The organism is Stenotrophomonas sp. NPDC077421 (assembly GCF_049545505.1).
GTDB lineage: Bacteria > Pseudomonadota > Gammaproteobacteria > Xanthomonadales > Xanthomonadaceae > Stenotrophomonas > Stenotrophomonas nematodicola.
In genome coordinates this window covers 57,672-145,683 of record NZ_JBMWDP010000007.1, presented here as the reverse complement: position 1 = coordinate 145,683, position 88,012 = coordinate 57,672, and the positions used below count along the sequence as shown (strand labels likewise).

Genomic DNA, 88,012 nt, shown 5'->3' with positions numbered 1-88,012 from the left:
GGTGGGGGGTGTTGGGGGCCCCGGCACCCCCCGGGGGGGGGGGGGGGGGGGCGGGGGGGGGGGCCCCCCCCCCCCCCCGGGGGGGGGGGGGGGCGGCCCCGCGCCCCCCACGACCCCTTTGGGGTGAACCCTACTTCGGCAGCAGGGTCAGTTCGTCCAGTACCCACATCGTCGGCCGGGTGTCGCCGGTGAAGCGCACGCACAGGTTCTGCGTGCCCTTGAGCGAACGCGGCAGCGCGGCCTCCAGAGTGATGAAGCCGTCCTTGCCCGGTACGGCGGGCAGCGGCACGGTCGCCAGCGGGGCGCCATCGCACTGGCCGTTGAGGATGTCCATCTCGCCGTGCGCGCTGCGCGCAGGGCTGAATCGGCGCTGCGGCTCGTCGTGGGCAAGCTGGAAGTAGTACGGAATCTGGCCGGCACGCACGCGCAGGCGCGCGATGCCGTCCAGGTCCGCGTCCTGCCAGAACCAGCACGGATTGAAGATGTTGACGTTGAAGATCGCCCGCGCGCCGTCGGCCGGGCCGTCGTCTTCCAGCCGCAGCAGCAGCTTGCCTTCGCCCGGGCACAGCGCCAGGTGCTCATCGGTGCGGCTGAGCAGCGAGGCGGCGGTGATATCGAAGCGGCTGGCCGCACGGGCCAGTGCTTTGCCGTCGAAGAAGGCGGCCGCCTGCAGCGCGACCGGCAGCGGCTGCTGCAGGGGCGTGCTGTAGCGCGGCGACTGTGGCGTGACCGCGCTGCCATCGGTGCTGTAGCGGATCTCGTAGCCCAGCGGATTGCGCAGCGTGAGTGTGGCGGTGCCGGCCTTGCGGTCGTCGCGGGTGTCCAGTTCCACCTCGAACGGGGTCTGCGCGTAGGCGATCCCCATCGCCTGCCAGCGTTGCAGCTGGGTCGGCAGACGTGCGAGGAAGTCGCCGTAGTCGCGGCGTTCACGCGGCGACCAGCCGGTTTCGGCCACGGCGGCCAACCGCGGGAACAGGTTGTGCTGCAGGCGCGCGTAGCTGCGCGTGTGCTCGGTGAACATGTTGGCCTGCAGGCCGAGGATGTGCTGCTGCTTGTCGCGCGCCAGCGCGTCGGGGACCGGCTCGAAGCCGTACACGCGCGCCAGCGGCGTGGTCAGCGGGCGGCCCGGCGGTTCGTTGTCCGAGGTGGTCTGCAGGTAGTCCATGTACATGTCGGTGACCGGCGACATGATCACGTCATGCCCTTCGCTGGCGGCCTTCAGGCCCCCCTCGGTGCCGCGCCACGACATCACCGTGGCCTCCGGCGGCAGGCCGCCTTCGAGGATCTCGTCCCAGCCGATCAGGCGGCGGTCGTGCTGCTCCAGGTACTTCTCCAGGCGCTTGATCAGATGGCTCTGCATCTCCATCTCGTCGCCCACGCCAAGCGCGCGCATGCGGGCCTGCACCCGGGCCGAGGCTTTCCACTGGTCCTTGACCGCTTCATCGCCGCCCACATGCACGTACTTGGCGGGGAAAAGCGCGATCACTTCCTCCAGCACGTTCTCCAGGAACCGGAACGTGCTTTCCTCGGTGTTGAACAGGTTCGGGAACACGCCCCATTCGCTCAGTGGCGTGAGCGGGGTATCCAGCGTGCCCAGTTCGGGGTACGCGGCAATCGCGGCGGTGGCATGGCCGGGCACGTCGATTTCCGGAATCACCTGGATGTGGCGCGCGGCCGCATAGGCGATGACCTCGCGGATCTGGCCCTGGGTGTAGAACCCGCAGTACGGGCGCGGCGCGCCGGTGGCCGGATCGCGGCCGCCGTCGCCGGCAGGAATGCGGCAACTGCCGACCCCGGTCAGCTTCGGGTAGCGCTTGATTTCCATGCGCCAGCCCTGGTCGTCGGTGAGATGCCAGTGGAAGGTATTGAGCTTCTGTTCGGCCATCGCGTCGAGCACGCGCTTGATCTCGTCCAGGCTCTGGAAGTGGCGTGCCGAATCGAGCATCAGCCCGCGCCAGCTGAAGCGCGGGGCATCGTCGATGCGCAGCGCCGGCACAGTGCCACCCGCGCCCGTGGTAGCCAGCTGTGACAGGGTCGCCGCACCGTAGAACAGGCCTGCTTCGGTGGCGGCCTGCACGGTCACGCCGGTGCTGCCGGTGCGCAGCTGATAGCCTTCCGCGCCGGTCTTGAGCGCCTTGTCGAGCACGAAGCGCACGCCCTCCTTGCCGCGGCCCGCCTGCACCTGCAGCGCCGGGCCACCGCTGTCGCGCAGCAGGGTGGTGAACTGCCCCGCGACGCGCCGCGCGGCATCGCCCTCGGCATGGACCGGCGTCGTGGCGGTGACGGTGTAACCGGTACCGTCGATGCGTTCGACCCTGGCTGGCACGGGCATCAGCGGCAGCGAACCGGGCAGGGCGCGCGGGCCATCGGGTGCCAGGGCATCGGCGGCCTGGGCCAGCGGTGCGAGGGAAGCAGCCAGCGCGAACGTCAGCAGCGACAGCGAGGTACGACGGGTGCGGGTGAGCATCGGGTCATTCCTTTGTAGCGAATCGGGGTCCACCTGTAAAAACGGGCCCGGAGGTCCGGGCCCGTCGTTCAGGCGTTCAGCGTACTGCGTCGGGAATCAGAACTTGAAGTGCAGGGTGGCCATGTAGCGGCGGCCGCTCTTGTACTTGCCGGCCAGATGCTCCTTGTCGCCCAGGTACTGGAAGTAGGTTTCATCCAGCAGGTTCTGTGCGTCGATGTTGAGCGACCAGTTCTCGTTGAAGGTGTAGCCGACGCTCGCACCCAGTTCGGCGTAGTCGTCCACGCTGGCGGGGGCGGCACCGGCCACGTAACCGCCGGCCAGGTAATGCGAGCGCCAGTTGTAGGTCAGGCGCGCGTTGATCGGGCCCTTCTCGTAGTACGGGCTGAAGGCCACCGCATTGCGCGACTGGTACGGCAGCGGATCACCGGTGTTGTTCTCACCGTTGGCGTAGGTGTAATTGGCGGTCAGGCCGAAGCCGCTTTCACCGAAGGGCTGCTGGAAGCTGATATTGAAGCCCTTGACGTGGCCGCTGCCGGCGTTGCGCGGACGCTGGATGCTGTAGTCGCAGTAGCCATCGGCCGCGCAGCCGTTGGTGCCCACGATGTTGGCCCAGTTGGCCGGCGAGGTATCGCGGATCGAGTTGTACTGACGCTCGATGGTGGCCGAGGTGTCGATGTAGTTGTCGATCTTCTTGTAGAACACCGACCATGCGACCACCGACTGCGGGGCGAAGTAATACTCGGCCGACAGGTTGTAGTTCCACGACTCATACGGGGACAGATTGGCGTTGCCGCCGCTGCCGGTGAGCTGGGTGTCGTTGAGGAAGGTGTTGTTGACCATCTGGTTGTACGGCGCCCAGGCGATCACCTTGGCGGCAGCGAAGCGGAACACCCAGTCGCTGTCGGTATCCCAGGCCAGGCTCAGCGACGGCAGGATGAAGTCTTCGGACTTGGTCCGGGTCTGCCACTTGCTGTCCAGGTCGTCCAGGGTCGGCGTGCCGCCGTAGACGAAGCCGCTGCCCTTGGTCTTGGAATCGACGTAGCGCACGCCGACGTTGCCGCGCAGCGGGCCGTTGGAGAAGTTCAACTGTGCATAGGCGGCGTTGTTGGTCTGCTGCAGGGCCCAGCTGTTGTTGAGGTAGCTGGACGGATCCGGGTTGGCAAAGTCCAGCGGGCTGCCCTTGACCCAGTTCAGCACGTTGTTGCGGCCGGCCTGGATGTGGCGCGACTGGTCGTCGCCGAAGCCCTGGATGTCGGTCAGCCCGATGGTGCCGACGTCGGCCAGGCTGCCCGGACGGACGCCGCCGTAGACGTTGAGCTTGAAGTCTTCGTCATGCTTGCCGTGACGCACGCCGAACTGCAGCTGGTTGAAGATGCTGTCGAACTGGACGTTGAAATCCAGCTGGGCGTAGCTGTCCTTGCTCTCGGTGGAGAAGACGCCGTTGTTGCCGAACCAGCCACCGGCGGAGTTCCACTTGGCCGGATCGCGCGCGTCGGTCGGGTTGTCGAACTTCAGGCCATCGTTGATGTTCCAGCTGTACGCACCGTTGTAGAACGGCTCGATGAAGTACTGGGCCAGATCCTTGTTTTCCGACTTGCTCTGGCCGGCCTGGCCGCTCACGCCCCAGCGCTCGCCCTTCCAGGCGCCACGCAGGTCAAGGCCCTTGGTGGTGACTTCCGATTCGCGCACGTTGTTGTCGTAGATCACCGTGCCGCTGTTGGCGGTGGCGCTGGCGTTGGAGTGGCCGCTGGTGGCCACGCCGTTGCGCACGCCGCCAAGCTGGTCCACCGCACCGACGGTGCCCGGATTCCAGGTCAGGAACGAGTACATCGACTGGTTGTAGTTGTCGAAGCTCTCCTTGATGTACAGGCCGCTCAGATTGAACTCGAGCGCATCGGTCGGCTTGAACTGCAGGTTGACCACGGCGCTGTCGCGCTTGCGTTCCTGCTGGAACCACGCGGCGTTGATCGAGTTGGGCACGTCCACGTCACCGGCCACGCCGGTGGCATTGGTGAAAGTGGAGGCCTTGGCATAACCGAACACTTCGATGCCCTGGCGGTCCACGGCTTCTTCGTAGTGCTGGGCCGACACGGCGATGCCGAAGGTTTCCTCATCGTTCTTCCAGCTGTACAGCGCCGACGCATTCGGCTTGCCTTCGCTGGCCTGCTGGCTGTAGCTGTAGCCGATCGAGGCAGCCACTTCGTTCTGCTTGAGGTCCAGCGGCTTGCGGCTGTGCATCAGCACCGTGCCGCCCAGGCTGCCTTCGGTCAGGCGCGCTTCGGACGACTTGATGATTTCCGCACGGCCCAGGATCTGCGGCGAGAGCAGGGTGTAGTCGAAGCCACGGTTGGGCTGCTCGCCGTACAGCCAGATCGCCTGGGCGACCGGGTGGTTGTCCAGGAAGGTCAGATTGAGGCTGGGGTCGGTGCCGTCGATGCTGACGCGCTCACCCTGGCCGAAACGACGGTCGAGGGTGACGCCGGGGATCTGCGACAGCGCCTCGGCGACGTTGGTGCTCGGGAACTTGCCGATGTCCTCGGCGGTGATCGCTTCGGAGACACCGACGTTGTTGCGCTTGGTGTCCAGCGACTTCTCCAGGCTGGCGCGGATGCCCACGACCTGCACGGTGTCCAGGTCCTGGGGCGTCTGCTGCGCGTGGGCGCTGAAGGCAAGACAGCTGAAAATGGCTGCCGAAAGCAGACTCTTGCGGTGGTTCATGATGTCTCTCCTCATCAATCCGATGGTTCGCCAGCGACGGCGTGCGGTTGGTTCGACCTTGCCGGGCGCCCGTTGCCGGTGCGCGTCTTTCTCTGCCACGTACTGCGTGTTGCGTTGTCCGGTGCGCCCGCTCAGGCGTCCTGACGGCCCAGGTACCAGCTGGCGGCGCCGATGACGCCCAGCTGCCCGTGCTCGACCACCTTCACGGGAATGCGTTCCAGCGCTTCGCGCATCGGCCCCTTGTTGAGGTAGCGCTCGACGAAACTGCTGTTCAACAGGAATTCGCGGATCTGCGGCAGGATGCCGCCGGCCAGGTACACCCCACCGGTGACGCCGTATTGCAGGGCCATGTCGCCGATCGTGCTGCCGAGCAGCCCGCAGAACACCTCCAGCGCCTGGCGCGCCTGCGCGTCCTGGCCGGCCATCGCCGCAGCGGTGATCGCATCCGGACTGGCCAGCGTGGGGGCCTGGCCGTTGATCGCGCACAGCGCGCGGTACAGATTCATCAGACCCGGGCCGGACAGTGCCTGCTCGACCGACACGTGCGACCGGTCGCGCAGCATCTGCCGCACGATCGCCATTTCCAGTTCGGTGGTGGTGGCCAGGGTCGGTTGGCCGGCTTCGGTCGCCAGCACCACTGCCCCGTGCGGGGTGGGAATCCACACGGCCGCGCCGAGTCCCGTGCCGGGGCCGACCACCAGGGTCGGGCCGCGCGGCGCCGTGGCCGGTCCGGTCAGCTGCAGCACACCGCTGGCATCGACCTGTGCGGCGGCATAGGCCACGGCTTCGAAGTCGTTGACGATGTAGACCTGGTCCAGGCCGACCTCACGTTCGATCTGCCGGGCCGACAGCGGCCACGGCACGTTGGCGGTGATGACCGTGCCGTCGTCGCGCGCATAGCCGGCCGTGGCGACCACGCAGTCGGCCGGGCGCGGGCTGTCGGCCAGGAACTCGGCCAGGATCGCGCTCAGCCCGGGGTAATCGGCGTTGCGGAACTTGCGGTACTCCAGCAGCTGCACCGGATGGTCCGGATCCTGGCTGGCCTGGACCCGGGCCACCCGCACATGCGTCCCGCCCACGTCGGCGGCCAGGAACGGCGGCACCGCCGAGGAGGCGGCATGGGCCTGGACAGAGTGGGCAGCTGCGGTCACACGGACTCCCTTGGGTGCGCACGGCCAGGCTGCTGCCCGGCGATTGAGGCGGAGTCTGTAATCGTTCTGACAACGATGTCAATGATAACCTCCGACTTTCGATGGTGCGCTGCAACGGGCGGTTGCGCGCGAAAACGTTTTCACCGCACTGCCGTCATGTTTTCGCAAACGCGCTGAAAACTGGCGCTGCACGCCGGTGCTGCAGGCGCAGCGCAGCGGTTTGCGCAGGTGCAGCATGACCGGATGGCAGCGCGGGGCCGCAGCAAGTTGTTGACAAAGACAGCGGGCACGTCGAATAAATGTGACAACGTTGTTCCCAGCCATTCGTCCGACGCCGCTCTGCGCGCCGTCGATGCAGGAGCCTTCCAGATGTCTGCAGTGCCTGCTGCTTCCGCGCGTTCCAGCGTGGTCACCTCGATCCTGATCATCGGCGTGCTGTTCTTCCTGATCGGCTTCTTCACCTGGCTCAACGGCCCGCTGATCACCTTCGTCAAACTGGCCTTCGAGCTGGACGAAGTCGGCGCGTTCCTGGTGCTGATGGTGTTCTACCTGTCCTATTTCTTCCTTGCGCTGCCGGCATCGTGGATCCTCAAGCGCACCGGTATGAAGAAGGGCCTCAGCCTGAGCCTGCTGGTGATGGCGGCCGGCGCGGTGGTGTTTGCCCACTACGCGCAGCAGCGCTGGTATCCCGGCGCGCTCAGTGGCCTGTTCGTCATCGGCAGCGGCCTGGCCCTGCTGCAGACGGCCGTCAACCCGTACATCAGCATCCTCGGCCCGATCGAGACGGCCGCGCGGCGCATCGCCCTGATGGGCATCTGCAACAAGATCGCCGGCATGCTGGCCCCGGTACTGATCGGCACCCTGGTGCTGCACGGTATCGGCGACCTGGATGCGCAGGTGAAAGTGGCCGATGCGGCAGCCAAAACGGTGCTGCTCAATGACTTCGCGGCCAAGATCCAGCTGCCGTACATGGCGATGGCCGGGCTGCTGGTGGTGCTGGCGGTGGGTGTGCTGTTCTCGCCGCTGCCGGAGCTGAAGACCGCCGAGGCCAACGCCACCCCGGCACGCGCGGCCGGCGTGGCCGAGCGCACCAGCATCTTCCAGTTCCCGCACCTGTGGCTGGGTGTGTTGTGCCTGTTCGTGTATGTCGGCGTGGAAGTGATGGCCGGCGACGCGATCGGAACCTACGGCCACGGCTTCGACCTGCCGCTGGACCAGACCAAGATGTTCACCTCGATCACCCTGGGCGCGATGCTGGTGGGCTATCTGGTCGGCTTGGCGCTGATTCCGCACCTGGTTTCGCAGTCGCGCTACCTGAGCATCTCGGCCGTGCTGGGCGTGGTGTTCTGCGCCGGTGCGCTGCTCACCCACGGCTATGTGTCGGTGGGCTTCGTGGCCGCGCTCGGCTTTGCCAACGCGATGATGTGGCCGGCGATCTTCCCGCTGGCCATCCGGGGCCTGGGCCGCTTCACCGAAACCGGCTCGGCGCTGCTGGTGATGGCCATCGCCGGTGGCGCGATCATCCCGCAGGCGTTCGCCGTGCTGAAGCAGCATATCGACTTCCAGTGGGTGTTCGCCGGCCTGATGATCCCGTGCTACCTGTACATCCTGTTCTACTCGGTCCGGGGTCACCGGGTCGGCCTGTCCCGCGACGGCCAGTGATCGGCGATCATGGACGCTCCACGGAACCTGCAGGACAAGAGCATGCGCAGAGCGACCATCAAGGATGTCGCCGAACGGGCCAAGGTGTCGTTGAAGACCGTTTCGCGCGTCATCAACAATGAGCCCTCGGTGATGCAGGCCACGCGGGCACGCGTGCTGCGCGCGATCGCCGAACTGGACTACGAGCCCGATCCCGCCGCGCGCAACCTGCGCACCGGCACCACGCTGGTGGTCGGGCTGGTCTACGACAACCCCAACCCGTACCACATCATCGGCGTGCAGAACGGCGTGCTGGCCGCTTGCCGCGAGACCGGCTTCGGGCTGCAGATCCATCCGTGCGACTCCAGCTCGCCGATGCTGGCCGAGGAACTGGCCGACTGGGTGCAGCGTTCGCGTCTGGCCGGGCTGGTGCTGACCGCGCCGATGTCCGAACGCCGCGACCTGGTCGCGGCGCTGACCGCGCGCGGCATCAAGCTGGTGCGCATCATTGCCGCCACCGCCGACCCGGAAGACGGTGCCTGCGTATTCGTCGACGATCGCGAGGCCGCCTACGAGATCACCGAGCATCTGATCCAGCTTGGCCACCAGCGCATCGGCTTCCTGTGGGGCGGCAGCTCGCACCGCTCCAGCGGCGAGCGCCATGCCGGTTACGAGGCGGCGCTGCGCGATTACGGCATGACCATCGACAAGCACCTGGTGGTGCAGGGCGACTACACCTTCGATGACGGCTTCCGCGGCGCCCGCCGTCTGCTGGCGCTGCGCGAGCCGCCCACCGCGATCTTCGGCTCCAACGACGAAATTGCTGCCGGCGTGCTGGCGGCGGCCAAGTCGGCCGGCATGAACGTGCCCTACGACCTGTCCATTGCCGGCTTCGAGGACAGCCCGTTCTCGCGCCAGTCGTGGCCGCCGCTTACCACCGCCAAGCAGGCCACCGAAGACATCGCACGGCACGCCGCGCGCCTGTTGATCGCGCAGCTGCGCAGCGATGCCTACGACGATGCGCCGCTGCAGCTGCAGAACCAGGGCTTCGTGCCGCAACTGGTGGTGCGCGGTTCCACCGCCCCGATGCGCCCGCAGGGTGCACGCCCTCCCTCTCCTGAAACGACCTGAGTCCCCATGTCCCTGCCTGCTCCCCACGAGACCCTGATGTACCGCGAAGCTGCGGAAGCCGCCGACGTGATCGCCGCGCAGTTCGCGCGCAACCAGGTCGCGGTGGAAACGCTGGCGGCGAGCCTGCGCGCCGCGCCGCCGCCGTTCGTGGTGACCTGCGCGCGGGGCAGCTCGGACCATGCCGCCACCTATGCCAAGTACCTGCTGGAAACCCGGCTCGGGCTGGTGACCGCGTCGGCGTCGCCGTCGGTGGGCTCGGTCTATGAGGCACCACTGCAGTTGCGCGGGGCGCTGTACATCGTGATTTCGCAGTCCGGCAGGAGTCCTGACCTGCTGCGCAACGCGGAGGCCGCGCGGGCGGCCGGCGCGCGCGTGGTGGCACTGGTCAACGTGGAGGATTCGCCACTGGCGCAGCTGGCCGAGACCGTGATTGCGCTTGGCGCTGGTGCCGAGCGCAGCGTGGCGGCGACCAAAAGCTATCTCGCCTCGCTGTCGGCGATCCTGCAGCTGGTGGCGTACTGGAGCCAGGACGCGGCACTGATCGCCGCGCTGCGGGTGCTGCCCGACGCGCTCCGCCAGGCCTGGAACAGCGACTGGTCGTCGCTCACCGAGGGTCTGGTGCCGGCGCACAACCTGTTCGTGCTCGGCCGCGGTCTTGGCCTCGGCGCGGCGCAGGAAGCAGCACTGAAGTTCAAGGAAACCTGCGGCCTGCATGCCGAAGCCTACAGCTCGGCCGAGGTCAAGCACGGCCCGATGGCGCTGGTCGGCCCGGGCTTCCCGGTGCTGGCCTTTGCCCAGCCTGACGAAACCGGCGCCGGCACCCGTGCCGTGGTGGAGGAGTTTGCCGCGCGTGATGCGCAGGTGTGGCTGGCCGATGTGGGCGGCGACCTGGCGCTGCCGGCTGCGCCGCATCCGGCATGCGCCCCGCTGCTGGCCGTGCAGGCCTTTTACCGCGCGATCAACGCGCTGGCACTGCGTCGTGGGCACAACCCTGACCTGCCGCCGCATCTGAACAAGGTGACGGAAACCGTCTGATGAAAACCGTGCTGCGCAATGCCCGCATCCTGGCTGGCGATGACTTCCGCGACGACCTCGCCGTCGTGATCGAAAGTGGCCGCATCACCGCGCTGGTGTCCGATGCCGCGCCCACGCTCGGCCAGGCCGACGAACAGGTGGATCTTGGCGGCGGCTGGCTGCTGCCGGGCTTCATCGATGCGCAGGTCAATGGCGGCGGCGGCGTGCTGTTCAACAACACGCCGGATGTGGCCACGCTGCGCACGCTGGCCCAGGCGCACCGGCGTTTTGGCACCACCGGCCTGCTGCCCACGCTGATCAGCGATGACCTGCAGGTGATGCGCAGCGCCATCGCGGCCACCCGCCAGGCCATCATCGATGGCGTGCCGGGCGTGCTCGGCATCCATCTGGAAGGGCCGTACATCGCGCCGGCGCGCAAGGGCACGCACGATGCCAGCAAGTTCCGCGTGCCCGATGCGGCCGAGATCGCGCTGGCGGCGTCGCTGGACAACGGCGTCACGCTGCTGACGCTGGCCCCGGAACGGGTGCCGCTGGACAGCATCCGCGCGCTGGTCGAGCGGGGCGTGGTGGTGGCCGCCGGCCATACCGCCGCCAGCTACGAAGAGGCCCGTGCCGGCCTGGAGGCGGGCATCCGCGGTTTCACCCACCTGTACAACGCGATGTCGCCCCTGACCGGTCGCGAGCCGGGCGCGGTCGGCGCGGCACTGGAAGACCGCGACAGCTGGGTGGGCATCATCGCCGATGGCGTGCACGTGCATCCGGCCAGCCTGCGCGTGGCGCTGGCGGCCAAGCCGCGCGGCAAGGTCATGCTGGTCACCGATGCGATGCCGCCGGTGGGTGCGGAGGACCCCAGCTACGTGCTCTATGGCGAGGTCATCACTGCGGTGGATGGTGTGGTGCGCAACGCGGCCGGCTCGCTGGCCGGCTCGGCGCTGGACATGGCCACGGCCGTCCGCAACGCGGTGCAGCTGCTGGGGCTGCCGCTGGCCGAGGCGGCGCGCATGGCGTCGACCTATCCGGCGGAGTTCCTCAACCTGGATGATCGCTACGGCCACATTGCCGAAGGCCATCGCGCCGACCTGGTGCTGCTGGACGATGCGTTGCAGGTGCGCAGCACGTGGATCGGCGGCCAGCGCGAAGACGCATGAGCGTCGCTTCATCCCCGCGCATGGGCTCGATCGATGCACTGCGCGGGCTGACCGTTGCGGCGATGCTGCTGGTCAACAATCCGGGCGACTGGGGCCATGTATATGCCCCGTTGCTGCACGCGGACTGGCATGGCTTCACTCCGACCGACCTGATCTTCCCGCTGTTCCTGTTCATCGCCGGCGTGTCGATGGCCTTCAGCCTGGTGCCGCGTGCGCACGATCCGGCGGCGCGGCCGGCGCTGCGTCGCGGGCTGCTGCAGCGCGCGTTGCGCATTCTGGTCGCTGGCGCATTGCTGCACCTGCTGGCGTGGTGGTTGTTCGAGCTGCCGGCGTATCGCCTGTGGGGCGTGCTGCAGCGGATCGCCGTGTGCGTGGCGGTGGTGGGCCTGTTGGCGATCAACACCCGTGCGCGCACGCAATGGGGGGTGATGGGCGTGCTGCTGTCCGGTTACGGCCTCGTGCTGCTGAGCGGCGCATCGCTCGACCCGTGGGTGAATGTGGCCAGCCGCCTGGATACCGCACTGTTCGCCCCGATGCTGTACACGTACACCAGCGAAACCGGCCTGGGCCACGATCCGGAAGGACTGCTGAGCACTGCCGGCGCCATTGCGACCACGCTGCTGGGCCTGCGCGCCGGTGCGTGGCTGCGTACCGGACAGCTTGCCCGGCTGGGCGGCCTGGCCCTGGCGTGCGTGGCCCTTGGCGCGCTGGCGACCCTGTGGCTGCCGCTCAACAAGCACCTGTGGACGCCCAGCTTCGTGCTGTGGGCCGGTGGCCTGTCGGTGCTCGCGCTGCTGGCCGCGCATCTGCTGGTGGATCGCTGGGGCGCGCCGGCGCTGGGGCGGCGCTTCGGCGTCAACGCGATTGCGGCCTACCTCGGGTCGTCGGCGATGTCGCTGGTGCTGGTGGCCAGCGGCGTGTGGGCCACGGCATACGCCTGGCTGGCGGCCCGGCTGCCGTCGTCATCGCTGGCATCGCTATGCTGCGCGCTGGCCTTCGTGGCGCTGTGGTGGGGCGTGATGTGGGCGCTGGACCGGCGGCGGATCTACCTCAAGATCTGAATCCGTGGCGGCCTGCACGCCGTGCCGGCTATGCTCGGCACGGATCGACACAAGGAACACGTGGATGCAGAACCGGAACGCCCGATCATGACGCCGCTGCAGCACACCGCCGAGGCGCTGCGCCGGCGGGGCAGCCGCACCGACGCCATCGATGCGCACGTGGCCGACCTGTGTGGCGTTGCCTCCGTCGCAGAGGCACAGCGCCTGCTGGCGGTGTTGGAGACTGACGCCGATGCACTGGATTGGCCGCGTGACCGCGACTATGCGGCGCTGGCGTTGCAGGCGGCCGCCCCCACTGCGGTTCCCGAGGTGGCGCGGCTGATGCTGCGCAGCGCGCTCGCGCGGGCGCAATGGTGCGCAGCTTGTGCAACGTCGGGGGCTGAAGGGCTGGCGCGCTCGCAGCATGTGCTCGAACTGCAGGCCGCACTCGACGCGCAGGCCTGAGTGCACGGCTCAGTCCAGCGTGACGTCACCGCGCAGCACGGGATAGGGATTGAGCGACTCGCCCTTCCACCATTGCCGTTCCGCGCCCAGACGGTGGATCTCGAAATGCAGGTGCGGCGCGTCAGGTGACGCATTGCCGGTGCTGCCGACATAGCCGATCACCTCGCCGCGCCGGATCGCTTTTTTCTCCGCAATGCCATCGGCATAACGCTGCAGGTGCGCGTAGTAGTAGCAGTAGCGTCCGCTCGGCTCGAACTGGTACAGCGTGAGTCCGCCGCGTTCGCTGTCGAACAGCTTTTCCACCGTGCCATCGGCCACCGCCAGCACCGGCGTACCGGCGGGGGCAAGGATGTCGATGGCATCGTGCACGCGGCCTTCGCTGCGCGCATCGGTGAAGGTGTCCTGCAGTTGGGTGGCGGCGATGCCCTGCACCGGCAGCAGCAGGCTGCCGGCGGGTGCGGATGCTGCCGGCGCGGAGACGGCAGGCGCGGCAGGCGCGATCGGTGGCGCGGCAGCGGATGCCGTTGCCGCCGCCACGGCCGGTGCGGAAGCGGAATGCGCCACCTCTGCGGGTGAAGTCGATGCCCGTGGGGCGGCCGGCGGCGCCAGCACCCATACGCCGAGCACGCCGGTCACCAGTCCCACCGCCAGCAGCAGTCCGGTCTTCATCGTCTACTCCTGCATCACCACCGGCACCGACGCATCCACCGCGTCGGCAACCTGCAGCGCATCCCAGTTGGTCATGCGCACGCAGCCGTGTGATTCGGTTTTGCCCACGTGGCCCGGCTCGGGCGTGCCGTGCAGGCCGTAGTGCGGTTTGGAGAGGTCGATCCAGACGCGGCCGACCGGATTGTTCGGACCTGGCGGCAGGGTGGCCTTGCCTTCGCCCTTGCGCGCATCCCAGAACAGTTTGGGGTTGTAGTGGAAGGTCGGATCGCGCGAGATGCCGAGGATCTTCCAGGTGCCGATCGGCAGTGGATCGTGCCGGCTGCCTGACGACACCGGGAACTGCGCGTACACCTTGCCCTGCGCGTCGAACAGGCGCAGCGTCGACTCGGATTTGTCGATCACCAGCCTGGCGGCCTTGGGCAGGGTGGACGGCGCGATGTTCGGCACCTGGATCGCCGTGCCGGCCTTGCTGAAATCGACACCGGGATTGAGCGTGCGCAACAGCACCGGATCGGCATGGAAGCGCTCGCCAAGGGCCTCTTCCACGGAGGCGAAGCCCAGGGCTTTCAGCTTGGCCTGCGCGGCCGGGGTGTCCGGTACCGGCTGGAAGGGGCCGGTGACATCCTCGGCGGTCAAGGTGTAGCGCGCCAGCACGTCCACGCGGTCGGCCTGCAGTGCCTGCCACGTGGCGTCATCCAGCTCGCCGGTCACCTTCAGGTCGTGGGCGGCCTGAAAGCCGGACACTGCGCGCTTCTGGTTGGAGCCGGGCAGGCCATCGATCTGGCCGGGGGAAAAGTGCGCGCGGTCGAGCAGCACCTGCGCATGCAGGTCCGACCGCGGCCCGGTCGGCACCGACGCGGTTTCAGCAATCGGCGTGGGCAGGGCGGGGGTCTGCGCGATGGCCGGTGCGGCGCTCGCCAGCGCCGCGCACAGCGCCATCGGAAGCAGGGCAGGCAGGCATCGGATCATCGGCAACTCCAGCGGGAACAGGGTCTCACCATGCTCCACTGCGCTGCGCACCCGGCGTGAAACGGCTGACTGCCGGATGAGCGGTCAGCGTGCCGCGCTGATCGCCTTGATGCGGGCCCGTGCCAGCGCCTCGCCAATGGCGGGGCCGGCGAGCCCCTGTGTATCCAGGTCGCGCGCCTGCACAGCCAGGGCAGCCTGGTGCAGCCGCGTGAGCGTGGCGCCCTGCGGGTAGTCGCTCTCCTCGAAGCCCAGCCGCCCGCGCTTGTCGGCCTCGCAGCACACCGCGATCCGCGCGATGCGCTCGGGGCGGCGGAAGGCGTCGCAGCGCGCCAGCAGCTCGAGCACGGTGGCGTCGCGCAGCTCGTCGATGCGGTGCACGTTGAGATGGTCGCGGCATACCGCTTCGGCGAGCTGGCGGTGCTCCAGCGGGATCTTCAGCCGGTCGCACAGCGCCCGCAGCGGGGCCAGCCCGCGCTGCTCGTGCATGATATGGCGCGGCCATTCCTCCGGTGGCGTCAGGCCTTTGCCGAGGTCGTGGGTCAGCGCGGCAAAGCCGACCAGATCATCTCCCGGCGCCAGCCGTGCGGCCATGTCGCTCACCATCTCCTGGTGCACGCCGGTATCCACCTCGGGATGGAACTCGGCGCGTTGCGGCACCCCGTACAGCGCCTCCAGTTCGGGCAGGATCGGGCCGAGTGCGTGCGCATCGTGCAGGGTGCGCAGGAACGCCGAGGGGCGGTTCGAGGCCAGCACCCGGCGCAGCTCCTGCCAGACCCGCTCGGGCACCAGCATGTCGAGCTCGCCGCTCTCGGCGATCTGCCGCATCAGCGCCATCGTCTCGTCGGCCACGGTGAATCCCAGGGGGGCGAAACGCGCCATGAAGCGTGCCGCGCGCAGCACACGCACAGGGTCTTCGACGAATGCGGGCCCGACGTGGCGCAGCACGCGCTGCTCGATGTCGCGCAGGCCGCCATAGGGATCGACCAGCTCCCCGGTCGCCTCGTTGCAGGCGATCGCGTTGATGGTGAAATCGCGCCGCAGCAGGTCGTCTTCCAGTGTCACCGACGGATCGGCATCCACCACGAAGCCACGATAACCACGACCGGACTTGCGTTCGGTACGCGCCAGCGCATATTCCTCACCTGTGTCCGGGTGCAGGAATACCGGAAAGTCCTTGCCCACGGCCTTGTAACCGAGCGCTTCCATGTCCGGCTGGGTAGCACCGACCACCACCCAGTCGCGGTCGCCGGGTGGACGCTGCAGCAGGCGGTCGCGTACCGCGCCGCCGACAAGATAGATCTTCATGCGGGCAATGATGCCACGGCCTTCCCGGACGCGGTCGCCGCGGCTCAACCCGCGCTCGGCAGGCTCGCCCGCGCGGTCGGCGTCACCTGCGCGGCGAGGATCAGTCGCCGCCCTTGTCGGCGTTGGCCGCGCACGTGAAGCTCTTGCGCCTGGCCTGCAGACGCCCGTTCATGCGGTCGCTGACCGGCAGCGCGTCGCCGTTGAGGCGCCAGTCGTAGATCACGCTGAAGGCCAGGATGCGCGCCACGTACTCGCGGGTTTCCTTGTAGCTGATGGTCTCGATCCAGATGTCCGGATCAAAGCCCGGCCGCTGCGTCTGCCAGCGCGCGGTCGGCGTGGGACCGGCGTTGTAGGCGGCGATGGTGACGTAGGGCAGACCCTGATACTTGTCCATCAGCTGGCGCAGGTAGGCGGTGCCGATGGCGATGTTGGTGTCCGGGTCGTACAGGCTGGCCGCACCGCCGTAGTTGGCCAGGCCGATCGACTTGGCCACGCTGGCGCCGGTCGCGGGCAGGACCTGCATCAGGCCCATCGCGTTGGCCGGCGAGCGCGCCTTCGGGTTGAAGATGCTCTCCGCGCGGATTTCCGCCGCCACCCAGGCCGGGTCGATGGCGTTGCGCAGCGACTCGCGGCGGATGGTGTCGTCGTGGTGGAGCGGGAAGCGCAGCGCGTACAGGCGCTGCTCGTCCGGGGTCTTGCCGAGCGAGAACACCGCGCGGTCGAACCAGCCGTTGTCGCGCGCCACCTCCACCGCGATGCGGCGCTGCGTGGTGTCGTAGCGGCTCAGCGCATCGTTCCACTCGGCCACGGCCCAGCCGCTGCGTTCGATCTTGAACAGCTCCATCGCGCGCACGATGGCCGGGTCGCGTGCGACCGCCGCCTGCGCCTGCCTGCTGTCGTTGGGCTCCCACGGGCACAGCGTGTAGGGCTGGCCGAGCTGGTCGGCGGCGAGGAAGCCGTGGAAGGTGGCGGCGCGTGCGGCCTCACGGTACACCGCCTGGGCCTCGCTGCGTCTGCCGGTCTTCTCCAGCATGCGCGCTTCGAAATAGCGCCAGCGCGAGTCGTTGCGCTGGGTGCTGCCCATCTTGCGGATCGCGGTGAGCGCCTGCGGCCAGTCACCGCGCGACAGCGCTTCGCGCACGCGCCATTCGTGCAGCCGTTCGTCATACGCCGATTCGGGCACGGCATTCAGGCGTCGGGCGGACTCGGGCCCGTACGACGCCACGGTCCACAGCGCGATCTGGTACAGCACCTGCGCCTGCTGGGCAGCGCTGAGCTGCAGCGCGCTGGCGTACTGCGGCAATTGCTGCTCGGTGGCGCCCGGATCGGCCTTGGCCAGCTTGGCCAGGCCATCGGTGGCGATGCGCTGGCTGCGCGCCGTGCGCGGCCAGTTCAACGCGCTGGCATTGGGCTTGTCGACGAACGCGGCGTAGGTGTTGGCCAGCGCCAGATCGGCGGCCGGCAACCCGCGTGCGGCACTGCGCATCACCGCCGGCTGGCCCTCGTCGGCGGCCGCGTCGATGCGCGCCCAGCGCAGTTCGGCGCTCAGCCCGCCCTTGGCATCGAGCACGGCAAACACCGCATCGCAGGCGTCGGGCAGGGACTTGCCGGTGCTGCGCCAGATCGCCTGGGCCTCACTGGTCCACTGGGCGTCGGCCTTGCCGGTGGCCTGGCGCGCGTTGAGCTGGGCACAGCGCAGGCCGACGTTGTCGGTGGGCACCCAGTTGGCCAGCAGGGTCGGCCAGTCCTGGCGCCGCGCCACGGCGGGCAGCCATACGCTGCGGAAACTCGATGCCACGGCCTGGCCGTTGTACCGCTTGAGGAAGTCCTGCGCCTGGGCATTGCCCACCGTATCGATGGTGCGGCGCAGATTGGCGTATTCGAGCCAGCCGTACAGCGGGTGGCGGCTCAGTGCGGCGGCCTCGGCCGGGTCGTACTGACCGCGCTCGGCGTTGTCGATGGCGGCCTTGAGCTGCGCGCGCTGGGCATCAAGCGACTGCGCGCCGGCGTCTGCGGCTGCGGCGATGGCAAGCGTGCCGAGGAAAAAGAGGGGGAGTGCATTCATCGTCAAAGCATAACGGCGCGGCGTGAAGGGCGGTGCGCGCCAGCCGACTCGAACATGAACGAACGCCGCCCTTCGGCGCCGCGTCCGATCCACCTGCGCGGGGATGCCGGCCACCTGCACAGACTGCGCATCGGGACCGGTCCGGTGGGCCCGCAGGGAACGGTGCGGCGCGACGGCGCCTGTTCGGATTTGTCGAAACGACGTGAAAGCGGGGTCGTCGTCACGTCGCGACATTTACAGGTTGTTTACAAAGGAGACACTGCCGTCAGCAGGGGGGGACGGCAGTCCAGCCCAACATTCCTTTGGAGAGAGAGCGAATGAACGACCTGCATCGCCGCCCGTTGGCGGTCGCTGTATCGCTGTGCCTGTTGTTGGCTGCTCCGGCGCTCGTCGCCGCGCAGGATGCACCCCGCGCCACCACGGATCTGGATCGGATCGAAGTCACCGGGACGCGCATCAAACGCGCCGAGGTGGAAGGCCAGGTGCCGGTGCAGACGCTGACCCGCGACGACATCGAACGCACCGGCTTCAACTCGATCGGCGAAGTGCTGCAGCAGCTCACCGGCTCGGGCTCGGCGCTCAACGCCAAGTTCAACTCCTCGGGCAACTTCGGCTTCCCGCCGGACGGCAGCGGTGTCGGTGCCGGCTCGGCGCAGGTCGATCTGCGCCACCTGGGCGCCAAGCGCGTGCTGGTGCTGGTCGACGGCATCCGTTGGGTCAATGAATCCTCCGCCTCGGGCGTGGGCGCGGCCACCGACCTCAACACCATTCCACTGGCGATCGTGGAGCGCATCGAAGTGCTCGAGGATGGCGCATCGTCGCTGTACGGGTCCGACGCCATCGCCGGCGTGGTCAACATCATCACGCGCCGCCAGTTCGATGGCGCGCAGGTGACGATGAACTACGGCGAGTACAGCAAGGGCGACGGCACCCAGAAGGGCGTGGACCTGGCCTGGGGCACCAGCGGTGACCGCTACACATTGTTCCTCGGCGCCAGCTGGACCAAGCAGGACCCCGTGTATGCGATCGACCGCGAGCAGTCTCGCTTCCCGATTCCTGGCACCGGCCTGTCGTTCGGCAGCTCGGCCACGCCGACCGGGCGTTTCCGTTTCATCGATCCAAACACGGGCATTGAACACAATCTCACGCCCAACAACGGCGTTACGTCTCCGGTCTTCAATGGCGCCGGAGGCTGTGATCGTACGGACGACTATCACTGCTTCGGCACGCCGGACCGGTTCAACTTCGCCGAGTACAACATGGTGCTGACGCCGTCCGAGCGCAAAGGCCTCTTCGGCCAGTTCCGCTTCGACATCACCGACAACGTGCAGTGGTACATCAAGGCGCTGGGCAACCGCCGCGAATCGACCAACCAGGCCGCACCCGAGCCGCTGTTCTTCGGCCCCGACGGCGCTACCGGCAATCCGCTGGCCGACAACATCGTGATCTCGGCGCAGAACCCGTACAACCCGTTCGGGTTCGACCTGGACTCGTCCGACAATCTGCTGGTGATCGGCCGCCGCCCGGTGGAGGGCGGCGCGCGCGTGTTCGAGCAGAAGGTGACGACCCAGTACTTCGCCACCGGCCTGGTCGGCCAGTTCGAGGCGGCCGACCGCAGCTGGTTCTGGGACGTCAACGGCATGTACAGCAAGAACAAGGCCGAGCAGACCAACTACGGCAGCTACAACATCTACAACATCAACCTGGCGCTGGGCGATCCGGCCCTCTGCGCAGCCACCGCCGGCTGCGTGCCGCTGAACATCTTCGGCGGTCCCGGCACCATCACGCCGGACATGCTGCGCTGGATCCAGCCGGTGGTACGCGACCGCAGCCAGAACGAACTGAGCCTGTTCACCGCCAACCTGAGCAGCGACCTGTTCACCCTGCCGGCCGGCCCGGTGTCATTCGCGGCCGGCGTGGAGTACCGCAAGTACGAAGGCTGGTACCAGCCCGATCCGCTGACCGTGGCCGGGTACTACAACGGCGTCCCGTCGCTGCCCACGTCCGGCTCCTATGACGTCAACGAGGCCTACCTGGAGCTGAGCATCCCGATCTTCGCCAAGAGCGCCATCGGCGAGAAGCTCGACCTCAGCCTGGCCGGACGCTACTCGGACTACTCCACCTTCGGTGGCGAGTTCACGCCCAAGTACGGCCTGCGCTGGCAGGTGACCAACGACTTCGTGCTGCGTACCACCTATGCCGAAGGCTTCCGTGCGCCCTCGATCGGTGAGCTGTACGGCTCCGCAGCGCGAGCAGACCTGCAGCTGTTCGACCCGTGCTCGGTTGGCCTGGGCGGTACGCCGCCGCGCGGCAGCGCCGCCAACTGCGCCGCGCTGGGGGTGCCGGCCGGCTTCCAGCAGGCCAACTCGCAGATCTCGGTGACCACCGGCGGCAATCCCGCGCTCGATCCGGAAACCTCGCGCAGCTTCAGTGCCGGTTTCGTGTGGAGCCCGTGGTTCGGCAGCAATGCATCGTGGTCCGAACGCTTCGATGTGGAGGTGACGTTCTACCGCCACACCATCGAAGGGGCGATCCAGGCGATCAACGCCCAGACCCAGCTCGACCTGTGCGTGGACACCCTGGACCCGCTGTACTGCGATGGCATCACCCGCGCTTCCACCGGCGCGGTGAGCGGCTTCAACAACCGCCTCACCAACCTGGGCTCGATCAAGACCGACGGCTGGGACGTGGACCTGTTCTGGACGCTGCCGCAGAGCGACATCGGCCAGTTCAAGCTGGCCTGGAAGAACACCTTCGTCGGCCGCTACGAGGCACTGGGCGCCGCCGGCCAGCGGCAGCCGCAGGAACCGGGCGTGGAAGTGGTGGACAGCTCCATTCCCGAGTGGACCAGCAACGCCAGCCTGCTCTGGTCGCTGGGCCGCTGGAATGCGTCGTGGACGGTGCGCCACATCTCCAAGCTGACCGAGGAATGCGGCGATGCGTCGGCGTTCCCGGTGTGCAGCAACCAGGTGGCCGGCACCAACGAGCTGGCGGCGATCACTTACCACGACCTGCAGCTGGGCTACAAAGTGGACTGGCTGAAGGGCCTGCAGCTGAGCGCCGGGTTGAACAATGCGTTCGACAAGGACCCGCCGATCTGCCTGTCGTGCTCGCTCAACGGCTACGACGCGTCCACCTACGACATCCCGCGTGGCCGCTACTGGTACCTGCGCGCGGACCTGCGGTTCTGATCCAGAGCCGTACCCGGCAATGACCCATCGGGGCGCCGTCAGGGCGCCCCGGTGCGTTTCCGCCACGGGCCAAGCGCATGGCGTATTCCGGCCACGCCGCGCAGGCGGACGACCATCGCCCTATCATGGCGGTGCCGTGCACGCGCGCACTGCACCCCTTTGTCACCGACGGTCGTCATGAGCCTGCATACCTGGTGGATCTTCGCCGTTACCGTGTTCGTGCTGTGCGGCACGCCGGGGCCGAACATGCTGCACGTGATGACCCGCAGCGTGCGCGTCGGCTTCCGCCGCAGCATCGCCGCGATGGCCGGCTGCCTGAGCGCGCTGGTGCTGGCGCTGTCGATTTCCGCAGCGGGCCTGGGCGCGGTCCTCAAGGCCTCGCCGCTGGTCTTTGATGTGCTGCGCTATGCCGGCGTGGCCTATCTGGTCTACCTGGGCATCAACGCCTGGCGCGGCGGCGACGCGCCGCTGGACGTGGGCAACCCGGCCGCGATCGCGCCCACGTCGCGCCGCATCCTGTTCCGCGACGGCTTCATCATCGGCATCAGCAACCCCAAGCTGCTGCTGTTCGCCTCGGCATTCCTGCCGCAGTTCGTCGACCTCGGCCTGCCGCAGCTGCCGCAGTTCGTGGTGCTGGTGAGTACCTTCGCGGTGATGGAGGTGTTCTGGTACGCCGTCTACGCCGCCGGTGGCCACAGCCTGGCCGGCTACCTGGCCCGTCCGGGTCTGCGCAAGGTGTTCGACCGCGTGGTCGGCACGATCTTCATCGGGTTCGGGCTGGCGCTGCTGCGCGCGCGGCCCTGAGTAGGTGCCGGCCAGCGGCCGGTATTACGGCGATGTCGTGGGTCGATCAACGACCGGATCGATCCGGTGCGGTCCACGCCCGCAGCAACGGCAGCGGATCGTAGGCTCCCGTGCTGCCGTAGATGCCCCAGTGCAGGTGCGGCGGGGTGCCTTTGGCGTTGCCGCTGTCGCCGACGTAGCCGAGCACGGTGCCGGCCTCCACCACCTCGCCCCGGGACAGCCCCTCGCGCCAGCCGTCCAGGTGCGCGTAGTAGTAGCGCTCGCGCGCCGGTCCCAGTATCCAGACCTGGCGACCGCCGAGTCCCCCGTCACGGATGTCCGCCACGATGCCCGGCGTGGCGCTGGTCACGGCGGTACCGCGGGGAGCGAAGATGTCGAGCCCGGCATGGGTGCGGTCGCGTCCGCGCGGTGCGCCGAAGGTGTCGGCGATGCGCCGGGCCGCGACACCGTCCACCGGCACCGGCAGCGCCTCCGGTGGCGCCATCCGCGACAGCGCCCACAGCGCGCGTGGGGCTTGTGCCCACGGACTGTTCCACAGCACACCCGCCAGCACGGCAAGGACGGCCAGCACCAGCAGCCGCACCAGCCAGCGGCGCACGCGCCAGGCGGCCGAGCGGTGGGGGCCTGGCGGCGGGGAGGACGAAGTGTGCGGGTCCACGGGCATCGACGTCGGTGTCCGGCGGGAACGGGGAACAGACTAGCAGGCCGCGTGTGCACACAACGCACGCGTGATGCCCCTGTGCAAAGAGCCGGGCATTGCCCGGCTCTCTGTGTGCTGCGTGGAGCATTGCGTGCCCGGTCAGAACGACCAGGTGAACGTGATCGAGCCGTTGCGGCCGTCGCCGTACGCGCCGTAGCCGTTGATCTGCGACAGGTATTTCCTGTCCAGCAGGTTGTCGAGGTTGGCCTGCACACTGAACGCCGGCGAGATGCGGTAGCGCACGAACGCACTGACCAGCGCGTAGGCATCCTGCTCGATGCGACCGTAGGCCGGCACCGGGTAGTAGATGCGGTTCTGCCAGTTCGCGCCGCCGCCGACGGTGAGATCGGTCATCGACTGCGGGGTGTAGCTGGTGAACAGCTTGATCGTGGTCTGCGGCAGGTTGGTGTTGATGTCCGCATCGTTGATGTCCTTGGCCACGTAGCGCGACGCGCCAACGGTGGCATTCCAGCCCGGGGCCAGCTCGCCGTTGAGCTCCAGTTCGACACCCCGGCTCACCGTGCCGCGCGCGGCGATGTAGGCAAACTCGTTGAGGCTGCCGTCCACCGGAAGGGTGGTGGCCTGACCCACGTTGTCCTGTTCGATGCGGAACACCGCCAGCGACGCATTGAGGCGGTTGTCGAACCAGGCACCCTTGACGCCGACTTCGTAGCTCTTGCCGTCGACCGGGTCGAGGTAGCTGCCGTTCTGCTTCTTGAGCGTCTGTGGCTGGAAGATCTCGGTGTAGGCGGCGTAGGTGCTCCAGGTGTCGCTGAGGTCAAAGACCAGACCGGCGTACGGGGTCGTGACCGTGTGCGAACGGTCGGCGTCTTCGCCTTCGCTCTTCCAGTCGGTGTAGCGCGCGCCGAGAATCAGCTTCAGCGGATCGGCCAGCGACAGACGGGTGGCGGCGTAGCCGGCCTTCTGGGTGATGGTGCCTTTGCTGGCCAGCGCCAGCGCGTTCCAGTTGGGTTCGGCGATGTTGCCGGTCCAGTCCAGGTAGCTGCGGAACGGGTCCCAGGGGCGGCCCTCGCCCCCGACCTGGTAGTCGCCATAGTTGGCGTACCTGCGCTTGTTGTAGCTCAGCCCGGCCATGAACTGGTGCTCGCGGCCGAACAGCTGGAACGGGCCCTCCACGAAGCCGTCGATCGCGTCGACCTTGCGCTCGGTGTTGTAGAACCCGGCCGACGGCGAAACCCCCGCACCGGTCACCGGATCCAGCAGCGACGCGCCCGTGGTCCAGTCGTTGTAGGCCGGGTAGAACAGCTTGTCGTCGGCCCGGGTCTCATCGTGGGTGGCGCCGACGCGGACCTTCCAGTCGTTGGCGAAGCCATGCTCCAGCGTGGCGAACGCGCGTTTGCTGGTGGTGTCCCAGTAGGTCCACTTCGCGGCGGCATTGAACGCCTCGTCGTAGCCGGTGGGGCTGCCGTCGGCGAACAGCATCGGGAACCCGCCCCACGTCGCCCCGTTGGCGCGCTTCTGCTGGTAATCGTAGCCCACGCTCAACTGGGTATCCGGGGTCAGGTCGGCATCGATCACCGCATAGCCCAGCGTCTTGTGCTGGTTGTAGCGGTCCATCTGCGATTCGGTGTCCAGGTAACTGCCGATGACGCGCGCGCGCACCGAGCCGCTGGCGTTGAGCGGAGTGGTCACGTCCACGGTGGAGCGGGTGCGCCCCCAGCTGCCTACGTTCACCGACACGCTGCCGGTCAGCTCGGCGCTGTCGGCGTGCTTGCGGATCAGGTTGACCGAGGCCGACGGGTTGCCTGCGCCGCTCAACAGGCCGGTCGCGCCGCGCACCACTTCCACGCGGTCATACAGCGCCAGGTCCAGGCCGGAATCACCGTAGCTCCAGTTCTGCACCATCTGCGTGGGCAGGTTGTCGAACTGGTAGCTGTCGATATAGAAGCCGCGCGCGTAGAACTCGGTCCGCTCGGTATCGGACTGGGTGCTGCTCACGCCGGTGGTGTTGGCCAGCACGTCGATGATGTCATCGAGGTTCTGGTCCTCGATGCGCTGGTGGCTGATGATGCTGATCGACTGCGGAATCTCGCGGGGAGCCAGGTCGAAGCGGGTGCCGGCGGAGGTCCTGCGGACCGAATAGCCTTCGGCACGCTCGCCCTTGACCACCACCTTGTCCAGCGTGGTGGCATCGGCGGCGACCTGGGCCAGGGCAGGTGCGGTGGACAGTGCGCACAGCGCGGCGAACAGGGCCTGCGACAGGCGGCGCTGGGGCAGGGGGCGGGGCATCACAACGGACGTACGGGGCATCGGCGGTTCCAGGGCGCGGGCACGCGCGGCCGATGTCCTCGAGGGCCAGGCGCTGCCTAGTGGGTGGGGGACGGTGCGACGCTGGCGAGGCCCTGCGGAGCAGGACCGTGGCTGCGCGACCGATGATCGCCGTGCCTCCCTGGCACCGACGGGGTGAGGATATGGTAATGGGAAGCATTACTATTGCCAATTAAGGTACGCCGGGGGCGGTCAGCCACGGCATCGGCTTAACATCGTCCGCCGTAGCGTGGGCGCGGTTCTTCCCGGATGACCGCCATGATTGCGCGCAACACGATCTGCCTGTGGTTCGACGGCACCGCCCTGGACGCTGCCACCTTCTACGCCCGGACCTTTCCGGACAGCGCGGTCACCGCTGTCCACCACGCCCCTGCGGACTTTCCGTCCGGCAGGCAGGGCGACGTGCTGACGGTGGACTTCACGGTGGCCGGCATTCCCTGCATCGGCCTCAACGGCGGGCCGGCATTCCGGCACAGCGAGGCCTTCTCGTTCCAGATCGCCACCGACGACCAGGCCGAGACCGACCGCCTGTGGGAGGCCATCGTCGGCAACGGCGGCGAGGAAAGCGCCTGCGGCTGGTGCCGCGACAAGTGGGGGCTGTCCTGGCAGATCACGCCACGCGTGCTCAGCGAGGCCGTCACCAGCAAGGACCCGGCAGTGGCCAGGCGCGCCTTCGAGGCGATGATGACCATGCGCAGAATCGATGTGGCCCGCATCGAGGCCGCCGTGCGCGGCTAGGCGCAGCGGCCGCACCGCGGCAACGGATCCACTCTGCCCACCCGAGAAGGAGAATCCATGAAGAGGATGTTCATAGCGTGCCTGGCCGCCATCGCGTTGCAGGCCAGTCCCGCGCCGGTCACGGCGGCCACGCCGGCCGTATCGCCGCTGGCCGGCCGCTGGGCGATCGACGTGGCCACGCTGCCGATGCCGGTGGCGCAGCGGCCCCGGCGCGTGGTGCTGGAATTCAAGGACGCCGGCAACGGCCGGTGGACCACCCGCGCCGAGATCGTCGACCCCAGGGGCACCACGATGACGGCCGACAGCACGCTGCCGCTGGATGGCACGCCCGGCCCGATCACCGGCAACTACGGCGCGGACGTGGCCTCGCTGAGCATGCCGGCGCCAAACGTGCTGGTGATGCAGCTGGTCGACCACGGTACCCCGGCCTCGACACGCATCTACACTGTGGCCGCGGATCGCGACCGGATGACCGAATCCAAGGCGTTCTTCAGCCAGGATGGCAAGCCGATCCTGATGACCATCCACTTCACGCGGGTACCCTGACGACGCCGCCGGAGCGGCACGTCCTGCCCTCGCCTGGCACGGAGGATGCCGGTCTCCTGCACGCGCTTGATGCGGCGCTGCGCGGCCGGGGCGGACAGGTGCACGACGTCGGTGGTCCTGTGCGGCGGCGTGGCGTTGTCGCGCTGCAGGATGGCCGGGATGGCGCGGTCGAAGCCGTCGGGGCGGTGGGCGGCGGTCATGGATGCGCGAAACATGCAGGGAGGCGTCTGCCATCGAGTCCTTGCTTCGGGCCGCGCGCACTATGATGGCGCGATGTCGACCTCACGCCATGCTTCGCTGATTCCCGTCCTGGCCGTCCTCGGCTCGGTCACCGCCCTGTCGGTGGGCACCTCCTTTGCCAAACAGCTGTTTCCGCTGATCGGCGCGCAGGGCACCAGCGCGCTGCGCGTGGGCTTCTCGGCGCTGGTGCTGCTGGCGGTGTTCCGGCCGTGGCGGTGGACCACCACGCGCGCCGATGCCGGCGCGATCGTCCGCTACGGGATCACCCTGGGCGCGATGAACCTGATGTTCTACATGGCGCTGCGCACGATCCCGTTCGGGATCGCAGTGGCCATCGAGTTCTGCGGACCGCTGGCGGTGGCGATGTGGTCGTCGCGCCGGCCGGTGGATTTCGTCTGGGTGGGATGCGCGCTGATCGGGCTGCTGCTGCTTCTGCCGCTGGGGCATGGCGCGCCGCTGGACCCGGTCGGCGTGCTGTTCGCGCTCGGGGCGGCGGCATGCTGGGCGATGTACATCATCTTCGGCAAGCGCGCGGGCCATCTGCATGCCGGGCACACCGTGTCGCTGGGGCTGTGCGTGGCCGCGCTTGTGGTGGTGCCGGTGGGCGTGGCGCATGCCGGCATGGCGCTGCTGGACCCGGCGATCCTGCTGTTCGGGCTGGGCGTGGCGATCGTGTCGAGCGCCATCCCGATGTCGCTGGAGATGATGGCGCTCAAGCGGCTGCCGAAGGAGACCTTCGGCATCCTGATCAGCATGGAGCCGGCGGTGGCCGCGCTGCTGGCGATGGGACTGCTGGCCGAACACCTGACCCCGCTGCAGTGGACCGCGATCGGCTGCACAGTGGTGGCGTCGGTGGGCAGCACGGTGACCGCCCGGCGGCCCTCCCCGCAGGTGCCGGGCGCCCCGGCGTAGCAGCGGCGCGTCAGCGCTGTCGTGCGGGGGTGTCACCTGCGACGTGATAGGGGGCGGTGCTGCGCGGCAGCGGGGCGCGGCCACGGATGCGGTCGGCGATCTTCTCGGCAATCATGATGGTGGTGGCATTGAGGTTGCCGGTGATGATGCGCGGCATGATCGAGGCGTCCACCACGCGCAGGCCCTGCATGCCATGCACGCGGCCCTGGCCATCCACCACACTCATCGCGTCGGTGCCCATCGCGCAGGAGCACGACGGGTGGTATGCGGTCTCGGCGCGGGCGCGCACGAAGGCGTCCAGCTCGGCGTCGGTCCTGCAGTCGGCACTGGGGCTGATCTCGCGCCCGCGGTACGCGTCCAGGGCCGGTTGGGCGATGATCTCGCGCGTGATCCGGATCGCGTCGCGGAACTCCTGCCAGTCCTGGTCGGTGGACTGGTAGTTGAACAGGATCGACGGATGCGCGTGCGGGTCCAGCGAACGCGCGTGCACGCGGCCACGGCTGGGCGTGCGCATCGAGCCTACGTGCGCCTGGAAGCCATGCTCCTTGACGGCATTGGTACCGTTGTAATTGATCGCCACCGGCAGGAAGTGGTACTGGATGTTGGGCCACTCGAAGTCCTCGCGCGTGCGGATGAAGCCGCCCGCCTCGAACTGGTTGCTGGCACCGATGCCGGTCCCGGCAAACAGCCACTCCGCACCGATCGCCGGCTGGTTCCACCACTGCAGGGCGGGGTACAGCGACACCGGCTTTTTGCAGGCGTACTGCATGTACACCTCCAGGTGATCCTGCAGGTTCTCGCCGACCCCGGGCAGATCGTGCACCACCGGCACGCCGAGCGATGCCAGCAGCGCCGGCGCGCCCACGCCGGAACGCTGCAGGATCTGCGGCGAGGCGATCGCACCGGCGCACAGCAGCACTTCACGGCGTGCGTGGGCATCGATCGGCGTGGCGCTGCCGCCGGCCAGGTAGCGCACGCCCACCGCGCGCTTGCCGTCGAACAGGATGCGGTCGGTGGTGGCGTGCACCACGATCTCCAGGCCATCGCGGTCCTTGGCCATGTCCAGGTAGCCGCGTGCGGTGCTGGAACGGCGGCCGCGCGGAGTCACGGTCCGGTCCATCGGGCCGAAGCCCTCCTGCTGGTAGCCGTTGAGGTCGTCGGTGCGCGGATAGCCCGCCTGTACGCCGGCCTCGACCATCGCATGGAACAGTACGTTGTTGCCGTTCTTCGGCGTGGCCACGCTGACCGGGCCGTCGCCGCCGTGATAGTCGTTGGCGCCGATGTCGCGGGTTTCGGCCTTGCGGAAATACGGCAGCACGTCGTGGTAGCTCCAGTCCTCCAGGCCATCGAACGAGGCCCACTGGTCGAAGTCCAGCGCGTTGCCGCGGATGTAGCACATGCCGTTGATCAGCGAGGAGCCGCCCAGCCCCTTGCCGCGCCCGCATTCCATGCGCCGGTTGTCCATGTGCGGCTCCGGCTCGGTTTCATAGGCCCAGTTGTAGCGGCGGCCCTGCAGCGGATAGGCCAGTGCAGCCGGCATCTGGGTGCGGAAATCCAGCCGGTAGTCGGGACCGCCGGCCTCCAGCAGCAGCACGCTGATGCCGGCGTCCTCGGTCAGGCGCGCAGCCAGTGTGTTGCCGGCCGACCCGGCGCCGATGATGATGTAGTCGTACTCGCGCTTCATGGCAGCGTCTCCTTGTCGGGCCGGTTCAGAACACCGACGCGTAGCGGTCCAGCTCGATCTGGATGGATTTGGTGCGGGTGTAGGCGCGCAGCGTCGCCAGCCCGTTCTCGCGGCCGACGCCGGACTGCTTGTAGCCGCCCACCGGCATCTGTGCCGGCGATTCGCCCCAGCAGTTGATCCAGCAGATGCCGGCCTCGAGCTGGTGGATGAGGCGATGGGCGCGCGCGAGGTCGGGGGTCACCACGCCGGCCGCCAGCCCGTAATCGGTGTCGTTGGCGCGGCGCACGGCCTCCTCCTCATCGTCGTAGGCCAGCAGGCTCATGACCGGGCCGAAGATCTCTTCGCGCACGATGCGCATGTCATCGCGGCAGTCGCTGAAGATGGTCGGCGCCACATAGCAGCCCTTGGCCAGCGCGCCGTCGGTGAGGCGCTCGCCGCCGCAGACCAGCCGGGCGCCCTCGGCCCTGCCGCTGGCGATGTGCTCGAGCACGCGGTGCATGTGTGCGGCGCTGACGAGCGGGCCGAAGGTGGTGTCGCTGGCCAGCGGATCGCCGATGCGGATGCGCGCGACACGTTCCAGCAGCTTGCCTTCAAAAGCGGCAAGGCGGGTCCTGGGCACGAACACGCGGGTGCCGTTGGTGCACACCTGACCGGCGCTGTAGAAGTTCGCCATCATCGCCACGTCGGCAGCCAGGTCCAGATCGGCGTCGGCGCAGACGATCAGCGGCGACTTTCCGCCGAGCTCCATCGTCACCTCCTTGAGCGTGGAGCTGGAGGCGCTGGCCATCACCTTGCGGCCGGTGCTGGTGCCGCCGGTGAAGGAGATCTTCTCGATGCCGGGATGTTCGGTCAGCGCCGAACCCACGCCGGCACCATCGCCGGGCAGTACGTTGAACACACCGTCGGGCAGTCCGGCTTCAGTGAAGATCTCGGCCAGCTTCAGTGCGGTCAGCGGCGTGACTTCGCTGGGCTTGAAGATCATCGCGTTGCCGGCGGCCAGCGCCGGGGCGGCCTTCCACAGAGCGATCTGGATCGGGTAGTTCCACGCGCCGATCGCGCCGACCACGCCCAGCGGTTCCTGCCGGGTGTAGAAGAAGCTGCTGTCGCGCAGCGGCACCTGGCTGCCTTCCAGGCCGTGCATCACGCCGGCGTAGTACTCCAGTACATCTGCGCCGGTGACGATGTCCACGGCGGTGGTTTCGCTCAGTGGCTTGCCGGTGTTACGGCTCTCCAGCGCGGCCAATGCATCGTTGCGCTCGCGCAGCAGGGCCACCGCGCGCAGCAGGATGCGCGAGCGCTCCACGGTGGTCAGTGCGGCCCATGCTTTCTGGCCGGTCCGTGCACTCGCCACGGCGGCGTCGAGATCGTCGCGGTTGGCGCTGTGCACGTTGGCGAGCACCTCGCCGTTGGCCGGGTCGATGACCTCGAAGGTCGTTCCGCCCTGTGACGGAACGTAGCGGCCGCCGATGTACAGCAGTTGATCGGGGAAGGTGGGCATGTCGATGACTCCTTTGCAGCGGGAGACCAGCCGAGGTCAGCGCGTGAGGTGCAGGAACTGCAGATGGCGCTCGTACTGGTCGATGATGTCGTTGATGATCTGCTGGCGGCTGTAGCCGACCAGCTCGTAGTCCTGTCCCCCCTCATAGAGGTGGACTTCGGCGCGGTAGTAGCGCTGGTTGCGGAAGCGCTGCGCGGCGAAGGACGGGGTGAGGTAGCCGCGCATCACCACCTGGTAGCGGAACACCTGCTGTTCGCCGTGGTCCACCACCAGTTCCATCTGGCCTGGCTCGAAGCTGGTCTGCACATTCAGGCCCTGCTCGCGCAACTGCGCGGCCACCGCTTCGATGGCCGGGCGCACGTCGGTGTCCATGAACCGGTAGACCTCGTCGCGCACCGGGAAATGCACGGCCTGGGTCAGGCGCTGGCGCCAGCCGCGCTGGTGCCGGGACTGCCCGATCAGCGGGGTGGGCGAGTACTGCGAGGCCTTCCTGCGCTGGGATTCCTCGCCCAGCGCGCGGGTCAGGCCCCACAGCATCAGCAGCAGCACCACCGAGAACGGCAGTGAGGCCAGCACCACTGCCGATTTGAGCGCGTCCATGCTGCCGGCCAGCAGCAGCCCGGCGGTGACCAGACCGGTCATCACCCCCCAGAACACCCGCAGCCAGCGCGGGCCATCGTCTTCGGGGGCGCCGCCGTGGGAGGACAGGGTGGACAACACCACCGTGCCCGAATCGGCGGAGGTGACGAAGAAGATGAAGCTGACGATCACCGTGACGGTGATGACGGTGCGGCTCCAGGGATAGCTGTCGAGCAGCGCGTAGAGCACGGTCGGTGGGGTGTCCACGGCCATCTGCGCCAGCTGTACCTGGTCGTGGTGCAGGATCTGGTCCAGCGCGCTGTTGCCGAAGATGGACAGCCACGCCAGGGTGAAGCCAAGCGGAATCAGCAGCACGCCGAACACGAACTCGCGGATGGTGCGGCCGCGCGAAATGCGGGCGATGAACAGGCCCACGAACGGCGCCCAGCCGATCCACCACGCCCAGTAGAACACCGTCCAGTTGCCCAGCCAGTCCGGCCGGCCGCCGTAGGCGTAGACATCGAAGCTCTTGCCGACCACGTTGCCCAGGTAGTCGCCCAGATTCTGCATCAGCGCATTGAGCAGGTACTGGGTGGGGCCGGCGAACAGCATGAACAGCAGCAGCCCGATCGCCAGCAGCATGTTGATGTCCGACATCCAGCGCACGCCCTTCTCCACGCCGGAGACTGCCACGGTGATCGCCGCGCCCATCATCAGCACGATCAGCCCGACCTGCACCCAGGCGGCATGTGGCACCGGCAGCAGCGTGTTGAGCCCGGCATTGAGGTGCAGTACGCCGAAGCCCATGTCCGCGCCGAGCCCGAACACGGTGGCCACGATGCCCAGCGCATCCACGGTGTAGCCGATCGGGCCATTGATGCGCTTGCCGATCAGCGGATACAGCGCCGAACGCAAGGCCAGCGGCAGGTTGTGGCGGTAGGCGAAGTAGGCCAGTGCCATCGCGGCGAGCGCGAATACGCCCCAGCCGTGCAGGCCCCAGTGCAGGAACAGCAGCTGCATGGCCTGGCGCGCGCTGGCCTCGCCGCTGCCCACACCGCCCTGCGGCGGGACCAGGTAGTGGGTGAGCGGCTCGGACACGCAGAAAAAGAACAAGGTGATGCTGATGCCGGCGGCGAACAGCATGCCGGCCCAGGACAGATAGCTGAACTCCGGCTCATCGTGATCGGCACCGAGTTTGACGTTGCCGTAGCCGGACAGGGCCACGCCGACCACGAACACCAGGTACACCGTCATCGCCAGCAGGTAGTACCAGCCGACGTTGCGCGAGGCCCAGGTCTGCGCGTCCAGCAGCGCCACGCCTGCATCGATGGGAAATGCGGCAACCAGAATGGCGAATGCCGCCACGAGGGTGGCGGCAAGCAGAAAAACGGGACGAAGCGTGCGCACCTCGGGCGGATGCGGCTCCAGGGTACTCATGAGGCGGGGGACGCTCCGATGCCTGGACGGCGGAGGGGCGATTTATCGCACACCGGGTGTGGATGCTGCGTCAGCACATCGGCCCGGCGCGTGGCCGGGCATGAGCGTCAGCGCAGGGCGCTGGTCGGAACCTGCAGGTCCATGCCCACTGCCAGGTGGTCGGAAAACGCGGCCGCCACTGCTTCGGTACGCTGGATGGTCAGGCCATCGCTGACCAGGATGTGGTCGATCGCACGCTCGGGGCGCCAGCTCGGGAAAGTCGGCACCACGCAGCCCGGCGGCTGCAGTCGCGTGTGGCGGTAGAGCGCCTGCATTTCCGGTCGATCGGCCACGCAGTTGAAATCGCCCATCAGCACCGCGTTGGGATGGTCGGACAGCAGTTCGGCGATGAAGGCCAACTGCGCCATGCGCGAGTTGGTGCCCAGCGACAGGTGCGCCACCGCCACCGCGAGGCCGTGAGGGCCATCACCGAATTTGGCCAGCAGCACGCCGCGCCCGCCGATGCGGCCGGGCAGGGCGTGGTCCTGGACTTCCACCGGCTCGAGCCGGCTGAGCAGGCCGTTGGCGCTGGAGGCGACCCCGCCCATGCGGCGGTTCGGCTGGTGGCTCCAGTAGTTGAAGCCGGCGCGCTCGGCCAGATAGTGGGTCTGGTTGGTGAAGCCCGAACGCAGGCTGCCCGGATCGGCCTCCTGCAGGCCCACGATGTCATGGCCGCTGGCGAGCCGGGCGATGGCATCCAGGCTGCTCCGTTTGCGCCCCGCCGGCAGCGCATGCGACCAGCTGCGGGTCACATAGTCGCTGTAGCGGCGGGTGCTGGAGCCGGCCTGGATGTTGGCCGTGAGCAGGCGCAGGGTCCGCGTGTCGGGGGAAGTCACGACGGGTTCGCTGGCAGCCGTGCTCAGTTGCCCTTGGCGGCGCGTTCGCGCGCGACCAGGTGGTCGGCGATGCGCAGCATGTCCGGGAAGCTCTTGCCCTTGACCAGGTACTTGCCGTTGACGATCACCGACGGGGTGCCGGTCACGCCGCTGCGCTGCGCGAACTGCTTGGCGGCATTGGTCTTGGCGTTGACCGCGAAGCTGCTCATGGTGGCGGCGAACTGCTTCGGATCGGCGCCGAAGGTGGAATAGAACTTGGCGATGTCCTCGACCGAATCGCGGCCGCGCTCGCCCTTCAGGGTCTGCTGGGCGTGGATGGCGGCATACAGCGCTTCGTGGGTCTTGTCCTGCAGGCCCATGCTCTGCGCGGCGTAGAACGCACGGCCGTAGTCATCCCAGGTGTTGCCGAACATGGCCGGCACGTAGACGAAGCTCACGTCGCTCGGCAGGCCGGCCTTCCACGGCCCGATCAGCGGCTGGAACGCGGCACAGGCCGGGCACACGTAGCCGAACACTTCGGCCACTTCGATCTTGCCGGTAGCCGGCTGGAACGGCTGGCCGTTCTCGATCACCACGTAGTCGGTCCCGGCAACCGGTTCCGGGCCGGTCGGGCGTGCCGAGGCGGACGGCGACGGCGCCGCTGCGTTCTCGGTGGCCGCGGCCGCCGCGGCAGTCTCGCCGGCGGCAGCCGGGGTGGCCGGCGCGGCCGGTTCGCTGGCCGGGGCCGTCGCCGGGGTGGCCGGCTCGGTCGGGGTGGCGGTGTTGGCGGTGCCATCCTGGGCCTTGCACGCGGCCAGGATCGGCAGCAGGGCCATCAACGTCATAGCGAAACGGGTTTTCATCGAAGCATCTCCAGCGGATGAACAGGGTGGGCCGACGCGCAGCGACGGCCAGGGGAACATGATGACATGCGGTGGCCAGGCCCCCGCGTGCACGGTGCGTGACGGTTCAGCGAGCGTCGACTCAGCGCGCTCTTTCGCTACGGGCGCGGGCGATCAGGGCATCGGCATTGCGCAGCATCGATTCGAACGAATCGCCCTTGACGCGGTACTTGCCGTTGACGATCAGGGTCGGGGTGCCCGTCACCTTGGCGCGCAGGGCGAAGGCGCGCGCGCCTTTGACCTTGGCATCCACCGCCTCGCTCTTGAGCGCGGCGATGTAACGGTCCGGGGTCACGCCGTAGCCCTTGTAGAAGCCAGCCAGTTCATCGGCCGAGATGTTCTGCATCGGCAGCGAACGCTGTTCGTGCAGCGCATCGAACATGGCGCGGTGGCTGCGCTTGGCGACGCCGAGCTGGTCGGCGGCGTAATACGCGCGCGCGAACGAATCCCACACGCCACCGAACGCGGCGGGCACCGGGGTGAAGCGCACATCCTTGGGCAGCTTGGCGGCCCAGGCTTCCAGTTGCGGTTCGAAGTGGGCGCAGTGCGGGCAGGTGTAGCCGAACATCTCCACCACTTCGACCTTGCCGGCCAGCGGCGCGAACGGACCGGCGTCCTCGATCAGTTCATAGTCCCGGCCTTCTTTCAGCGGCGCGGCCGGGGCGGCGAGGGCACTCAACGGGCTCAGGGCAAGCAGCAGCAGCATCAGGCGGGGCATCACACTCATCTACATCCATCTCCATCGGGAAAAAACGACGCCGGCCCTATCGCCGGCGTGCTGGTGAACATACCGTGCCGCGTGCGCGCGGCGCATCCGCCATCGGTCCCGGCGGTCGCCCGGGAGCCTCGAGCGGCCGCGACCTGCCGGCGACAGGGCTCAGGGTGCCTGTGCGGCACCGGTGCGCGTGGGGGCCGCCGCGACATCGTCGGCGCGGTTGTGCAGGCCCTGCAGATAACTGCCCAGCGCCTGGATCTCCTGTTCGGTGAGCTGCCGGGCGATGGTGGCCATGATCTGGAAATGCGCCTTGTCGGTTTCGTGGGTGACCCCGGCCTGGTACTCCTGCAACCGGCGCGCGACATACGCCGCGTGCTGGCCACCGATGTGCGGGTAGGCCGGGCCCGGGTTGCCGGCGCCGGTGGGGCCGTGGCAGGCCATGCACGCCGGAATGCCGCGGTCGGCATCGCCACCGCGGTAGAGCTGCTGGCCGATCTCGTAGAACTTTTTGCCGGCGTAGGGACCTTCGCTGACGAGACCGTCGTCGGCAAGCCCGGCACTGGCTTTCTGCGTTGCGAAATACGCACCGATGTCGCGCATGTCCTGCGGGGTGAGGTCCTGCACGAACGGCACCATCGCCGCCGAGGCACCGGAGGTGCGCTGGCCGTTGGCGATCAGGGCCATCTGCTGGGCGACGTAGCGCTCGCTCTGGCCGGCGATGCTGGGGTACATCTCCACCGTGGAATTGCCGTCGGCGGAGTGGCAGGCCGCGCAGGCGGCGGCCTTGGTCTGCCCGGCCTTGGCATCGCCCCAGGTGGTCTTGCTGAAATCGACCTCCAGCGACGCGGTCTTGATCGGCCCGTTGTCGGGCAACGGGGTCAACGAGGTCTGGGCGACCGCAACGGCGGCCAGCAGCGATACAGCAACAGCGGAAACGGCAAGAACGCGAGCGTGGCGCATGCGGAAGCTCCGTGTGGACCGGCCTGGCGGCTGCAGGGTGCAGTCGCGGGGATCGCCCGATTATCCATGCCGTTTCACGCCACGGTCAACGCAGCAGTGCAGCAAAACCGGGCCGCGGCAGCGCGTTGGTGCCCCGGACATGCGATCCTATGCCCATGTCATTGCTCCTCGAACGTGCCCATTACCTGCTTTCGGCCCACAACACCCGGCAATTGCCGGAGGATGTCGGGGCCGAAGTCGCCTTTGCCGGGCGCTCCAACGCCGGCAAATCCAGCGCCCTCAACGCCTTGACCCGCCAGAACAGCCTGGCCCGGGTCTCCAAGACCCCCGGCCGCACCCAGCAGCTGGTGTTCTTCGAAGTCACCCCGGACGCCAAGCTGGTCGATCTGCCCGGGTACGGCTACGCCAAGGTGCCGCTGGATCTCCAGGCGCACTGGCAGGCCTTCATCGACCAGTATTTCCGCACCCGCGAGGCCCTGCGTGGCCTGGTGGTGGTGATGGACATCCGCCACCCGCTGAAGGACTACGACCGCCAGATGCTGGCCTACGCGGTCCAGCGCGGCCTGCCGGCGCACGCGCTGCTGACCAAGGCCGACAAGCTCGGCCGGGGCCAGCAGGGCATCGCCCTGCAGAAGGTGCGCAAGGAACTGCAGTCCTCGTTCGGCGACACTGTCAGCGTGCAGACCTTCTCCGGCCCCGCCCGCCAAGGCGTGGACGAGGCCCGCGGCATCATCGGCGGCTGGCTCGGCCTGAACAAGCCGGCCCCGGAAACCGCCTGACCGGCGCGTGCCGGCCCGACCGCGGGTCGGCGCCACCGACCCGGGGTTACTCCGCGCCGGGCGCGGGCAGGGGGGTGAACTCGCCCGGGACCCAGGCGAATGCGTCGCCTTCGCGGCGTACGTGGCCCAGGCCCGGGAACGGCAGGTGCGCACCGGCGACCCACCAGCCCTGGTCGGCCGCCTCGGCCATCATGCGGCGGCGGCTGGCGATGGCGGCGTCGCGGTCGCTGTCCGCTTCGTACGCGGCCGCTGGCTGTGCGAACTGCACCGCATGGAAATGCACGATGTCGCCCCAGACCAGCAACGCCTGGCCGGGCGCGGCGTCGATCTTCCAGGACACATGTCCGGGGGTATGGCCGTGGCTGTCCAGCGCGCTGACCCCGGCCGGCAGCGCCTGCCCGGCCCGGAAACGACGCAGTTTTCCCGCTGCCTCATACGGTGCTGCCGCCTTGCGTGCCAGTGCGAAGGCGAAGCGGACGCCCTGCGGTGCGTTGGCTTCGCTGGCCGGGTCCAGCCAGTAGCCGGCATCGGCGGCCGACAGCCAGACCGTGGCGTTGGGATAGGCAGTGCCGCCCTGCGCATCCAGCAGGCCGCATAGATGGTCCGGGTGGGCGTGGGTGAGCAGGACGTCGTCCACCTCGGCCGGGTCGTAGCCGGCGGCGCGCAGGTTGCCCAGCACCTGGCCCAGCCCGGGGCCGAAGCACTGCGCGGTGCCGGTGTCGACCAGGGTGAGGTGGTTGCCGCGCTGGACCAGGTAGGCGTTGACCGCCGTCTGCAGGCCCTTGCCATCCTCGGGCACATACCGATGGTCGAGCAGGCGGGTGACCGCGCCGGGGGCGATGCCCACCAGTTCTTCGCGGCCCAGTGCGACAGTGCCGTCGAACAGCGCGGTGACCTGCAGCGTCCCGATCTGCTGGTGATAGACGCCCGGCACCTGGGTGCGCGGCAGGTGGGACGTGGTGGCGAAGGCGGGACCGGCAACGGCGGCCAGCACCAGTGCGGCGACGAGCGGGCGAACGCGGAGGAAGGGCATGCAGGTGTCCAGACAGAGCGGCAGCGCCGCGGGACGTCCATGCTGCGCGCCGGCCGCTCCGCGTTCCGCTCAGAATGCGGCGCGATCCGCTCGCGATCGCTCAGCTGTTGCCGATCGCGGCCGGCTCCAGGCCGTAACGCGCGGCGAAGCGCCTGCTGAAGCTGCCCAGCGAGCGGTAGCCCACGCGTGCGGCCACGGTCTTCAATGGCAGGCGCGTGGTGTAGAGCAGGTTCATCGCGTGGGCCAGGCGTGCGTCGGTGATCAGCTCGCGCACGCTGGCGCGTTCGCTGGCCAGACGCCGGCGCAGGGTGGCGCCGCTCAGTCCAAGCTGCTGCTCGAAATCGCGTGATTGCCAGTCGCGTTCGGGCTGTGCGGCAATCAGGTCGCGGATGCGCTCGCCCAGGCTCGGCTCGGGTGGCACCAGCAGGCTGCCATGTCCGCGGCGGCAGAAGGCCACCACCAGCGATGCCAGGGCCAGCCGCGCCTCGGTGTACCGCCCCTGTTCCAGCGCGTGACGCCACTGCCGCAGGTGGTCGGCATGCGCGTCGAGCGGCAGGCGCGCCAGCGCGTCGCCGGCCTCCGGCAGCGGCTCGTTCCACAGCACCCGCGCGGCCGACAGCGCTTCACCGCACAGCGGCACGATCGCGCTGAGGTACAGGCCGGACGCCGGATCGGGGATGTTCACCACGTCGATGCGGCAGCGCCGGGTGATCAGGAACAGATCGCCCGGTGCCAGCACCAGCGACTGCTGCGCGGTGGATACCTGTTTGCGCCCCTGCAGCAGAATCGCGAACTGCGGCTGCGGAATGTCCACCGACGAGGCCCCATGTTCGCGGCGCGCGGTGATGCAGGCATAGCCGCCGGCGCGTTGGCAGTCGGCCAGGCTTGCCATCTCGGCCAGCAGGGAAACGGGGGGCGTGCGCGTGTCCATTACAGTGCAGTATCGAACAACTGGCCGATCGCTGCGGCCGCCGCCATTGCCAGCGCGCCCCAGAACATCACGCGCAGCGCGCCGCGCAGGGGGCGTGCGCCACCAACGCGTGCGGCGATGGCACCGGTCAGGCCCAGGCCGACCAAGGTGACGGCGGTGGTGATCTGGGCCACCTGCGCGTGCGGGGCGAGCAGCGCGGTCACCACCGGCAGCGCGGCGCCAACGGCGAACGCGCCGGCCGATGCCAGTGCCGCCTGTATCGGCCGGGCGCGCAGTTCCTCGGTGATGCCCAGCTCGTCGCGCGCGTGCGCACCCAGTGCGTCGTGCGCGGTGAGCTGCACCGCGACCTCGTGGGCCAGCTCGGCAGTGAGTCCACGATGCCGGTAGATCGCGGCCAGCTCCTGCAGTTCGCTGTGCGGGTCGTCACGCAGTTCGCGCTTCTCCACCAGCAGGTCGGCCTGTTCGGTATCGGCTTGGGACTGCACCGACACATACTCGCCAGCCGCCATCGACATCGCTCCGGCCACGGTGCCGGCGATGCCGGTGGCCAGTACGGTGGTGGCCGATGCGCCGCTGGCGGCGATACCGACCACCAGCCCGGCCACCGAGACGATGCCGTCGTTGGCGCCCAGCACGGCTGCGCGCAGCCAACCGGCGCGGTCGGAGCGGTGAACTTCCTGATGGCGGGCTCTGTTCATGCCCACAGTCTAGGGCGGGCAGGACGGGGATGGCGGAATGACTCGCAGCAGCGTCAAGTCCTTCCCGGTGGGATGCTGAAAACCGTCACGGTGACACGACGGTGGGGAACGCCACGATATAGTGCGCCCTTGCGATGCCGGGGCGTGGTCCCCACATCCCCGCCCTGACCAGAATACTGCGAGCCTCCCCTTGTCGAGCCCCAGCCACGTCGCCGAGACGCCGATTACCGACCGAAATGAACTGGTCGCCACGCTGGCCTCCGGCGAGAAGCCCAAGGCGCAGTGGCGCATCGGCACCGAACACGAGAAGTTCGGCTTCCGCCTGGACGACCTGCGCCCGCCGACCTTTGACGGCGACCGCGGCATCGAGGCCCTGCTCAACGGCTTGACCCGCTTCGGCTGGGCACCGGTGCAGGAAGGCGGCCGCACCATTGCACTGCTGCGCGACAACGCCTCGGTGACGCTGGAACCGGCCGGCCAGCTGGAGTTGTCCGGCGCGGCGCTGGAGACCATCCACCAGACGTGCGTGGAAACCGGCACCCACCTCAACGAAGTGGCCCAGGTGGCCGGCGAGCTGCAGTTGGGTTTCCTGGGCATGGGCTTCCAGCCGAAATGGCGGCGTGACGAGATGCCGTGGATGCCCAAGGGGCGCTACCGGATCATGCGCGACTACATGCCCAAGGTCGGCTCGCTCGGCCTGGACATGATGACCCGCACCTGCACGGTGCAGGTCAATCTGGACTACGCCACCGAAGCGGACATGGTGAAGAAGTTCCGCGTGTCGCTGGCACTGCAGCCGATCGCCACCGCCCTGTTCGCCGACTCGCCGTTTACCGAAGGCCAGCCGAACGGCTACCAGAGCTACCGCTCGCACATCTGGACCGATACCGATGCCGACCGCACCGGCATGCTCGACTTCGTATTCGAAGACGGTTTCGGCTACGAGCGGTATGTGGACTACCTGCTCGACGTGCCGATGTACTTCTCCTACCGCGATGGCACGTACCACGACGCCAGCGGCCAGAGCTTCCGCGATTTCATGGTCGGCAAGCTGCCGGTGCTGCCGGGCCAGCTGCCGACGCTGCGCGACTGGTCCGATCACATGACCACCGCTTTCCCGGAAGTGCGCCTGAAGAAGTACCTGGAAATGCGGGGTGCCGATGGCGGCCCGTGGAACCGCCTGTGCGCGCTGCCGGCGTTCTGGGTCGGGCTGCTCTACGACGATGCTGCACTGGATGCAGCCTGGGATCTGGTGCGCGATTTCAGCCTGGCCGAGCGCCACGCGCTGCGCGACGGCGTGCCGCGCCATGCGTTGAAGCTGCCGTTCCGCGGCGGTACCGTGCGCGACCTGGCGCGCGAAGCGGTGAAGATCGCCGTGGCCGGGCTGCAGCGCCGTGCCGCACGCAACGCCGATGGCCAGGACGAAAGCCACTTCCTGGACGTACTGCAGGAAATCGTCGATACCGGCCTGACGCCGGCCGACCGCAAGCTGGCGCTGTTCCACGGCGCGTGGAAGGGCAGCATCGACCCGGTCTTCAAACAGTTCGCTTACTGACCACCGTCAGGGCAGGGGTACCGACCGTGGGTCGGTACGCCTGTCTCAATGGGCGGACGCTTTCGAGAACAGATTGATCACCGCCACGCCGGCCACGATCAGACCCATGCCGATCAGCGCCGGTGCATCCAGTTTCTGCTTGAACACCGCCCAGCCGATCAGCGAGATCAGCACGATGCCCGCACCGGACCAGATCGCGTAGGCGATCCCGGTGGGAATGGATTTGAGCGTGAGTGCGAGCAGATAGAACGCGGCGGCATAGCCGACCACGGTGCCCAGCGAGGGCCACACCCGGGTGAAGCCATCGGAGGCCTTGAGCAGGCTGGTGGCGATCACTTCGAACACAATCGCCAGGCCCAGCAGAACATACACATTCATGGCGCGCGCACCGCTTGGACGATGCGCGCATTGTACGGGCGCGCCCGTGCCGCGCCGGACGCTGCAGGAGCGTCCGGCGCAGACCGTGTTCAGGCGGCCTGTGCGCCAAGCGTGGCCATGTCGATCACGAAGCGGTAGCGCACATCGTTGCGCGCCATGCGCTCCCACGCCTCGTTGACGGTCTTGATGTCGATCACTTCCACGTCGCTGACGATGCCGTGCTCGGCGCAGAAGTCCATCATTTCCTGCGTCTCGGCCATGCCGCCGATCGCCGAGCCGGTGATGTGCTTGCGACCGAACATCATGGACGCGCCCATCAGCGGCGGATCCAGTTCGGTCAGCACGCCGACCAGGCACATGGTCGCATCGCGCTTGAGCAGGGACATGTACGGGTTGGTGTCGTGGCTCACCGGAATGGTGTTGAGCAGGAAGTCGAAGCTGCCGGCATGCGCCTTCATCTGCGCCGGATCGCGCGACACCAGCACCTCATCGGCACCGAGGCGCTTGGCGTCGGCGCCCTTTTCCGGCGTGGTGGTGATCATCACCACGGTGGCGCCCATCGCCTTGGCGAACTTCACGCCCATGTGGCCCAGCCCGCCCAGGCCGATCACGCCGACCTTCTGGCCGGGGCCGACCTTCCAATGGCGCAGCGGCGAATACGTGGTGATACCGGCGCACAGCAGCGGCGCGGCGGCCTTCAGGTCCAGCCTGTCGGACACCTTCACCACGAAGCGCTGCTCGACCACGATGTGGTCGGAGTAGCCGCCGAACGTCGGCTGGCCGCTGTCGCGCTCGGTGCTGTTGTAGGTGAACGTGGCACCCTTCTGGCAGTACTGCTCCAGGTCCTGGTCGCAGGCATCGCAGTGGCGGCACGAATCGACCATGCAGCCCACGCCGGCGTGGTCGCCGACCTTGAAGCGGGTGACGTTGGCACCGACCTCGGTGACCCGGCCGATGATCTCGTGGCCCGGCACCATCGGGAAAATCGAGCCACCCCAATCGTCACGCGCCTGGTGCAGATCGGAGTGGCAGATGCCGCTGTACAGGATCTGGATGCGGACATCGTCCGGGCCGACCGCGCGGCGCTCGAACGAGAACGGGACCAGCGGGGCAGTCTGGTCGTGAACGGCATAACCGTGGGCGAGGGACATGGGGAATCCTTGGCAGGTTTGTAGAAAGGCGCTTTACAATACGCCCCGACGCAGTGCACAGGCAGTCAGGATATCGGCATGATTCATCAAGTCAGACTGGATAATCATGGTCACTGACAACCTCACCCACCTGGCCGCGTTCGCCGCCGTGGCGCGGCACCGCAGCTTCCGCCGTGCGGGGGCCGAACTGGCCCTGTCCACCTCGGCGGTCAGCTATGCGATCCGCGCGCTGGAAGAGCGCCTGGGGGTCGGTCTGTTCCATCGCACGACCCGCAGCGTGGCCCTCACCGAGGCCGGCCAACGCCTGCTCGAGCGCCTGCAGCCCGCGCTCGGTCAGGTTCATGACGCGCTGGAGGAGATGAACCACTTCCGCGCCGCACCGGCGGGCCTGCTGCGCATCAACGCCACCCGCGCTGCCGTGCATACCCAGCTGGGCCCGCGTCTGGCCCGCTTCCTGCGTGGCCATCCGGACGTGCGCATCGAGCTGGCGCAGGACGACGGGCTGGTCGATATCGTCGCCAGCGGCTTCGACGCCGGCGTGCGGCTGCACGAGTTCGTTCCCGAAGACATGGTGGCGGTGCCGCTCGGGCCGCCGCTGCGTGGCCTGATCGTCGGCGCACCCGCGTATCTGCAGGACCGCCCGACGCCGCAGCATCCGCGTGATCTGGCCAACCACGAATGCGTGCGCTTCCGCTTCGCCAGTGGCCATCTGTACAAGTGGCAGTTCGATCGCGATGGCCAGGCGCTGGAGATCGACGTGCCGGGCCGGCTCACGCTCGGTGACCAGCACACGGTGCTGCAGGCGGTGCTGGACGGACTGGGCTTGGCCTACGTGCTAGAAGACGCCGCGCGGCCGTATCTGGACGACGGCCGGCTGGTGGCCGTACTGGAAGACTGGAGCGAGCCGTTTCCCGGCTTCGTGCTGTATTACCCGCGCCAGCGGCAGATGTCCTCGGCGTTGCGCGCGTTCGTGGACATGCTGCGCGAGCCGGTGTGAGGCGCGCGCCGCGCGGCGGCGTGACCTTCTTCATGGCGACTTACGTCACTGGGCCGTGCCCGGCGCGCGGTACTACGCTGCGATCGAACCCCGTGCAGCGTCGCCGTGACGCAGTGCGCCGCATGGATCGGCAACACGCCATGACAAGGAGGATACGATGCAGAACCAGAACCCCGACCAGGACCTTCGCCAGCGTGTGGCGACGTTGGAACGCAACGCCCGCCGCGGACGCATGATGGCCGCGACCATGTTCGCGCTGGGCGCATCACTGGCGTTGATCGGTACCACGGTGGCGCAGCCGGAGGCGCCGATCGTGCCGGAAATCCGCACGCACAAGCTCACCGTGGTGGACAGCGAGGGACGCACCCGCGTGCAGATCGCCGAAGACCCCGCCGACCACAGGCGCAATGCGCGCGCGGCGGGCCTGACCATCTACGACATCACCGGTCACGAGCGCGGCGGCATCGGTACGATGGCCGATGGCAGTGCCGCCGTTGCCCTGGATGCGCCGCATGGCGTAGGCCACAGGATGCGCGATCGTGCGGGCATCAAAGTGGGGCCGGACGGGTCGGCGATGATTGTCACCATCTCCAACGCCGGGCAGTTCTCTGCCGGCCTGTTCTCCAAGGGCGAGGAAGGCCGCCTGGAGCTGTCGCGCAGCGATGCGGCGGCCGACCAGATCACGACGCGGGTGATCACGCAAGGCGGCGATACCTCCAGGGATGGCAAGCTGCAGTAGCGCACCGACGCTCACAAGCTCCACACAGGCGGGTGGCAGCATGGCGACATTCCTGCCCCCGTCGTTGAGGAGAGTGTCATGGCATCGTCTGCCATCCGGACCCCTGTCTGGTCCATCCATCCGCTCCACGCCGCCGTGCTCGGCGGCGTGCTGCCGCTGTTTCTCGGTGCGCTGCTGGCCGACTACGCCTACTGGAGCACCTACGAGATCCAGTGGAGCAACTTCGCGTCCTGGCTGCTGATCGGCGCGATGGTGATGACCAGCCTCGCACTGTTGTGTGCGGTTGTCGGCCTGGCCCGTGGCCGCCGCCGGCTGGGTTACCTGCTGGTACTGGTCGCCACGTGGATCGTGGGGTTCATCAACGCCCTGCATCACGCACGCGACGCGTGGGCCATCATGCCGACCGCACTGCTGCTGTCGGCCGTGGCGACCGTGCTGGCACTGGTGGCAGCCTGGATCGGGTTTGCCAGCCTGCGCGTGGGAGGTGTGCGATGAACCGTCCTGTCGCCCGCGTCATCGCGGTATCGGTCCTGGCCGCCACGCTGGCCGCCTGCGGCCAGGCACCGCAGATGCACCAGTACGGCAACGCGCCCGAGCTGCCGGCACCGCACCGGGGGCTGATGCCGGACATGACCATCGCCAAGCCGGCGACCTGGGGCGACCGGGTGCCAACCGTGCCGGACGGGTATCGCATCACCGCGATCGCCACCGACCTGGCGATCCCGCGGCAGACTCTGGTCCTGCCCAACGGCGACATTCTGGTGGCCGAGGGACGCGGTGGCAGCGCACCCAATCTCAAGCCCAAGGACGTGATCGCCGGCCGCATCAAGGCCAAGGGCAACACGGCGGTCAAGGGCGGCAACCGCCTGACCCTGCTGCGCGATGCCGATGGCGACGGCATCTATGAACTGAAGACCGTGTTTGCCGACACGCTCAATGCGCCCTACGGGTTGGCGCTGATCGGCAATGCGCTGTACGTGGCCAACCAGGATGCGCTGGTGCGCTTCGACTACCAGCCGGGCCAGACCCGCGCGAGCGGCGCGCCGGTCACGCTGACCCCACTGCCGTCCGCGATCAACCATCACTGGACCAAGTCGCTGGCCGCCAGTGCCGACGGCCGTTACCTGTACGTGGGCATCGGCTCCAACAGCAACATCACCGAGCGCGGCATGGCAGTGGAGGTGGACCGTGCCCGCGTCTGGCAGGTGGACGTCGCCACCGGCGCGCATCGCGACTACGCTACCGGCCTGCGCAATCCAACCGCGTTGGCCATCCAGCCTGGTACCGGTGCGCTGTGGGCGGTGGTCAACGAGCGCGACGAGATCGGCCCGAACCTGGTGCCGGACTACCTCACCTCGGTGCGCGATGGCGGCTTCTACGGGTGGCCCTACAGTTACTGGGGCAAACACCCGGATCGGCGGGTGATGCCGCAGGACCCGGCCAAGGTTGCCTCGGCGCTGGTGCCCGATTACGCGCTGGGCTCGCATGTGGCCGCGCTCGGCGTGGCGTTCTCGTCGCCGGCAATGGGCGCGCGCTTCGCCGACGGCGTGTTCGTGGGCGAGCACGGCAGCTGGAACCGCAACCCACCGGTCGGCTACAAGGTGGTGTTCGTGCCGTTCCGCGAGGGTCGTCCGGCAGGCGATCCGATCGACGTTGCGACCGGCTTCCACGGCGACGATGGGCTGACTCGCGGGCGTCCCGTCGGCGTCACACTGGACCCGCGCGGCGCGCTGATCGTGGCCGATGACCTGGCCAACACGATCTGGCGGATCACCCCGGACGCGACCGCTGCAGCACCGGCTGCACCGCCCGTGCCCGCTGCTCCCGCCGCGACCCCATAAGCGGTGCGGTCCGGGCCTGCCGCGCGCCGATGCGCGTGCGGCAGGCCGTGTTGACGTCTCCCGCGGGCACTCGACATGATCCGCCAGGGCGCCCGGGGCCGGGCCAACAGCAGGGCAGGGACGTGATGCGACAGACGCGTGCAGCGCCACGGATGGGCCGCCTCCGGCAACGGCCTGGCAGCGTGCTGGCCGGCGTGCTGATCACCATCGGTCTGCTGGCGGCTGCGGGCTGCTCCGATGGCCCGGGCATCAGCGTGGACGTCAAGGCGCTGGGCGACTCGCCCCTGGCGCGGCACCTGTCGCGGCAGTGGATGAATCCAGAAGCCGCGCTGGCCGGGGATCTCCGGGAATGGCTTCACACCCGGCCGGACAGTACCGCCTGTCTGGCGTCCGACGCCTGTCTGCGTGGGTTGGGCTTCCACCAGTGCAACGGCGGCGAGCATCAACTGGACTGCCGTTACCAGGCCACGCTGCACGGCCTGCTGGTCAAGCGCGGTGGCGAGCGCACGCCGCTGCAGGTGCAGCTGCGGATCAGCCTGCAGAGCCGCAACGGCGCGATCACCGCGCTCCACGTTCACCGCATCGGGCTGTAATCACCGCAGCGCGGCGTCAGCCGGTGCTGATCGCGTCGTAACCGTCGCCCAGGAACTGCAGCAGGCAGAAGCCGTGCCCGAAAGGATCGGCCAGCAGCGCGATCCGGCCCCATGCATGCGTGGCCGGTGCCTGCTCGACGCGCGCGCCCGCCTGTATTGCGCGTGCGAGGGCAGCGTCGAGGTCATCCACAACCCAGTCCAGGTGCAGCGGCGTCCAGTGCCGGCGGTAGTCGCGGCGGTCGCGCACCTGCGGCGTGGACGCGCTGCCGGCGGGCTTGGCCAGCAGGTAGACCGGCGCGGGGCCGCCCAGCAGCTCCACGCCATCGGCGCCGAAGCGGCGGCCAGGGTGCAGGCCGAATGCGCGGGTGTAGAAGGCGATGCCGTGGTCGAGGTTGTCCACGTCGATGTTGACCAGGAAGCGCATGCGGTGTCCTTGGCGGCGAGTGCGGGCGATGCGCCCGGCCTGGACGGAGGTGGTCCGGATTGATTGTGTCACGCGCCAAAGCGCAGCGTGAAACAGGTCGCCGCCGGCCCGGAGGCCACGCACAGGGTGCCGCCGTGGGCCAGCATGATCGCGCGTGTGATCGCCAGCCCAAGCCCGGCGCCATCGGCGTCGCCGCGGGTGCGCGAACGCTCGGCACGGAAGAAGCGTTCGAACAGATGGGGCAGGGCATCGGCCGGAATGGGCGGGCCGGGATTGCGCACGGTCACCTCGGTGGCCCCCGCCGTGTCTGCCACCGTCACCGCGATGGTGGCGCCGCGCGGGGTATGGCGCAGTGCATTGGACAGCAGGTTGCCGAGCGCGCGGCGCAGCATCAGCCGGTCGCCGCGCACCTGGCCCTGGCCGTGCAGCGCCAGCGTGATGCCGCGTTCCTCGGCGAGCGCGTCGTAGAAATCGAACAGTTCGGTCACCTCCCGCTCCAGCACCACCGTGCCGGCCTCGGGCAGCCCGCCGCCGTGCTCGGTGCGCGCCAGGAACAGCATGTCGCCGATCATCCGGCTCAGGCGCTGCAGTTCTTCCGCGTTGGACAGCAGCACATCCTGGTACTCGGCCGCGCTGCGTGGCCGCGCCAGCGCCACTTCGGTCTGGGTGAGCAGGTTGGTGATCGGCGTGCGCAGTTCGTGCGCGATGTCCGAGGACAGCTCGCTCAGGCGCTGGAAGTCGGCCTGCAGACGCGCCAGCATCGCATCGAGATGGGCAGCCAGTTCGGCGATCTCCGGCGGCGCCGGCTGCAGCGGCATGCGCTGGTCCAGGCGCTCGGCGGTGACCTCGCGGGCACGCGCGGCCATCGCGCGCAGGGGCGCCAGGCCACGCCGTGCCGCAAGCCAGCCGAGCAGGCCGATCAGCAGCGCCGAGGCCGCCACGTACAGCGCCAGGCGGCCGGTGAAGTCCTGCAGGAAGCGGGTATGCGGTGCGGTGTCCAGCAGCACGGTGATCTGCAGCGGGCCGTGTGCGGGATCGGCGGTGGTGCGCACATGGCGCAGCCGGTGGTCGCGTCCCTGCGCGTCGCGGTGCCAGGCCCGCGCGACGCTGGTGGGAGCCGGCAGTGCGGCGCCGGCCGAGCGGTACAGCAGGCTGCCATCGCCGCGCAGCACCTCGGCGCTGAAGCCGGCCTGGTGGTCCAGCGCCTCGGCCAGGCGCACCCCGGCCTGGTCGGGCGGGGCATCGGCGACGATGGACGCGATCAGCCGCACCTTGTTGTCCAGGTAACGGTCGTCCTGCTGCACGAAATGCTGCTGCACGGTGGAGAGGATCAGCGCGCCCAGGCCGGCCAGCACCACGGTGGAGACCGCGGCGAACAGCACGGTCAGGCGCGCGGTAAGCGATAGCGGCCTCATGCCGGTGGGTCGGCGTCGCCGGCATCGAGCACATACCCCATGCCGCGCACGGTGACGATCAGCTTGCGTTCGAAACCGTCATCCATCTTGGCGCGCAACCGGCGGATGGCCACGTCGATGACGTTGGTGTCGCTGTCGAAATTCATGTCCCATACCTGCGAGGCGATCAGCGAGCGGGGCAGTACCTCGTTGCGCCGGCGCACCAGCAGTTCCAGCAGGGTGAATTCCTTGTGGGTGAGCACCAGCCGCTGGCCGGCGCGGGTGGCGCGACGGCGCGGCAGGTCGAGCACCAGATCGGCAACCTGCAGGCGGTCCTGCTGCGGGTGCAGGTGGCCACGGCGCAGCAGCGTGCGCAGCCGCGCCAGCAGTTCAACGAAGGCGAACGGTTTGACCAGGTAGTCGTCCGCGCCCAGCTCCAGGCCCTTGACCCGGTCGCCGACGCTGTCGCGCGCGGTCAGGAACAGCACCGGCGTGGTGCGCCCGGCAGCACGCAGCGCCTGCACGATGTGCCAGCCGCTCACGTCCGGCAGCATCACATCGAGCACGATCAGATCGTACGCTCCGGTCATCGCCAGATGATGTCCATCCAGCCCGTTGCGCGCGTGGTCCACCACGAAGCCCGCTTCGCTCAGCCCCTGGCGCAGGTACTCGCCGGTCTTGGGTTCGTCCTCGACCACCAGCAGTTTCATTCGTTGGCCCGCCTGCATCCTTCCTGGGCACGACCGCGTCGTGTACACCTGCGCCGGCTACTGTATGACAGCGACCGCACGGCAGGATGACCCGCGCATTACGAGGATGTAATGCGCGCGTCATCGCCGCGACGGGCGCCGCTTCCTAGATTGCGGAACCGCCGTGGCCCACGGATACCGCAAGGACTCTTCGCATGCAGCACCTCCGCCTTCTTCGTCTTGTTGCCTTCGCTGGCGCCAGCCTGGCCCTGGCCGCATGCGCGCAGCCGCCCGCGCCGACCACCGCAGCACCCGCCGCTGCCGATGCGCAGTCCGCTGCGGCGCCGGTATCCCCGGCGGGGCACATGGTGGTGCACAAGAGTGCCAGTTGCGGGTGCTGCGGCATCTGGGTCGACCATGTGCGGCGCGCCGGCTTCAGCGTGGAGGTGCGCGATACCGACGACCTGATGACGGTCAAGCAGCGCCTGGGCGTGCCGCTGGACAAGGCCGCCTGCCACACCGCGGAAGTGGGGCCCTATATCGTCGAGGGGCATATCCCCGCCACCGATATCCAGCGCCTGCTGCGCGAACGCCCGCTCGCGCGTGGCCTGCTGCTGCCGGGCATGCCGGCCGGATCGCCCGGGATGGAGGTGCCCGGCATGCCGGTGCCCGGCTATACGGTGGAACTGCTGGGCAGGGATGGCCGGACAGCCCCGTTCAGCCGGCACGGAAGGGCCCCGGACGAAACCTGAGGAGATCGCTCGTGTATACTCACCCCCACTATAGTTCCGAGGTCGCGTCCATGCCGCATTCGCCACAGGAGAAGAAGCGCGTCCTGGCCCGTGTGCGCCGCATCCGCGGCCAGTGCGATGCGCTGGAGCGCGCGCTGGAGGGCGGCGCGGACTGCAGCCCGGTGCTGCAGCAGATCGCGTCCATCCGCGGCGCCGTCAACGGGCTGATGTCCGAAGTGATGGAGGCGCACCTGCGTGAAGAGTTTGGTCAGCCGGCGCAGTCCGACGCGCAGCGCGAGGCACGCGTGCGCGAAATGAGCGTGCTGATCCGGTCCTACCTGAAGTAAGCGCGGGCGACCGCGCCCTGTCCCGATCCGTTTCCCGTCCTGGAGAGTTCCCGATGAAATCCCGTGCTGCCGTTGCCTTCGCCGCTGGCGAACCGCTCAAGATCGTCGAGATCGATGTCGCTCCGCCGCAGAAGGGCGAAGTGCTGGTGCGGATCACCCACACCGGCGTCTGCCACACTGACGCCTTCACGCTGTCCGGTGATGATCCGGAAGGCCTGTTCCCGGCCGTGCTCGGCCACGAAGGCGCCGGCATCGTGGTGGAAGTGGGCGAGGGCGTCACCAGCGTCAAGCCGGGCGACCACGTGATTCCGCTGTACACCGCCGAGTGCGGCCAGTGCCTGTTCTGCACGTCGGGCAAGACCAATCTGTGCGTCGCCGTGCGCGCCACCCAGGGCAAGGGCGTGATGCCCGACGGCACCACCCGCTTCTCGTACAACGGCGAGCCGATCTATCACTACATGGGCTGCTCGACCTTCAGCGAGTACACCGTGGTGGCCGAAGTCTCGCTGGCCAGGATCAACCCGGACGCCAACCCGGAACATGTGTGCCTGCTCGGGTGCGGCGTCACCACCGGCATCGGCGCGGTGCACAACACCGCCAAGGTCCAGGAAGGCGACAGCGTGGCCGTGTTCGGCCTCGGCGGCATCGGCCTGGCGGTGATCCAGGGGGCGCGCCAGGCCAAGGCCGGTCGCATCTTCGCGATCGACACCAACCCGTCCAAGTTCGCATTGGCGCGGCAGTTTGGTGCCACCGACTGCGTCAACCCGAAGGATCACGACAAGCCGATCCAGCAGGTCATCGTCGAGATGACCACGTGGGGCGTGGACCACACCTTCGAGTGCATCGGCAACGTCAACGTGATGCGCGCCGCGCTGGAATGCGCGCACCGCGGCTGGGGCCAGTCGGTGATCATCGGCGTGGCCGGGTCGGGCCAGGAGATCTCCACCCGTCCGTTCCAGCTGGTCACCGGCCGTTCCTGGAAGGGCACCGCCTTCGGCGGCGTCAAGGGCCGCAGCCAGCTGCCGGGCATGGTCGAGGATGCCATGAAGGGCGACATCGAACTGGCGCCGTTCGTTACCCACACGATGGGCCTGGAGCAGATCAACGAGGCATTCGACCTGATGCACGAAGGCAAGTCGATCCGCTCGGTGGTCCACTACTGATCATGCCGGGCGGCGTGGCAACCGCGCGCCGCCCGCGGGGGAAACATCATGGAACGCATTGAACACCGCGCCGCTTCCGGCGGTTGGCAGGACGTGTACCGGCACCGCTCGCAGGTGCTGGGCTGCGAGATGACATTCGCGGTCTATCTGCCGCCGCAGGCCGCCTCGCGTCGGCTGCCGGTGCTGTACTGGCTGAGCGGATTGACCTGCACCGAGCAGAACTTCATCACCAAGGCCGGTGCGCAGCGCTATGCCGCCGAGCACGGGGTGATCCTGGTGGCGCCGGACACGAGCCCGCGTGGCGATGACGTCCCCGATGCGGACGGCTACGACCTGGGCAAGGGCGCCGGTTTCTACCTCAATGCCACCGAGCAGCCGTGGGCCACGCACTACCGGATGTACGACTACATCGTGGACGAGCTGCCGGCGCTGGTCGAGGCGCACCTGCCAGCGACGGCGGCGCGCGGGATCAGCGGGCATTCGATGGGTGGCCACGGCGCGCTGGTGATCGCGCTGCGCAATCCGGGCCGCTACCGCAGCGTGTCGGCCTTCTCGCCGATCGTCGCGCCCACACGGGTGCCGTGGGGGCAGAAGGCCTTCGCCGCGTACCTGGGCGAAGACCGTGCGGGCTGGGCGGCCTGGGATGCCAGCGAACTGGTGGCCACGGCCAGCGAACGCCTGCCGCTGCTGGTCGACCAGGGCGGCGGCGACGAGTTCCTCGACACCCAGTTGCAGCCGCAGTGGCTGCAGGCGGCCTGCACGGCGGCAGGCCATCCGCTGCAGTTGCGCCTGCAGCCCGGCTACGACCACAGCTACTACTTCATCGCCAGTTTCATCGGCGAGCACATCGCGCATCACGCCCAGGCACTGCACGCCTGAGGATCGGCGGCAGGATCACAGGTCGTCTTCTTCCGCCGCCTCGCGGCCCTGCTGGCGGATCAGGGCTTCCTCGCGCGCATCGTTGATCGCGTGGCGGACGCTGTCCAGGTCGATGGTGGATTCGTCGTGGACGAAGGTGCCGGTCAGTTCGCTGTCCGGCAGCAGGTCACCGGCCTCGAACAGCGCCCACATCTCCTCGCCGTACCAGGTATCGAGCAGTTCCGGAGCGAAGCGGCCGAGGTACGCGGTAAGGTTGTTGACGTCACGCAGCAGCATGCTGCGCGCGGCATTGTTGCCACCGGCGTTGACCACCTGCGGGAAGTCGATCACCACCGGGCCATCCGGCCCGACCAGCACGTTGTACGGCGACAGATCGCCGTGGATGAGGCCGCAGCACAGCATCCGCACCACCTGGCGTACCAGCACGCGATGGAACTCGCGGGCCTGGTCGGCTTCCAGTTCCACCTCGCCCAGGCGGGCCGCGGAGAAGCCGTCGGCATCGGTCACCAGTTCCATTACCAGCACGCCGTGGAAATAGCCATGCGGCTCGGGCACGCGCACGCCGGCATCGCGCAGCTGGTAAAGCGCGTCCACCTCGGTGTTCTTCCAGGCGGTTTCCTGCTGCTTGCGGCCGTACCTGCTGGCCTTGCCGACCGCACGGGCCTCGCGGCTGCCGCGCACCTTGCGGCCTTCCTGGTACTGCACGCGCTGCTGGAAACTGCGTTGCGCCATGTCCTTATAGACCTTCGCGCAGCGCACATCGTCGCCACTGCGGACCACGTACACGGCTGCTTCCTTGCCGCTCTTGAGCGGACGCAGCACTTCATCGATCACGCCGTCGTCGATCAGCGCCTGCAAGCCTTGGGGGGTCTTCACGGAATCTCGCGGATGGGGCCGGCGCCAGTGCGCCCGCCGGGGAGGGCCCGGGATTTTCGCATCTTCGGGCCGGGCCGGCCATCGTGGCGTTCAGCCACGCGCCGAGGGTGTGAGGACGGGGCGGTCGTCGTGCCACTGCGCAGCAGGGTGGTTGAATATGACGTTCAGTGACGTTTTTGGCTGTTTATATTAAGTGGGCTATCGAAAATATAAACTCAATTGATTATTTGATGAATTTGGGTGGAGATAATTCATGCGCTCTCCACGGCGGTGCTTTCTATGGTGGGTGTACGGCCTGAATCCACTGTCGACCAGGTCATCACTCTGCATATTCATGGGGCGTATTGATGTCACTACTCGATGGTCTGATCGACGAAGCCGCGCGTGCAACCGGACTGGGCGGCGACGCGCGGAAACTGGTCGCGGTCGTGGCCGGCTACATATTCACCGTGCCGGGTGGGCTCAAGGGGTTCCGCGACAAGTTCGCCAAGGCCGGTCTGGGGGAGGTGTTCGATTCCTGGATGGGTCATGCGCTGCATCCCCGCAGTGTCAGTGCAGGCCAGGTGCAGCATGTGATCGGCAACCGCGACATGATCGCCCTTGCCGACAAGGCCGGCGTGGGCAGCGGGGCCATCGGCGCGACGCTGGCCACGGTGCTGCCGATGCTGGTACGCAGGGTGACGCCCGACGGTACGCTGCCCACCGCTTTGCCCACGACCTGCAGCAGCTCATCAACGGCGTGACCGGTGCGGGGCAGGTCCATCGCGTGGATGCCATCCACCACGCTTCGCCTCCCCGTCGCGCCGGCCCGTGGAAATGGCTGCTGCCCTTGCTGGCCCTGCTTGGGCTGGCGTACTGCGGCTGGCAGGCAAAGAACGGCCGGATGCAGGAGCGTCCGGCGGCCACGCCGGACGCTGCGGCCACGCCAGTGGTGGCGACGCCATCGCGGGCCCAGCCGCAGCTGGATCTGCGCACGGCCGACGGCAAGGTGAACGTGTCCGGCCGGCTGCCCAGCGCAAGTGAGAAGCACCGGCTGCTGGAGGCGCTCGGCACCACCTTCGGCACCGGCAATGTTGTCGGCGACATCCAGGTCGATCCGGCCGCCCAGCCGGCGGGATGGATGGACACGCTGATCAAGCTGCTGCCCCGCCTGAAGGCCAACGGCCTGCGAATGGCCTTCAGCGGTGACAGAATCGATCTGGACACCTCGGCGATGCAGCAGGCGCAACGGTTCGAAGTGAGCCGGCTGTTGCAGGGGGAACTGAGCCGTTTCGAGCTGTCGGGTCTGTTCGATCCGGGAGTGGCGGCGCTCGATGGACTGGCCTCCGGCTACGGCGCCGCGGATCTGACGGCGGCGCTCAACCAGACCACCATGACCTTCGAGTCCAATTCGGCGACCCTCTCGCCCAGCAGCCGGGAGATCCTGCGGATCGCGGCCAAGGCGCTTGCAGGCGCACCGGACGGTACGCACGTTGTCGTGGGCGGGCACACCGACAGCCAGGGTGATCCGGTCGCCAACCTGGCGTTGAGCCGGCAACGTGCCCAGGCCGTCGTGGATGCGCTGGTGGCCCTGGGGGTGCCGGCCGGGCGCCTGAGTGCGCGGGGGCACGGCTCGAACCAGCCGATTGCCGACAACCGTACCGGGGAGGGTCGCGCAGCCAACCGGCGCATCGCCTACACGGTGAAGTAGGCGGCGCGGGCGTCTCTCCCGTCCGTTGCCTGCCGACACCTCCTTGCCGATGCCGGCAGGAGGTGTCTTCACTTTGCATCGGCAATACTGCGGCCAACGGGGATGGCCGGAACAGCCGGGGCGGGCCGGGCGCGCCGGTCGCCGCGCCGCAAAGGGAGAAACAGGCATGGCATGGTGGCTGTCTGCGGCATATGTGGTTGCCCACGGGGTGGCGCTGGTGCTCCTGCCCGCGCATGCCCAGACCCTGTCATATTCGTTCCTGATCGGCGCCCCCCTGCTGGCGGCGGCGGCCTGCGTGCGGCGCAGTCTCGGCAGCGAGGCGGTGGTGGGCTGGGTGGCGCTGGCCGTGGGCATGGTGCTGTGGGCCGGCGGCATGGCGATGAACATGTACCAGGAGGTGGGGCTGGGCAATGCCGACTCCACCCCGGGCATCAGCATGCTGCTGTACGTGCTGTACGGCGTGCCGTTGACCTTCGCGATGGCCCATCCGCGGCACGCGCCGTGGTTTCTCAGCGTGATCGATGGTGCGATGGCCCTGCTCCTGGGCTATCTGTTCTTCGTCTACACCTTCTCCTTTGTCACGATCACCGACGCTTCCGATGCCGGGGTGGACAGCCTGCGGCGGATGTTCGATATCGAGAACCTGTTCATCGCCGGCTTCGCGCTGCTGCGATGGCTGGCCAGTGAAGACCGTTCGCGCCGCGCCTTTTTCGGCGCGTTGAGTCTGTTTGCCTGCGTCTATCTGGTGGTGGCGGCCTACATCAACCACTTCGGTTCCGAGACCAGTTACGGCAGCCTGGTGGACCTGCTGATCGACGTGCCGTTCCTGGTGCTGGCCGTGGTCGCCTGGCGGCGTTCGCCGGTCCGCCCGGTCGAGGTGTCGCGGCGGCTGGCGTTGGGCGTGCGGGCGGGCAGTCCATTGATTCTGGCGATCTCGCTGCTGGTGATGTCGGCCCTGCTGGTGCGCGCGCACCCGATGCTGGCGGTGGCCGGCTTTGCCTTCGCCACGCTCGGCTCGGGCCTGCGCAGTGTGCTGATGCAGGTGCGCTCGCTGGAGCAGCAGGATCGGCTGGATGTGCTGGCGCGGGTCGATGGCCTGACCGGCGTGGCCAACCGCCGCCAGTTCGATCAGGTGCTGCAGGCCGAATGGAACCGGTCGCGGCGCAGCGGGCAGGGCATAGCGCTGCTGATGGTGGACATCGACCACTTCAAGGTGTTCAACGACCGCTACGGGCATCCGCTCGGCGATGCCTGCCTGCGCGCGGTGGCGGCCGCACTGGCCGGCTGCGCCACGCGCGCGACCGATGTGGTGGCGCGCTACGGCGGCGAGGAGTTCGCGGTGGTGCTGCCGGCGGCATCCCGCGAGGGCGTGCTGGCCTTGGCCGAGACCATGCGCATCGCGGTCGAGCGGCTGCGGCTGAACTCGCCGGCCTCGGTCTGCCAGATCGGGGTGACCATCAGCATCGGGGTGGCGCAGCTGGACAAGGTCACCACGGCGGCCCCGGGCGAGCTGGTGGCCGCCACCGACGCGGCGCTGTACGAAGCCAAGCGACAGGGCCGCAACCGGGTGGTGGAGGGGCAGGTGGCGGCGGGGCTGGACGAGGACCTGGACCGGTAGCGCCGGACGCTGGCCGGCACTCCGCGTGCGGTCACACGCGGGCCTCCGCCGCGGGACTCATCGCACGTCGCGCAGTTCCCAGTGATGCCCGGCGAGCAGGCGCAGGCGCTGTTTGAACACGTCACTGTCGATGCGGGTGGTGGCGACCAGGTTGATCCGCAGGTCGTCCTGCGAGCCGGTCACGGTTGCCGCCGGATCGGTGGCGCCCCATTGCGACTCGACGGCGTCCGGGTCGGGCTGCTTGGCGCGCCACTTCTCGAACAGCGTGGTGCTGCGCAAAGCGTCCTGAAGCTCCTCGGCGAAGCCGGCGGCGCTCTGCGAGTGGAAGGAAAGATCGGGATCGTTGCCGCGGGCCTTGGACGGGTCCGGCAGGCTGATGTGGTACTGCGCTGACATGATTGCCTCCATTGAATGATCCAAGGCTCGCAGATCGCCGGTGGATTCGGTGTGCAGGACTCAGGCGCGGAAGGTATGCGGTTCATCGGCAAAGCCGACCGTGACCGCGCCCTTGCCGACGTTGACCATCCCGGTCAGGCTCATCACCGCCTCGAACAACTGCACCCCGTGCGCCTCGCAGGTCTGGCGCAGCGTGGCGTAGCCGGGCAGGGCCTGCAGGTCGGCCAGCTCGCCGCCGTAGCTGACGCAGACGGTGGGGGTCATCAGCCCGGCCCTGACCCGTTGGCCGACGAAGTCGAACAGCTTCTGCACCGCGTTGTCGAAGCCCTTGATCTTGGCGACCGGGCCGGTTTCGCCGCGGTATCCGTGCAGCACCGGCTTGATGTCCAGCGCGCTGCCCAGCGCAGCGCTCAGCAGGCCCACGCTGCGGTCGCCCTTGTGGCGTGCGCGGGCACGCATGTAGTACAGGTCGCGGGTGACCATGTAGCCGTGCACGTTGTGGGCCAGCAGCTCGAGCCGCTCGCGGATCTGCTGCACGCCGGCACCGCTGTCGCGCAGGCGCACCGCTTCCACCGCGGTTACGCCCTGGGCGGCGAACAGGTTCTGGGTGTCCAGCACGCGCAGCGCGAACGGCGAGTTGTAGCCGGCTGCCTGGCGCACCGGTTTGTAGTCGTTGAGGATCGCGAAGCTGGCCTGCATCGCGTTGTCGTGGATCGGGCTGCGCGTCTTGGTGATCGTCATGCAGAAGACATGGTCGTAGTCGATCACCAGCTTGCCCAGGAACAGGTCGCGGATCTGGTTGACGCTGAACGGGATGGTTTCCGCTTCCGCGCCGTTCTCGGCCACATGCGCATGCAGGAAACTCAGGGTCGCCTGTTCGTCGCGGTGGTCGGCCAGCACCGCTTCGCCGATACGTACGGTGATGGGCAGCAGCACGATGTTGTGCTGCTGGATGAAGTCTGGTGGCAGGTCGCACGCCGAGTCGACCACGATTCCGATGCGCATCCTGTGCCCCCCTCAAGGCCGGTATTGGTTCGGAACTGTGAAAGCTATCTCAATTTTCGCCGGTTTGCCCGGTCCATCGTGCGGGGGCCGCTCAGCGGCTGCGTTCCACCGCCACCGGCAGCGAGGCCAGCCGGTCCCATTCACCGCCGCGGACCGTGTCCGGGTCGGCCAGCACGGCCTGCATCAGGTCGTGGGCGTCGTTGCCCCAGTACAGCTCGCCATCGATGGACAGGGTCGGCACGCCAAACACTCCGGCGGCGATGGCCGCGTCAGTGTTGCGGCGCAGTTGTTCCTTCACGTCCGGCGCGCCGATGGCGGCGGCCACGTCCGCCACGTCCAGCATCGCGCCGGGCAGGGCCAGCGCGGCGGCGCTGTCACCGGCATGCCCGTCGCGCCAGATCCAGTTGAACAGGATGTCGATCGACGCCGGGGTGGCGCCCGCGGCCAGGCACAGGCGCAGCGCGGCCAGCGGATTGAACGGGTGGCCGGGCGGGAAGCGCAGCGTCACTTCCTCGCGCCGGGCCTGCCAGAGCAGGTGCCGGTACATGGCACGACGCTTGGCCGGGATCTCCGCCGGGCCCAGATTGCCCAGGTGGTGCAGCACCGCGCCGAAGGCGATCGGTACCGGGGTGATCTTCTCGAACTGCGGCAGGGCTTTCAGCTTCTGCCAGTGCAGGTAGGAGAACGGCGAGACGAAATCGAAGTACCAGCGCAGGGTCATCGGAACATCCTTGCAGGGTCAGCGCGAGTATGCGCGCGGTTCGGTGGTGGGCGGGGCCAGATAGCGGTCGCGCAGCTCGGTCTGCCGCGAGCGCATCGGCATCGCGCGGCCGCCCAGCCAGACCTGTTCGGCGTAGTGGCCCACATCCAGCGGGTCGCCGTCCCACAGCACCAGGTCGGCCAGCTTGCCCGGCTCGAGGGTGCCGATGCGGTCGCCCACGCCCAGCACCTGGGCCGGCACCCGGGTCAGCCCGGCCAGCCCGTCGGCCCACGGCAGGCCGTTGGCGACCGCATTGCCGGCCAGCTGGCGCATTTTGCGCGCGTTGTGCGAGGCGTCGTCGCGCTGCGCAAAGCTCACCGCGACGCCGGCCGCGTGCAGGCGTGCGGCGTTGTCCAGGGTCGCCCCGAGCTGGTCGAAGCTGGTCGGCAGGTTGCCCAGCGCATCGACGAACACCGGCACCCGGGCCTGGGCAAGCTGCGGTGCCAGGCGCCAGGCTTCGGCGCCGCCGGCGATGGCGATCCGGACCTTCTCGCGGGCCGCCCAGCGCAGCAGTTGGCGGATGTCGGCGGCACGGTCCACCTGCACCACGATCCGGCCCTGGCCGGCCAGGTAGCGGGCCAGCGTGGCGCGGCCGGCCGGGGTGAGCAGGGCATGCGGCGAGTCGGCCGGGACCCGCCCGCGCGCCTCGCTGACCATCTGTTCCAGCAGCATCCACTGCGCGGCGCGGGAACTGCCGGTCAGCTCGGCACCGGGGGCGCCCAGGCGGACATACAGGGCCAGCGGGCCGATCGGATCGGCACTGCCATCCAGCCGGACCACGCCTCCCTGGCCGGCGATGAAGCCGCCACCGCTGTTGGCGCCCAGTGCGGTGAAGCCGATGCCGTCCAGGCGCGCCACCGGGATCAGCACCGAGGCCGGGTTGTAGGCCAGGCTGACATCGAACTCCGGCCGCAGCGGCTGGTCGGGCAGCTTGAGCGCACTGTCGACCGTGGTTGACTCGCCGGACACCTCGTCAATGCCGATGTCGGTGATGCCACCGAACAACGCAGGGGTCAGCGGCTTGCCGCCGGCCTCGACAACGGGCACCCCGGCCGGTGCCGACAGCCCGGTGCCGACCGCACGGATCACGCCGCCCTGGACCAGCACGTCGGTGTTGGTCAGGCTGCCGCGCGCAGTGGCGGTGTGCACCGTGGCGTTGCGGATGAGCAGGTCCTGCGCCTGCAGCGGCAACGCTGTCAGCATCAGCAGCGCGGTGGTGCCGAGCCATGCCCGGCAACGTGATCCCAGGGGCTGGGCGGCAACGCGGTTCATGGCGCTCACGGGCGTGCCTCCTGGCCGAGCATGAAGTCCGACAGCGGCTGTCGGCGCGTGTCCTGGCGGTCGTAGACGGCGTGGCCGTCGATGTACACCTTTTCTGCAAGCGCGTAGGAACTGAAGGGGCTGCCGTTCCAGATCACCACGTCGCCCATTTTGCCCGGCTCCAGACTGCCCGTCTGCTTCTCCACGCCCAGCGAGCGCGCGGCATTGAGGGTGAGCCACATCATCGCGCGCTCGGGCGCGATCTCGATGCCTGCGCGACGCGCGTTGGCGATCGCCTTGGCCGCTTCCTGGTTGAGCCGCTGGATGCCCTCGGGAGAATCGGAGTGCACGATCGCGCAACTGTTGGCCGGGCGGTCCACCAGCGCGATGTTGTCCTGGATGCCGTCGAAGGCCTCCATCTTGAAGCCCCACCAGTCGGCCCACAGCGCGCCGCACACGCCTTCGGCGGCGAGCCGGTCGGATAGTTTGTAGGCTTCCACCGCGTGGTGGAATGCCGCGATCCTGAAGCCGAACTCGTGCGACAGATCCAGCATCGTCGCCATCTCGTCGGCGCGGTAGCAGTGGATGTGCACGCGGATGTCACCCTGGATCGCGCCGGCCAGCGTATCCAGTTTCAGGTCGCGCTTGCCGCCGGCATCGCCGGCGCTGTCCCCTTTGTCCCCTCCGCTGAACCAGCGCTTCTTCTTCGGCTTCTTCGGGGTGTTCTTGGCGATGTACTCGCTGGCATCGATGAACGCCGCGCGGTAGCCGGCCACATTGCCCATGCGCGTGCCCGGGGCGACGCCCTTGCCGCCGCCGTACACCCGCTTGGGATTCTCGCCGCAGGCCATCTTCAGTCCCCACGGTGCCCCCGGGAATTTCATCGCCTGGTAGGTGGTGGCTGGAACATTCTTCAGGGTCACGCCGCGCCCGCCGACCAGGTTGGCCGAGCCGGGCAGCACCTGCATCGCGGTCACGCCACCGGCCAGCGCTGCGGCGAATCCGGGGTCTTGCGGCCAGACCGAGTGTTCGGCCCACACATTGGCGGTGACCGGTGCGGTCATCTCGTTGCCGTCACTGTGCGCGCTCACGCCCGGGCTGGGGTACACGCCCAGGTGCGAGTGCACGTCGATGATGCCCGGCGTCACCCACTTGCCCTGGCCGTCCACGCGCACGGCGTCGGCCGGCACCGGCAGCGCGGGGCCGACGGCGGCAATGCGGCCATCACGCAGCAGCACGTCGGCATTGTCCAGGCGCGTGCCGGTGCCGGTCAGCACGGTGGCGTTGTGGATCAGCACCGGGGCCGAGGCGATCGGGGCGTAGGTGCTGGGATACGGGTCCTGCACGAAGCGCGAGGCGGCCGGCGCCGACGGCGCGGCCAGTGAGAACAGCGCCAGGCCCAGCCCGGCGGTCAATCGTGTGCGCATGTGATCCCCGATGCGGCGTGAACGTAGGGGTGACGCTAGCCGTTGGGCGGGGGCGTTGCCAAGTGACCAAACGCATGTTGCTTGCTTATTGGCCGATCTCACCGAGAATTACCGAGTGCACCTCATGCACGACCGGACGCGCTCGATGAAGAACAAGCTGGAAATCGTGGAAAACTGGCTGCCGCGCTACACCGGCGTCCCGCTGGAGCAGTTCGGCCCGCATGTGCTGCTGACCAATTTTGCCGGCTACCTGCACACGTTCTCCCAGCTCACCGGCGCGCCGGTGCAGGGCCTGGACCGGCCGATGGCCAGCGTCACCAGCGACGGCATCACGCTGATCAACTTCGGCATGGGCAGCCCCAATGCCGCGATCATCATGGATCTGCTGTCAGCCGTGATGCCCAAGGCGGTGCTGTTCCTGGGCAAATGCGGCGGGCTCAAACGCAAGAACCAGCTCGGCGACCTGGTCCTGCCGATCGCCGCGATCCGGGGCGAGGGCACGTCCAGCGACTACCTGCCACCGGAAGTGCCGGCGCTGCCGGCCTTCGCCCTGCAGCGTGCGGTATCCACCATGATCCGCGACCTGGGCCACGACTACTGGACCGGGACGGTGTACACCACCAACCGCCGGGTCTGGGAGCACGATGAAGCCTTCAAGGAAAAACTGCGCCTGATGCGCTGCATGGCCATCGACATGGAGACTGCCACCCTGTTCGCGGCCGGCTTCGCCAACCACATCCCGATCGGGGCGCTGCTGCTGGTGTCCGACCAGCCGATGATCCCCGACGGGGTCAAAACCGAGGCCTCCGACGCCAAGGTGAGCTCCCAGTTCGTCGAAAACCATATCCAGATCGGTATCGAGGCGCTTAAGCTTATACGGCGCAACGGCAAGTCGGTCCGCCACCTGCGCTTTGACGAGTGATGGCAATGGCACAGGCGGGCGTCCGGCGGACGCGCCGCCTACAGGGGCAGTAAATGGACGTGGCGGCACAAGTGGTGGAATTCTGGCGCGACGCGGGGCCGCAGCAGTGGTTCGCGCGCGATGACGCGTTCGACGCGCGTTTCCGCCAGGCATTCCTGGAGGAACACTTCGCCGCTGCCCGCCGCGCCCGCGAGCACTGGCTGGGTACCGCCGAGGGCGCGCTGGCACTGATGATCCTGCTCGACCAGTTCCCCCGGAACTGCTTCCGCGACACTGCCCACTCGTACGCCACCGACGGACTGGCCCGCCACTACGCCATGCGCGCGGTGGAGGAGGGCCTGGACCTGCAGCTGGTCCCCAAGCTGCGTGCCTTCATCTACCTGCCGTTCGAGCACTCCGAAGATCCGCAGGACCAGGAGCGCTCGGTGGCCATGTTCGATGCGCTGGGTGACAAGGAGTACCTGCAGTACGCCGAGCTGCATCGCGACATCATCCGCCGCTTCGGCCGGTTCCCGCATCGCAACGCCGTGCTGGGCCGGATGCCGACCGCCGCGGAGCTGGATTACCTCGCCGAAGGCGGCTTCGCCGGCTGAAGGGCCGCTCACGACGCGGTCGGTGCCACGGCCGCGGATAAAAAAAACGCCGGCATCGCCGGCGTTTTTCTTCTGCGTGGATCCGCACCCGATCAGTAGGTCGGCACGCTGTTGTCCACGTCCTTGGACCAGGCGTCGATGCCGCCGGTGATGTTGTACACCGTGGTGAACCCCAGCGCGCGGAACTGCTCGGCGGCCTGGGCACTGCGGCCGCCGTGGTGGCACAGGAAGGCCAGCGCAGTGTCCTTGGGCAGGGCTTCCAGGCGGGCGCGGTTGTCGCCGTCGAAGGTTTCGAACGGCCCGTTGATCGCGGCGATCGCACGCTCGTCGGCCGGACGCACGTCCACCACGGTCACAGTGCCGGCACGCAGCCGGTCGTCGGCGTCGCGCACGCCCAGTTCCTGCACCGGCTTGGGCGCATTGGGGTTGTCGATGGCCAGACCCTGGCCCCGGATGTCGTCGACCCAGTCGATGGTGATGCCGTCGGCACGGCGCGCGCTGGCCAGGTCGAACTGCACGCGCAGGCCGTTGGACTCGGCGGCGATCGCGTTGTCATCGTGCGGGGCCAGCTGGAAGTTCGGCTGGAAGCGCGCGTCGATGCCCAGCTGCAGGGACGCACCCGGGGCGTCGGCCAGCGCACCGCGCAGCATCTCCACCGCCGCCGGGGTGACGGTGATGCGCGGCGGGGTGCGGTCCGGGGCGGCCAGGCCGAGCAGGCTGCTCAGCTCGCCGCTGCCGGCCATCTGCAGGATGATGTCGCTGCCGCCGACCAGTTCGCCGTCGATGTACAGCTGCGGGATGGTCGGCCAGTCGCCGTAGGCCTTGATCCCTTCACGGATCTCGGCGTCGGCCAGCACGTTGACGTGGGCGAACTCCACGCCCAGGTCCTGCAGCGCGCCCACGGCCTTGGCCGAGAAGCCGCACTGCGGCATGGTCGGCTGGCCCTTCATGAACAGCACGACGCGGTTGGCGTTGAGAATGGATTCGATGCGCGAACGCAGGGCGGGATCGAGGGACATGGGGTTCGGGTCCGGATATGCGAACCCCCTATTCTACGCGGCATGGCAGCGTGGGGCATGACCGTACCGGAAACGTTGCATCGCATTCCCTACCGGCCCTGGCGCGGGCCGCCCCTGCCGGTGGCCGGTTCAGCCCATCATCAGGCCGGCGATGACCAGCATCCCCATGCCGATCACACTGCCGATCGAGATCACGATCGCCAGGATGCCGAACACCTTCTTGGTGGCCGGCATGAACGCCGCCGCCACGCCCAGCGCCAGTGCGATCAACTGGCCGAAACCGGCGCAGATGATCACCAGGCCGACCATCAGCGACAGCGGAGAGTCCTCGTTCATCTCGACACCGTTGATTGCCGCCACGCTGGCGCCGATCACGCTCAGCAGCATGATCAGGGCGCAGCCCAGCGCGAGGCAGAAGGCGGCGATGCCGAGGCCGGAGTGCTTGAGTTCCATGAGGTCCTTTTCAGTGGTGGAGGGGTATCAGGTGGGCAGTGCCGGAACATGCGCGGCCGGCACGGCGGGCGGGGGGCGTTGCTGCCACCGGTGGTGGGTCCAGACGCCCAGCGTGAGGTAGACGCACAGCACCGCCAGCGAGAGGATCAGCGCCAGCACCCCGAACAGGCGGCGGCGCCGGTGCTGCAGCACGCTGCCCACGCCCAGCAGGCCAGCCAGGCCGTTCAGGCCGATGCTGATCAGCCCCAGCACGCCCAGCGTGGGTGCCAGCGCCAGCCCTTCGACCTCGGCATGGCGTTGCACGAACAGATAGCCCAGCCCAAGGGCGATGGAGAACAACGCCACCCCGCAAAGGCTGGTGATGAACGCCACGATGCCCAGCGCGGAATGCCGGGAAGGCGAGGTCATGGCGGCTCCGTGCCGGGACAGGTCAGGGGCGCGAGTATGCGCGCGCGCGCGCCGAGCGGCCAGCCGGCGGCCACGACCGGGCTCGGCGGACGGCAGGCGCAGCGCCCGGCTCGGGTGCCGGCGCGCGGGGCGGGCAGGGCGGTGGTGGCAATGTGGCGGGCCTGTTCCCTGGCCAGTGGCGCGGCGTCCGTGCTCAGTGGGTGCCCTCGTCGGCCAGCTGCACTCGTGCGACCGGGTAGGCACGCTGGTGCCAGAGCGCGTACATCGCCGCCGACGGGTGCAGGCCATCGGCGGCCAGCATCACCGCTTCGCCACCGAAGTCGCGGCTGAGGTCGGTGATGTCGATGAAGGTCACCCCATGCCCGGCGCAGATCGCCGCCGCCGCCGTGTTGTAGGCGTCCAGTTCCTGCCCGATCTGCACGCGGTCGCGGCCGGATGCGACGGCATACGGGGTCACCCCCCAGTCCGGGATCGACAACACCAGCACACGTGACGGGCGGCCGCCGGCAAAGCCCAGCGCGCGCTCCAGCAGCGCGGTGAAGCGCGGGCGATAGTCGTCCACGCTGCGCCCGCGGTACTGGTCGTTGACCCCGATCAGCAGGCTCACCAGGTCGAACGGCCCCTGCGGCGCGTCGGCATCGATGCCGGCATCAAGCTCGTCGGTGGTCCAGCCGGTGGTGGCGATGATGTGCGGGTCGTCCAGCGCGATGCCGCTGTCGCGCAGTGCGGCGGCCAGCTGTACCGGCCAGCGGCCGCTGGCCGCAACGTCTTCGCCGATCGTGTAGGAATCGCCCAGCGCCAGGTAACGCATCGCCATGTGTCAGGCCACCGCGCTGCGTGGCTTGAGGGGCACCACTTTGGTGTTGGCCTCTGCGCGGCGCGCCAGGGCACGGTCGATGCGGCCAAAGACGTCACGCATGACCTCCGGCTCGGGCAGCAGGGTCACGCGGAAGTGGTGGCGGTAGGGCACGTTGAAGCTGGAGCCCGGCACCACCAGCACGCCTTCCTCGTTCATCAGTTCCAATGCGAAATCGTGGTCGTCGAAGCTGCGCGCGGCCGGCCCGACCACCGCCGGGAAGGCGTACAGCGCACCGGCCGGGGCCACCAGCGACAGGTGCTCGCTGGCGTGGCAGGCCTCGATCACCGCGCGGCGGGTTTCATACAGGCGGCCGCCCGGCGCGCACAGCGCCGAGATGGTGTCCGGCCCGTTGACCGCCGCGTCGATCGCGTACTGGCCGGGAACATTGGCGCACAGGCGCAGCGCACTGAGCAGGTCCATCGCCGCGCGGAACTCGCCCAGCCGCTCGGCGGCGCCGGACAGCATCGCCCAGCCCACCCGCCAGCCGCAGGCGCGGTGCACCTTGCTCAGGCCACTGAAGGTGATGCACGGATGCTCGCCGGCCAGCGGCGCCACCGCGTGGAACTCGGCGCCGTCGTACAGGATCTGGTCGTAGATCTCATCGACCATCAGCAGCAGGTTGTGTTTGGCCGCGATGGCCACGATGCGTTCCAGCAGCGCCTTGGAGTAGCTGGCACCGCTGGGATTGTTGGGGTTGATCAGCACGATCGCGCGGGTGCGCGAGGACACCAGCGATTCGATCTCCACCGGGTCCGGCTGGAAGCCGTTCTCCGGCGCGCAGCGGTAGTACACCGGGCGGCCGTCGTTGAGGATGGTGGCCGCCGACCACAGCGGGTAGTCGGGCGAGGGCACCAGCACTTCATCGCCGGGATTGAGCAGGGCGCGCAGCGACAGGTCGATCAGCTCGCTGACCCCGTTGCCGACGAACACCCGGTCCGGATGCGCATCGGGCGCGCCCCGCCGGGCGTACGCGGCGGCGATGGCCTCGCGGGCTTCGGGCAGCCCCTGCTGGTGGGTGTAGGGATCGGTACGGCCCATGTCGTCGGCAATGGCCCGCTGCAGGTGCTCGGGCGCGCGGAAACCGAAGTTGCCGGGGTTGCCGATGTTGAGCTTGATCAGCCTGCGGCCCTGTGCCTCCAGCTCCCGCGCTCGCCGCGCCAGTTCGCCCCGGATCTCGTAGCGGACTTCGGACAGGCGCTCGCGGGTGGCGAGCGGCTTCAGCGGAGGTGTGGACATGACTGGGCCGTCGTTCGGGCTTGGAAATCGCATGGTAGCGGAAATGTTGCGTTGCAGGGCGGGCGTTCCAGGGCCGGTTTTCCAATGCTGGCAGGCAGTTGCCGGCCCATGCGACGGCCATGCCGGTGCCGCCCGGGGCCACGGCGGCGACGGCGGCGGGCCGCACCCTCTAGAATGGGCCCGATGACCCACACCACCGATTACCGCGCCCTGCAGACGATGGGCTGGCCCTGGGCCGGCGCCCCCGAGCTGCCCGCCTGGCAGGCCCTGTTCGACCAGCATCCGCAGGCCCGCCCGGGCCGGGTGATCGAGCAGCACCGCACCGGCTACGTCGTTGCCGATGCGCCTGATGCGGCGATCCGCACCGAATCTCCGGCCGAGTGGCAGCGCCCACGCTTCCCCAGCCACGAGCGTGCCGCCGTCGGCGACTGGGTGCTGCTGGAGGGCATCAGGATCGTCGCCCTGCTGCCGCGCCGTACTGCGATCAAGCGCGGTGCGGCGGGCGAGCATTACCACCAGCAGGTGATCGCCGCCAACATCGATACGGTCTTCATCGTCTGCGGCCTGGACGCGGACTTCAATCCACGCCGGATCGAGCGCTATCTGCTGCTCGTCGGCGGTGGCGGTGCGCAGCCGGTGGTGGTGCTGACCAAGGCCGACCAGACCGAGTACAGCGACGATGCGCTGGCCGTGCTGGAGGAACTGGCGGCGCAGGACATTCCGCTGCTGGCGATCAACGGCAAGGACCCGGCCAGTGCGGCGGCGCTGCTGCCGTGGCTTGGCGCTGGCCGCACCGTGGTGCTGGTGGGTTCCTCGGGAGCCGGCAAGTCCACCCTGACCAACACGCTGCTGGGCGAGGAGCGGATGAAGACCGCCGATGTGCGCGTCAACGATTCGCGCGGCCGCCACACCACCACCCACCGCGCGCTCATCCCGCTGCCGGCCGGCGCCTGCCTGATCGACACCCCCGGCATGCGCGAGCTCAAGCCGACCGGCGAAGAAGCGCTAAGCGAAAGCGGTTTCGCCGACGTGGAAGCCCTGGCCGCACAGTGCCGCTTCCGCGATTGCGCGCACCAGCGCGAACCAGGGTGTGCCGTGCGTGCTGCCATCGACGCGGGTGACCTGGACGAAGAGCGCCTGCTCAACTACTTCAAACTGAAGGACGAAGTCGCCGCCGCCGCCGCCAAGCTGGCCGTACGCCAGGCCCAGCAGGCGATCGAGCGCAAGCACGTCGGCAAGGGCGCGCAGTGGCGCCCCCCCGGCAGGAAGCGGTAGAGCCGACTTCCAGTCGGCTGCTTTCCGTGCGGCCATCGAACCTCCCGCGCTGCGCGCGTCAGCCGGCTGGAAGCCGGCTCTACAAGGGCCCCGCGCGTCGCATCCTCGTAGAGCCGACTTCCAGTCGGCTGCTTTCCGTGCGGCCACCGACCCCCGCGCTGCGCGCGTCAGCCGGCTGGAAGCCGGCTCTACAAGGGCCCCGCGCGTTGCATCCCGTAGAGCCGACTTCCAGTCGGCTGCTTTCCGTGCGGCCACCGCCCCCCCGCGCTGCGCGCGACAGCCGGCTGGAAGCCGGCTCTACAAGGGCCCCGCGTCGCATTCTCGTAGAGCCGACTTCCAGTCGGCTGCTTTCCGTGCGGCCACCGAACCCCCCGCGCTGCGCGCGTCAGCCGGCTGGAAGCCGGCTCTACAAGGGCCCCGCGCGTCGCATCCTCGTAGAGCCGACTTCCAGTCGGCTGCTTTCCGTGCGGCCATCGAACCCCCCGCGCTGCGCGCGACAGCCGGCTGGAAGCCGGCTCTACAAGGGCCCCGCGTCGCATTCTCGTAGAGCCGACTTCCAGTCGGCTGCTTTCCGTGCGGCCACCGACCCCCCGCGCTGCGCGCGTCAGCCGGCTGGAAGCCGGCTCTACAAGGGCCCCGCGCGTCGCATCCTCGTAGAGCCGACTTCCAGTCGGCTGCTTTCCGTGCGGCCACCGACCCCCGCGCTGCGCGCGACAGCCGGCTGGAAGCCGGCTCTACAAGGGCCCCGCGCGTTGCATCCCGTAGAGCCGACTTCCAGTCGGCTGCTTTCCGTGCGGCCACCGAACCCCCCGCGCTGCGCGCGTCAGCCGGCTGGAAGCCGGCTCTACAAGGGCCCCGCGCGTCGCATTCTCGTAGAGCCGACTTCCAGTCGGCTGCTTTCCGTGCGGCCATCGAACCCCCCGCGCTGCGCGCGTCAGCCGGCTGGAAGCCGGCTCTACAAAGGCCCCGCGCGTTGCATCCCGTAGAGCCGACTTCCAGTCGGCTGCTTTCCATGCGGCCACCGACCCCCCGCGCTGCGCGCGACAGCCGGCTGGAAGCCGGCTCTACAAGGGCCCCGCGTCGCATCCCCGTAGAGCCGACTTCCAGTCGGCTGCTTTCCGTGCGGCCACCGCCCCCCCCGCGCTGCGCGCGACAGCCGGCTCCACGTGACCAGCCAACCGGCCCCCCCCGTTCCGGACCCTGCTAATGTCCGCCTCATGGACACCCCCATGACCGTGGATCGTGATGTGGCCCACCACACGGCGCTCGACGCGCAGCTGGTGGAGGCCGTGGCCGGCATCAAGCTGCTCGGCCTGACCAGTTGGCCGGCGGCGCTGCAGGCGCCGTTCCTGGCCAGCGTGGCACGTGGGCAGCCGGTGCTGCCGCAGGTGGACTACCCCCGCCTGGATTTCGGCGACACTCGACGCGCGCTCGCCGCGATCAGCGCCCAGTGCGATCCCAGCCACCCCATCGGTCTGTACGTGCAGCGCTCGGCGCACAGCTGGGACCAGGCCGCCGGTCTGCTCGAGTCACTGGGTACCGCAGGCGTCGACCGCTACTCCGTCGAACTGTTCGGCGCGCCCGAGCAGCCGCTGCCCGGTCACGGCCCCAGCACCCGCGAGGCAGCCCGCCACTTCATCCAGATCGCCCAGGAACTGGACCACGAACTGCTCGCCCCGGAAGAACAGGTGCCGGTCTCGGCCACCGCGCTGCAACTGCAGCTGCAGAGCGACCTGGATGCCTTCTTCGAATCGCGCATCATCACCGTGCAGCTCGATCCGGAGCTGATTTCCAAGGCGGCCGCCGGCCCCACCCGCATCCGCCTTCGCACCAGTGCGCGCTTCAGCGCCTACGACCGCGCACAGCTGTTCCACCACGAAGCCCTGGTGCACTCGCTCACCGCGCTCAACGGCCGCGAACAGCCGCACCTGCCCAGTCTGGCGCTGTCGTCGCCGCGCGTCACCGCCACCCAGGAAGGCCTGGCCACGTTCGCCGAGCAGATCACCGGCAGCATCGACATCGAACGGCTCAAACGCATCAGCCTGCGCACCGAGGCGATCGCGATGGCGCGCGAGGGCGCCGATTTCATCCAGGTATTCCGCTACTTCTGCGACGCCGGGCAGAACAGCGAAGAGAGCTTCGCCTCGGCCCAGCGCGTGTTCCGCGGCGTGCCGCCCAGCGGCGGTGCGGCGTTCACCAAGGACACCGTGTACCTGCGCGGGCTGGTGTCGGTGCATACCTTCTTCCGCCACATGCTGGCCGAAGACCGCCTGCAGGTGTGCCGCTGGCTGTTCGCCGGCAAGATGTCGCTCACCGACGCCATCGCGTTCGCGCCGTTGTTTGAAGAGGGCATCCTGCGCCCGCCGCGCTGGCTGCCGCACTGGGTCAGCCGCGCCAACGGACTGGCGGGCATGCTGGCTTTCTCGCTGTTCGCCAACCGCATCCGCATGGATCAATTGGCAACCGAATAGCGCGTGCCACGATTTCCCGGATTTCGTCGCACGTCGTCAACCGAGGTGCGCCGCGTAAGAATGCTTTCATCTTCCGCTCGCATGATGGTCGCGCACCTGCACTGCGCAGGTCACCATCCCACATGCTACGGATCACCATGCTTACCCGACCCCTGACGATCGCGGTTGCGATCGCGCTGTGCGCTGCCAATGCCCACGCCGCCGATGTAGACGCCAACACCGACGCCAACGTTGCGCTCAGCGCGCAGACCCTCGACACCGTGTCGGTGATCGGCCAGGGCGAAACCCGCCAAGTGCAGCGCATCACCGCCGTCGACAAGGAAGTGCTGCCGCCGGGCACCAGCGGCCAGAAGATCCTCGACCGCCTGCCCGGCGTATCCGTGCAGTCCAACGATGCCTTCGGCGCCAACGAGGAATCGCAGACGATCAGCCTGCGCGGCTTCGACAAGAGCCGCCTGGGCTACACGCTGGATGGCATTCCGCTGGGCGACAACAGCTACGGCAACTACAACGGCCTGAGCATCGCCCGTGCGCTCATTGCCGAGAACCTGGCCGGCGCCGAGCTGTCGCAGGGCATCGGCTCGCTGGGCGTGGCCTCCACCAGCAACCTGGGCGGCACCATCCAGTACTTCTCGCAGGACCCGTCCACCGAATTCGGCGGCCGCGCCAGCGTGACGGTCGGCGACGACAACCAGCGACGCGGCTACCTGCGCGTGGATACCGGCGACATCAACGGCTTCTCCGCCTACGTGTCCGGCGTCCACCAGGATGCGGACATGTGGGCCGAGCCGAACCAGAACCAGACCACCCGCCAGTTCAATGCCAAGGCGGTGTGGAATGTCGGCGACAACCGCTTCGGCGCCTTCGTCGCCACGTCGCGGGCGAGCCAGGCCAACTACGCCTACCTGTCCAAGAGCATGCTCGCGCGCGGCCTGGGCTGGGACTGGAACATCTACGCACCGGACTGGGACCGCGCGGTGGCCGCAGCGTACTGCGCGCCGGGTACCTACAACGCGCAGAAATGCGCCTTCAGCGGCGGCGTCAACAGCATCGACGACGCGTACTACCAGAGCCGTGCGCTGCGCGATGACAATCTCTACTCGCTTGATGCGGACCTGGCGCTGGGAGACACCGCCCGTCTGAAGCTGCTCGGCTACCACCATGAGAACCGTGGCCAGGGCCACTGGTGGGCACCGGGCCAGCCCTCCAACCCGGGCACACCGCAGGCGCTGCCGATCTCCATCCGCAGCACCAACTACACCATCAACCGCCAGGGCATCACCGCCGCGCTGAGCTGGCAGTGGGGTCTGCACGAACTGGAAGCCGGCCTGTGGTACGAACGCAACGACCACAACGTCGAGCGCAACTTCTACTACATCACCGGCCCGTTCCTGGATGACGGCTACCTCAACCATCCCGACCGTCGCCTGTTCGACCAGGATTTCGACATCCGCACGCGCCAGTTCTACGTGCAGGACCGCATGCGCTTCCTGGACAACCGCCTGACCGTGGACGTGGGCGTCAAGAGCCCGAACACGCGCATGACCGCCAATGCGAAGCCCGGCACCGAGGCCAGCTATGCCTCCGGTACGCTGACCGCCAAGGAATCGGTGCTGCCGCAGGCCGGGATCGGCTTCAAGCTCACGCCCAACCAGGAGCTGTTCGCGTCCTACTCGGAGAACATCGCCGCCTTCGTCGGCGGTGGCAGCGGCGGCCCGCTGCAGGTATCGCCGGAATCCTTCGCGGCCAGCGCCGGGCTGGATCCGGAGAAGTCCAAGACCCTGGAAGCCGGCTTCCGCACCTTCGGCGAGAAGTACCAGGCCTCCATCGCCGCCTACCACGTGATGTTCGACAACCGTCTGCTCTCGCTCAACCCGTGCACCAGCATCGAAGTGGGCACGCGTCCGGAGTGCATCACGCGCTTCATCAACGTCGGGTCGGTCAAGAGCCGCGGCGCCGAGCTGACCTTCATCCTCAAGCCGGTCGATGGCCTGCAGTGGTACAACGCCCTTTCCTGGAACAAGACCACCTACGAAGACAACTACACTTCCGGGGGCGCGATCGTGCCGGTGGCCGGCAAGATCACCGTCGATACCCCGCAGCGCATGGCCTCCAGCGAGATCAGCTGGAACCGCGACGGCTTCTTCGCCAGTCTGCGCGCCAAGTACACCGGCAAGCGCTATTACACCTACACCAACGACCAGTCGGTGCCGGGCGTGATCACCTTCGATGCCGGCATGGGCTATTCGTTCGGACCGGGCATTGGCCTGCGCGACGTCAAGGTATCGCTCAACGCCACCAACCTGACCAACAAGCGCTACGCCGGGCAGCTCAGTTCGTTCGCCCCGACCGACCCCAACGGCACCCGCTACGCGATCCACGCCAGCGCGCCGCGCCAGGTGTTCCTGACCCTCGGCGCCGAGTTCTGACCGCCGCGCCACCACGATAGCCGCCGCCACCTCGCGAAGGCGGCGGGCACCCCAGGGCCGCACGGCATCCTGCCGTGCGGCCCTGCTGCGTTCAGGCCCGCACGTGCCGCGCATGGCGGGCCACACCGCGGCAGCCGCAGGCGAGCCGGTCACCGTCGCGCACCACCGGCGCCCCGTTCAGCCGCACCCGCGCGCAGCCTTCCACGAAGGCATGCCGGCCCGGGTGCAGCGCGCAGGTGGCCAGGTCGCCCACCACCGCGATCGTCGCGCCGTCGATGCGCCCGCTGCCCTGGCACTGCACCACCTCGCCACCGCCGCTGGTGGGATCGCCCAGGCAGACAGGGTGCTTCATGCCCGCCGCCGCCTGCGGCCCGCCCGCGTCACCAGTAGCCCTTGGGCGGCGTGCGATAGATCAGCGTCGCGGTCACGGTGTCCCCGTGCAGGATGTGCAGCAGGGCGTCGTCCTCGGCCATCCGGTAGCCGGTGGCCCCGCTCAGCGCAGCGGCGAAGCGGTCGCCCACGTCATCGAACCGCTCCTTGTGGCAGCGCGAGCCGGTGCGTGCCAGCCCGTCCACCGTCAATTGCATGCCCTGCTGGCGGTACAACGCGGTCATCGGCTGGCAGCCGGCATAGCCGATAAGATGCCGGCCGTCGGCTTCGAGAATGATGAAGCCCACGTGCGAATCCGGTGGCACCACGGTTGCGGCCTTATCGGCCGTGGCGGGCAGGTCATGCAGCTTCCACACCGTGCCGAGTAGCGGCTGCGGTGGTTCGGGCGTGGTGGGCCAGGTCTCCCACCCGTTCGTCAGTGCGTAGCGTTCCTGGCAGGCTGTCAGTGCGGCCACCGAGAACAGCAGGAGGGGCAGGGCGAGGCGAGCGGTCATGGGTGCTCCAGATCGGGCTGGCGGGACAGGGCGGACGCGGTGTCTGTGGCATCGGGCTGTGGCGCGGGCACGATGGGCTGCAGCAGCAGACGGCCGTCATCGTCGACGATGACGGCGGTACCGGCCTTGCCGCTGGCCAGCGCCAACGCCAGGGCGGCGGCACCGCTGCCACCGCCCAATGCACCCACGCGCGTGGCCAGGTCGATGCCCACGCGTGGATCGTCCAGATCGAGCGGATCCGCGAGCACGCGCAATGCCATGCGTAGCGCGATGGCCGCATCGACATCGGCACGGCTGTCGTACCAGACGCAGCGCGGGCGGGCGGCCTCGGGCAGCGCGATGTGCAGCGTCTGCCACGCCTCGGAAATGGCGGCCTCCTGCGCGCGCGGCGACAACGCCTCGCCATCATCACCGCGCAGGGCAACACAGCGGGGCGGATACAGCGTGCCCAGCACGGGCGCGGCCTCCTGAAGGGTGATCTGCTGTCGGGTCCACGGCACCGGATACCACGCATCGTCGCCCAGTCGCTGGGCCTGCGCGGTCCCCTCTTCGCGGAGTACCGGCAACAGCGATGTGATGAACGCCGCGGCGTGCACCTGCGCTTCGGGCTCGTGCGGGGCCAGCGCCGTGTAAGCGGCCAGTTCTTCGCGGAACCACGCGTACGGCTGCCGCGCATGCTGCGCCGCCGGGGTGTCCGCCTCCACTGCGTCGCGCCGTATCGCGTCGGGTACCCCGGTGCGGGTGATCCACATCATCACCATGCTCTCGTCCACCGGATCCTCGGGCTCGTCATCCCGGGGGCGCTGGTACCGCCCTCGGATCAGCCGGCCCTCCAGGCTCAGCAGCACGGCACTGCACAACCGTGGCGACGCCGTGAAGCGGGCGAACAGCGCCTGCAGCACCGGCGCCAGCGACGGGCCGTTGAGGTCCAGCTCGCGCAGCAGCAGCGCGCCGGGCGCGTCGGACTGGCTGGCCATCAAGCCCGGCCACTCCATTGCGGCGTAACGGCTGTGGCGGGTGAGCGTGGGGGCCAGCGTGAACATCGCCACCGGCGCGGCATCGGGCAGGGCGGCGACCAGCATCTCCATTCCCTGCGCCAACTGCACCTGCATCGCCATGCCGCGCTCGGCCAGACGCGCCGCCGGGTCCTCGGCGTGCGCAGCCAGTACCGGGCGGGTGGCCTGCGGGTTGTCCAGCAGGGCCACAAGAGCGTCGGGTGCCTGCCGCGCAAGGCGCGCGTAGCACGCGCGGATCTGAAGCACCGGGGCGGTGGGCGCAGCCGCCGCGCCCGTGGCGGGCAGGGGCAGCACCGGCGAACCCGCAGCGCGCAGCGGTGTGATGCCGCGCGCGCCGGCGCGCATCTCCTGAAGCACCTTGATCAGCGCGGCCACCAGCAGGAACAGCGCGCCCAGCGCGATGCTGCCCGCGAGCCACGGGCCCACGGCCTGTGCAGGCGAAGCGAGTTGGTCATCATCGACGGCGTACCAGCCCATCAGCAGCGACCAGAGTGCCCACAGCAGGAAGAAGGCCGGTCGCAGGAACGCGTGCGGGATCATGTGAGACCGTCCTCGTAGCGGAGGCGTTCAGAGGGGTCCACTGTCCTGATGCCGATCCGTGGATGCCCGGTAGTGGTGACGTATGGTCGGAATACCTGACGCCGGCGTAGATAACTCCAGCGCACTTCGCGGCGGGAGACCTTGGCAATGTAATCCAGCACATTCTCCTTGCCATCCATTGCTGACGCGGGTTTGGCATCGGTGAAAATGGGCGTCCTGCCGGCCCGAAAAGTGGCAAGCGCCTTGCGGTCTTCCGCATTGAGTGGATCTTCGGGGATCGCGCGGACGAGAGGGGGTTTTGGCATGGGCGGCCGGGTTTCCCGCCAGCCGGTGGGAACAAAGTGCGTATGGGCCTCCACAGCGCGCTGATATGCCTCTTGTCGGTCCTTGGTGTCCACAGCATGTATACGAAGGCTCTCTCGATACTGCGCGTCACAGGCTTCGAGGTGGGCATGCATGTTCCTGTAGTCACGCTCGCATTGCGGGTCTGTCAGTACGAAGCCAGCACGCGAGTCATGGACGTACTGCATGAGAATGTTTCGCAAGGCGTCGCCGGGCTCTGGAGACGCTCCCCAGTAGCGGTCGTACATCTCCATGCAGGCGTGCTCACGGTGAACAAAGCCAGGTAAGCCAAGCGCGCGCCTGCCATGCACTCGGGCACGCTGCGCCGGATCGTTGAACACAGCGAGATAGACCATCAATTCGGCATTTGCCTGGTCGAGATTGATGTGGTCCTGCGTCTGTGTCTGCTTGCAGTGGGTCATGAATGGCTGTGCGATGAATGTCTCGCGCGGCAGAACTTGTCGCCGCCAGCCAAGGTAGGCGAGATAGTGCGCATGTAGAAGGCGAAGCAGGGGGGCGCCTGCGCGGTGCTGCTCCAGCGTTCTCTGGAAGGCGTCGTAGCTGCGTTGCAACTCCGGTGATACGGCGAAGAATGCGCCGGCAGCAGTCTGAGACAGTTCAGCCGGCGGGGTGAGTGGTACTGCAGCGGCTCGGGCACGTTCATACATATCGTTGAGCGAGATCTGCGACAGGAGGTCGCCCTGCAGCTGGCGGACACGTTGCCCACCCTTCTGGGTACCCTTGCCCTGCGCAGTCAGCCCGTAGCCGCCACCGACATCGGCGTGCACACCGGGATAGATGATTTCCAGGCGATGGGGAGCCTGCTCGCGTGAAGCGGAAATGGTTGTCAGTGGAAACGAGTTGCGTGCCTCATGCCCGGCAACCATATGGACGCACTGCTCTACAAATGAAGGAATCACCATGTACCGTGGACTCGCCCATGACAGATGGCCGTCCCCTGTGCGCGGCATGGAATCAGCAATCTCGACCGATGCCACCGTATCGAACAGCCCCATGAAGCGTACCCTCAACGGGATGCCGCAGACCTGTGGTCTATACTCTCCCGCCCACTCGATCAGGTGGTTGAGGAACGCGCGTGCTGCAGTGGCGCCGCGCGAAAAGCCGAACAGGTCCAGCGTGATCGTCGAGATCACGGGGGCAGCTGCTTTCGGGTTGGCCAGCACCTCGTCAAGCGTTCGGCGCACGCGTCTGATCTGATGGTCGCTCTCAACGGCCTTGATGATGGCATCTGCGTTGTCTGAAACCACACGCTTGCCGCAAAGCAGTTCGGAAATCTTGTTGGCCATGAACATGAATGCATACCGCAAGCGTCGATCGCCATACTCGCCGTCCCGCGCGCCATGTTCGTGTGGCTCGTGTTCGCCAATTTCCGGGAAGGGCGTTCCGACGCCCTGTATGTAAAGGCGAAACTCCCCGATCTCAACCTGCTCCGTGCATGCGTCGTAGAGCCGTGCAACGTTGCTGTGAGAGCCAGAGGGACGGTCTTCCGTGCTGTGATTCCGTGTTCCGTCGAAGAAGATCGAGAATCGAACAGGGAGCGAACAGGACGCGCCAGTCTTTCCCGCGCCAGAAGCGCAGGGATTGAAAAGGCGCGTCGCAGGCGCGCATCCTGGAAGCCAGGCGAACTCATTCATCGTGGCCAATACCTCGTTTTTTGTAGAAGTTCTTGTAAGGATGCGGAGCGCCTGCATAGTCCTCGTGGCGCGGACTCATGATTGCGGGAATCACCAGAACCTGGTCGTCGGCAAACAGGTGAACGTTCGTTGAGCTGACGTCGGTATAGGGATGAACGGGTACGTCCTTCTCCACCCAACGGCACGCCTGTTCCTCTGTCTGAGGGTTGTCCGCGTAAAAAGCCTTGCAGCGGCGCCACTTGACACGTACGGTGAGCCCCGGGTGCCAGCGCACCGGCAGGCTGAGGGCACTCAGTACCGTGCTGCCACCGGTGCCCGCGCTATCGCCGCCACCCCCGTCGACATACACCGGCTGCACGAAGGTGTCTGTGGGCTCGTAGTCCATCGCGGTCAGGCTGGTGACGAATCGTGCTGACGTGTGTTTGCCGTCTAGAGCAGCGGGTCGATCACGGCTGGACAGTACAACTACCGTAACGACGAAAAGCAGGACGCCAAACCCGATGCGGGCGCGCTGGGACGTGCGCAGGTCATCGTCAGCGGAGGCACTGTCGCTGTCGGCCTTTGGTTCGTTGGTCATGGGCCGGTGCCACCCCTGTGTCGGCTTTTGCTTGATTGCTTTGCACGGATCAATCCTGTGAGTGGCATCGAGAAACCCGCCTTGAAAGGATGCATTGCGAATCGGGACCCTGTGCGCGACGCGAACTCACTCATCGTGGCCAATACCCCGTTCTTCGTAGAAGTTCTTGTAAGGAGGCGGAGCTCCCGGGTAGTCCGCGTGACGCGGACCGAGCATCCCCGGAATCACCAGTACCTGGTCGTCGGCAAACAGGTGAACATTCGTTGAGCTGACGTACGTATAGGGATGGACGGGTACGTCCTTCTCCACCCAACGGCACGCCTGTTCCTCTGTCTGAGGCCTGTCTGCATAGAACGCGTTGCACCGCCGCCACTTGACCCGCACGGTCAGCCCCGGGTGCCAGCGAACCGGCAAGGCAAAGGCACTCAGTACCGTGCTGCCCCCGGTGCCCGCGCTATCGCCCCCACCCCCGTCCACATACACCGGTTGCACGAAGGTGTCCGTGGGCTCGTAGTCCATCGATGTCAGGCTGGTGCTGAACCGCCTTGATGCGACCTTGTCGTCTACAGCAAGGGTACTGGGACGGTCGTACATCGCAGTTGCAGCGATAAGGAGCAGTACGACACCTGTCCAGAGGTAGCCTTGAAGGGATGCGCCACGGCCGTTTGACTGGCTCGCACTGGTTGTTTTCTCCGCCGACGAACCGGGTTCCCCGGACGCGTGCGCGTGCAGATCGGTCTCCTGCTGTGCGGGAATATGCTGGGTCGAATCCCGACGTCTCGCGCGTCGGGTCAGCGAGTACCGCTGGAAGGATGGACCGGCTGTCATAGATGACGATACGCGCTGCGCTACCGAGGCATGTGGATCGTCAGATGCCTCGACAGCGATCACGGGTGTCATCCTGACGGCGCGCCGCAGCAGTGCGTCAAGCAACGCATAGAGAAGGCCTGTGCATACCGCCAGCGGGTAGGCAGCGACATAGACAAAAATGGGGACGATCGTGGCGCCCCAACCCGTCGAGTCGACACTCCAGGCGAGCAGGTAGAACATCACAGCGACCCAGAGGGCAACGACGCACTGGACCAGGGGAACGCCCTGGAACGTCATGCGATGGTAGTTGCAAACGACGCGTCGGAAGCCATTGACGAAGAGCAGCAGCATCGGGGGCATGACCACCACGAACCAGGATGGTCCCATGCCGTCGTCCCCCTTCGCATAGCTTGCCTGCCACAGCGCAGCAGTGAACAGCACGGTCACCACGCCGTCGACGACGAACCACAGCAGCGCGCGCAGATTGCCGTTCCCGGCTCCACCCGGCCTATCCGGACCGGCGTCATGCGTCATCGCGAGCCTCCTCGGCAGGTGTCGCTGCCGCAGCACGTTCAGTGCCATCCGGCGACGCAGGCCCAGCGTCGTCCGCGTCGCCGGTCAACGCCTCCCACAGCGCTGCTCCGCGCAGTCCCTGCGCGTGCACCGGGTGTGCGGCGATCCCGCCGGAGCAATGGCCGCGCTGTAGCGCCCAGGCGATCCAACTGCTCTGGTCGGTTGCGTCGGTATAGCCCTGCGCGACGGCCAGCGCCAGGGTGTGCGCGGCGAGCACGTGGCGGGCTTCCCGGCCGCGCAGGGTTGGGGCGAGGCGGATCACGCCTTTCAGCGGCTGGATCAGCGCGTCGGCCAGGCCGTGCTGCCGCATCGCGTGATGCTGCGTGACGCTCCAGCCGGGGCGGCCGGCATCGGCGGGTGCCCGTGGCGGCGATGCGGCAGGCAGGTCCAACGCCATCGCACGGCCGTCGCGGTCGGCCAGCCACCAGCCGCGCCACGGGGCGCAGAACGCTGCGCGCTGGTCGGGCGTCCACACGTCCATCGCCGCCCGCAGCACGCGTCCGTCGCCCAGCCGCGTGTAATGCAGGCCACTGCGATCCCCATCACGCATCCAGTAGCACAGGTGCTCGGCAATCGCGTCTGCGGCAGCCTCGCTGACCAGCCAGTTCACGCCCGGCGCACTGCCGTCGATCCCGTGCGCGCCGGCGTCGTTGGCAGGCAACAGCCACGGGCCCATCGACTGCGCGGCGGTGGACAGGTCGGCGAACAGGGCGATGGCCCGCGGTGCGTGCCGGGCCAGCCGCCGGGCGATGTCGCGCTGCGCCGCGCCGTCGATCAGAACGTACGCATGCAGGGAGGGATTCACGACCAGCGCGTGGCAGGCCGGGGGCAACGGGTTCATGCGGCCTCCGTCAGGTTGACGCGGTAGGTGCCGAGCTGCGCGGCTTGGGCCAGGCAGGGCAGGCAGACCGGCGGAGTTGCCTGGGGCAGGGCGCGCGACCAGTGCTCGGTCTGCGGTCCGTCCCAGTCATGGCGGGCACCGTGGAGGCGGATGGCCCCATCGCTGCCGCCGGTGACGCCGCCGCCGATGCGCAGGAAGCTGCCGTCGGCGGCGACCAGCCGGATCACCGGCGCGGCAATGACGATCTCGCCGTTCTCGGCGCTGAGCTGCATGCCCTGCAATGCGTGCGCCTGGATCTGGTCGCCGCGTGACTGCAGCTGTACCGGGCCGGCGTTGGCGACGGCGCTGATGCCACCGTCGCCGGCATACAGGGACAAGCCCTGGCCGGCCTGCAGGTGCATGCGTTCGCCACTGGTCTGCTGCAGATGGGTACCGGCCACGACATCGTGCTGGCCACGGCTGACATGCAGCTGCGATGCCGGCGTGGCGGTGACCAGCCCGGCAGCGGCGGACACGGCAACAACCGGGGCGTGGCCGCCGTCTCCCTCGCCGGTCCACGCCTTCAGCGCTTCTGCGAGGGCGTGCTGCGGCGTTGCGCTGGCGGTGCCGGCCTGCTGTTCAGTGGCCAGGGTGGCCAGCTGCGCGAACACCTGGCGGCACTCGTCCAGCAGCCCCAGCAGCTCCTGCTGGTCCAGCTGATGGCCGTGCGCCTGCGTGCGGCCGTGGCTGCTCAGCAGCAGGCCGTGTGCCGAACGCAGGGCCAGCGCGGCATCCGTGCGCAGTTCGGCACCGCTGCCGCGCGGCTGCGCCTGGCCGTCCCGGCGCGGTGTGGTGAGCTGGCCCAGGTGCAGCGCGCTGTCATGCGGGCTGGCGCGCAGATGCGCACCGACCTCACCAGGGCTGTCGTCGAACACGAGCTCGGCATGGGCGTTGCCGCCATGCTCGCGCGACTGGATGCCCGACAGCGCACGGTTGCCCGGCAGCTGGCCGGCACCGGAGAACCGCGGCGGCGCATGCCGGCCGTTGTGCAGCACGCCGACGACCACCGGGCGGTCCATGTCGCCGTGGAGAAAGTCCACCAGCACTTCCTGGCCGATGCGCGGCAGGAACTGGTGGCCGAACCCGTCGCCCGCGCTCGGTAGGGCGACCCGTATCCAGGTGGAGGCATGCGCCAGATCGGCGTCATCGCCATCGGCGCGATCCTCGGCCCGCTGCCAATGGAAGCGGATGCGGATGCGGCCGAGCGGATCGGTATGCATGGTCTCGCCCGGCGGGCCCACCACGGTGGCGCTCTGCGGCCCGTTGGCCGTCGGGCGGTGAAGGCGGTCGGCATACTCGGGCACCAGCGGCTGGTCGTGCGGCAGCGCCCGGAAGCGGGTGCGGCACTGGCCGGGCTGCAGACGGTCGTCGGGCGATGCATCTGGATCAACCTCCAGCCGTGCGGGAAGGTTGTTGCAGGCCTGCAGGTGCACGCCGCTGACCAGGAAGCTGCGCGCGTTCACGTCCAGGGTCGCATGCGCGGGATGGCCCTCGATGACCACTGCGTCGCCGGTGGCCAGGCCGCGCAGTCCACCTTCACCACGCCAGGTGCGCGAGCGCAGTTCGCGCGCCTGCATGCGCAACTGGCTGTAGCGCGCCAGTTCCTGCGAGCTGCCGGCGTAGTACAGCGTCTCGGCACGATGGTCTTCCAGACCAGCTGTGGCGGTGCGCGCCGGATCATGGAGCGGCTGTGCGTTGTCGTCACTGCCGTGCAGCGGTTGTGCGCGGGCATAGTCGTAGCTGGACAGGGCCACGGCGGCGGGTGCCAGGCGCTGGCAGGCCTGCCAGTGCTGCAGGGTGTCGCGGTCGTCATCGTGGCGACCGGCCCGGTAGGGCAGGGCGACGGTGCGGTCCGGGTCGAACAGGGGGGTGTCGGTCAGGCACAGTACGTGGCGCGGCTGGCCGTCTGCGATGTCGAACCGGAAGCGATAGCTGATGCCTTCCTCGGCCAGCAGCCGGTCGATGAAGGCGTGGTCGCTCTCGTTGAACTGCACGCAGTACGAACGCACCGGATGCGACCGCAGCAGGTGCTGTACGCAGTCGAAGGCGGTCGCCAGGCAGGCGTTGCGCTGTCGATGCTCATCCAGCAGCGTGGTCACGATCTCCGGTACGCTCAGGTCCTGGAAGATCCGGCAGGCGCGACGTTGCTGGAGCAGCGCCAGCGCCGAGCCGATCTGCAGCACCATGCGGGTGTGGCCCGCGTGCATGCCGGTGCGGCGGACGGCATGGATGATGCCGTTGAGCCAACGCCGTCCGCCACCCGCCGTGGTGACGCCCACACCCACCACCCGACCGGGCAGTGCGCTGATGTCGCTCTCGGGACCAGGCACAAGGCCGTGCACGGTGAGGGAGAAATCGGTATTGAGCGCATCGCGGAAATCGATGCGTTGTGCGAGCAGAGGGAGCGGTGCGCCTGCGGTGCCCCAGTGCAGATCAATCAGACGATGCAGGGACGTCCACTGCGCGGACGGTGCGTTCCATTGCGACATCGGTGACTCGTTGTTACGCCGTTGAAGGCCGTGCAACGAGTCTATGAACGTACCGCCGCCGCCGACAGAGGCAATAGCGTCGATACGCAGGGGATATTCAAAAGATGGCGTAGATTCCGATAGGTGTGTGCGATCAACACCGATGGGAAACGCACGTGTCATCGTCAGCGGTGTGCATCATTCCGCGTGATGCACTGCCGCAGGGACAACCAACGTCACCGTGCCGCCCACGGTGACGTTCGTGCGGACTCAGAACATGTGCAGGCCGCCGTTGACGGCATAGTCGGCGCCGGTCACATACGCCGCGTCATCCGAGGCCAGCCACGCGCACAGGCTGGCCACTTCCTCCGGCTTGCCGAGGCGGCGGATCGGCACGGACGCCGCCAGCCGGTCCAGCACGTCCGGCGGGAAGCTGCTGATGGCCTGGCTGGCGATGTAGCCCGGCGAAATGGTGTTGACGGTGACGCCGCGGGTAGCCACTTCGTTGGCCAGCGCGCGGCTGAAGCCATGCATGGCGGCCTTGGCGGTAGCGAAGTTGACCTGGCCGATCTGGCCCTTGTGCGCACTCACCGAGCCGATGTTGACGATGCGTCCCCAGCCCCGCGTGCTCATGCCGTCGATCACCTGCTTGGTGATGTTGAACAGCGCGTGCAGGTTGGAGCCCATCACCGCGTTCCAGTCGTCCTGGGTCATCTGCCGGAACAGGACGTCGCGGCTGCCGCCGGCGTTGTTGACCAGCACATCGATCTCGCCGACTTCGGCTTTGACCTTGGCGAAGGCGGCCACGGTCGACGCCCAGTCGGTGGCGTCGCCCTCGGAGGCGATGAAATCAAAGCCCAGCTCACGCTGCTCGCGCAGCCAGGCCGACTTGCGAGGCGAGTTCGGGGCGCAGCCGGCCACCACGGTGTGGCCGTTGCGGGCGAGCTTCTGGCAGATGGCGGTGCCGACGCTGCCCATGCCACTGGTCACGTACGCGATGCGAAGGGTCATGGCGAATCTCCTGGATGAGGGTCAGGCGGCGAAGGGGTAGAGGGCGCACAGCAGGCTGCCGGCCATCAGCACCAGCGAGACCATCACGGCCCACTTGAGCGTGAACTTCTGGTGGTCGGCAAACTCGACCTTGGCCAGGCCCACCAGCAGATAGGTGGACGGCACCAGCGGACTGAGCAGGTGCACCGGCTGGCCGGCGAGCGAGGCGCGCGCCATTTCCACCGGGGTGATGCCGTAGTTGCCGGCGGCCTCGGAAAGGATCGGCAGCACGCCGAAATAGAACGCGTCGTTGGACATGAAGAAGGTGAACGGCATCGATGCCAGCGCGGTGATCACCGCCAGGTACGGACCCCAGGCATCCGGGATGACCGCCAGGAAGCTGTGCGACATCGCTTCGACCATGCCGGTGTTGTTGAGGATGCCGGTGAAGATGCCGGCGGCGAAGATCAGCGACACCACCGACAGCACGTTGCCGGCATGGTTGACCACGCGGCGGCGCTGCTCGGCCAGGTTCGGATAGTTGATCACCAGCGCGATGGCGAAGCCGACCATGAACAGCACCGGCATCGGCAGCACGCCCAGCACCAGCGCGGTCATCAGCGCCAGGGTCAGCCCCAGATTCACCCACAGCAGTTTGGGGCGCTTGGTGTCTTCGGCGTCGTCCAGAGTGGGCAGGGCGCCATCGTCGGAAACGCTGGCGTCCATCCACGAGCCGCCCGTAGGCAGGCTGACCACGCCGAGCCGGCGGCGCTCCTTCAGGCCCAGGTACCAGGCCAGCAGCAGCACCGACGCGCACGCCAGCACCATCGCCGGGATCAGCGGCACGAACACATCGGCCGGGTCCACGTGCAGCGCGGTGGCGGCACGCGCGGTAGGGCCGCCCCACGGGGTCAGGTTCATCACGCCACCGGCGAGGATGGTCACGCAGGTCATGTTCAACGCGTTCATGCCCAGCCGCTGGTACAGCGGCAGCATTGCCGAGACGGTGATCATGTAGGTGGTGGAGCCATCGCCATCCAGCGAGATCAGCATCGCCAGCGCGGCGGTGCCCAGCACGATCTTCATCGGATCGCCCTTGACCATGCGCAGGATCACCCGCACCAGCGGGTCGAACAGCCCGGCATCGATCATCACCCCGAAGTACAGGATGGCGAACATCAACATCACGCCGGTGGGCGCGATCTTCTTGATGCCTTCCAGCATCATCTCGTCGATGCCCGCGCCGAAGCCGCCGATGATGGCGAACACGATCGGGATGGTGATCAGGGCGACCAGCGGCGACAGTCGTTTGCTCATGATCAGATACATGAACGTAATGACCATGCCAAAGCCGAGGATGCTCAGCATCATCTGCGGACTCCTTGCAACGTGGGGGTGGGGTTAGAAATCGAACTGCAGGCGGCCGGTCACCGCGCGGGTGCGGTCCACGGTGGCGTCGGCGAGGCGGTCACGGTTGCGGCTTTCGATCAGGTTGAGCATGAAGCGCAGGTTCGGGCGCATGTACCAGTTGCCGCCGAGCGTCCAGGCGTCGGTACGCGCATCGATCAGGTCCGGCTGGCCGATCAGGTGCTGGTCGCCGCGCATCTGGTCGTAGCGCAGCGCCAGCTCGAAGGCACCTGCCTTGTGGCGCAGGTCCTTGACCCGTGCGAAGCGACCGGTCTTGCGGTCATACGCCCGCGATTCGCCGGTGACGAACCAGCTCACCAGGCCATAGCCGGCCATCACCTTGGCGCGCTGGCTGCCATCGTCGAAGGTGGCGCCGCTGAATTCGCCCTGCCAGGACAGCGGCCCGCGCACCTGCGCATACTCCATCGACCACTTGTTGACGTCGGTATCTCGGCCGGCCGAGAAGTCGACCAGCGTCAGCCGGCTGTTGTCGGACAGGTGGCCGGCCGGGCGCGGACGGATCTTCAGCCCGGGCACGCCGTTCGCGCCGGGGTTGTCATAGCGCTCGTGGGCCAGCGACAGGCCCAGGTGCAATACGTCGCCGGCGGTGGCGCCGGGCGCCCACGTGACCCGGCCGCCGGCGGCGCGGCCCTTGACCTGCCAGGTATCGATGCTCTCCAGGCTGTAGGCGCTGGCGGCCCAGGTCATATCGCCTTTGGCGGCCTGCCAGGAAGCACCCAGCCGGTACAGCGGGGCCAAGGTGGTGCCGGCGTTGCCGCGCTCCAGGAAGGAGCCGTAATTGGAACTGGTGCGGTCATCCAGCGAGAAGAACTGCTTGAACTGGCCGACGGTCAGCTTGCCGCCGCTGAAGTCGCGGCTGACATAGACGTCCTTGGCCTCGACACGGTCACCGGAGAAATCCGCTTCCAGTTTGTAGTCCACAGCGAAGAAGCGACCGGACACGTCCATCCACGCGCGGCGGATTTCGGTGTCGTCCTTGTTCGGGGTGCCGCGGCTGTCGTTGTCGAAGTCGGCTAAGTCCAGGTGCAGGCGGCCGCCGACGCTGGCGGTGACGGGGCGGTCGTCGTCACTGCCGTCGGCGGCCCAACCGGGGGCGCCCAGCAACAGCAGGGTGCAGGCAACAGGCGCGCGCCAGCGCAGCGAATTCAGTTCCACGGACCCTCCCAGGTACACGTTGTCGATGGGGTGACGGCAAGCACATCGGCACGGGGCGATGCGAGCGCGCAGCCTAGTGCCGGGAAGCTGTCATCCACCTGTCAGCGGTTGCTGCACCGCAGCGCATCGCACGACGGCGGCCGTACGCGCTAGCATTCGCGCACCGTTCCCGATCCCGACCGATGCGCATCCTGCTGGTGGAAGACAACCCGGACCTGGCCGATGCGATCGTCCGTCGCATGCGCCGCAGCGGCCATGCCGTGGACTGGCAGAACGACGGGCTGGCTGCTGCCAGCGTGCTGCGCTACCAGCGTTTCGATCTGGTGGTGCTGGATATCGGCCTGCCCAAGCTGGACGGTCTGCGGGTGCTGGCGGGCATGCGCGAGCGCGGTGACAGCACCCCGGTGCTGATGCTCACCGCGCGCGACGGCATCGAAGACCGGGTGCAGGCGCTGGACGTAGGCGCCGACGACTACCTGGGCAAGCCGTTTGATTTCCGCGAGTTGGAGGCCCGCTGCCGTGTGCTGCTGCGCCGCGCGCGCGGCCAGGCCAGCGAGGTGGTGCAGGTCGGTGGCTTCCAGTTCGACAACGCCGCGCACCGGGTCAGCCTGGACGGACAGCCGATCGATCTGCCCAACCGCGAGTTCCGCCTGCTGGAGATCCTGATGGGGCGGCTGGGGCAGGTGGTGGGCAAGGACGAGATCGGCAACGGGCTGTTCGGCTTCGATGACGACGCCGGCCCCAACGCCATCGAGCTGTATGTGGGGCGCCTGCGCCGCAAGCTCGCCGGCGCGCCGCTGCGGATCGTGACCGTGCGCGGCAGCGGCTACCTGCTGGAAGTGGTGGGCCCCGGGACTGCGGAGCCGGACGATGGCCGCTGAGGCTGCCGCCACGCCACGCTCGATCCGGTACACCCTGTGGCTGTATCTGGGCGGGCTGATGGCGCTGTTCGCGGTGGCGCTGCTGTTCGGCGCGCGTGACTACGGCCAGCGCGCGGCCAACCGCTCCTACGATCACCTGCTGGTGTCCTCGGCGCTGTCGATCATCGATTCGGTGGCGCTGGTGGAGGCGCAATGGCAGGTCGATCTGCCGTACGCGGCGCTGGACCTGCTGGCGATGGCACCGGAGGACCGCGTGTTCTATCGGGTGTCCGATGCCCATGATCGCACCGTTACCGGCTACGACGATCTGCCGGCCCCGCCGCGCACGCCCAGCGACCGGCCACAGTTGTTCGATGCACCCTACAGCGGCGAGACGGTGCGCTTTGTGGTGGTGTCGCGGCGGGTGTCCTCGCCGTCGGCGCAGGGCGAGGTGCGCGTGCAGGTCGGGCAGACCCGCCGCGCCCGTGAAGTGCTGGCCCAGGACATGGTGACCCGCGCGCTGGTGGCGATCGTGGTGCTGTCGCTGATGTCGCTGGCACTGGTGGGCATCGGCGTGCACCGCGCACTGCGTCCGCTGGTGCGGGTGGAGCGTGAACTGGCCCGCCGCGAACCGTCCGACCTGCGGCCGCTGGATGCGGTGGTCCCGCGCGAAATGGACAGGATGGTGGGGGCGTTGAATCACTTCATGGGGCGGCTGTCGAGCAGCAACGAGACCCTGCGCGCCTTCATGGCCGAGGCTGCGCACCAGATGCGCACGCCGCTGGCCGCACTCCGCGCCCAGGCGCAGCTGGCGCTGGACGATGAAGACCCGGACGACATGCGGCGCAGCCTGCAGGCGATCGAGCGCAATGCCACCCACATGAGCCGGCTGCTCAACCAGCTGCTGAGCGACGCCAGCGTGATCCACCGCGCCAATCTGCAACGCTTCGCTGCGGTGGACC

Annotated in this window: 78 protein-coding genes (1 of these 78 running past the window's edge); 32 read left to right on the top strand and 46 right to left on the bottom strand. The window is 68.4% G+C overall.

From position 1 onward, the window contains the following. Positions 1–130 precede the first annotated feature (130 nt). From ACPEH1_RS05890 to ACPEH1_RS05880, 3 genes are all read right to left on the bottom strand, one after another. Positions 131–2,467, bottom strand: a complete 2,337-nt coding sequence (locus ACPEH1_RS05890) for a family 20 glycosylhydrolase (RefSeq protein ID WP_423715427.1) — start codon at positions 2,465–2,467, stop codon at positions 131–133. Positions 2,468–2,563: 96 nt separating this feature from the next. After that, the gene (locus tag ACPEH1_RS05885; protein ID WP_017354401.1) at positions 2,564–5,185 is read right to left on the bottom strand and encodes a TonB-dependent receptor; all 2,622 of its coding nucleotides are present in this window, start codon (positions 5,183–5,185) and stop codon (positions 2,564–2,566) included. A 131-nt stretch (positions 5,186–5,316) separates the two neighbouring features. Next, on the bottom strand, positions 5,317–6,336 hold the full coding sequence (locus ACPEH1_RS05880; RefSeq protein ID WP_423715426.1) for a glucokinase family protein: 1,020 nt from the start codon (positions 6,334–6,336) through the stop codon (positions 5,317–5,319). Positions 6,337–6,705: 369 nt separating this feature from the next. On the opposite strand from ACPEH1_RS05880, the gene ACPEH1_RS05875 reads away from it, so the two are divergent. Genes ACPEH1_RS05875 through ACPEH1_RS05850 form a run of 6 tightly spaced genes read left to right on the top strand, consistent with a single transcriptional unit; the run spans position 6,706 to position 12,796 of the window. Then, positions 6,706–7,998 (top strand): sugar MFS transporter, encoded by a 1,293-nt coding sequence (locus tag ACPEH1_RS05875; protein WP_017354399.1) that lies wholly within the window; start codon positions 6,706–6,708, stop codon positions 7,996–7,998. 42 nt (positions 7,999–8,040) lie between these two features. Next, positions 8,041–9,108, top strand: coding sequence for a LacI family DNA-binding transcriptional regulator (locus ACPEH1_RS05870; RefSeq protein WP_026070492.1), 1,068 nt, complete (start codon positions 8,041–8,043; stop codon positions 9,106–9,108). Between the two features lie 6 nt (positions 9,109–9,114). Further along, positions 9,115–10,143 carry an SIS domain-containing protein gene (locus ACPEH1_RS05865; RefSeq protein ID WP_017354397.1) on the top strand — a complete coding sequence of 343 codons (1,029 nt, stop codon included), beginning with the start codon at positions 9,115–9,117 and terminating at the stop codon, positions 10,141–10,143. Next, a complete protein-coding gene (gene nagA, locus ACPEH1_RS05860; protein WP_017354396.1) occupies positions 10,143–11,291 on the top strand; it encodes an N-acetylglucosamine-6-phosphate deacetylase in 1,149 nt (382 codons plus the stop codon). Before ACPEH1_RS05865 ends, nagA begins: the two co-directional genes overlap by 1 nt. Next, the gene (locus ACPEH1_RS05855; protein WP_313242550.1) at positions 11,288–12,352 is read left to right on the top strand and encodes an acyltransferase family protein; all 1,065 of its coding nucleotides are present in this window, start codon (positions 11,288–11,290) and stop codon (positions 12,350–12,352) included. The genes nagA and ACPEH1_RS05855 overlap by 4 nt, the downstream gene beginning before the upstream one ends. A gap of 60 nt (positions 12,353–12,412) precedes the next feature. Continuing rightward, a complete protein-coding gene (locus ACPEH1_RS05850) occupies positions 12,413–12,796 on the top strand; it encodes a hypothetical protein (RefSeq protein WP_154081096.1) in 384 nt (127 codons plus the stop codon). 9 nt (positions 12,797–12,805) lie between these two features. On the opposite strand, the gene ACPEH1_RS05845 is transcribed toward ACPEH1_RS05850, so the two are convergent. The 4 genes from ACPEH1_RS05845 to ACPEH1_RS05830 all read right to left on the bottom strand — a co-directional run bounded on the left by ACPEH1_RS05845 (position 12,806) and on the right by ACPEH1_RS05830 (position 17,804). Next, positions 12,806–13,465 (bottom strand): M23 family metallopeptidase, encoded by a 660-nt coding sequence (locus ACPEH1_RS05845; protein WP_153164776.1) that lies wholly within the window; start codon positions 13,463–13,465, stop codon positions 12,806–12,808. A gap of 3 nt (positions 13,466–13,468) precedes the next feature. Further along, positions 13,469–14,434: a L,D-transpeptidase gene (locus ACPEH1_RS05840; protein ID WP_313242551.1), complete on the bottom strand. Its 966-nt coding sequence runs from the start codon at positions 14,432–14,434 to the stop codon at positions 13,469–13,471. Between the two features lie 84 nt (positions 14,435–14,518). Continuing rightward, complete coding sequence (locus ACPEH1_RS05835; protein ID WP_136005093.1) at positions 14,519–15,739, bottom strand: multifunctional CCA addition/repair protein; 1,221 nt, start codon at positions 15,737–15,739, stop codon at positions 14,519–14,521. Between the two features lie 100 nt (positions 15,740–15,839). Further along, a complete protein-coding gene (locus ACPEH1_RS05830; RefSeq protein ID WP_313242552.1) occupies positions 15,840–17,804 on the bottom strand; it encodes a transglycosylase SLT domain-containing protein in 1,965 nt (654 codons plus the stop codon). Between the two features lie 317 nt (positions 17,805–18,121). Here ACPEH1_RS05830 and ACPEH1_RS05825 point away from each other — a divergent pair, with 317 nt between their 5' ends. Beyond that, a complete protein-coding gene (locus tag ACPEH1_RS05825; RefSeq protein WP_136005087.1) occupies positions 18,122–20,995 on the top strand; it encodes a TonB-dependent receptor in 2,874 nt (957 codons plus the stop codon). 177 nt (positions 20,996–21,172) lie between these two features. Then, a complete protein-coding gene (locus ACPEH1_RS05820) occupies positions 21,173–21,799 on the top strand; it encodes a LysE family translocator (protein ID WP_423715424.1) in 627 nt (208 codons plus the stop codon). Positions 21,800–21,845: 46 nt separating this feature from the next. Here the strand turns inward: ACPEH1_RS05820 and ACPEH1_RS05815 are convergent, their stop codons facing one another. Then, positions 21,846–22,463 (bottom strand): M23 family metallopeptidase, encoded by a 618-nt coding sequence (locus ACPEH1_RS05815; RefSeq protein WP_423715423.1) that lies wholly within the window; start codon positions 22,461–22,463, stop codon positions 21,846–21,848. Positions 22,464–22,598: 135 nt separating this feature from the next. Continuing rightward, positions 22,599–24,770 carry a ferric-rhodotorulic acid/ferric-coprogen receptor FhuE gene (gene fhuE / locus ACPEH1_RS05810; RefSeq protein WP_017354780.1) on the bottom strand — a complete coding sequence of 724 codons (2,172 nt, stop codon included), beginning with the start codon at positions 24,768–24,770 and terminating at the stop codon, positions 22,599–22,601. Between the two features lie 276 nt (positions 24,771–25,046). Between fhuE and ACPEH1_RS05805 the strand changes: the two genes are divergently transcribed. The 3 genes from ACPEH1_RS05805 (at position 25,047) to ACPEH1_RS05795 (ending at position 27,224) form a co-directional block, all read left to right on the top strand. Continuing rightward, a complete protein-coding gene (locus ACPEH1_RS05805; RefSeq protein ID WP_026070565.1) occupies positions 25,047–25,526 on the top strand; it encodes a VOC family protein in 480 nt (159 codons plus the stop codon). A 57-nt stretch (positions 25,527–25,583) separates the two neighbouring features. After that, positions 25,584–26,072 (top strand): LuxR family transcriptional regulator, encoded by a 489-nt coding sequence (locus tag ACPEH1_RS05800; protein ID WP_313217061.1) that lies wholly within the window; start codon positions 25,584–25,586, stop codon positions 26,070–26,072. Between the two features lie 273 nt (positions 26,073–26,345). Continuing rightward, a complete protein-coding gene (locus ACPEH1_RS05795; protein ID WP_017354777.1) occupies positions 26,346–27,224 on the top strand; it encodes an EamA family transporter in 879 nt (292 codons plus the stop codon). Positions 27,225–27,234: 10 nt separating this feature from the next. On the opposite strand, the gene betA is transcribed toward ACPEH1_RS05795, so the two are convergent. The 7 genes from betA to ACPEH1_RS05760 all read right to left on the bottom strand — a co-directional run bounded on the left by betA (position 27,235) and on the right by ACPEH1_RS05760 (position 35,853). After that, positions 27,235–28,908, bottom strand: coding sequence for a choline dehydrogenase (gene betA / locus ACPEH1_RS05790; RefSeq protein WP_017354776.1), 1,674 nt, complete (start codon positions 28,906–28,908; stop codon positions 27,235–27,237). 25 nt (positions 28,909–28,933) lie between these two features. After that, positions 28,934–30,406 (bottom strand): betaine-aldehyde dehydrogenase, encoded by a 1,473-nt coding sequence (betB, locus tag ACPEH1_RS05785; RefSeq protein ID WP_017354775.1) that lies wholly within the window; start codon positions 30,404–30,406, stop codon positions 28,934–28,936. A 36-nt stretch (positions 30,407–30,442) separates the two neighbouring features. Further along, entirely contained in the window at positions 30,443–32,422 is a 1,980-nt protein-coding gene (betT, locus tag ACPEH1_RS05780; protein ID WP_017354774.1) for a choline BCCT transporter BetT, read from the bottom strand. A 107-nt stretch (positions 32,423–32,529) separates the two neighbouring features. Further along, positions 32,530–33,297: an endonuclease/exonuclease/phosphatase family protein gene (locus tag ACPEH1_RS05775; protein ID WP_017354773.1), complete on the bottom strand. Its 768-nt coding sequence runs from the start codon at positions 33,295–33,297 to the stop codon at positions 32,530–32,532. Positions 33,298–33,320: 23 nt separating this feature from the next. Beyond that, positions 33,321–34,139: a thiol:disulfide interchange protein DsbA/DsbL gene (locus ACPEH1_RS05770; RefSeq protein ID WP_423715421.1), complete on the bottom strand. Its 819-nt coding sequence runs from the start codon at positions 34,137–34,139 to the stop codon at positions 33,321–33,323. A gap of 121 nt (positions 34,140–34,260) precedes the next feature. Continuing rightward, complete coding sequence (locus ACPEH1_RS05765) at positions 34,261–34,905, bottom strand: thiol:disulfide interchange protein DsbA/DsbL (protein ID WP_423715419.1); 645 nt, start codon at positions 34,903–34,905, stop codon at positions 34,261–34,263. A gap of 150 nt (positions 34,906–35,055) precedes the next feature. After that, positions 35,056–35,853: a c-type cytochrome gene (locus ACPEH1_RS05760; RefSeq protein ID WP_166473444.1), complete on the bottom strand. Its 798-nt coding sequence runs from the start codon at positions 35,851–35,853 to the stop codon at positions 35,056–35,058. Between the two features lie 155 nt (positions 35,854–36,008). On the opposite strand from ACPEH1_RS05760, the gene yihA reads away from it, so the two are divergent. Then, on the top strand, positions 36,009–36,632 hold the full coding sequence (gene yihA, locus ACPEH1_RS05755; RefSeq protein ID WP_017354770.1) for a ribosome biogenesis GTP-binding protein YihA/YsxC: 624 nt from the start codon (positions 36,009–36,011) through the stop codon (positions 36,630–36,632). Between the two features lie 46 nt (positions 36,633–36,678). Here the strand turns inward: yihA and ACPEH1_RS05750 are convergent, their stop codons facing one another. From ACPEH1_RS05750 to ACPEH1_RS05740, 3 genes are all read right to left on the bottom strand, one after another. After that, entirely contained in the window at positions 36,679–37,665 is a 987-nt protein-coding gene (locus ACPEH1_RS05750) for an MBL fold metallo-hydrolase (RefSeq protein WP_312707922.1), read from the bottom strand. 100 nt (positions 37,666–37,765) lie between these two features. Next, on the bottom strand, positions 37,766–38,596 hold the full coding sequence (locus ACPEH1_RS05745; RefSeq protein WP_423715417.1) for a helix-turn-helix transcriptional regulator: 831 nt from the start codon (positions 38,594–38,596) through the stop codon (positions 37,766–37,768). Continuing rightward, on the bottom strand, positions 38,596–39,294 hold the full coding sequence (locus ACPEH1_RS05740; RefSeq protein WP_287250332.1) for a VIT1/CCC1 transporter family protein: 699 nt from the start codon (positions 39,292–39,294) through the stop codon (positions 38,596–38,598). Before ACPEH1_RS05740 ends, ACPEH1_RS05745 begins: the two co-directional genes overlap by 1 nt. A 190-nt stretch (positions 39,295–39,484) precedes the next feature. On the opposite strand from ACPEH1_RS05740, the gene ACPEH1_RS05735 reads away from it, so the two are divergent. Next, complete coding sequence (locus ACPEH1_RS05735) at positions 39,485–40,849, top strand: glutamate--cysteine ligase (protein WP_136005054.1); 1,365 nt, start codon at positions 39,485–39,487, stop codon at positions 40,847–40,849. A 45-nt stretch (positions 40,850–40,894) separates the two neighbouring features. Here the strand turns inward: ACPEH1_RS05735 and ACPEH1_RS05730 are convergent, their stop codons facing one another. After that, positions 40,895–41,227, bottom strand: a complete 333-nt coding sequence (locus ACPEH1_RS05730; RefSeq protein ID WP_017356679.1) for an EmrE family multidrug efflux SMR transporter — start codon at positions 41,225–41,227, stop codon at positions 40,895–40,897. A gap of 89 nt (positions 41,228–41,316) precedes the next feature. Then, positions 41,317–42,378, bottom strand: a complete 1,062-nt coding sequence (locus ACPEH1_RS05725) for an NAD(P)-dependent alcohol dehydrogenase (RefSeq protein ID WP_017356680.1) — start codon at positions 42,376–42,378, stop codon at positions 41,317–41,319. Between the two features lie 106 nt (positions 42,379–42,484). Here ACPEH1_RS05725 and ACPEH1_RS05720 point away from each other — a divergent pair, with 106 nt between their 5' ends. The 5 genes from ACPEH1_RS05720 to ACPEH1_RS05700 all read left to right on the top strand — a co-directional run bounded on the left by ACPEH1_RS05720 (position 42,485) and on the right by ACPEH1_RS05700 (position 46,548). Further along, a complete protein-coding gene (locus ACPEH1_RS05720; RefSeq protein WP_017356681.1) occupies positions 42,485–43,375 on the top strand; it encodes a LysR family transcriptional regulator in 891 nt (296 codons plus the stop codon). 157 nt (positions 43,376–43,532) lie between these two features. Next, positions 43,533–44,114, top strand: a complete 582-nt coding sequence (locus ACPEH1_RS05715) for a hypothetical protein (protein WP_017356682.1) — start codon at positions 43,533–43,535, stop codon at positions 44,112–44,114. Positions 44,115–44,192: 78 nt separating this feature from the next. Next, the gene (locus ACPEH1_RS05710) at positions 44,193–44,609 is read left to right on the top strand and encodes a DUF2231 domain-containing protein (RefSeq protein WP_287250324.1); all 417 of its coding nucleotides are present in this window, start codon (positions 44,193–44,195) and stop codon (positions 44,607–44,609) included. Continuing rightward, entirely contained in the window at positions 44,606–45,955 is a 1,350-nt protein-coding gene (locus tag ACPEH1_RS05705) for a PQQ-dependent sugar dehydrogenase (protein ID WP_423715416.1), read from the top strand. The genes ACPEH1_RS05710 and ACPEH1_RS05705 overlap by 4 nt, the downstream gene beginning before the upstream one ends. A gap of 152 nt (positions 45,956–46,107) precedes the next feature. Continuing rightward, positions 46,108–46,548 (top strand): hypothetical protein, encoded by a 441-nt coding sequence (locus ACPEH1_RS05700; RefSeq protein ID WP_153164762.1) that lies wholly within the window; start codon positions 46,108–46,110, stop codon positions 46,546–46,548. Positions 46,549–46,564: 16 nt separating this feature from the next. On the opposite strand, the gene ACPEH1_RS05695 is transcribed toward ACPEH1_RS05700, so the two are convergent. The 3 genes from ACPEH1_RS05695 to ACPEH1_RS05685 all read right to left on the bottom strand — a co-directional run bounded on the left by ACPEH1_RS05695 (position 46,565) and on the right by ACPEH1_RS05685 (position 49,076). Beyond that, a complete protein-coding gene (locus ACPEH1_RS05695) occupies positions 46,565–46,972 on the bottom strand; it encodes a VOC family protein (RefSeq protein ID WP_312710466.1) in 408 nt (135 codons plus the stop codon). Between the two features lie 68 nt (positions 46,973–47,040). Next, on the bottom strand, positions 47,041–48,387 hold the full coding sequence (locus tag ACPEH1_RS05690; RefSeq protein WP_166473439.1) for a heavy metal sensor histidine kinase: 1,347 nt from the start codon (positions 48,385–48,387) through the stop codon (positions 47,041–47,043). Further along, the gene (locus ACPEH1_RS05685; protein ID WP_153164759.1) at positions 48,384–49,076 is read right to left on the bottom strand and encodes a heavy metal response regulator transcription factor; all 693 of its coding nucleotides are present in this window, start codon (positions 49,074–49,076) and stop codon (positions 48,384–48,386) included. Before ACPEH1_RS05685 ends, ACPEH1_RS05690 begins: the two co-directional genes overlap by 4 nt. A 194-nt stretch (positions 49,077–49,270) precedes the next feature. On the opposite strand from ACPEH1_RS05685, the gene ACPEH1_RS05680 reads away from it, so the two are divergent. From ACPEH1_RS05680 to fghA, 4 genes are read left to right on the top strand one after another with little or no spacing between them, the layout of a single operon-like run. After that, positions 49,271–49,807 carry a DUF411 domain-containing protein gene (locus ACPEH1_RS05680; protein ID WP_208020007.1) on the top strand — a complete coding sequence of 179 codons (537 nt, stop codon included), beginning with the start codon at positions 49,271–49,273 and terminating at the stop codon, positions 49,805–49,807. Positions 49,808–49,857: 50 nt separating this feature from the next. Then, positions 49,858–50,133, top strand: a complete 276-nt coding sequence (locus ACPEH1_RS05675) for a metal/formaldehyde-sensitive transcriptional repressor (protein WP_017356129.1) — start codon at positions 49,858–49,860, stop codon at positions 50,131–50,133. Between the two features lie 53 nt (positions 50,134–50,186). Beyond that, a complete protein-coding gene (locus tag ACPEH1_RS05670; protein WP_017356130.1) occupies positions 50,187–51,296 on the top strand; it encodes an S-(hydroxymethyl)glutathione dehydrogenase/class III alcohol dehydrogenase in 1,110 nt (369 codons plus the stop codon). A 48-nt stretch (positions 51,297–51,344) separates the two neighbouring features. After that, positions 51,345–52,175, top strand: coding sequence for an S-formylglutathione hydrolase (fghA, locus tag ACPEH1_RS05665; protein WP_017356131.1), 831 nt, complete (start codon positions 51,345–51,347; stop codon positions 52,173–52,175). Between the two features lie 15 nt (positions 52,176–52,190). Here fghA and ACPEH1_RS05660 read toward each other — a convergent pair whose 3' ends face one another. Further along, positions 52,191–53,051 carry a PA4780 family RIO1-like protein kinase gene (locus ACPEH1_RS05660; RefSeq protein WP_026070784.1) on the bottom strand — a complete coding sequence of 287 codons (861 nt, stop codon included), beginning with the start codon at positions 53,049–53,051 and terminating at the stop codon, positions 52,191–52,193. A gap of 347 nt (positions 53,052–53,398) precedes the next feature. Between ACPEH1_RS05660 and ACPEH1_RS05655 the strand changes: the two genes are divergently transcribed. The 3 genes from ACPEH1_RS05655 (at position 53,399) to ACPEH1_RS05645 (ending at position 56,359) form a co-directional block, all read left to right on the top strand. Beyond that, positions 53,399–53,794 carry a YidB family protein gene (locus ACPEH1_RS05655; RefSeq protein WP_423715415.1) on the top strand — a complete coding sequence of 132 codons (396 nt, stop codon included), beginning with the start codon at positions 53,399–53,401 and terminating at the stop codon, positions 53,792–53,794. 23 nt (positions 53,795–53,817) lie between these two features. Next, complete coding sequence (locus tag ACPEH1_RS05650; protein WP_423715414.1) at positions 53,818–54,741, top strand: OmpA family protein; 924 nt, start codon at positions 53,818–53,820, stop codon at positions 54,739–54,741. 166 nt (positions 54,742–54,907) lie between these two features. Beyond that, positions 54,908–56,359 (top strand): GGDEF domain-containing protein, encoded by a 1,452-nt coding sequence (locus ACPEH1_RS05645; RefSeq protein WP_136005033.1) that lies wholly within the window; start codon positions 54,908–54,910, stop codon positions 56,357–56,359. A 57-nt stretch (positions 56,360–56,416) separates the two neighbouring features. Here the strand turns inward: ACPEH1_RS05645 and ACPEH1_RS05640 are convergent, their stop codons facing one another. From ACPEH1_RS05640 to ACPEH1_RS05620, 5 genes are all read right to left on the bottom strand, one after another. Further along, positions 56,417–56,755 carry a hypothetical protein gene (locus ACPEH1_RS05640; protein WP_136005029.1) on the bottom strand — a complete coding sequence of 113 codons (339 nt, stop codon included), beginning with the start codon at positions 56,753–56,755 and terminating at the stop codon, positions 56,417–56,419. A gap of 60 nt (positions 56,756–56,815) precedes the next feature. Beyond that, positions 56,816–57,760, bottom strand: a complete 945-nt coding sequence (locus ACPEH1_RS05635) for a DegV family protein (RefSeq protein WP_136005026.1) — start codon at positions 57,758–57,760, stop codon at positions 56,816–56,818. Positions 57,761–57,851: 91 nt separating this feature from the next. Next, entirely contained in the window at positions 57,852–58,481 is a 630-nt protein-coding gene (locus ACPEH1_RS05630) for a 2-hydroxychromene-2-carboxylate isomerase (RefSeq protein ID WP_423715413.1), read from the bottom strand. Positions 58,482–58,499: 18 nt separating this feature from the next. Then, positions 58,500–59,792: an amidohydrolase family protein gene (locus ACPEH1_RS05625; RefSeq protein ID WP_136005310.1), complete on the bottom strand. Its 1,293-nt coding sequence runs from the start codon at positions 59,790–59,792 to the stop codon at positions 58,500–58,502. Positions 59,793–59,797: 5 nt separating this feature from the next. Continuing rightward, positions 59,798–61,207 carry an amidohydrolase gene (locus ACPEH1_RS05620; protein ID WP_026070653.1) on the bottom strand — a complete coding sequence of 470 codons (1,410 nt, stop codon included), beginning with the start codon at positions 61,205–61,207 and terminating at the stop codon, positions 59,798–59,800. 145 nt (positions 61,208–61,352) lie between these two features. Between ACPEH1_RS05620 and ACPEH1_RS05615 the strand changes: the two genes are divergently transcribed. Further along, positions 61,353–62,129 (top strand): AMP nucleosidase, encoded by a 777-nt coding sequence (locus tag ACPEH1_RS05615; RefSeq protein ID WP_423715431.1) that lies wholly within the window; start codon positions 61,353–61,355, stop codon positions 62,127–62,129. A gap of 53 nt (positions 62,130–62,182) precedes the next feature. Then, positions 62,183–62,722, top strand: coding sequence for a DUF924 family protein (locus ACPEH1_RS05610; RefSeq protein WP_017355289.1), 540 nt, complete (start codon positions 62,183–62,185; stop codon positions 62,720–62,722). 92 nt (positions 62,723–62,814) lie between these two features. Here ACPEH1_RS05610 and grxD read toward each other — a convergent pair whose 3' ends face one another. The 5 genes from grxD to ACPEH1_RS05585 all read right to left on the bottom strand — a co-directional run bounded on the left by grxD (position 62,815) and on the right by ACPEH1_RS05585 (position 66,697). Beyond that, positions 62,815–63,741 (bottom strand): Grx4 family monothiol glutaredoxin, encoded by a 927-nt coding sequence (grxD, locus tag ACPEH1_RS05605; protein WP_423715411.1) that lies wholly within the window; start codon positions 63,739–63,741, stop codon positions 62,815–62,817. A gap of 129 nt (positions 63,742–63,870) precedes the next feature. After that, on the bottom strand, positions 63,871–64,194 hold the full coding sequence (locus ACPEH1_RS05600; RefSeq protein ID WP_017355291.1) for a hypothetical protein: 324 nt from the start codon (positions 64,192–64,194) through the stop codon (positions 63,871–63,873). 27 nt (positions 64,195–64,221) lie between these two features. Beyond that, complete coding sequence (locus ACPEH1_RS05595; protein WP_136005017.1) at positions 64,222–64,602, bottom strand: hypothetical protein; 381 nt, start codon at positions 64,600–64,602, stop codon at positions 64,222–64,224. Between the two features lie 193 nt (positions 64,603–64,795). Beyond that, complete coding sequence (locus tag ACPEH1_RS05590; protein WP_136005015.1) at positions 64,796–65,419, bottom strand: SGNH/GDSL hydrolase family protein; 624 nt, start codon at positions 65,417–65,419, stop codon at positions 64,796–64,798. 3 nt (positions 65,420–65,422) lie between these two features. Further along, a complete protein-coding gene (locus tag ACPEH1_RS05585; RefSeq protein WP_017356954.1) occupies positions 65,423–66,697 on the bottom strand; it encodes a pyridoxal phosphate-dependent aminotransferase in 1,275 nt (424 codons plus the stop codon). A gap of 183 nt (positions 66,698–66,880) precedes the next feature. Between ACPEH1_RS05585 and rsgA the strand changes: the two genes are divergently transcribed. The 3 genes from rsgA to ACPEH1_RS05570 all read left to right on the top strand — a co-directional run bounded on the left by rsgA (position 66,881) and on the right by ACPEH1_RS05570 (position 72,872). Continuing rightward, positions 66,881–67,972 (top strand): ribosome small subunit-dependent GTPase A, encoded by a 1,092-nt coding sequence (gene rsgA, locus ACPEH1_RS05580; RefSeq protein ID WP_017356955.1) that lies wholly within the window; start codon positions 66,881–66,883, stop codon positions 67,970–67,972. A 1,229-nt stretch (positions 67,973–69,201) separates the two neighbouring features. Next, positions 69,202–70,443, top strand: coding sequence for a flavohemoglobin expression-modulating QEGLA motif protein (locus ACPEH1_RS05575; protein WP_017357324.1), 1,242 nt, complete (start codon positions 69,202–69,204; stop codon positions 70,441–70,443). Positions 70,444–70,580: 137 nt separating this feature from the next. Next, entirely contained in the window at positions 70,581–72,872 is a 2,292-nt protein-coding gene (locus ACPEH1_RS05570; protein ID WP_423715410.1) for a TonB-dependent receptor, read from the top strand. Between the two features lie 91 nt (positions 72,873–72,963). Here the strand turns inward: ACPEH1_RS05570 and ACPEH1_RS05565 are convergent, their stop codons facing one another. From ACPEH1_RS05565 to ACPEH1_RS05515, 11 genes are all read right to left on the bottom strand, one after another. Continuing rightward, positions 72,964–73,224: a PAAR domain-containing protein gene (locus ACPEH1_RS05565; RefSeq protein WP_313243424.1), complete on the bottom strand. Its 261-nt coding sequence runs from the start codon at positions 73,222–73,224 to the stop codon at positions 72,964–72,966. A 28-nt stretch (positions 73,225–73,252) separates the two neighbouring features. Then, complete coding sequence (locus ACPEH1_RS05560; RefSeq protein WP_017356859.1) at positions 73,253–73,756, bottom strand: META domain-containing protein; 504 nt, start codon at positions 73,754–73,756, stop codon at positions 73,253–73,255. Next, the gene (locus tag ACPEH1_RS05555; protein WP_423715407.1) at positions 73,753–75,312 is read right to left on the bottom strand and encodes a hypothetical protein; all 1,560 of its coding nucleotides are present in this window, start codon (positions 75,310–75,312) and stop codon (positions 73,753–73,755) included. The genes ACPEH1_RS05560 and ACPEH1_RS05555 overlap by 4 nt, the downstream gene beginning before the upstream one ends. Beyond that, entirely contained in the window at positions 75,309–77,309 is a 2,001-nt protein-coding gene (locus ACPEH1_RS05550) for a phospholipase effector Tle1 domain-containing protein (RefSeq protein ID WP_423715405.1), read from the bottom strand. The genes ACPEH1_RS05555 and ACPEH1_RS05550 overlap by 4 nt, the downstream gene beginning before the upstream one ends. After that, entirely contained in the window at positions 77,302–77,886 is a 585-nt protein-coding gene (locus ACPEH1_RS05545; protein ID WP_017356856.1) for a DUF3304 domain-containing protein, read from the bottom strand. The genes ACPEH1_RS05550 and ACPEH1_RS05545 overlap by 8 nt, the downstream gene beginning before the upstream one ends. A gap of 126 nt (positions 77,887–78,012) precedes the next feature. Continuing rightward, entirely contained in the window at positions 78,013–79,230 is a 1,218-nt protein-coding gene (locus tag ACPEH1_RS05540; protein WP_423715403.1) for a DUF3304 domain-containing protein, read from the bottom strand. After that, positions 79,220–80,110, bottom strand: a complete 891-nt coding sequence (locus ACPEH1_RS05535) for a DUF4123 domain-containing protein (RefSeq protein WP_423715401.1) — start codon at positions 80,108–80,110, stop codon at positions 79,220–79,222. The genes ACPEH1_RS05540 and ACPEH1_RS05535 overlap by 11 nt, the downstream gene beginning before the upstream one ends. Then, positions 80,107–82,638: a type VI secretion system Vgr family protein gene (locus ACPEH1_RS05530; RefSeq protein ID WP_423715400.1), complete on the bottom strand. Its 2,532-nt coding sequence runs from the start codon at positions 82,636–82,638 to the stop codon at positions 80,107–80,109. The genes ACPEH1_RS05535 and ACPEH1_RS05530 overlap by 4 nt, the downstream gene beginning before the upstream one ends. 249 nt (positions 82,639–82,887) lie before the next feature. Next, entirely contained in the window at positions 82,888–83,628 is a 741-nt protein-coding gene (gene phbB, locus ACPEH1_RS05525; RefSeq protein ID WP_017357352.1) for an acetoacetyl-CoA reductase, read from the bottom strand. A 21-nt stretch (positions 83,629–83,649) separates the two neighbouring features. Next, complete coding sequence (locus ACPEH1_RS05520) at positions 83,650–84,975, bottom strand: CitMHS family transporter (RefSeq protein WP_026070985.1); 1,326 nt, start codon at positions 84,973–84,975, stop codon at positions 83,650–83,652. Between the two features lie 33 nt (positions 84,976–85,008). After that, a complete protein-coding gene (locus tag ACPEH1_RS05515; protein WP_423715399.1) occupies positions 85,009–86,190 on the bottom strand; it encodes an OprO/OprP family phosphate-selective porin in 1,182 nt (393 codons plus the stop codon). 182 nt (positions 86,191–86,372) lie between these two features. Here ACPEH1_RS05515 and ACPEH1_RS05510 point away from each other — a divergent pair, with 182 nt between their 5' ends. Beyond that, entirely contained in the window at positions 86,373–87,071 is a 699-nt protein-coding gene (locus ACPEH1_RS05510; RefSeq protein WP_312707942.1) for a response regulator transcription factor, read from the top strand. Next, positions 87,061–88,012, top strand: partial view of a sensor histidine kinase N-terminal domain-containing protein gene (locus ACPEH1_RS05505; protein WP_423715398.1) — the 5' portion only. 437 nt of this gene lie beyond the right edge of the window; only the first 952 of its 1,389 coding nucleotides appear in the window; its start codon is at positions 87,061–87,063; its stop codon lies beyond the right edge, outside the window. The genes ACPEH1_RS05510 and ACPEH1_RS05505 overlap by 11 nt, the downstream gene beginning before the upstream one ends.

What these genes read in the sequence shown, in the direction of transcription:
- ACPEH1_RS05890 (WP_423715427.1), bottom strand. Translation starts at nt 2,467, where the DNA reads ATGCTCACCCGCACCCGTCGTACCTCGCTGTCGCTGCTGACGTTCGCG.
- ACPEH1_RS05885 (WP_017354401.1), bottom strand. Translation starts at nt 5,185, where the DNA reads ATGAACCACCGCAAGAGTCTGCTTTCGGCAGCCATTTTCAGCTGTCTT.
- ACPEH1_RS05875 (WP_017354399.1), top strand. Translation starts at nt 6,706, where the DNA reads ATGTCTGCAGTGCCTGCTGCTTCCGCGCGTTCCAGCGTGGTCACCTCG.
- ACPEH1_RS05870 (WP_026070492.1), top strand. Translation starts at nt 8,041, where the DNA reads ATGCGCAGAGCGACCATCAAGGATGTCGCCGAACGGGCCAAGGTGTCG.
- ACPEH1_RS05865 (WP_017354397.1), top strand. Translation starts at nt 9,115, where the DNA reads ATGTCCCTGCCTGCTCCCCACGAGACCCTGATGTACCGCGAAGCTGCG.
- nagA (WP_017354396.1), top strand. Translation starts at nt 10,143, where the DNA reads ATGAAAACCGTGCTGCGCAATGCCCGCATCCTGGCTGGCGATGACTTC.
- ACPEH1_RS05855 (WP_313242550.1), top strand. Translation starts at nt 11,288, where the DNA reads ATGAGCGTCGCTTCATCCCCGCGCATGGGCTCGATCGATGCACTGCGC.
- ACPEH1_RS05845 (WP_153164776.1), bottom strand. Translation starts at nt 13,465, where the DNA reads ATGAAGACCGGACTGCTGCTGGCGGTGGGACTGGTGACCGGCGTGCTC.
- ACPEH1_RS05840 (WP_313242551.1), bottom strand. Translation starts at nt 14,434, where the DNA reads ATGATCCGATGCCTGCCTGCCCTGCTTCCGATGGCGCTGTGCGCGGCG.
- ACPEH1_RS05835 (WP_136005093.1), bottom strand. Translation starts at nt 15,739, where the DNA reads ATGAAGATCTATCTTGTCGGCGGCGCGGTACGCGACCGCCTGCTGCAG.
- ACPEH1_RS05830 (WP_313242552.1), bottom strand. Translation starts at nt 17,804, where the DNA reads ATGAATGCACTCCCCCTCTTTTTCCTCGGCACGCTTGCCATCGCCGCA.
- ACPEH1_RS05825 (WP_136005087.1), top strand. Translation starts at nt 18,122, where the DNA reads ATGAACGACCTGCATCGCCGCCCGTTGGCGGTCGCTGTATCGCTGTGC.
- ACPEH1_RS05820 (WP_423715424.1), top strand. Translation starts at nt 21,173, where the DNA reads ATGAGCCTGCATACCTGGTGGATCTTCGCCGTTACCGTGTTCGTGCTG.
- ACPEH1_RS05815 (WP_423715423.1), bottom strand. Translation starts at nt 22,463, where the DNA reads ATGCCCGTGGACCCGCACACTTCGTCCTCCCCGCCGCCAGGCCCCCAC.
- fhuE (WP_017354780.1), bottom strand. Translation starts at nt 24,770, where the DNA reads ATGCCCCGTACGTCCGTTGTGATGCCCCGCCCCCTGCCCCAGCGCCGC.
- ACPEH1_RS05805 (WP_026070565.1), top strand. Translation starts at nt 25,047, where the DNA reads ATGATTGCGCGCAACACGATCTGCCTGTGGTTCGACGGCACCGCCCTG.
- ACPEH1_RS05800 (WP_313217061.1), top strand. Translation starts at nt 25,584, where the DNA reads ATGAAGAGGATGTTCATAGCGTGCCTGGCCGCCATCGCGTTGCAGGCC.
- ACPEH1_RS05795 (WP_017354777.1), top strand. Translation starts at nt 26,346, where the DNA reads ATGTCGACCTCACGCCATGCTTCGCTGATTCCCGTCCTGGCCGTCCTC.
- betA (WP_017354776.1), bottom strand. Translation starts at nt 28,908, where the DNA reads ATGAAGCGCGAGTACGACTACATCATCATCGGCGCCGGGTCGGCCGGC.
- betB (WP_017354775.1), bottom strand. Translation starts at nt 30,406, where the DNA reads ATGCCCACCTTCCCCGATCAACTGCTGTACATCGGCGGCCGCTACGTT.
- betT (WP_017354774.1), bottom strand. Translation starts at nt 32,422, where the DNA reads ATGAGTACCCTGGAGCCGCATCCGCCCGAGGTGCGCACGCTTCGTCCC.
- ACPEH1_RS05770 (WP_423715421.1), bottom strand. Translation starts at nt 34,139, where the DNA reads ATGAAAACCCGTTTCGCTATGACGTTGATGGCCCTGCTGCCGATCCTG.
- ACPEH1_RS05765 (WP_423715419.1), bottom strand. Translation starts at nt 34,905, where the DNA reads ATGAGTGTGATGCCCCGCCTGATGCTGCTGCTGCTTGCCCTGAGCCCG.
- ACPEH1_RS05760 (WP_166473444.1), bottom strand. Translation starts at nt 35,853, where the DNA reads ATGCGCCACGCTCGCGTTCTTGCCGTTTCCGCTGTTGCTGTATCGCTG.
- yihA (WP_017354770.1), top strand. Translation starts at nt 36,009, where the DNA reads ATGTCATTGCTCCTCGAACGTGCCCATTACCTGCTTTCGGCCCACAAC.
- ACPEH1_RS05750 (WP_312707922.1), bottom strand. Translation starts at nt 37,665, where the DNA reads ATGCCCTTCCTCCGCGTTCGCCCGCTCGTCGCCGCACTGGTGCTGGCC.
- ACPEH1_RS05745 (WP_423715417.1), bottom strand. Translation starts at nt 38,596, where the DNA reads ATGGACACGCGCACGCCCCCCGTTTCCCTGCTGGCCGAGATGGCAAGC.
- ACPEH1_RS05740 (WP_287250332.1), bottom strand. Translation starts at nt 39,294, where the DNA reads ATGAACAGAGCCCGCCATCAGGAAGTTCACCGCTCCGACCGCGCCGGT.
- ACPEH1_RS05730 (WP_017356679.1), bottom strand. Translation starts at nt 41,227, where the DNA reads ATGAATGTGTATGTTCTGCTGGGCCTGGCGATTGTGTTCGAAGTGATC.
- ACPEH1_RS05725 (WP_017356680.1), bottom strand. Translation starts at nt 42,378, where the DNA reads ATGTCCCTCGCCCACGGTTATGCCGTTCACGACCAGACTGCCCCGCTG.
- ACPEH1_RS05720 (WP_017356681.1), top strand. Translation starts at nt 42,485, where the DNA reads ATGGTCACTGACAACCTCACCCACCTGGCCGCGTTCGCCGCCGTGGCG.
- ACPEH1_RS05715 (WP_017356682.1), top strand. Translation starts at nt 43,533, where the DNA reads ATGCAGAACCAGAACCCCGACCAGGACCTTCGCCAGCGTGTGGCGACG.
- ACPEH1_RS05710 (WP_287250324.1), top strand. Translation starts at nt 44,193, where the DNA reads ATGGCATCGTCTGCCATCCGGACCCCTGTCTGGTCCATCCATCCGCTC.
- ACPEH1_RS05705 (WP_423715416.1), top strand. Translation starts at nt 44,606, where the DNA reads ATGAACCGTCCTGTCGCCCGCGTCATCGCGGTATCGGTCCTGGCCGCC.
- ACPEH1_RS05700 (WP_153164762.1), top strand. Translation starts at nt 46,108, where the DNA reads ATGGGCCGCCTCCGGCAACGGCCTGGCAGCGTGCTGGCCGGCGTGCTG.
- ACPEH1_RS05695 (WP_312710466.1), bottom strand. Translation starts at nt 46,972, where the DNA reads ATGCGCTTCCTGGTCAACATCGACGTGGACAACCTCGACCACGGCATC.
- ACPEH1_RS05690 (WP_166473439.1), bottom strand. Translation starts at nt 48,387, where the DNA reads ATGAGGCCGCTATCGCTTACCGCGCGCCTGACCGTGCTGTTCGCCGCG.
- ACPEH1_RS05685 (WP_153164759.1), bottom strand. Translation starts at nt 49,076, where the DNA reads ATGAAACTGCTGGTGGTCGAGGACGAACCCAAGACCGGCGAGTACCTG.
- ACPEH1_RS05680 (WP_208020007.1), top strand. Translation starts at nt 49,271, where the DNA reads ATGCAGCACCTCCGCCTTCTTCGTCTTGTTGCCTTCGCTGGCGCCAGC.
- ACPEH1_RS05675 (WP_017356129.1), top strand. Translation starts at nt 49,858, where the DNA reads ATGCCGCATTCGCCACAGGAGAAGAAGCGCGTCCTGGCCCGTGTGCGC.
- ACPEH1_RS05670 (WP_017356130.1), top strand. Translation starts at nt 50,187, where the DNA reads ATGAAATCCCGTGCTGCCGTTGCCTTCGCCGCTGGCGAACCGCTCAAG.
- fghA (WP_017356131.1), top strand. Translation starts at nt 51,345, where the DNA reads ATGGAACGCATTGAACACCGCGCCGCTTCCGGCGGTTGGCAGGACGTG.
- ACPEH1_RS05655 (WP_423715415.1), top strand. Translation starts at nt 53,399, where the DNA reads ATGTCACTACTCGATGGTCTGATCGACGAAGCCGCGCGTGCAACCGGA.
- ACPEH1_RS05645 (WP_136005033.1), top strand. Translation starts at nt 54,908, where the DNA reads ATGGCATGGTGGCTGTCTGCGGCATATGTGGTTGCCCACGGGGTGGCG.
- ACPEH1_RS05640 (WP_136005029.1), bottom strand. Translation starts at nt 56,755, where the DNA reads ATGTCAGCGCAGTACCACATCAGCCTGCCGGACCCGTCCAAGGCCCGC.
- ACPEH1_RS05635 (WP_136005026.1), bottom strand. Translation starts at nt 57,760, where the DNA reads ATGCGCATCGGAATCGTGGTCGACTCGGCGTGCGACCTGCCACCAGAC.
- ACPEH1_RS05630 (WP_423715413.1), bottom strand. Translation starts at nt 58,481, where the DNA reads ATGACCCTGCGCTGGTACTTCGATTTCGTCTCGCCGTTCTCCTACCTG.
- ACPEH1_RS05625 (WP_136005310.1), bottom strand. Translation starts at nt 59,792, where the DNA reads ATGAACCGCGTTGCCGCCCAGCCCCTGGGATCACGTTGCCGGGCATGG.
- ACPEH1_RS05620 (WP_026070653.1), bottom strand. Translation starts at nt 61,207, where the DNA reads ATGCGCACACGATTGACCGCCGGGCTGGGCCTGGCGCTGTTCTCACTG.
- ACPEH1_RS05615 (WP_423715431.1), top strand. Translation starts at nt 61,353, where the DNA reads ATGAAGAACAAGCTGGAAATCGTGGAAAACTGGCTGCCGCGCTACACC.
- ACPEH1_RS05610 (WP_017355289.1), top strand. Translation starts at nt 62,183, where the DNA reads ATGGACGTGGCGGCACAAGTGGTGGAATTCTGGCGCGACGCGGGGCCG.
- grxD (WP_423715411.1), bottom strand. Translation starts at nt 63,741, where the DNA reads ATGTCCCTCGATCCCGCCCTGCGTTCGCGCATCGAATCCATTCTCAAC.
- ACPEH1_RS05600 (WP_017355291.1), bottom strand. Translation starts at nt 64,194, where the DNA reads ATGGAACTCAAGCACTCCGGCCTCGGCATCGCCGCCTTCTGCCTCGCG.
- ACPEH1_RS05595 (WP_136005017.1), bottom strand. Translation starts at nt 64,602, where the DNA reads ATGACCTCGCCTTCCCGGCATTCCGCGCTGGGCATCGTGGCGTTCATC.
- ACPEH1_RS05590 (WP_136005015.1), bottom strand. Translation starts at nt 65,419, where the DNA reads ATGGCGATGCGTTACCTGGCGCTGGGCGATTCCTACACGATCGGCGAA.
- ACPEH1_RS05585 (WP_017356954.1), bottom strand. Translation starts at nt 66,697, where the DNA reads ATGTCCACACCTCCGCTGAAGCCGCTCGCCACCCGCGAGCGCCTGTCC.
- rsgA (WP_017356955.1), top strand. Translation starts at nt 66,881, where the DNA reads ATGACCCACACCACCGATTACCGCGCCCTGCAGACGATGGGCTGGCCC.
- ACPEH1_RS05575 (WP_017357324.1), top strand. Translation starts at nt 69,202, where the DNA reads ATGACCGTGGATCGTGATGTGGCCCACCACACGGCGCTCGACGCGCAG.
- ACPEH1_RS05570 (WP_423715410.1), top strand. Translation starts at nt 70,581, where the DNA reads ATGCTTACCCGACCCCTGACGATCGCGGTTGCGATCGCGCTGTGCGCT.
- ACPEH1_RS05565 (WP_313243424.1), bottom strand. Translation starts at nt 73,224, where the DNA reads ATGAAGCACCCTGTCTGCCTGGGCGATCCCACCAGCGGCGGTGGCGAG.
- ACPEH1_RS05560 (WP_017356859.1), bottom strand. Translation starts at nt 73,756, where the DNA reads ATGACCGCTCGCCTCGCCCTGCCCCTCCTGCTGTTCTCGGTGGCCGCA.
- ACPEH1_RS05555 (WP_423715407.1), bottom strand. Translation starts at nt 75,312, where the DNA reads ATGATCCCGCACGCGTTCCTGCGACCGGCCTTCTTCCTGCTGTGGGCA.
- ACPEH1_RS05550 (WP_423715405.1), bottom strand. Translation starts at nt 77,309, where the DNA reads ATGAATGAGTTCGCCTGGCTTCCAGGATGCGCGCCTGCGACGCGCCTT.
- ACPEH1_RS05545 (WP_017356856.1), bottom strand. Translation starts at nt 77,886, where the DNA reads ATGACCAACGAACCAAAGGCCGACAGCGACAGTGCCTCCGCTGACGAT.
- ACPEH1_RS05540 (WP_423715403.1), bottom strand. Translation starts at nt 79,230, where the DNA reads ATGACGCATGACGCCGGTCCGGATAGGCCGGGTGGAGCCGGGAACGGC.
- ACPEH1_RS05535 (WP_423715401.1), bottom strand. Translation starts at nt 80,110, where the DNA reads ATGAACCCGTTGCCCCCGGCCTGCCACGCGCTGGTCGTGAATCCCTCC.
- ACPEH1_RS05530 (WP_423715400.1), bottom strand. Translation starts at nt 82,638, where the DNA reads ATGTCGCAATGGAACGCACCGTCCGCGCAGTGGACGTCCCTGCATCGT.
- phbB (WP_017357352.1), bottom strand. Translation starts at nt 83,628, where the DNA reads ATGACCCTTCGCATCGCGTACGTGACCAGTGGCATGGGCAGCGTCGGC.
- ACPEH1_RS05520 (WP_026070985.1), bottom strand. Translation starts at nt 84,975, where the DNA reads ATGCTGAGCATCCTCGGCTTTGGCATGGTCATTACGTTCATGTATCTG.
- ACPEH1_RS05510 (WP_312707942.1), top strand. Translation starts at nt 86,373, where the DNA reads ATGCGCATCCTGCTGGTGGAAGACAACCCGGACCTGGCCGATGCGATC.